Here is a 115,343-nt window from a genome sequence, read left to right on the forward strand (position 1 = left end):
GGTGGGAGAGTAGGTCGGTGCCTACCCTTATTAAACAAAGAAAAGCCTTATCCATATCGATAAGGCTTTTCTTGTTTTACAACGCTTCCTAGATATATCCTATTATTTCCCTGCTTAACATATTAGGATTGTGCTTTTCTTTTACTGATAAAGTAAGTTCTTTCTCCGATTTTATAAACCACCAGGAGTTAAATTTTTTCTTTTTATTTCCATTTTTATGGATTTATAATAAATCCGGCTTCTATATACTAGCTTAGACTCAGATTCTTTTTCGGTCTGTATAAATCCTTATGTTACAAAGTGATACTGATACTGAGGGTATCGAGATTACGAAATTGATTGCGTAAAGTTGTGCAAACGATTTCGTGAAATGAGGCCTTCTTTTATGCTGTAGTAATCTTTATTTTCAGAAAATAATTGAAAATAATACGTCAGCTAATTTAACCAATTTCTAATCCTAAAAAGTACAGTATGATAAGGAAATTTCTCGTACTAGTATCTATACTTTTGTACAATGACATTGCATTGTCATATCCTAATGTTTCTAGGGAATGGAAATCCGGGGAACGATTGGTTTTGCTGCCCGATACAAGCCGTGAGAAGGATCTTACAGCCGAGGAGCTAGCCAATTTCAGAAATCTTAGGAAGTCCATAAGTTCAGTAGATACTATTGATCTCAAGAAGGTGAATGTCAAGCCTTTCACCAATCTATCGGAATTTTTCAAAGGCCAGGTCAGCGGTGTATATGTACAGCAGCCTTCTGGCGAAACCGGTTCCTATCAGAATATCATTGTTCGTGGTGCCGGCTCAACATTATTCAGCAATGCTGATATAAATCAAGTAAGACCTACTGTATTTGTAAATGGTGTTCCTATGGTTACCAATCATAGTTTTGCCTATGAGGCTCAGCTTTACAAATACAACCGTATCGGTCCTGAGACAGACTTTTTAAATTTTGTTGATATCAGTGCTATTGAGAGCATTGAGGTGGTTAAAGATCCGGCTAGACTTGCTGCACTGGGACCATTGGCAGCTAATGGAGCTATCTTGATAACCACTTTTGGAGGAAAGTCAGGGGACAGGGAGATCTCGGTAAATAGTTATTACGGGATTAATACAAAACCTTCGGTGACACCTGTTAACGCTCATTATGAGAATCTATTCAGACAGCCTTTTTATGCTTTGTATAATAATACGGTGGCTGCCCGTCAATTGTACCCAGGTTATCTGGCGGATTCCACCAATATGAATTATTACGGTGCGGCGAAATGGATAGATGAATATTATCGAAATTCTTCATTATACTCTGTAGATTTTAGTATAAGAGGAGGAAGTGAGCGTGCTAATTTCGGTTTTGTGGGGTCCCACACAAGAGGAAGTTCGACGGCTGATAATAATCAGTTTAATCGCTATAATGCTTTGCTGAACATTAACATGTTACCATTCCAATGGTTCACGGTCTCTGCCTTTGTGAATGCTACCCGTACAGACCGTAACAGAAATACCAGCTTAAGAGATAGATATGCTGAGATCGGTTACCTTCCGGATTTATCTACCCCGCTGTCTCCTAACTTGGAACAATACCGTAATTATCTTGCAATGTATGACCGTGCAGTGAATGATAACATCACTAACAGCATACAGGGCAATATATCCTTGTCTTTTGACATTTTGAAAAATCTGACTTATACTTCTTCTTTCTTAATAGACTATTCTGAAGGAATCCGTGATGTGTTCTATCCTTCAGAGCTGATGGAAACGACCAATTATATTTCGAATTATTATGGTTATTCGCAGCGTTATGCTTTTGTCAATAATTTGAAGTATAGCCATCAGTTTAATGCGAAGCAGGCTCTTTCTTTCCATGGGGGGATTCAATATTTGGATGATTTATATAGGTTCCACTATGCTAAAGCATTCGATGGTCCTAATGATTTTATTAAACTGAATGTAGTATCTGGCAACTCAGGTAGTGCTCAGTATTTGGAACCGCAGGCAGGATTGAAGGTTCACCGATGAATTAATACGGAGATAAACCGTCTGTTTTCGGTGTATGGAAAATTAGGGTATGATTATGCAGGCATTTGGAATGTAGATGCTGTATTGCGTTGGGATGGCTCTTCGTCGATACAACCTGACGCTCGATGGCTATTTACACCTTCTGCCAGTGTTAAATGGAATCTTGGAAAACAGCTTTCGTGGGATGATGAATTTTCTATCAAGTTGTCTGCAGGACGTGTAGGCCAAATCAATTATGACAGCCGATTTGCTGTAGGACCTCAATACTATTCTAACCTGATTTGGGCGGGAGAGTCCAATGTTCTTTCATTTTATGGCAATGCGGCTTCATCAAGACCGTATAACCGCGGATGGGTCGGCTACGGGCTTGAATGGGCGTATGTTGATCAGTATGAGGTTAATTTCTATAAGTCGTTTATAAAGAACAGAGTCACCACTAATCTTTCTTTTTATCAACGTGACAATAAAAACCAGATTGTGTTGGTTCCGGTACCGGAAGAGTATGGATATGTGGGTGAGTTTAAGAATGGTCTAGCGATTCGCAATAGAGGGATTGACTTAGATTTTATGGCAAGGGTCGTAGATAAGCCGGAGAATTTCAGCTGGACGACAAACGTCAATCTGAATATAAATAGAAACGAGGTTACGGCACTTCCTAACAAGCTGAACCAGCTTGTGATAGGAGACCGCTTGTTGGAGGTAGGGAAGGCTGCTGATGCTTTTTGGCTTTATCAGAATGAAGGCATCTTCAAGAGTGATGCCGAAGTACCTGTGTCGGGCGGCGTGAAGTTAAATTTTGATGGCATCCCTTTTCAATATGGAGATCCAAGATGGAGGGACCAGAACAATGACTCCCAAATTACAGAACTGGATAAGATTGTAATTGGAAATGCCTTGCCTAAGGTGTTCGGTGGATTCAACAACCGTTTCAGCTATAAGAATATTGATCTTAGTATAGATTTATATTTTGCCCTAGGACAGAAGGCTATCAATGAACGTGCTGCAAACAAATATAACTTCATCAACAACGAATCCAATAACAGCATATCTTCCATTCGAGAGATTTTCCACTGGCAGCAGGATGTTGACATCAGCAAATATCCGTTGTACAATGTGTGGAGTAGTATAAATCCATATCGCGTAGATCAGGATCTTTTCTTGGAAGATGCGTCTTTCCTGAAGATACGAGGTGTGACTTTGGGCTATAGTCTTACCAAAGCCACATTTTTGGAAAGGGTGAAAACGTTGCGTAGAGCATATATTTATGCTACGGTAAACAATCTGTACACTTTCTCGAAATTTTCTGGAAGAGACCCTGAGCTGGTGAACTTCAATGGATACTATAATGGATATGGTATGCCACTGACACCGACTTATACCTTAGGATTTAAGTTAGACCTATAATTATTACTAGCCAATTATGAAGAAGATATTCAATATAATTACCATACTAGTAGGGGCTATGGTATTGCATAGTATAACGGTATCCTGCGATGATAAGTTGGCTGAGCCGAGTGGCGAAGTAGCTTCGGAAACATTACAGTGGACGAGTATTTCGGATACCAAGTCTGCCCTTATGGGCCTCTACAGTTTGTTGCGTACAGCGTTGGTGGAAAACAATTCTCATTGGATTTATGGGGAGTTGCGTCACGGCGATTTTATTTTCTACAATCGCTCGGACCTCAGTGCTGTGAACGCTAATAATCTGAAGGCCTCTTTTCCTTTGATTAAGAATCTTTCGAATTGGAGAAGATTCTATGCAGTAATTAATGCTGCATCTATCTTTATCGAGAGAGCTCCGGAGGTGCGAGAGAGAGATTCGCGCTATACCGAGCAAAATCTAAAGATGGATATTGCCCAAGCGCGTGCTATACGGGCTTTCGCCTATTTCTACATGACCCGTATTTGGGGAGACGTACCTTTGATAACTAAATCTTTTGACGATGGTTCATTCGAACATCGTCCGAAAACCGATAGTCAGACTGTACTTAATTTTGCAGAGAGTGAGCTGCTTACTGCAGTAGTAGACTTGCCTTATACCTACGGAACTTCGACGGTGTTGTATTACGGCCAGACCAACAGCTATTGGAGAAAAGCCCTGTTTAATAAGCTTACAGCGTATGTTGTGCTAGCCCATATTGCTGCATGGCAGGGCAAATATATTAATGTAGATACCTATACACAGTTTATTCTGAACAACTATACCAATATTTCTATAGACTATATTACCAATATTGGTAACCTCACCGGTTTATCGGGTATATTTTCGAATAATTACAGCGGTGGACAGTTGTTATCTATTCCTGCACCGTATATGTATGGGGAGGCCACAGCAACGGGACATATTGAAGAGCTTACGTTGGCTGAGCCGCTTATCACTAAACAGCGTCCGGATATATATGTACCGAAAGATAGTATTGTCAAAATTTTTGACGATATCAACGATACCCGCTTTGGTATAGATACTATTTCCGGATTGACAAGAACTAATTACTTCACCAACTACAGTGGGGAGATTCCGATTTTCAGTAAGATTAAAATTATTAGGGATGGTGTGTCGGATGGTGCTTATGGTGTCTTTGGTTCTAATCTTATTTTCACGCGTCTTGAAGAGATAGCTTTGTTACGAGCTGAAGCTCTAGCTGTACTTGGATCTCGTGATGATGCTATTACTATGCTCAACAGGGTGAAGATAAATCGTGGTGTACGTACCTATTCTATAGCCTCTACTACTCCGTTGATAGATGAGATTTTCAATGAGCGAAGAAGAGAGCTTATGGGAGAAGGATGGAGATGGTACGATCAGGTGCGCCTCAACAAACTGAAAAATGTTAATCCTGAGATTGTTAGGCTCATCGAACAAGGAGGAATTTACTGGCCAATCTCTACGGAGGTGTTGAACAAAAATACGGCCATAGAACAGAATGATTATTGGAAATAAAGTCTTCATCGGTATGAAAACACTATCAAAAATCATATTGCCAATCTTGATTTGGCTGAACATAAGCTGTGATAAAGGAGACATGTATTATTACGATTATAATACGGAAACTCCGCAATATGACGGCACGATTTACGATTATATCAAATCTCAACCGGGAGTGTATGATTCCTTGCTCCTAGTTCTGGACCGTCTGCCGGATCTTAGAGCCAAGTTGCAGCATCCGGATTCTACATATACCTTGTTTGCGGTGACCAATAGAAGCTTTGACATCGCTTTGGAAGCCTTAAATACCACCCGTGCTATCACGGGAAGACCGAGTCTATATCTCGAAGATGTAGGTTTGATAGATCTGGACTCTATGATGAACCGCTATGTCATCAACGATGCTTACGATACGGAACAGTTAAAGCCTTTTATCGACGGACAGGTGGTATTCAGCACGAAACACAATTACAGAATGCATATACAATATAGAGTGCTGAATGCTTCGGGTATGGTAGGAGGAGGACAGCAGCAGTTGATTTTCAGTGATACAAACAATTCCATTTTCCAGAGATATTGGCAACGCGTGAACACTACCGTGGTAAACGTGAAAACGAAGAATGGTATTATCCACATTCTTTCGACAGGACATGACTTTGGATTCGGAAAGTTTACAAGTAAATATTCTTCACAGTAATTAAACCATGAAAGTCGTGAAAAAGGGAACATTCTATCTATCTATCCTCTTTGGATTGGCGAGCTGCTTTTCGTGTAAATCCTTTATTCCGGAAAGTTTGGACGCTTTAGGGGATGATATTAATTATATGGTTAAGGAGTTTACCCCAACATTGGGACGCAAGACTCTTTATGAAAAAGCGGTGAACGTTGGAAATTCTTCGACCTTGCCGCTAGAATTTAAAATCATCAACGTACGTACTGTCGAAGGAGATCCTGCTACAGAACTTACGGACAAGTTTCCCGTGAAAGTATGGAAAGCCAGCTACACGGGAGAGGAAAAATCCTTGGAAGAGATTGAAGCTAAACGTGAAATAGAGTACCATTCCATTTTGGAGATAGGTAAGAATTCTGGAGACATTATGTTTTGGGATTTCGGCAACTCCAACTGGATACGTACACAGCCGGATTCCTGCTATGTTTTTGATGTGGAAATAGCTAATTCGGGAGGTCGTCGTTATGCACGTAACCTTCGTCTTAAGCCTTATAAGGAAAGACCTTACGAGCCCTCTCAGTACAATTATGAGACAGGCTTGGCTACAAGGGCTGCCTTGACACCTTCTCAGGTGTCCAACCTTTATGGCGAAAGAACGGGAGATTTAATTTTCCCATCGGACATAGATGTGTTTGTGTTCAGACATTATGACAATACGGCGGCAACGAAGACACTGACCATAAGTGTGTTGGATTCCATGAACAATTATATTGATATCCAAAAGTTTAAGATTACGGATTGGAAAAATATGCTTCATGGTTTTAACCAACGCTTTGAAAATAAGAAAGCTGTATACGACGTTGCGTATCCTATACCTTTGATCACTTATCCTACCAGATACACGACGGCTGATGGCTCAAGAGCACGTATTGCTCTGAAGTTTAACCGTCTAGGCTTTGCAGGTCTTTTGCAGGAGTGTATGTTGGGATTTGATTTTGCTATCTATGAGGAAGGACATTGGGAAATACAGTTTCGCTTTAGGAAAGAGACCCCAAAATTTGATAACGACTAGCCAAATATGAACCGTATGAAAAAAGTTAAGTTTATATTATTCCTGTTAAACTTCCTTGTGGTTTATGCTTTTGTGCAAGAAGTACAGATCACCGGTGAAGTGAGAAGTTTCTCAGGCAGTCTATTGCATGGGGTGACAATCATTAACAATTCGAATAAAAAGGTCCTTGGAGCAACCAACCAGCAAGGACAGTTTAATATAAGAGTAAATGTAAATACCAAGCTGCTCTTCCGTGCTGTGGGGTACAACAATCTTTACGTGGATGTCGTTGCCGGCAAGACACGTTATAATGTCGTGTTGGAGGAAGCAGCAATGGAGATTGAAGAGACCGTGGTGGTGGGATACCAAGCCCGCAAGCGGGAGACACTGACCGGTTCTGCCGTAACCATCAGTGGCAAAGAAATCCAGGATGTACCTGTAGCCAACTTTACGGACTTATTACAAGGTAAAGTGGCGGGAATGAACGTACAGCTGAACAATGGTACGCCAGGTATGCGTGGTTCGGTGGCTATACGCGGTATTTCGACGTTGAATGTTCAAGGATCTGGAGATGATGCTTTCTTGACGCCAACCTCGCCGTTGTATGTAATCGATGGTGTGCCAATCGATGAAGGAACCAACTATGAGTATGGATTCCAAACGGCAGGACCCGGTATCAGTCCTATAGCCATGATTCCTGTGGAAGATATCGAAGATATCACCGTATTGAAAGACGCGCAGGCTACAGCTTTATATGGATCTAAAGGTGCTTATGGTGTTATTTTGGTGACCACCAAAAGAGGAAAATCTAAAGTACCTATTGTTCAGTATGTAGGACAGACTTTCCTTAACACGCCACCCAATCTGAGAAAAGTGTTGGGAGGAGTTTTGGAACGTCGCTCACGCGTAAATCAGATTTTGCAGAACGACACGTCCTATAATGCGGCATTACAGCTTATTAATAATACACCAATGCTAGCAGACTCTTTGAATCCATATTATAATAACTCTACGGACTGGCAATCTTATTTCTATCGTACTACGCTTAATACTTCCCATTCGGTGAATATATCGGGAGGGGATAATACATTTAACTATAAGATTGCCCCGAGTTACTATAATGAGCGAGGTATTTTGGAAAATACGGGCTTCACACGTTATTCTGTGCCGATGAATATGCAATACCGACCTAGTGATCGCTATCGTATGTTTGTAAACTTAAGTCCTTCTTTAGCGAAGAACAGCACAGGAAGTGGTAATGCCTTCAGACAGAGCGGTGTCGCCAATTCGGCCAACTCCAGTTCACTGTTGCCGCCGCCATCCCTCTTTTCTGGAAGTATGGATGCCTTGGCTGCCTTGAGTATGAAGAATGACAACAAAACAGGAAATTTAAATTCTCAACTGGAGATGGAATATTCTCCATTCAAGGGCTTTAAAGTATTTACGACCTTGAGTTATAACTTCAAAATAGCTAACCAAAACCGCTTCCTTCCTGAAGCCCTCAACTCAAATATGACAGAAGTGTATTCGTACAACGATAGGTTGAACACCTTATACAACAGAAATATGCTTTCTTATACTACAGATTTTGGGGGCAAACATATTTTGAGTGGTTATGTGTTCAATGAAGCTGAAGTGAGTAAGTTTCAGGCTGATGTTATGCAGCTTACAGGTACACCTAACGATCAGTTCACTTCGGGGTTAGGATATGCTACCTCTTTGGCGTTGGGAGGTACTCTCCAAGGGTTATATGAGAAAAGAACCTTAGGTTATGCAGGAAATATCACGTATAACTATGACTCTAAATATATTGTTGAGTTTTCATACCGTCTGGACGGTACTTCTACTACGGGCTCTGCCAACCCATGGTCACAGCTTCCCTCGGTAGGAGCTCGTTGGAACTTCAAAAATGAAGGTTTTTTCGATAGCTGGGAATTTTTGGATTTCGGTATGATCCGTGGTAGTTGGGGAAAGAACATTGTGCCGTCAGGAAGTATTTATGATGTATATGGTAAATATACTTCTGACCCGCAGACGTATAACAACCAGCCGTCGGTGACGTTGGATATGACCAGTATCCCTAATATAGAATTACTTCCACAGACCACTACCATGCTGAATTTAGCTTTAGAGTTCGGTTTCAAAAATGGTCTTTCCTTTACATATGAAAACTACTATAAGCAGTCTGACCAGATTTTAAGAACGAAAAGTATAGCTAATATCAATGCCTTTGGTAATGTAAATACCAATGAGACTTCTTTGGTTAATATGGGACATGAGTTTATCATCACGTACCGACCAAGAAAAAAAGGAGACTTCAGCTATTCATTCAATCTTAATGGAGCCTTCAATAGGGATTATGCTGCGGCACTGCCAGATAATGTACGCCAGCTGTTGGTGGCAGACAATTCGGTTTATAGACAGTCCATCCTTTATCGTTTGGGAATCAACTCCCTTTCTAATGTGCTTTTACACTATCGAGGCGTGTATGAGTCGGACGATCAGGTGCCGGTGAATCCATTGACAGGTTTACGCTACCGTGTGGGAGGATCTTTTGCGGAGGAGCGCTTCTTCAAAGCGGGAGACCCTATCTGGACGGATTTGAACGGAGACTATATCTTGGATGAAAACGACTTAGTGATAGTAGGTAATTCACAGCCTGTATTCACAGGAGGTTTTAATGCCTTCTTCCAATATAAGAACTGGTCGTTGAACTCGCAGTTCTTCATGACTTTCAAAAGAGACGTGTTGAACAATGCTTTGGCCGATCGCTTAAGAAACTATAGCAGTCCTACGGGTACGGGAGCATTGGTTCCTATTACCGACCTAGATGTATGGACGACGGAAAATACAAAGTCATATTATCCTAATGTTTACGACTTCCGCAGATATGGCTATATCGATCCTTTCCGTTACGATCAGACGTTATTCCAGGAAGACGGATCTTATTTCAAGTTTACTACAGCAACATTGGCGTACAATTTTGACCGAGACTTCATCCGTAAGGCGTTGGGAATCACATCAGCCAGACTCTACATTTCGGCCAATAATATTTTTACGATCAGCAACTATTCTGGTCCGGATCCCGAATTGGTGTCTGCTTTAGGGCGTGACTCTTCGGCAGGATATCCTAACAGAAGAAGTTATACATTGGGTATTAATGTTCAATTCTAACACCTAGAGACATGAAGAAATCAATTATAGGCCTATTCATATTTATCAGTTTGTTGTTCTTTTCTTGTGGAAAAGACTTCTTAAACGTATCGCCTAAAGATAACTTGACCGGTAACAATTACTGGAAATCGGCAGAAGATGTGGACAAATTCCTTGTGGGGATATATAAGACTTTCCGTCTGGCGACAATGGGGACACCGATAGGAGGTTCTGCCAACCATCGTATTTTCTTTCCCGCTACGGGAGATTTTCGCTGTGCGCCTATCATGCGTACGTCGCAGTCTTCGGGAGCTTCTCGTGACTACCTGACACATCTGCGCAATAACAATATCAATGCATTATTTTCTTCGGACTACAGCTTCTTTGGATTTACCGCTATTCCTAAATGGAATGACTTCTTCAAGATGGTACAGTCGGCGAATATAGTTTTCTTTGAAGTAGATAATATGGAAGAAGGACTGATTTCTCCGGCTGCGAAAGCACGCTATAAGGCAGAAGCTGTGTTTCTGAGAAATCTGGCCTATTTCTTTATGGTTAGATTATATGGAGATGTGCCTTACTATACGGAAGCATATCACAGCAAAGCTATAGGTCGCACCAATATGATTACGGTGCTGAAAAATTGCCTTGCAGATATGCAGGAACATTATCAGAATCTTCCTTGGACCTATGATGACCCTTCACTTATCGGAAACAGAGCAATGCGTGGGGCTGCTATCGTGCTGATGATGCATATGAACATGTGGATTGCAGGTTTCACTGTGGAAGATAAAGCCCCTTATTATAATGCGGTAGTGGAATTGGGAAATGAGATCCGCTTCCAAAATGATAATGCTTATGAGTTGCTTCCTCTTGAGCGTACCAAAGAAATCTTCAAAGGACGTACCAAGGAAGGTCTATTTGAAATTGTCCAAAGCTTAAACTATGGAGAGACGTTCTCCATCTCGGCTCCTTATTCAGACTATTTCTTGAGATATCCGAATAAGAACGTGGCTATCCAGCGATCATACCTTTATTATGAGCGCAACTTCATGGAAGAACTATATCCACTTGGGGTTCAGGATAAGAGAAAAGAGTTTTGGTACGATGAGCATATTTACGATACCTCAGGACTTATGCAGTGTCTTAAATTCTTAAACGTTTTCAATGAAGAAGGAGAGGACTACAATCCTGACGACAATCAAATTGTTTTTCGTTATGTGGATGCTATCCTTCTTCAGGCGGAAGCCTTGGCCGAATTGGATAGAGATGCGGAGGCTCGTGAAGTAATCAATATAGTACGGGCCCGGGCGGAGGCGCCGCTGGCTGTCTCACAGACAGGGGATGAGCTGAAAGACTTTATCTGGTGGGAACGCGTACGTGAGCTTATCGGAGAAGGTCATTTCTATTATGACCTGGTGAGAACAAGAAAGGTTATCAACAGCAAATATACTTCTGCCGCTATGTCCGTAGAGGCATTCAACAAGGGGGGGTGGACATGGCCAATAGATCCGTCAGCCTTGAACAACAATCCGTATATGACATTAAACACGTATTGGAACTAAAACTTTGAAGCCGATGAAAAGACTATTCAACATAAAATTATTGTTCCTAGCTTTTATGAGTATAGGGATTGCTATGTCCTCATGCAAGCAGGACTACTATATGGATGGAGGGGTGCACAATCCTAATTATGATGGGACGATATTGCAGTTTTTGAAAAGCCGTCCTGAGCTGTTCGATACGCTGGTGAAGATTATCGACATGTCGGAGTATGCTTCTCTTCTTAATGATCCTAATGCTAAGGTAACTTTCTTCGCACCGACGAACCAAAGTATTATCAAAAGCATGGGCGTACTTAATCGCCAACTGTATTCTAATGGACATGATACTTTGCTGGACGTTCGTCAGGTGTCGCCAGCAGTATGGAATAAGTATTTAGCACGATATATTTTCAATGACAAATATCTATTGAAGGATTTCCCACAGATAGACACCAACAATATGTTGGCTTACCCGGGTCAGGGCTATCTATCCATAAAAGGAGATCCTATCAATATAGGAACCTTTTATAACGATGTGATAACCCGTAATAATGCCGGTGTAGAACAGATCGTTAAATATGCCGGATATCGTCAGATTGTCGTAGCATATTCTAATCCTGTGGCTACTTCCGACATTCAACCTGTCAATGGGGCAGTTCATGTGTTACAATTCCAAAAACACAGCTTCGGATTTAGCTCTTTCGATTTTGCGACAGACGCTATTAATTATGGTTTTACATACTAACCTGAGAAGAAATTATGCGTGAGATATTCGGTAAAATAATAGCAGCCTTATTAATCTTCCTTTCAGTAGTAGGCTGTCAGAAAAAAGAAGAAGTGGGCGTAAACCCGTATGAGGGAGGCAAGGAGCCTTTCGGCATACTGTTTACTGCCAATCGTACAGACCCTGAGATTGCAGCCCCGGGAGAGGTAGTTCGGGTAAATGTGAAAGGACTGAAAAAATACGAAAATAAATTTGATATACGTCTCAACGATGTCTCCACCGAAGTAGTGGCACTTACGGACTCTACTATTGATATCCGTATGCCGGCCCAGGTAAGTTCAGGCATAGTCACCGTAATCCTAGATGGTCAGATATTTTATGGACCTCGTATAGGCGTGGAAGGTAAGGTGGCTGTGGATACGGACTATAAAATTGTGAACGGTTTTGATATGGGACTTCGTCAGATTATGCCACATTCCGGCGGACATATCGTGGTAGGTAGCTTCACCAATTTTGAAAACGAGAAGTCGGGAAATACTTATAGAACAGGTATCCATCATATTACCAGCCTTGGGCAATCATCAACGTCGATGGATTTCAGACGAAGAGCAAACGGCCCTATTAGTTCCATAGCCCGACTTCCGAACGGTAAATTTATTGTAGGAGGTTCGCTTACCACATTTTCGGCACGTGCCGTGGGAGGTATAGCAAGGCTGAATGCTAATGGTAGTTTGGATACTACTGTGGTAGCAGTGATCAACCCTAATGCGGATACCAAGCCGTTGGACGGTCTGGATACTGTATCTTCTTTCAATGCAGGATTTTCAGGAGGGATGGTCAGCTATGTCTTTGAAACTCCTGACAACGGTGTGATTGTAGTGGGTAGCTTTACTTCCTATTGGAAAATAGACTATGCGTATTCTTCCCGAGTAAATCGCTATTATATCAATACGAAAGTTAAAAATGTAGCTAGACTTAAGGAGGACGGCACTTTGGATTCTACTTTTAACGTGAACAATACCGGCTTTAACGGATTTGTGAATGGTGCAGTGAAGCTCAACGACGGACGTATAGTGATTGCGGGGACCTTCACCAACTATAACGGCAAAGCCGTAAATAATATAGTATGCTTGAAGCCTAATGGAGAAGTCGATGAAGACTTCCTTTCGCACGGAGGCACAAACCTGCCTATACAATCTGTGACATACAACTCTACACTAAATAAGTTAGCCATTGCTGGAACATTCAAAACCTTTGGCAGTGTACCGACGAATGGTGTGGTGTTGTTGAATGCAGATGGAAGTGTAGATCAAAATTTTGTGCTAGGCGATATGGATGGTGAGTTCCCTAACTACGCCTATATCCTCAACAGTGGAAAAGTCTTTGTAACGGGATCTTTCTCTAAATATAATGGAATAAATCGAGGTGGCGTATTGATTTTAGAAGCCGATGGTACTGCAAAACAGGAATACAACAACCTAGGTAGTTTCAGAGGAACACCTACTACGCTAGTGGAAACCACTTCTTCCTTAGGAAATCCTGCCATACTGCTTGGAGGTACGATATACGAAGTGGGAGGCAAAAATGTGGGACATATTGTTAAAATAGAAATCAAGAACTAACCGATAAACCTAAGTGGTATGAAAATAAAGACATTCATAAGCATAGTTTACCGAACTTTTCTGCCTATGGCGGTACTGAGTATGGCGTTAAGTTCGTGTAATAAAGAGTTTCCAAATATTCTGAAAAGCTTTTCGGAACAACCTAACTATTCTACAGGTTCGTCAAAGGTGCTTTATGTCATTGCTGACGGCATCAGAGGAAAAGCACTTCAACAACTGGAATTGCCTAATCTGAAAATCATTAGCCGAAACGCTTTACACTCTTACGGCTCGTTGGGAGATTATGAAGATATACAATTTACAAAAGAAATCGGCTTGGCTAACCTGATGACGGGGGTAACATCCACTAAACACAAAGTGGTAGATAATAGCCTGTCGCAGATCGACCAAACAAGCTATCCTTCACTTCTCAAGCGTATAAAAAGCGAAAAAAATCTGCATACGGCAGCATTTTCTACTAATGAAGAATTCTACAATGTGGTGTTGAAAGATGCTGACACGGGAAGTTTAGCTATATCTGATGCAGATATCTTAACCAAAACGAAAGAAGAAATCAGCAAAGGAACCTCCGATCTTATTGTTTCCCATTTTTCAGAACCTTACATCGTAGGGTTGCAACATTCTTTTGAAGCGGACGATCAAGAATATCTTGAAGCATTACGTGCTTTCGATACAGCATTGGGGGAGCTTATAGAAACCATTAAGCAGAGACCTACCTACGGACAGGAAAATTGGCTGGTGGTCATCACTTCCAGTATAGGAGGGCCAGCAGAAAATTCGCAGGTAGACAATACTTCTTATGGTGATAATGAGAGAAATACGATAACCTTTTTCTATAATCCTAAATTCTCCCGTAGCTTGCTGACACGTCCTAATTCTACCGAGATTCCGTATGATGGAAGTGCGATACGTTACACCTATGGTTCGCCGGCGGTGAATGCAACTTTGCAGGATGCCTCTTCCTTCAATTTCGACACTTCGGACGATTTTACTATAGTATTTTTCTTCAAGTCAAATATTACGAGCAGCCACAACTATCCTATCATCTTATCCAAACGTGATGTAGGCTTTTCCGGAAACGGCTGGAACTTATTCCTCGAAGTGCGAGATGGAGATAATAAAGTGGGCTGGAACAGCAATATAAGCAGCCAAGTTTTCGGTACCAAACGCGTAAACGATGGAGAATGGCATAGCATAGCCGTAGTCGTTAGCCGTTCCGGCAATGCGGATTCGGTGAAGATGTTTACCGATGGGGAGCTGAATGCTTTCAATACGGCAAATCAAAGCTCACTCGCCAATAATGCGCCACTGGTGATAGGAAAGAAAGCAGGGGATGGTAATACCTCTCCGGACTTTTTGTTGAGCAATTTGCAGATCTACAATACGGCTTTCAGCAACAAAGAAGTTGCAGAATTGGCCGGCATCACCCATGTCGATGCAACCCACCCTAAGTACACCAATCTTTTAGGCTATTGGCCGGGATATGAGGATGCAGGGACCGGAAAGCTTAGTGACATGTCGGGCAACAACCACCATATGGTGCTTAGTGGTCCTTACAACTGGGTGACATTTAGTGACGTGGTGTCGTATTTCCAGCCGCCAATAAGAGACTCTTTCTACAGAATGGTGCCTAACGCGGTGGATGTACCTTTCTTCATCTATCAATGGTTTGGTATTATCCCCAAAGAAAGCTGGGGATTAGAAGGTAAAAGCTGGACACCAACCTTATTAGTATCTACATATTAAAGAGAAGGTTATGAAAAGAACTTATAGAAATATATTTATTCTGGCTGCTACGTTGATGGCGTTGGCATCATGTGGCAAATACGGGTACGACTTCCAAGACGGACACAATATCGGGGATAAGGATCCTTCACCTATAGAGACGGACACAACCATGTATGTGGCCGACAAAAGCCTGTACCATAGAGCGCGCATTTATCCGGGATTAGTTGGAGACAATGTGCCAAGGATTGCGGATACGGTAATAAATTTTGATATGGATTACGTGTATGTCTCCTCTGCTGATCTGAAAGTGAGTGTGGTACCTCAACCTATTTTCAGTACAGGACTTTATGCTCCGGCAGGAGAGAATATAAAAATTACCGTGCCTGAAGGGGTATTGGGACTTACGGTACAGATCGGTGTACATACGGACAACCTATCGGGAAAAGATCCTTTGCGTCGTGATCCTGTAATCTTCACGAAGAAAGAACTTTTTCCAGGGGTCAATTATGTGAAAAATCTCTATGGAGGAACAATATGGATAATAACCAATATTTCACGTCAGAATCCGGTAACCTTGCGTTTTGCAGGTGCTGTACGCTCTCCAGACTTTATTTTGGGACAGACAAACGTGAACGAATGGATTAAAGAGGTTGAAAATACGCAGGTTCCTTGGGTAGAGGCCCGTTCTAGACGAGTGATTTTTTCCATTCCGAGAAATCTTATTTTGAGTTATAAGAATGATGCACTGAACATCGAAGGGGCATTACAAGAATGGAATGAAATATACGAAAAGGATTTCTATGATTGGATGGGACTGGTAGCTAATACTACGGATTTGAAAAACCGCTATCCGGATCTTCCGGAACGCGCTGTATTGGATATACAACCCTCTGTAGGATATGCTCACAATGGTAATCCATGGGTAGCGCAAGCCGATAGACACTGGTTTCGTATGATGGTAGACCACAACTATATTCTTAATCCGGATAATCTGCCGGAAGTGAGCTGGGGTGCTTTCCATGAGCTGGGCCACAACTATCAGCAGGGGAATACCTGGAGTTGGTCAGGGTTAGGAGAGACAACAAACAACCTATTTGTCTGGAAGGCTGCCAATCGTCTGAATCGATTAGCTATCGCGAACCATCCGGCCATTCCTGATGCTTTTGAACAGGGATTGCAATATGCTGCTAAGACAACAGGAAAAAATATTGTAACAGATTCGGAGATGACAACAGGTAATCATCCGTTTATCAAAATATTGCTTTTCCTGCAAATCTTTAATAAGGCTGTGGGTAAAAATGGAGAGTCGGGATGGGAATTTATGCCATTCATCTATTCGAAAGCTAGGAATACGAACTATTCTTTTACGTTAGATGAAGCTAAGCGAGACTTCTTCTACCGCGCTTTGTGTGAGTTTACAGGCAAAGATTATAGAAGGTTTTGTAAAGCTTGGGGTATACAGATAAGTACTTTGGCACGTCAGGAAATGTCAGCTCTATACCCGCCATTGGATAAAGCCATATGGACCTATAATCCATTGACAAATAGCGGAGGGGAGGATGTTATCATCCCTAAAGAAGATATTGATGTATCAGAATGGACAATTGTAGCAAAGTCTACAGAAGAGCCTACAGGAGAGGGTGCTAACAATGGACAGGCAATCCGTTTGATTGATGGCGACGTTAACACGTTCTGGCATTCGCAATGGGCTGCAGCGACAGCATCCTTGCCGCATTCCATTACTTTCGGGTTAAAATCCAACGAAATCGTTAAGGGCTTCTACCTAGTGCCAAGGCAAAACAGCAGTGGACAACGTCCGCGTTCGGTCGAAATTCAAATCAGTAAAGACAATGTAAATTACACCACATTGACACAAGATGATCTGGAAGAAGGTTATTCTTTCACCATGGCTAATACGGCCGATAGAAAAGAGTTTCGCTTGAAGCAAAGCCAAGAAATACGTTATGTACGTATCTTCTTCAGAGAAAATAATCATAGTGGCAACTCGCATCATGCCTTAGCAGAGTTTGGAGCTTTTTATGACGTAGACTAATTATTACCAAGCATTATGAAAAGAAAATTTTTAAATATCATACCTCTTCTGTTGCTTACCCTAGCAATTGTAGGTTGTACGAAATATTTCAATCCTGAACCTGTTTTTGAGGAATATGAACAGGAAGAGGAGAAAAGTATAGAGAGGAAGGTACTGTTTATTTCTGTGGACGGATTGGTAGGGAGAGAGCTGCAGAAGAAAATTCCAACGAATATCGGTGAGCTCATGAAGACAGGAAAATATTCTTTTGAGGCACTTACCGATAATAATACATCGGATCCGGCAAGCTGGACAACGATGATGACAGGATATAATTCGGACCGTCACAGTATCTTGGATGAGAGCTTTCTGCCACAGCCCAATTCTACCAATCCGCATGGTGACGCCACTTTTGTACCTAGTGTAATATATAGGTTGAAGCAGGTAGAACGTTCGACGAAGGCTTCTGTCGTTGTACAGGACGAAGGGTTGGCTAATATCCTGTTGATGGATGCCGATGACAATGTAATTGCAGATTCGGATGTAAAGACAAAAGAAGAGAGCATAAAGCTCTTGAGTAAGGAAAATGTCGCCGATTTAGTAATCGTTCAATTTAAAGATGTCCTTCGTGCAGGAAAGGAGGAAGGTTTTGACATGTCGATGGCTGCCTATGCTGATGCTGTAGAGCGTGTTGATGGATACATTGGAGAGCTTGTTGAGACCATTAAAAAGAGAGAAGATGCAGATTACGAGGAATGGCTTATCATTGTCACTTCCAGCCATGGAGGTGTGGAAAACAGCTATGGTGGCGGTTCCTTCGCCGAGCGCAATGTATTTTCATTGTACTCCTATAAATATTTCCAGCCGCAAGAGCTTAAAGCAGAAACAATGGAGTACGTGTTCTTGAATGGTTATTTCCCAGGGACATATACCCATTACGATGGGGTAGCTACGCGTACTTTTACGGAGATGGGAGTACGTGCCCAGTCGCCTGCCGGCTCAGCAAGCGACATGTTCAACGCCAACTCGACTCCTACAGGCTCCATCTCTTATGATTTTAAATATAGGCTACATCAGGATAACGTATGGGCCGGGTTAAGCTTTACGGGAGGCTATACATTCTGGTACAACTACTTTATGGGTAAGGACGCCGCCTCTAACAGTGCCAATGCCGGCTGGCACCTCTATGGATACAATGCCAACTTACGTTTAAGATTTCAAGATGGTTCTACTACCCAAGAGTTAGAGTTTACGCGTGGTACGGATGGCAGCTGGCATCATTATACTTTCGTTTTTGAGAAAGTTACCAATACCAGTACCAATGTCTCTGTATATCTTGATGGGGGACGTGTGGCATCACAGGTAATCCCTATGGGGGTAGATGCTTTTGCTAACGCTGAACCGCTTACTTTGGGATTCAATACTCAGGTGACAAATCTAGGATATACTCATATGGACTTGGCGGATTTCAGAGTATGGAACAGAGCGCTTACAGATACTGAAGCTCGCAACATTCCGTGTATGCGAAATATTGACCCATCAAATCCGCTGTACAGCAGTCTTATAGCACACTATCGCGACATGAATTCGACAACATGGTTCAATGCATTGGACAATGGTACGCCGGATTTGACATTTTCTAATACACCTCTCATCAATGTTAGTGGAAACTATACTCCTTGTGAGCGTCCAAGTGATGAAGTGTTTGTACAGAACCTGGATATCGTCCCACAGATATTTTATTGGTTAGGCGTAAAAACTCAAGACACTTGGGGATTGCAGGGAGAGGTGTTTCTATCACGTTTTGAATTGGAATTTTTGAAATAGTACAACGATGAAAAAGAATAACAATATATATAAGATTCTGGCTCTATCTTTCTTTGTGTTGTCCCTCATGATGGGATGTAAGGAAAATGAGCTTGTTTTCCCTGAGCAGATTCCTGCAGATGAAATAGAGGTAACCGAAAGAGGTCCGGTAAAGCAGAATGGCTTCACCGTCATTACCATAGATGATGAGAAAGTAAAGTTTGATCTTAGTACTGTGGATGTGGAAACCGTAGAATCCATATTCTTCTCACACAACCGCGCAGGCGTCCAAGAGGTGACAGAGGTGAAGAACTTTCAGGAGCTTTACATCATAGAAAACCTGCCAGTAGGAATGCCGACGGCTATAGAGGTATGGGCAAAAGGTAAAAATGGTCTTGAGTCCAAGAAATATACTTATAGTGTCAGTCCTCTGCCTTATCCGGCGAGAGGGTTAGCTAACAATATCTCTATAGAGGGGGGAATAAAGAGTGTGGTATTCTTTATGCTAAACCTTTCTCGGGCTAATGCTACTTTGTATTATAAAATCGATGATGCGGCAACCTTTACTGAAGTGGATATGCCAACCCCAACGCCGGGAGTGAATTTTGAGGTGAAGGGCCTTGCGCCAGGACTGCATACGGTAAGCTATTACGTAGCAGATGAAAATGGTGGCCAGTCTGAGATCAAAACAGCACAGATTGATGTTTTAGAGCCTCCATTGATAAATTATAATACGGCGGAGCTGCGTGCAGGATGGACTCCTTACGCTTCGAACTCCAACTCTCTACAAGAAGGACCTCCAACCTTTATGCTCGACGCCAATCCAAATACTATATGGCATACGCAATGGTTGACCACGATAACTTCGAATCACAGACCGGACCAGAAATATCCGTTTACGTTGATTTTCACATTCACCGAAACTCGCGCAGCTTCCCCAAGTGGACTTTATGATGAGGAATTTCTAAAAAATCCGGCAGGACCGTATAAACCAATCCTTATCAAAGAAGTTACACTGCTGCACCGCGCCGTAAATAATTATCGTGTGAAAGACATTGAGCTATATGGTATCAAAGAAGATGGAACAGAAGTAAAGCTCGGAGATTACACACTGTCCAATACACAACAGAAAAATGTGATATCCCTAGCTGATAATGAGACATTCTTCAAAGCGGTTAAGATTATCTGTCTAACCACTTTCCATCCTACGGATCAGTTCGCCAATTTCAATGAAATCTTTATAAAGGGATATGAGGTTTATTAAATTCTGAACTTGCACTCTACATAATATAGTTTTACATTTTAATTTTCTGTAATTGCAAAAGGCCTTTGAATGAAGGTCTTTTCTTTTTTGGAAGGCCGATAGGTAAAATATGTCAGCCATTAATCATAATGATGTTTTATTCGTATTATAAATGACGTCTAAACTGTTTTATATCCAGATTTTTACAAGAGGTTTGTTTTATTAATACTATCTTCGGATATACCAAGATTCATTCTACAAAATACTTATGAGTAAAAAGTCTATTTTCATTTTAGTAATTGGTTTAGCTATTGTTTTAGGATTAGTTGCTTATCGTCTAATGGTTAACTCTGTGAAGGAAAAGCAGGGGGGCGGCAATGCTCGAGGTGGAGGAGTAAGCAGGGTGCAGGGAAAGGTTCTTGTAGGACAACCTTTTTCGGATTATTTGACTTTGACAGGTTCGATAGAGGCCAATGAGGTGGTAGAGCTTCATGCCGAAGTGTCGGGCATCGTAGAGGTGTTGAGTTTTTCTGAGGGCAGTGAGGTCAGCCAAGGTCAGATGTTGATTAAGATCAACGACTCGGAATTGCAGGCACAGCTAGCGCAGGCGCGTACTAAGGCACAGCTTGCAGGAGAAAATGCCAGACGTGCCAAATTATTGTTAGAGAAGGAAGCTATAAGCCAAGAGGAATACGATATTGCCAGTGCTGACTATCGTTCGGCCGAGTCACAGATTCAACTGATAAAGGCGCAAATCGACAAGACGGTCGTTCGGGCTCCTTTTTCGGGTAGAATAGGCCTTCGTAACATTTCTAAAGGAAGTTATATCACGCCATCTACTGTTATTGCTAAGCTTGCCAACACGTCACAGTTGAAGTTGTCTTTTTCCGTTCCGGAGAAATATGCTCATATGGTTAAAATCGGAGGTAGGGTGAACTTTACTACGCAAGGCGATGAACAGCAATATGAAGCTTCTATATATGCTGTGGAGCCTGTGATCGAAGCCAACACAAGAACATTGCTTGTCCGAGCACTTTGTTCTACAAATACTTCACTGATACCGGGGGCTTTTGCTAATGTAACTTTCCCATTGGAGACCGTTGAGAAAGGTCTTCTAGTACCTGCCGAAGCCTTAATACCTATACAGAATGGTAAGAAGGTATTTGTGCTGAAAGATGGCAAAGCCAAAGAAGTGGTGGTAGAGACAGGTGGAAGATCGGAGTCAGACGTTTTGGTTACCAAAGGCCTTGCTGAAGGAGATACAGTACTTACTTCGGGTGTAATGGCGCTTCGAGATGGTTCTGCGGTAAATGTGGTATTAAAGTAATTGCGTTGGTATTATGAGTCTATCTACACTTAGTATAAAACGACCGGTTCTGACGATTGTCATGAACCTCATGTTGATATTGTTTGGGATTATAGGTTATACCTTTCTTGGGGTTCGGGAGTTTCCTTCCATAGACCCTGCACAGATTTCGGTGCGTACCAGCTATGCGGGAGCCAATCCTGATATTATTGAGTCTCAGATTACAGAGCCACTGGAGAAGGCTATCAATTCCATCGATGGTATCCGTAACATTTCATCTACCAGTTCACAGGGATCTAGTAATATCAATATAGAATTTAATCTTGACAAAAATCTTGAAGAGGCAGCAAATGATGTAAGGGATAAGGTTTCGCAGGCCATGCGTAGCCTACCACAGGATATAGATGCTGCGCCGGTAGTGTCCAAAGCGGATGCCGATTCCGAACCTATTATTGTGATGACCTTACAAAGCTCCACGCATAATGTGTTGGAGCTGTCGGATTATGCCGAAAACGTGGTGTCACAACGCCTTCAAACCATTCCGGGGGTAAGTTCAGTGCAGATCTGGGGGCAGCGTAAGTATGCTATGCGTCTGTGGATAGACCCTAACAAACTTTCTTCCTATGGTCTGACGGTACGTGATGTGATGACAGCGCTAAACACGCAAAACGTGGAACTTCCGTCCGGAAAACTGACGGGAACAAACACAGAACTTACCGTAAAAACTATAGGTAATCTCTCCTCTGAAGAGGAATTCAATAATATTATTATTCGTGCTGACCAGACGAAGATCGTGCGCTTACGTGACGTGGGAAGTGCCGCATTGGAAGCGGAAAATTTCGAGACCAAAATGTCAGACTCCGGATATCCTATGGTTAGTTTGGCTGTCATCCCACAACCTGGGACCAACTATCTTGAAATTGCAGGGAAGTTTTACGAAGAGTTTGACCGGCTGAAGGTAGACTTGCCAGAAGGATATATCATGGATGTAGCTATCGACAATACGCAGTTCGTAAAAAAGGCGGTGATGGAGGTGGTAGAAACTTTGGTCATATCTGTAGTGCTGGTGGTGTTGATTATCTATATTTTCTTCCGTAACTGGTCTATCGCTTTCCGCCCTTTGATTGATATTCCCGTATCGCTGATTGCAACTTTCTTTATTATGTATCTGTGTGGCTTCTCCATCAATGTATTGACATTGTTGGCAATAGTGTTGGCAACGGGGTTGGTGGTAGATGATGGTATTGTGGTCACGGAAAATATATTCAAAAAGGTGGAGGAAGGTATGTCACCTATCCAAGCGGCAATCAAAGGGTCGAATGAAATTTTCTTTGCTGTAATATCCATCTCCATTACGCTTGCGGCGGTATTCTTACCCGTAATCTTCTTGGAAGGGTTTGTAGGTCGTCTTTTTCGCGAGTTTGGGGTAGTAATAGGGGCGGCGGTGCTGATTTCAGCGTTTGTATCACTGACATTGACGCCTATGCTGAATGCATATCTGATGAAAGGCGGCGAGCAGAAGAAAAGTAAATTTTATGAAAAGACAGAAAAGTTTTTTGTGGCAATGAACACCGAATATGCAGGGTCGTTGAAAGCTTTCCTTAAAAATAAATGGGTAAGCTTTGTGATTCTGGTAGTATGTTTCGGGTTGATATACTTGTTTTATCAAATATTGCCTAAAGAGACTGCACCGTATGACGACAGAAGCTATTTGAGTGTGCGTGTTACGGCACCGGAGGGTGTTTCATACGACTATATGGATCGATTTATGACAGATCTGACTATGCTTATCAACGACTCTGTTCCGGAGAAGAAAGTAAGTTTGGTCATCACCTCGCCGGGCTTTGGTTCCGCCTCCTTGAATAGTGGTTTCGTACGTCTTGGCTTGGTAAGCCCTAATGAGCGTGAACGAACACAACAGGAAATTGCGGATGACCTTTCACGGTTGACACGAAGATTTACGGATGCCAGAGTTTCTGTGTCTCAACAACCTACTATTGCCGTAAACCGAAGAGGCGGCTTACCGATACAATACATCATCCAGGCCCCTAACTTCCAAGCTTTGGAAGAAAAAATCCCTGAGTTTATGGAAGAGCTTGGTAAAGATCCTACCTTCTCCATTACGGATGTGAACTTGAAGTTCAACAAGCCGGAAATCTATGTGACCATAGACAGGGAGAAGGCACAGGCTTTAGGTGTTTCGGTACTGGATGTGGCGCAGACCTTACAAATGTCTTTGTCAGGCCAACGATTCGGTTATTTCATGATGAATGGAAAGCAGTATCAGGTGATGGGACAATTTGATCGCAAAGACCGTTCTAAACCTGCAGACTTAGCTTCTATCTATGTGAAAAACAATAGAGGGGAACTTATTCAGTTAAGTAATATCGTGGAAATGGAAGAGCGAAGCAGTCCTCCACAACTGTTCCACAACAACAGATATATGTCGGCAACGGTTTCAGCGGGATTAGCTCCTGGAAAAACTATCGGGGACGGTATCGATGCTATGGAAAGGATACGCCAAAAGGTACTTGACGAACGGTTCACCACAGACCTTGGTGGCGAGTCCCGCGATTTCAAGGAGAGTGGTTCTAATACGATGTTTGCCTTTGGTCTTGCCGTATTATTAATCTTTCTGATTTTGGCTGCGCAGTTTGAAAGTTTTATAGATCCTATAGTCATCATCATAACGGTGCCGTTGGCCGTGGCAGGAGCAATGTTCTCGCTTTGGCTGTTTGGCCAGACATGGAATATTTTCAGTCAGATCGGTACGATCATGCTGATAGGTCTGGTGACAAAAAACGGTATTCTTATCGTAGAGTTCGCTAATCAGCTGCGTGAACAGGGACTGGATAAGTATAATGCGGTGGTACAAGCAGCAGAATCACGTCTAAGACCTATTCTGATGACTTCTTTGGCTATTGCTTTCGGTGCATTGCCTATTGCCCTGTCGTTGGGGGCTGCCTCCACTAGTAGAATAGGTATGGGGGTAGTGATTGTGGGAGGAACGATTTTCTCTTTAGTGTTGACTTTATTTGTTATTCCTGCGTTTTATTTGATGATGTCTCGTCCGCGTAAGCATCGTCCGGAATTTGATAATATAGAAGAGTAATATGAGAGTATTTGCATGGATTGTAGGTATTATAGGATTGTCGGTTAATGTTGTAGCACAAGAGCTGCTGACCGTAAGGGATGCTGTGGCGATTGCTTTAGAAAATAATTACGACATTAAATTATATGAAAATAGTCTCCAGGTAGCAAAGGAAAATGTTACCAGAGGCAATGCAGGGATGCTACCTACGATAACGGGTAACTTCTCGCAGAGTAATAGTGTACAGAATTCTAATCAAACCCAGATTACAGGGGAGGTTAGATCCTTAGATAATGCGAAGAACAACAGCATGACATATGGCATCAATGTGGGATGGACTATTTTCGATGGGTTGGGTATGTTTTCACGTTATGAAACGTTGAAAGAGGTGCAGAAACAAGGTGAGCTAGAACTTAAGAGAGCTGTTATCCAACGTGTGTCGGATGTAATAACAACCTATTACACGATTGTAGAGCAGCAAAACTTGCTTGACGCTTTGGATTCCAGCATTGTCATTTCACGTGAAAGGCTACGTACCGCGGAGAACAGATTCTCTATAGGGAAGGCTTCAAGGCTGGAAGTTTTAAATGTTCAGGTAAATCTAAATACCGACGAATCTGCCCGTATCAAGCAGGCTACCTTGGTAAGAAACCTTAAGATAGAGCTCAATAACTTGTTGGCGCGTGATCTGCAGACAGATTTTTCAGTGGTAAAAGATGTGAGCATTAATAACGATCTTAAATTGGGGGATATCTTGGAGCAGGCTAAGGTTACTAATCCTGACCTGTTGTTACTTAGTGTCAACCGTCGCATTGCCGAGCTGGAGGAGAAGACCGTGAAAGCCAATCGTTATCCTGTAGTTCGTCTAAATGGTGGGTACAACTTTTCGGAGTCTGAATCTAGCCTAGGCTTCGTGGCCCAATCCAGATCGCGCGGCTTGACCTATGGCATCACAGCTTCTATAAACATCTTCGACGGCTATAACCAAAGACGTAATGAACGTATTGCCCGTCTGAACATTGAGAATGTAGAGCTACAGAATGCACAGCGTCAGATACAGATTGAATCGCAGATTTCGCAAGCTTTCAATACCTATCGCACCAATCTGGAGCTAGCCCAGATTGAGGAGAAAAACGAGCAGATAGCCCGTCAGAATTTGAATATCACCTTGGAGAAGTATAAGATAGGAACATTGAGTGCCGTAGAGTTTAGAGATGCACAGGAAAACTTTATTAATGCCGTGGCACGTTATAATGCTGCCAAACTACAGGCTAAGCTAGCCGAAACAGTATTGATGGAGCTTATCGGAAAAATTGACCTTCTTGAAAATTAAAAAGGTGTTTTTTACCTAAAATATAAGGCAAATTGAGCAAACGTTTGCGTTTATGGATTATTTTTTTATTTGAGGAATATCAACTATACTTGTTCAAGACAAGCGCGATAGTGCCAAAAGCATTCATTGGACTGTTTAGTTTATTTATATATTAAGTGATTTCTGTGGGGACGTAATGTCCCCTTTAAAATTGAAACCTAAATTTTATGAGCACATCAAGAAGAGATTTCCTGAAGAAAGCATCTATACTTTCTGCTACCGCTGTCAGCCTGCCTGCACTGCATGTTAAGGCTTCGGAAGAACCTCGATTCAATATGTCGGGATATGCAGCTCCTAAGATCGACAAGGTGCGAGTAGCTTTTGTCGGATTGGGAAATAGAGGAACAGGTGCTGTAGATAGATTCACCTATATCGAAGGTGCTGAAATTGTCGCTGTTTGTGATAAACATCGCGACAGAGCTGAAAAACACCAGAAGATGGTGGTAGACAGAGGCCTTAAAAAACCGGCAGCGTTCTCGGGGGCAGAAGGATGGAAAGAGATGTTGAAGTCAGTAAAAATTGAATTATTATACATCTGTACGCCGTGGGATTACCATACCGAGATGTGTGTCGAAGGTATGCTTGCAGGAGCGCATGTGGCCTGTGAGGTGCCTATAGGCTTGACTATAGAAGATTGTTGGAAGGTCGTTAAAGTGTCTGAAGAGACAAGAAAGCACTGTATGATGCTTGAAAACTGCTGCTACGACTTCTTCGAACTACAAACCTTGAATATGGCCAGAGCGGGCGTATTCGGTGAGCTCGTACATGCTGAAGGGGCGTACATTCACGACCTGTTAGACTTGAATTTCAGTAAAACATATTACGACGACTTCTGGCGTCTGAAAGAGAATATCCGTTTCAACGGTAACTTGTATCCTACACATGGTATAGGTCCTGTAGCCCAATGTCTAAACGTTAACAGAGGTGACGTGATGACTTCTTTGGTTGCTATGCAGTCTAACGACTTCCAGATGGGAGAGGAGGCCAAACGTCTAGCGAAGGAGGACCCTGAAACTTACGGTCAATTTGTGGGAGCACAGTTCCGTGGAAATATCAATACTACGCTTATCCGTACACAACGTGGTAAGACCATCATGATTCAACACGACGTTACTTCTCCACGTCCTTATTCACGTATCCATAAGTTGAGCGGTACCAAAGGCTTCTGTGAGAAATATCCTAAAATTGGTATAAGCTTAAAATCCTACCAAAACGGACACAATTTCCTTCCAGAGGCTGAATTGAATAAATTACGTGAGCAATATACTCCGGAAATTGTTAAATTTATCGGCGAGCAAGCGAAGAAGGTAGGAGGACACGGTGGTATGGACTTCATGATGGACTGGCGTCTGATAGACTGCTTGAGAAATGGTCTTCCTTTGGATCAGGATGTGTATGATGCTGCCGCATGGAGCGCTATCGTTCCTTTGAGTATGGAATCCGTGAAGAAAGGAAAAGTAGTAGAGTTTCCTGATTTCACTAGAGGGGCGTGGATTACCAATAAGCCGCTAGAGCTTACGTTGAAAGGTGGAGGTAATACCAAAATTAGATCTATTAGCGGTAAGAGTGATAAGCAGTTGAATGTGTAAATATTGGTAGATGTTTTAATATTATTTTCAACGAGGCTCCAAGAAAAACTTCTTGGAGCCTTTTAACTGTAAATAACCATGAAAAAACTATACTTCCTTTTCGTGGCACTATGGGCTGTAAGCTGTCAACAAACAGCAGAAAAGAAATCTAGAAGTGAAGAGCAAGGCCTGAGTTGTGCAGAAGCCGGCATGTATACCTCACGCTCTCAGATATATTATAAACCTCAGAAGGGAGATAAGGACACGGCGCGTATGGTGCTCGTGAAAGGAGGAACGGTTATCATGGGATCGGTAAATTTTCCAGATGCCCAGCCATTAAGGGAAGTGGAGGTTAGTTCCTTTTATATGGATGAGCATGAGGTTACTAACGCTCAGTTTCAAAAGTTTGTGGAAGAAACCAATTATGTGACTGTTGCCGAACGACCTTTGAATCCAAAAGATTTTCCCGGCGCAGATCCCGATTTACTGCATGCTGGTTCTGCAGTCTTTGTAGGAAGCCAAGAGACGAAGGACCTTTCAAACCCTTATTCTTGGTGGAAATATGTGCCAGGAGCCAACTGGAGACATCCGGAAGGACCCGGTAGTGATATCAGGGGTAGGGAGAATCATCCTGTAGTGCATATCGCTTATGAGGATGCGGAGGCTTACGCGAAATGGGCAGGCAAACGTCTTCCCACAGAAGCAGAGTGGGAGTATGCTGCAAAAGCCAACTGTAATCAACATGAAATCTATTATTGGGGAGATGAAATAACCCCACAAGGCAAATGGATGGCCAACATATACCAAGGAGAGTTTCCCAAGCACAATACCGGAGAAGATGGATATAAAGGTACAGCTCCGGTGAAATCCTATGTTCCTAACCCTTTTGGACTCTACGATATGGTGGGAAATGTATGGGAATGGTGTTCAGATTTTTATCTTCCTTACTACAGTAAAGAGGATCGTAAAGATCCTAAAGGCCCGGACCATTCGCACGATCCTTTGGAGCCAGGATTAATAAAGCGGGTGCAGCGCGGAGGGTCTTTCTTATGTTACGATAAGTATTGTGAACGCTATAAAGCAGGCGCACGAGGTAAGGCTGAAGTGAATAGCCCAACCAATCATGTGGGATTCCGCTGTGTAAAAGATCTTCCGTAACTTCAAACAAAATGTGAAACCTACAAAATAATAAAGCCCTCACCAGTGATGAGGGCTTATATTTTATTGTAAGCTTATGTATTGACCTTATTGTGCGTTCAAAAACATGGATTTTTGTGCTACCAATTCTCTGAAGTATGGATCCTGAAGATCTTTGATAAAGCGGATTGCTTCACCTGTAGACTTCATTTCCGGTCCTAACTTTTTATCTACTTCAGGGAATTTAGAGAATGAGAACACCGGCTCTTTGATAGCCCATCCAGTGAGCTTACGTTCGATTTTGAAATCTTTAAGCTTGTTGGCTCCCAACATCACTTTTGTTGCGATATTGATATAAGGAACATCGTAAGCCTTAGCGATGAAAGGAACGGTACGTGAAGCACGAGGGTTAGCCTCGATTACATAAACGTTTTCACCTTTTACGGCAAACTGAATATTCAAAAGACCTCTTACGTTAAGAGCTTTGGCCAACTTAACTGTATATTCTTCCATTTTCTTAATTACAGTCTCTGACAGGCTGTATGGAGGAAGTACTGCCGATGAATCTCCTGAGTGGATACCTGCAGGTTCGATGTGTTCCATCATACCGATGATATGTACGTCTTCTCCGTCACAGATAGAATCCGACTCAGCTTCTTCTGCACGGTCTAAGAAATGGTCAATCAGGATATGGTTGCCCGGAAGAGCGTTCAACAGCTTCACCACGGCATTTTCCAAATCTTCATCGTTGATAACTATGCTCATGCCCTGACCACCCAACACGTATGAAGGACGTACCAGTACAGGATAACCCACTTCGTTGGCTACTTTGATTGCTTCTTCTGCAGTGGTAGCTACACCGTATTTAGGATAAGGAATATCCAATTCTTTCAATAGGTCTGAGAAGCGGCCACGGTCTTCTGCTAAGTCCATATCTTTGAAAGAAGTACCGATAATCTTCACTCCTAATTTTTCTAGGCGCTCAGCCATCTTGAGTGCTGTCTGTCCACCAAGCTGTACGATAACACCTTCCGGTTTTTCTAGCTCGATGATTTCACGTACGTGCTCCCAGAATACAGGCTCGAAGTATAGTTTGTCCGCCATGTTGAAGTCTGTAGACACCGTCTCAGGGTTACAGTTGATCATGATAGCCTCATAACCACACTCTTTAGCTGCCAACAGACCGTGAACACATGAATAGTCAAATTCTATACCTTGTCCGATACGGTTAGGACCAGAACCCAATACGATGATTTTCTTTTTATCTGAAACGATAGACTCGTTTTCGTCTTCGAAAGTAGAGTAGTAGTATGGTGTATGTGCAGGGAACTCGGCAGCACATGTGTCTACCATTTTGTAAACACGGTTGATTCCTAATTCTTTACGACGTGCATATACATCGTCTTCTGTCACATTGCCTAATATCCAAGCGATTTGTTGATCTGAATAACCTTTTTGTTTCAAAGTCATGAAGAAGTCGCGAGGGATATTTGACAACTGGTAGCGACGAAGTTCCTGCTCCAAGTGTACCAACTCTTGAATCTGTACTAAGAACCACTTGTCTATGCGTGTAGCTTTACGCACCGACTCCAAAGGCACACCCAGTTCAAAAGCATCTTTGATATGGAATACACGCTCAGCACTTGGATGTTCTAAGCTATGCATGATTTCTTCCAAGTTGCGAGACTGACGGCCGTCGGCACCTAAGCCCGCGCGCCCGATTTCCAATGATTGAGCTGCTTTTTGAAGAGCTTCGATGAATGTACGACCTATAGCCATCACTTCACCTACAGCTTTCATCTGTAAGCCCAACTCTTTGTTGGCGCCTTTGAACTTATCAAAGTTAAAGCGTGGAACTTTAACGATCACATAGTCTAAGGTAGGTTCGAAGTACGCAGATGTTGTTTTAGTAATTTGGTTTTGAAGTTCATCCAACGTATATCCGATAGCCAATTTAGCAGCAATCTTAGCGATAGGGTAACCTGTAGCTTTGGATGCTAAGGCTGAAGAGCGCGATACACGAGGATTGATTTCTATGGCGATGATTTCTTCTGTTTCAGGGTTTACGGAGAACTGTACGTTACATCCTCCTGCGAAGTTACCTATAGAGCGCATCATCTTGATAGCTTGATTACGCATCTCTTGGTAACATTTGTCGGATAATGTCATGCCTGGCGCCACGGTTATGGAATCTCCTGTGTGGATACCCATAGGATCGAAGTTTTCGATAGTACAGATGATGATGACATTATCGTTTTTGTCACGCAACAACTCCAACTCGAATTCTTTCCATCCCAATACCGCTTGTTCTACCAATACTTCGTGTGTTGGTGAAGCATGCAAACCTCTGTTTAATGCGGCGTCAAACTCTTCTTTGCTGTGTACGAAGCCACCTCCTGTACCTGCTAGCGTGTACGAAGGACGGATAACCAGCGGGAAGCCGATTTCCTGAGCAGCTTCTTTACCTTCTAAGAAAGAGTTGGCAATTTTTGATTTAGCAACACCGACACCGATATCTACCATCAGTTGGCGGAATTCTTCACGGTTTTCCGTTTTTTCGATAGCTGCAACATCAACACCGATTACTTGCACATTGTATTTATCCCAAATACCACGATTTGAAGCTTCGATACATAAGTTCAAAGCGGTCTGTCCTCCCATGGTAGGAAGTACAGCATCGATTTGCTGTTCTTGAAGTACTTGTTCAATACTTTCGCAGGTAAGCGGCAATAAATAAACATTGTCTGCAACGACTTTGTCTGTCATGATTGTTGCAGGGTTCGAGTTGATAATCGAGACCTTGATGCCTTCTTCTTTTAATGATAAGGCTGCTTGAGATCCTGAATAATCAAATTCACATGCTTGTCCGATTACGATTGGACCAGAACCAATAATTAAAACGGAGTTAATGGAGGTGTTTCTAGGCATTATATTATTTAATCAAAATGTTTAAATGTACCATTTGTTGATGTACAAAGCGGAAGAAATGCCTTTTTCTGAAGAGTATTCCGACTGCTTTGTCGGAGTGCAAAGTTATGTATTTTATTTTTAAATTCATCCATAAATGATGAATATTTATTGTAAGAATTCAATAAAGTATGGAACCATAAAAAAGCCTCACCGTAGTGGTAAGGCTTGATATTCATTTTTTCAGATGTAAATCAAAATAGTTGGCGATTTTCTGATACATGTGTACACGGTCTTTGCCGCGGACGTTGTGTTCGTGTGTAGGGTAGAGAAAGTAATCTACCTGCACCCCTTGCTTGATGCACTGTTCGATAAACTGCATACTGTGCTGTTGTACTACTACCGGGTCTTGAGCGCCATGGATAATCAATAGGTTACCTCTTAATCTATCGGCTTTATTAAGTAGGGATGTTTTCTCATAGCCTTCTGGATTTTCTTGTGGAGTATCCATGTAGCGTTCGCCATACATGACTTCGTAGTATTTCCAATCCATTACAGGACCTCCTGCTACACCGGCCTTGAATGTTTCATTGTGTTTGGTCATCATGGAGGTGGCCATGAAGCCTCCGTAGCTCCATCCGAAGATTCCCATTCTGTCTTTGTCTACATAAGGGAGGGACTTTAGGAAGTTTATTCCTACAAGCTGATCTGCCATTTCGTTTTCTCCTAGCTGTCGGTGTGTCACACGTGTAAAGTCACGACCCCGCGCGTCGGAACCTCTATTGTCTAACGTGAAGACGATGTAGCCGTTTTGAGCCATGTAAAGGTCGAAGTACCCTATGCCGCCAAGCCATCGATCTGTAATCATCTGAGCGTGAGAGCCACCATACAGATAAACCATCACTGGATATTTTTTCGACGGGTCAAAATTTGTAGGATAAGTAATCCGTGCGTTGAGTGGTGTCTTGCCATCCGGAGATAATAACTCCTTAAATTCTATCTTCGGTAGGTTTATCTTCCCTTCGAAAGGGTTATGTACTCTAAGCAACTCTTTGCTAGTTCCTTTTTTTGTGTTTATGATCTGAACTATGTTAGGTGTATTTAAGTTGCTGAACTGGTCTACAACGAAGTTGCCGCTAGGGCTTATGGAAGCATTGTGTACACCATGGATTGTCGTCAGCTGCTTTGTCTTACCGGATTTAAGCTCTACCTCGTAGAGGTGTCTTTCAAGTCCTTTGTTGCTGGCGCCAATATAATAGGCTTTGGTGTAGTTGCTGTTAAAACCTTTGAAGTTTGTGACAATAACGTCTTTGTATCCCAGATGGCGGATTAGTTTTCCTTCGGTGTCGTATAGATAAAGTTGGTTGAAACCATCTTTGTCTGTCTGATATAAGAATTGGTTTGGGGTATTGGGTACAAAAATCAAATCGTGTTGCGGCTCCACCCAGGTGTCGGATTTCTCTTCAAACAGTGTTTTTACGAATTCACCCGTCTTAGCGTTGTATTTGTTGAGTTTGAGGTGGTCTTGTCCTCTATTGAGTACGCCTACATAGATGTGTTCACTGTTTGGGTCCCAAGTTACACTAGTAAGATATTGCTCTTTGGGTTCACCTGTCTTTAGGGTGATATGTTTTCTGCTGCTTATGTCAAAAACTACCAGCGACACTTCTTCGGACTTCATTCCCGCCATAGGGTAGCGTATGTATTGGGTGGTGGCTACCCGGCTGTCCCATTGTGGTAGTGGATATTTGGTGACCATGGATTCGTCTTTTCGGTAATATAGTAGCTTTTGGTTGTCAGGGGACCACCACATTCCTTTTTTTATTCCGAACTCTTGTCTGTGTACATAGTCACTACCGTTCACAATTCCGTCAACAGTGTCCTTGGTAACCTCAATCTTTTCGCCGCTTTCGGTGACAATTAGAATGTTGTTGTTTATAGAATAAGCATAGTGCTTTTGCTTTTCTATGTTGGGGATATTGTTCGGATAGGATTTTATGACCGTAGCCTTTTTGTCGGCTATATTGTATTCTACAAGATGTACTCCCTTGTCTGTCGTTAGCTCAAATGCTAAGGTGTTGTCGTCAACCCAATCGTAGCTGAATGGAAACATTCTAAGCTCGAACGTGTCTTGCGGGAGTGCATGACGTAGAGCGTTAGTGAGGTCTGTGATGTTGGCAATTTCTTTTTCTGTCCAATTGTCTTTGGCTTGACGGGCTATAAGTTTTTGGTAGGAAGCGTCTAAGTGGGTAAGTATGTCATTCTTTTTAGTCCACTGTAAACCATAGAGAGTTGTGGGAGCAAATTTGTTCGGTCCGAAAACCGTTTCTTCTATAGTGAAATTACGTTGTGCATAAACCGAGGTACTGCTGCCTATCAGCAGGAAAAAAAGTAATCTTTTCATGTTCAAAAAAAATGTAATGCTACTAAAATAGTGCTTTTAGTAATAAAATTTTGTAACGATTATGATTTTAAAAGGTGAGAAAGAGCATGCTTACTGCCTGCTAAAATGTGTACCTTTATGGTATGATAACACAGAGAGTATCTTTAAAGGATGTGAGGGTTTATGCGCCTATAGGCTTCTACGAAGAGGAACAAGTAGTAGGAAATGAGTTTGTAGTAAATCTTGAAGTAGTCTTCCCTTTCCGTCAGGCCGATATGGAAAAACTTGAGAATACCATTAATTATGAAGAGTTGTATGCTGTAGTCATGGAGGTGATGAAGCCTAAACGCAAGCTGTTGGAGTCTGCTTTGGAAGACATTCTAAATATTACCTTGGAAAAATATCCGTTTGCGGAGGAAATTTATGTTGCTCTTAAGAAAATAAATCCTCCGTTTGGCGGAGATTTAGCAACCTCAGAAGTAAGTCTGACTTATAAAAAGGATTTATAAGTCACTTGATCGTGCTTAATAAATAAAAAAATGACATTTTGTCTTGTAAAAATTATTTTTTATGACAAAATGTCCTAAAAAATAGGATGGTATGGAACTTGAATAATGCTAAACGAAATTGATTCTGAATTAAAATATAAAAGGAGGATATAAATATGGCATTGATTAAATTTCCAACTAAAGCAGTTAACACTGATGTTGTAAACCCATTCATCAACAGCATTTTCGATAATCTTTTTAATGATTCGTTTATTACGGATAGATTAGTGACCCGCATTCCGGCAGTAAACATTACCGAAACCGAAAGGGAGTTTTTGGTAGAGTTGGCCGCTCCGGGTTTACAAAAATCGGATTTCAAGATAAACGTTGACAAAAATATTATTTCTATCTCTGTTGAGAAGAGTGAAGAACGTACTACTGAAGATAAGTTGTACAGCAAGAAAGAATTCAGCTACAATTCTTTTACCCGTTCGTTCACTTTACCAGAAATCGTAGACCATAACAATATTGAGGCTACCTACGAAAATGGTATATTGAAAGTGAAGATCGGCAAGAAAGAAGAGGCTGTAGTAGCTAAACGATTGATTGAAGTAAAGTAAAATAGTGGATATATAGTTTTGGTTAGTAGCAAAATGCCCTCCTGAGGAGGGCATTTTTGTTTTTTAGGTTGTGATGTTCTTATGTTGTATAGTTTGTGGGAGAACTTTTTCTCTTTTCGATAGTTCTATAAGATAAGGTTTTAGATTATCCAACACTCATGCGCTATTATAGAAAAAAGACGGGTAAAGGATTCACCTATGTGGATTCGGAAGCAAAGAAGGTGGAGGACGACAAACTTCTTGCTTTATTTAAGTCGCTGGTCATCCCACCTGCATGGAAGAGGGTAGAGATTAATGCTTCTCCAAGAGCTAAGGTACGTGCTACGGGCTACGACTCTAAAGGTAGGAAACAATACGTATACAATAGTTCTTTTAGGCAACGTCAGGAACAGAAAAAATTCGATCGTATTCTTCATTTTGCGAGGCAGCTTCCACATATGCGTATGGTTACAGGGCAACATCTTCGCAAGAGAAAGCTCGACAGGAATAAGGTGCTGGCATGTATGGTTCGCCTGTTGGATATAGCCTTCTTCAGGCCGGGCAGTGATGTGTATGCGAGAAACAACAAAAGTTATGGTCTTACTACCTTACGATCCAAACATTTGAAAATTGAAGGGGATAAGCTGCTATTCACGTATGTCGGAAAGTCGGCGCAGCCTCAGGAAAAGCAGGTTGTAGACGCACAGTTGGCTCGGGTAGTGCGTCAGATCGATGAGTTGCCGGGATATGAAATCTTTAAGTTTATCGATGAAGATAGGAAAATACAGGACGTAAAAAGTCAGCACCTTAACGAATATATTCGGGAAGTGATGGGCCCCGAATTTTCGGCCAAAGATTTTAGGACTTGGGCGGGGACGGTTATTGCTGCCATGAGCTTGGATGAGCTGGGAGCTATCGAGGAAGCTGATCAGCGAAAGTTAAGCAAAAATATTAAGCAGGCGGTGGTGGCGGTGAGTGAACGGTTGGGGAATACGCCGGCTATTGCCCGCAAGTCGTACATCGACCCCCGAATCATCGATAATTATACGCAAGGCAGGACTTTATGCTACTTTAAGAAGGAGGTAAACAGACTCTTGAAGAAGAATGACAATCTTTCCGTGGAAGAGCTTGGTGTGCTCTGTCTGCTTAAACGTAGGTTAGAAGATTAGAAAGATATTATTATGAGATCAATATGGAATGGAGCTATAGGCTTCGGGTTGGTAAATATCCCTATAAAGGTGTATTCTGCGACAGAATCGCGGAGCTTGGATCTGGATATGCTGGATAAAAAAGATCTGCGCAATATTCGTTATAAAAGAGTGAACGAGAAAACAGGTAAAGAGGTTGCTTTGGAAAATATTGTAAAAGGCTATAAGGTGGAAGATAAATATGTGGTGTTGGAAGATGAAGACTTTGAGGCTGCTAGTCCGGAAAAATCCAAGATTATTACCATATCGCAGTTTGTCAAAGAAGCGGACATTGATACTGTCTTTTTTGATACGCCTTATTTTTTAGAACCTCAAAAAAATGGCGAAGCTGCCTATAATCTACTGCTGAAAGCCTTACTGAAAACCAAAATGGGTGGTATTGGCTCTTTCGTAATGCATGAGCGTGAAATATTAGGGCTTATTAGGCCTTATGATAATAAGGTGTTGATGCTGAATAGGATGCGGTATCCAGAGGAGTTGAGGGATTATGGAGAACTCGACATACCGACAAGAAAGGCTGCTCCCAAGACGGCAGAGATCAAACTTGCTGAGTCTTTGATTAAATCACTGGCAAAGCCTTTTGACCCGAAAGATTTTAAAGATACGTATAATGCTAAGCTGCTTAAAATCATTAAACAGAAGACCAAAGGCAAGAAAATAAAGGTTGTGCCTATAAAAGATGAGGAAGTGAAGACTTCAGATTTGATGGCAATGTTGAAGGCTAGCCTTGAAAAAGGGGATAAAAATGCGGGTTAATAGAAGGAGAAAAGAGGATGGTGCTGAAAAAATATAATGACAAACGTGATTTCAGAAGCACTTCGGAGCCGCCGGGACGTAAGAGACGGGGAGGAAAGAAATTACATTTTGTGGTGCAACGTCATGCCGCCTCCCGTCTGCATTACGATTTTCGGCTGGAGGTAGATGGTGTGCTCAAGAGTTGGGCTATCCCCAAGGGGCCTTCTCTCAACGCTTCCGACAAGCGCCTAGCAATGATGGTGGAAGACCATCCTCTTGAATATAGGACTTTCGAGGGGACGATACCTCAAGGAAACTATGGGGCTGGAGAAGTAGAAATTTGGGATAAAGGTTATTATGTTCCGCTGACGCAAGGTAAAGGAGAGAATCCCAATAAAGTCATGCGAGAGGAGATTAATAATGGAAGTCTAAAATTTGTTCTGCATGGCGAAAAACTACAAGGTGAATTTGCGTTGGTAAAGATTAAAGATGCCAAGCAAGAGAATGCTTGGCTGCTTATCAAGCATAAGGACGAATTTTCAGTAAAGAAAAAATATTCGGCCGAGGATTATATATCATCAGATTCCAAGGTGACAGCTTATCTGGATAAAAAGAAAAAGGCGCGCCCTTCTAAAAAGGTCGTTCCCATATCTCGGGCTAAAAACTATAAAAAGACCGAGAAGGACAAATTTCCCGAGATTATTAAGCCTATGCTATGCAAAATAGAAGACACGCCTTTTGATAGTAAGGAATGGGCTTTTGAAATCAAATGGGATGGTTATAGAGCTATTGCTGACCTACGAGGAACGAAGGTGAAGCTTTATTCCCGTAACGGAAAGGACTTTACTTCTACGTTTTCCAACATCGCCAATGCATTACAGCTGCAGGTTTATGATATGGTGTTGGATGGGGAGATAATAGCTTATGATGCTCAGGGTAAGCCTAGTTTCCAACGGCTGCAGAATATGGAGGAGGAGAATCAGCAGGCCGTAGTATTTCAAGTGTTTGATCTTTTGTGGTTGAATGGCCATTCTACTATGGAGCTTACCTATCTGCAGCGTAAGGAGTTGCTTAGTGAAGCCCTTCAGCAGCACGAGCTGATACAGTATCACGACTTTGTTCTGGAAAAAGGAAAGAAATTTTTTGAGCAAGCCCGACGTTTGGGGTTGGAAGGTATTATAGCCAAAAGGGTGGATTCCTCGTATACACCCCAAATACGATCTTCAGAGTGGCTGAAAATAAAGGTGGATCAAACGGATGAGGTGCTTATTTGTGGTTTCACAGCTCCTAAAGGATCCAGAAAACATTTTGGCTCGCTCGTTTTAGGGAAGTTTTCTGAAGGACAACTTGTGTTTTGCGGTCATGTGGGAACAGGATTCAAGGATAAAGATTTGGAAATGTTGGCCCGGAAGATGAAACGTTTTATCAGGAAAAAATCTCCTTTTCCAGAGCGTCCCAAAACCAATGGAAAGACAACGTGGCTAACTCCTAAGTTGGTGGCTGAAATAAAATTTACCGAGCTTACCAAAGAGTTGATTTACAGGCATCCTGTGTTTATGCATTTGAGAAAAGATAAGAGAGCGGAAGAGGTGGATTTTAATATGGATAAAATGCTATCAGAGGTAAAACCTTCTTTAAAGATGAAATCCCAAAAGAACTTTTCAGGAGATGATAAGCTGATCCGAATTGGTCGTCATAAGGTTAAGATTACCAACCCGGATAAAGTATATTTTCCTCAGTTAGAAATTACCAAAGGTATGGTGATGGATTACTATCAGCAGATGGCACCTTATATTCTTCCTCATTTGAAAGATAGACCTCAATCTATGAACCGTTTTCCGAACGGTATTGAAGGGCAAAATTTCTATCAAAAAGATGCTGCTGACGAGACGCCTGCCTGGATTGCCACGGAAAGCATCTTCTCCGAAAGTACAGATAAGAATATCGAATATCTTGTCTGCAATGATAAGGCGTCCTTGGCATATCTCAATAATCTAGGGTGTATAGAATTGAACCCTTGGACTAGCAAGATTTCCGATATAGAATGTCCTACATATATGGTGTTGGATTTGGATCCTTCGGAAAACAATAATTTTGATGATGTTATCGAAGTGGCTTTGGTCGTAAAAGAAGTGCTCGATGACGCAAAAGTGAAGGGGTATCCCAAAACGTCTGGAAGTAGTGGTATGCATATTTACGTGCCTATGGGCAACAAATATCCTTTTGCACAGATCAAGGATTTTGCCCACTTGCTGATGCAGCTGGTGCAGACCAGAATTCCAGAACTTACCACTTTGGAGCGAAGTCTCAAGAAGCGTGACAAGGGAAAAATATATTTGGACTATCTACAGAACAGAAGAGGACAGACCTTGGCAAGTGTTTACAGTCTTCGCCCACGAAAGGAGGGCACCATATCTATGCCGTTAGAATGGTATGAGGTGAAAAAGGGACTTAAACCTACAGATTTTACGATTTTCAATGCTTTGGACAGGGTAAAAGAGAAAGGAGATCTTTTTAAACCAGTGCTGGGCAGGGGCGCAAACATACTGCAAGCCATAAAAAGGTTAGAAAAATTATAAAATTATGGAGCTGTCATTTGTGGGGGAAATACTTTATCGCACAGGCGTGATGTTTTTGGTAATCCTGATAGTGTTACGTTTGTCGGGACGACGCGGGGTGCGTCAGCTTACTTTATTTGAGGTTGCTATAATTTTAGGTATGGGCTCTGCTGCTGGAGATCCCATGTTTCAGAAAGATGTCCCTTTGTTATATGGTGTGATTGTGCTATTCACCATTATATTGTTGTATAAGGTAATAACTTGGATAAGTGCGCGGTGGAAAGGGCTTCATGTTTTGTTGGAAGGTAGGGCTATGGTCATCGTGCGGGATGGAATGTTTGAGTTGAAGCATGAAAAAGATGGCGATTTCTCACAGATGGAGTTTTTTGCTGAGCTTCGAAATCACTCCGTAGAACATCTGGGACAGGTTAAATTGGCTCTTCTGGAGGCGGACGCCACACTCAGCATTCTGTATTTCAAGGATGAAGAAGTGAAATATGGGATGCCCCTTTTTCCGGACAGATATAAAGTTTTGGAATCTGTGCCGAAGGGACAGCCTTGTGCTTGTATGTATTGTGGAAATGTTTTAGAGCACCTGGATAACATACATCAACAGTGTATGCGGTGTAAACGCGCTGAATGGACGGCTGCTATCTGTACAATTCGGCGAGCTTAAATAATAGGCCATCCTTGTTTAAGGATGACCTGCAGCCTATAATTTCTGAAGGATTTTTTCTGCTTTTGCGATATAGTCTTCCAATGTTTTTTTCTCTTTTTGGATGAATGAATTGTCTTTCAGCTTTCCGACCACCTTGTCCATCTCGGCTGTATCCTCGTACACCATCTGCCGAAAAGGGTTTGCATAATCTTTACGACGAGAGTTATATATCTCTTCGAAAATCCATTTTTGTGTATATATACTTTCAGTGATAAGATTTTTTATAAATGCATTATTCCAGAAGGGAATAGGCGTTTCGGTTATTTCTGCCAAGGAAGCCAAGGCATGCATGCGTTTTTCTTTGAGGTAATTTTTGCTCCATTTATGATACTCCTGATGTATGCTGTTCCAATCTTGAAGTGTTCCATTCTTGATGTTTTGCAAGAGTGAGTGAAGGTCTTCCTTAGGAACGAGCTGTCCTCCGATGTTTTCGAATTGTTTTCTTTCCGCAGACTGATGATGAACAATCTCTTGAAGGTCAATTCTATTTTCGGGCAAATGGAAAAGGAGGTCTACCAGCTGCTGTGTGCCATAGTGACGTATCAGCCGTTTAAAAAGATTATAACCCTCTTTCGGTTTTAAAAGCACCACTTTTCTTTTAGAACATTCCACATTTTGCATATATACATCCTGAAGGATCTGTTGTTTTTCGTCTTTCAGAAGATTTTGGGCATTGTGGAGGTTGTCCAAAGATAGACTTTGCATGACCGCTTCTTCGACGATGTTTAAGGAATCGAACATTTCATTGATGGTATCGGGCGCTAGAATGTCGTATTCTATGTATTGATTTTTAATGGTTCGCTTATCACGAGCGATAAATTTATGGTTGTTACGCATGATGGCGTACATATTGTACAAAAACCAATAGGCTGGCACGATAATGAGACGGTCATTCTTCACGTCGTTGCTGATCAGCGAGAAAGGAATTTTTATGTTAAGTTCGTGAAGGAAGTCTCCTTTGACAATGAGGGTGTAGGAGGCAAAATAGGAGTTGTGTTTCAGGCTTACACATAGTCCTGGCCAGAAGCCGCGTCGGGCTATGATCTCCCCGTCCGCAGCACGGGAGTTGTGGTTGGATCCTATTGTTGCTCCTGCGGCCATGTTGCTTTGTCCCATGACCAAGGCGGCACAGAGGAAGGAATTGTTGTGATGTTGCTCATGGGCAGGAAAAAGTAGGGAGTTGAGTACTTCACAGCAGGAAATGGTGGAGTTATCTCCCAAGAAGGAGTTTATCAGACGGGCACCGTACTTTAGTTGGGAGAAGGAGGAGAGGATAAATCTTACGGCCTTCACACCATAAAATATCCTACAGCCATAGCCGATTATGCCGTTTACGATTTCACAGCCTTCACCTATTTGAGTGTAAGCCTCACGGGTGGAGTGGATGGTTACATTTTTAAGTTTATTTACTCCCTTGATGTAAGTATGGTCGCCAATGATTACATCTTTGATCATGTTGGAGTTTTTAATGACGGCATTGTTTCCGATTTCGCTGAAGAAGCCTCCTTCTTTGGAGAAAGGATTTTCTGTGATTTCCACAAGCTTATTCTGTAAGATGTCGTCATGGCGATAGCGGGTCCAAAGGAAGGCATCGGCAGCCTGCATACCTGTAAATGGGAGGATGGCGCGACCCCCATTTTCGTTACATAGCTCTATCCATATTCGTTTGTCTTCATCTTCCCCTTGTTTGAGTATGCCATTACCAAACTTAGCGTTGTAGCTGGTTTCCATTTCATTGATGTTGGAAAGGATGACATTGTCACCCGTGATGAAGTTGGCCATATATCGCACATGGTGTATAGCATTGTTGTCGCCCACGATGCTGTTGATAAGGCAGCTGTGATAAATACCACAGGGCAGCTGAAGATCTCTGTAGTCCAGATAATGAGGGGGGATATCCCCAATCTTTACAACGCCATAGAAAGAGGAGTTCTTTATCTGTTCGGGGTTAAATATATCGCTAACCCATATGTTGTTCCAATCCGCCGCGTGGTTGTTATTTTTTAAGAGAATTGCAATTTCGCCGTCTGTTAGGGGGCGATATCTTTTTTCCAATTTAGAGTAGTTTGCCGGTAGGTGAAGCTGCTTTCTTGAAGTTAGTTCCACGTTCCAGCTTTTTCCTAATTCTGCCAGAGGTCTTTGTATAACGTTGCTCATACTTATTCTACTGTTACGGATTTAGCCAAATTTCTAGGTTTATCTACATCTATGCCGCGTCCTGTTCCTACATAGTAGGAGAGCAGCTGTAGCGGTATCACAGCAAGGATAGGGGAGATTAGCTCATGTGTTTCCGGGATAGTAATGCTGTCGTCAGCCAGGCCGAGGGCGAGTTGGTCGTTTTGGGAAACTACGGCTATCAGCTTCCCTCTGCGAGCCTTTATTTCCTGCATATTACTGATGATTTTTTCGTGAACTCTATCTTTTGTAGCAATGAATACGACGGGAAGATTTTCGTCTACGAGAGCTATAGGGCCGTGTTTCATCTCCGCGGCAGGATAGCCTTCCGCATGTATATAGCTTATTTCTTTCAACTTTAAGGCTCCTTCAAGGGCTATAGGGAAGTTATACCCTCTTCCGAGATAGAGGAAGCTGCCTGCGTTTTTGTACTTTTCGGCAATCTGTTTAATACTATCTTTTGACTCTGTGAGGATAGATTCTACTTTGCTTGGCAGATCGTTCATTTCTTTGAAGAGCTGTTTTTGCAATTCGGGAGAGATGGTGTTGCGGTATTCAGCCAGTTTCAGCGCAAAGGAAAGAAGTACGGTAAGCTGGGTGATGAAAGCTTTGGTGCTTGCTACGCCAATTTCATGCCCGGCATGGGTGTATATGCCGGCGTCAGTAATACGTGCTATGGAAGAACCTACAACATTGACAATACCGAAGATGGTGGCTCCTTGGGCTTTGGCTTTTTCTAAGGCTACCAAGGTATCTGCCGTTTCGCCACTTTGGGAAATAGCTATGATAACATCTTCGGGTGTTATTATAGGGTTGCGGTATCTGAATTCGGAAGCGTATTCAACCTCTACATTTACGCGTGCCAACTCTTCTATCCAGTATTCGGCCAAAAGTCCGGCGTGCCAGCTGGTTCCGCATGCTACAATGATTATCCTGCGAGCCTGCAGCAGCTTATCTTTAATTTTTTCGAGACCACTAAGACGCAAGGTAAGCTCGATAGGATCAAGTCTTCCTCGTAGGGAGTCGGTAATAGCCTGCGGCTGCTCATATATTTCTTTGATCATGAAGTGGTCGTATCCACCTTTTTCTATGGCTGCCAGCTCGAGGTCTAATTTCTGAATGTAAGGCGTGACGGTCTCATTTCCCAGATTTTTCAGGATAAGCTGTTCCGGGGTGATGATGGCAAGCTCATAGTCATTGATATATACTACTTCTTTGGTGTATTCAAGCATAGGGGAGGCGTCGGAGCCGAGGAAATGTTCGTTCTTGCCTATTCCGATAACCAGAGGGCTGCCCTTACGAGCAGCGAAGAGTGTGTCACTGTGGTCTTTGGATAGGAGAAGTATGACATAGGTTCCTACCACTCTTTTGAGTGCAATACGTATAGCTTCTTCTACAGGACATTGGTTGTTCAGGTAAATATCTTCGATGAAGTTTACAAGCACTTCCGTGTCGGTATCGCTGTTGAACTTATAGCCTTTTTGTAAGAGTTCTTCCTTGATGGAAGCATAGTTTTCTATGATGCCGTTGTGAACAAGCACAAACTTTCCTGTCGCAGAAACGTGAGGATGAGCATTATTGTCGGAGGGTATACCGTGAGTTGCCCAGCGTGTATGGCCTATTCCCAAGGAGGTTGAGGTGTCATATCCATGAAAGGCGGCTTCTAAGCTTGCCACTTTACCTGCTTTTTTAATGGTGAGAAAGTCGTTTCCTTTATGAAGGGCGATACCTGCGCTATCATATCCGCGGTATTCCAATCTTTTTAAACCATTGATTAGATACGTATAAGCGTCCTTATTGCCGATATATCCTACTATACCACACATAAATTTATAATTTTAGTTAATAGGTCAAATAAAATGTTATGTTATTTATTGGTGTTAAAGTTAAATTGATTTGCTCTTATTAAAAAAGAAATCTTAATATTAATTTTTTGTTCTCTTTATGTTGGGAAGGTGGAATGTGATAGTAGTCATTCCTTGAAGGAGAAAATGATTTTGAAATAGTCTTGTATAAATAAAAAGAATACACTATCTTTGCATCTCATTAAAAGATTATACAAATTAATTAACAAACAATGTACGCAATAGTAAGTATAGCAGGACAGCAATTTAAGGTTGCAAAAGACCAACATCTTTTTGTACACCGTTTACAAGGAGATGAAGGCGCTAGTATTGAATTTGACGAAGTATTATTAGCTGAAGATGGCGGCAAATTTAAAATCGGTGCTCCTACAATCGAAGGTGCAAAAGTTACCGCTAAGATTGTGTCGCATCTAAAAGGTGATAAAGTGATCGTTTTCAAGAAAAAACGTCGTAAAGGTTATAAAAAGAAAAACGGACACCGTCAATTGTTCACTAAAATCCAGATTACTGGTATCACTTTATAATTGGAGTTGTTAATCTGACTAAAGTCATAAATTAAGATAAAGAAATGGCACATAAGAAAGGTGCAGGTAGTTCTAAGAACGGCCGTGAGTCACACAGCAAAAGATTAGGTATCAAAATTTTTGGTGGTCAAAAAGCTATTGCTGGAAACATTATTGTACGTCAACGTGGTACAGTACATTATCCAGATGCTAACGTAGGTATGGGTAAAGACCACACATTGTTCGCTTTAGTAGATGGTACTGTAGTTTTCCGTAAAAAAGCTAACAACAGATCTTACGTTTCAGTTATCCCAGCTGAGAACAACTAAGATTTAACCTACAAAAAGATTGAGCCGCTAAGATCTCTTAGCGGCTTTTGTTTTTAGAAGGATATTATTTTAATAATACCTTCCTATTTTTTAATCCGAGGCTCTTTCTTCTTTGTTGAAAGCTCCTCATAAACTATATAATGAAGACTTTCAAAGAATTAAGAGTGAGTGCGCCGATATTGGAAGCACTTAGCAGACAAGGGTATGCTTGTCCTACTCCTATACAGGAACAGGCTATTCCACAAGTATTACAAGGCAAAGATGTGTTGGGCTGTGCGCAGACCGGTACGGGTAAGACGGCAGCCTTTTCGATTCCCGTTTTACAGTTACTAAGTGCTGGCAAGCCGGAAGGATATAAGCAGGGGGCAATACGCTCTTTGATACTGACTCCTACCCGTGAGTTGGCCATTCAGATTGACGAGTCATTGGAAGCATATGGTGAAAATCTGGAACTTAAGCATGCAGTAGTTTTCGGTGGTGTAAGTCAGTCTAGTCAGGTTCAGCAGCTTCGTCAGGGGGTGGACATATTAGTGGCTACACCAGGCCGTCTATTAGATTTGGTGTCACAGAAGCTGATATGGCTGGACAAGGTAGAGATCTTGGTGCTGGACGAAGCAGACAGAATGCTGGACATGGGCTTTATCCATGATGTAAAACGTGTCTTGTCTTTAGTGCCTGCTAAGAGACAAACGTTGTTTTTTTCGGCGACAATGCCGAGACAGATTCAAGCCTTGGCAGATGCCATTTTGCGCGATCCTATGAAGGTGGAAGTGACTCCTGAGTCCAGCACGGCAGAAACTATTCAGCAAACCCTATATTATGTAGAAAAAGCCAATAAGCCCAAAGCTCTATTGCACTTGTTGAATACGCGGGTGGACGATAGTGTATTGGTGTTTGCCCGTACAAAACATGGAGCCGACCGCTTAGTGAGATTGCTGCTGAAGAATGGAATCTCTGCAGCGGCCATCCATGGGAATAAGTCGCAGAATGCCCGCCAAAATGCTTTGGACGCCTTTAAGAAAAAGACTATAAAAGTACTGGTAGCAACAGATATTGCCGCAAGGGGAATAGATATAGACTTGTTGCAATATGTTATTAACTATGAGATACCTAATATTCCAGAATCCTATGTTCACCGTATTGGTCGTTCTGGAAGGGCGGGAGCGTCAGGCTTTGCACTATCTTTATGTGGGGTGGAAGAAATTCCATATATCCGCGATATTCAGTTTACCATAGGATTGGAGTTGCCGGTACAGGAATTAGAAGGGTTGAGTATGTCTCCGGAGCTGATTAGGCAGAGTCAGTTTTTGTTAAATCAGGGAAAATCAAAGCAATCAAAAGATCTACCAAAAACAGGTACAAAACCAGACTTTCGTCATAAGAAGAAATCTTACCCACGAAAATCCCAAAATGGACCAAACAAGGTTTTCTCCTCGGGAGAAAGTTTCCGATCACGTGGAAATAGTACAAATGATAGAATAAGATAGAGTTACTTTTTGAATTTAGAAAAAATCTCTATTTAAAATAGCTGAGTGTGGGTGGATATTTATTGTCTACCCATACTTTTTATGGGGGAGGATGAAAGATATTAAAAAGAGTTTTTTGAAAAAAGAATATGTGGAGCATATCGGATTCGAACCGATCACCTCTACGCTGCCAGCGTAGCGCTCTAGCCAAATGAGCTAATGCCCCAGATGATATGCCTTTATGAGGCGTTTACAGTCCCTAAGTACGGAAATATTTTGATGTTTGTCAATACCTATTCTGTTTTTGATAGGTATGCTATTGATAATTAGGTTTTTTTGTTTTAGCTTGAAATGATGATGCATGATGCCATGCACCATCATTCACTACTTACATTAACCTACCTATATTTGTGGATTAGCACTATATTCTTTCCAGAGTTCGTCAATACTTTTTCCTAGGTAGCGGGTCCAGAACTCTTCACTATAGGTTTTACTACGCATATGCTGGTCTAAGGTTCTGATGAAACCTTTTTTCTTTTTTTTATCTAACCACACGAAGAAACGTGCTGTAATTCTATAGGCATCGGTGTATTTGTGAGAGTCCTTATAGTCTGGTAAGGACCAGTTAGCGCCTTTGTTGTCCACCCCCATCGTATAGCGTATATAGTCTGCAATACCTTCCGTAATCCAACCGGGACCAGCACCATGTGGATAGCTTTGGACTAAATGCATGGTTTCGTGTGTGACGATATCTATATCTCTAGGATTCTTCTTAAACCATTCCGGGTTGAAACGGATTACGCCTCCCCCGGCGGCGGCTATACCGTCGTACTCCGGATCGATGACAAATATTACTTTGCGTGAAGCCTCTTTGTTATATAGCTTAACCTGCTTAGGATAATTTATAAAGAAAACTTGTTTTAGCTTTTCCCCCACCTTAGAGTCAAAGTCCTTGGATTTATTGATAAAAATCAGGGTGAATTTTTTCTTAGTGATGGTATCCACCTGGACAGCATTTTTTATATCTCTGTTGATATCTGACCAATTTCGTTGGGCAAAGGATGTCTTTACCGATATGAAGCTTAATAGTATAAGTGTTAAAAAATCTCGTCTGAATTGCATAAGGATGTAAACTTAAAATTTGTTAGGATCAGTTGTAAATGAATAAGGATATGCCGAAGGTTTTGTTCCTCTGGTCTTATTTGGCAATGCACGCATGTCTACTTTGAAGGTACCTCCTTTGAAGATGTCTCCATGTTTGATGTAGTTTACGTCGTGTGACTTGCCGTTGAATGTAATGTTGTGCACATAAATATTTTTCGCAGAGTTGTTTAGAGCTTCTATAACGAACGTTTTGCCGTTTTCAAGGTGTATGGTAGCTCTCTTGAAAAGAGGAGCTCCCAAGACATACTCGTCCATTGCCGGACATACAGGATAAAATCCCAATGCGGAGAAAACATACCATGCGGATGTCTGTCCATTGTCTTCATCACCACAGTAACCATCAGGGGTAGGTTTGTACATTCTGTTCATTACTTCTCTTGCCCAATACTGTGCTTTCCAAGGCTCTCCTGCGTAATTGTACAGATAAATCATATGTTGGATAGGTTGGTTTCCATGAGCGTATTGCCCCATGTCGGCAATTTGCATTTCGCGAATTTCGTGAATCACTCCGCCATAGTAGCTGTCGTCGAAGGCCGGAGGTTGTGAAAATACCGAATCCAGCATGTTTACAAAAGTTTTACTGCCTCCCATCAGGTCGATAAGTCCTTGTACATCGTGAAATACCGACCAGGTATAATGCCAGCTATTACCTTCGGTAAATGCATCTCCCCATTTTAAAGGGTTGAAAGGCGATTGGAACGAGCCGTCTTTGTTTTTTCCGCGCATTAAGTTGGTGGAAGGGTCGAACAGGTGTTTATAATTTTGGCTTCGTTGGGCGTATAGCTTTATTTCCTCTTGAGGTTTTTTCAATGCTTTGGCCAGCCTATAGATAGCGAAATCATCATAGGCGTATTCCAGCGTGCGGGCAGCACTTTCATTGATGCCGACGTCGTAGGGAACATATCCCAGCTCATTGTAGTAGGCGACACCTTTTCTGCCCACCGCTGTCATAGGCCCTTCGTTGTTAGCGCCATGTTTCAAGGCTTCGTAGAGGGTTTCTATATCATAACCTCTTAGACCTTTGAGGTAAGCTTCAGCCACAACGGAGGCAGAGTTGTTTCCTATCATGATGTCTGCAAATCCTGGGCTGCTCCATTCCGGCAAGAATCCGCCTTCTTTATAGCAGTTTATCAACCCTTCCTGCATTTCCTTATTGATTGAAGGATAAACCAGATTCAACAGAGGATACAACGCACGGAAAGTGTCCCAGAAGCCGGTACCTCCAAACATATAGCCGGGTAGAACCTCTCCGGTATAAGGGCTGTAGTGTACGATGTTGCCTTGAGCATCGTATTCGTACAACTTATTAGGGAAGAAGAGCGTACGGTAGAGGCAGCTATAGAACGTTCGCAGCTGGTCTATGCTTCCTCCCTCGACTTTTATTTTGCCTAATTTGTCGTTCCATTGTTTACGGGCTTTGGATGCCACCATGTCGAAGGAGTCTTTACCCAATTCATTGAGGTTTCGGAGAGCCTGTTCTTTACTGATAAAAGAAGAGGCCACACGAGCGTGGATAGGATCCTGCTTGCCTGATGATTTAAAACCTATGATAGCACCAACGTGGTTAGCCTGTAATTTCAGAATTCCTTCCTTTTTGTTTTTACCTTCCCATACTGCATTGTATGTGAAGGGTCTGTCAAATACGACTACGAAGTAATTTCTGAAATTAGGAAGTTTACCTCGGCTATAACGGGAGGAGTAGCCGATAATCATATTTTTTTCTGGGATAATTTCTACTTCGGAGCCACGGTCGAAAGCGTCGATAACGACGAAGGCACTATCGGTTTTGCCGAAAGAAAAACGGAATATTGCTGCTCTTTCGGTAGGGGTAACCTCTGCTGTCACGTCGTGATCTGCAAGATAAACTTTGTAGTAATAAGGTTTGGACACTTCCGCCTTATGCGAATACCAGCTAGCTCTTTCGTCTTGGTCGAAAACCGATTTACCACTTACCGGCATGAGGGAGAACTGGCCGTAGTCGTTCATCCATGGGGAAGGCTGGTGTGTCTGCTTCAGTCCGCGGATCTTGTCGGCAGCATATGTATACTGCCATCCGTCACCCATTTTGCCTGTCTGTGGGGTCCACATATTCATACCCCAAGGTACGCCCACGGCAGGATAGGTGTTGCCGTTGGACAGAGCAAATTTGGAGTCCGTACCCATTAGAGGATTGACATAATCTACCGGCTCCATCGTGTTGTCTGCCTGCTGTGCGTTCAGGTTGACAGCAAAAGAGCAAGCAACAAAAAGTGTTAAGAGTTTTTTGGTTTTAATAGAAAGGAACTTCATCATAATATACTGTTAATAAGAAATAGCACTAAAATCTTTTTGGGCCTGTTGAAGCTGAGGCATCCACAAGTTTCCGTATCGATCTTTGTCTCCGAATGCCGCTGCGGCCAGCTCAGATAGGTCTTCACCAGCAGCACCGCTCCAGAAGTGAATGAACTCCCCGAAATTCAAATCTCTAATATATTTTCTTCCGTTAGGAATACTAGTAGTAGGAAAATGTTCAGAAAGCAATTTAAAGAAATTGTTGAGCACCGTAACGCCGCCATAACGATCATAGATAGGGAAGAACCAGTCGCGATACCAGTAGGTGTTGGCTCGAGGGAAGTCTTTTTTGATGGTCATCATTCTGTTGTGCCAGCTTGCGGCCTTCTCGGTCCATCCCAAGCCTTTATATACATCATATTGATAGATTTCCATCCATTTGCTGTCGCCCCAGATGGAAAAGGCAGGTGAATTCAAGGTGTTATAGGATACACTTTCGACGATATGACCTATTTCGTGGGCTGTAATGTCAAGGGGCTCACCAATACTATCCTGCCATTTGTTGCGTGCCAAGCCTACGTCGATGACATTGAAGTATTCGTGTTTATTGCTGAGGTAGTATCCGGGATGTCCGCCTCCATAGGTGCCACCATGCAAAACTACGCGCAGGCGTGGGTCGGGACCGAATCCACCATAGTGCTTCCACGAATAATTCCATATTTGTGTCAATATTCTTCGAGGCCATGTCACCGTGGGATCCATATCATCATCATGGTAGATGACAAGGGAGTCGTTGTAATATTGTCTTGTCAGAAGCAGCTCATGTTCATACCACTTTTCTCTCCATAGACGAGGAGGGGCATTAGGATCTTCTTCTACTATGGTTTCTTCTTCATGCTCAATAATAGTTTCCTTTGCCTCTTTGCAGGCAAGGCAAAGAAGCAAAGGAATAATTATTACACATAAGCGATGGATGTTGTTTCTGGACATAACTATTAGATTGAAGTGAATATTAATAGTACTGAATTAAACGCCATTCAGTCTGTTGGAATAGGTTAGAACCATTGTTGGATACAATGATAACTCTATAATGTGTATAGGCTGTATTATTGTCCAACTCGAATCTCTTTGTTTGGTTGCGGTTCTCAAAGAAATATTCGGTCTGACTATCCAGCACGGTCCAGCTATTGCCATCATTGGAAGCTTCAAAGCGCCATGTCTTAGGATCACGCTCAGGAGCGTCATTGCCCGAAGTCATGGTATAGGCTCCGATGACCTGAGGGGTGTTATACTTCACTTGGAACCACATGCCTGACGTGTAGTTTTGGGTCAGGTATTTCGTGCCGTAGTTGTTATCTACCAACTTAAGAGAACCTTCAGCATGGTTAGGACCTCCATTGTTTTCATGACTTACCGAGAATACCCCTAAATTGGTAATGTCGCGTTCTCGGCGTATGAGTGAATCAATACGAAAATAAGCGGTGCTTAACTCAGCGTGTATGGTTGCAGAACCAGCAGATACGAGTTTGATAGGTAGCATATATGCTTTCCCTATTTGAAGGGCTTTGGCGGTGACCATGACCTTTAGCGGTTCGCTATCTACGTTTCCTGCCTTTATTACAGACTCTAAGCCTGATAACGTATAGGCATTCTGCGGAAAAGGGATAAAGTTTGTTCCATTCTCCTGATTGTATGCGGAGATAAGACTTTCGTCAACGGCAAATTTTACGGTAATATCACTGTCGGGATATTTAAGTCCTCCGTAGGATGCCCCAAAGTTAATATCCTGAATAGTATCGATGTCGAATAGTCTGAGATGAGACTTACTTTCTGTGGCTTGTGACATGTAGATAACACCTTCGTTGTCTACTGTATATTCTACATCTTTGATACAAGAGCTGTAGAATAGGGTGCTACATACGATGGCAGCATAACCTAGTCGTGCAGAACAGTATTTTATTTTTGATAAAAGTTTCATTTTCTGAAGTTTATTGTTACCAACCTGGATTTTGAACCATTAAGTCATTTTTTAGAATCTCGTTGTTCGGAATAGGGAATAGGTAGTCTCTAGGTTTGAAGACACGAGTTTCTATTAACGTCTTTTCGTAGAAAGCGTTGCCGTCGGCAAACATATTCATGCCATATATTTCTCCGGCAAATTCTGTTGCTGCAGTTTTCCATCGACGGCAGTCAAAATAGCGTACACTTTCGAAGGCGAGCTCCACCTGTCTTTCACGTCGTATGGCGTTGCGCATAGCCGACTGGTTGGCAGGAGGGGGGATCTGTCCCGCGCCATTGCCATAGGTCGGTATTCCTGCTCGCTCGCGGATAAGGTTTAGATAGGTTAGTATTTCGGGGTTTGTCGGATCATATTCATTCAATGCTTCGGCATAATCCAGAAATATATGGGCTAGTCGTAGCTGTACGGAACCTCTGTTATTGCTGTTAGAGGCTACGTTCTTACGTACGATATAACCTGTTGGCGAAACGTCCGACGTACTCTGACGACGCCCCGAGTTGCCGGATAGCTCCATGACGGTAATAACTTCACTGGAGTTTGAGCCTTGATTCAGCCAGTAGCTTCTATTATAAGTAATGCCGACATAGAAGCGGGCTTCTCTATTTGTCCAAGGCTTGAAGGTACTACGCGCTCTGACATCGTAAGGAGCCTGGAAGTCTGCAAAACCTGAGGATTCATAACCTGATGCAGGATCTGTGATGGGAAGGCCGTTAGCCATATAGTAGGCATCCACCATTTTTTGAGTGGCACCCAAGGCTCCTCCTCCCTGCACATCTGTAGTGTATCCCACATGTTTAGGAGTCATATCGTACTGCACGTAGTTTGTCGCGTTAGTGCGTGCAAAGATCCATTCTTCATTCCACTCTCTCAGCATGACGTTACGAGTAGACAGATAAGCTTTCATAAACGGATCGGCATGATTTTCAGTATAGAGTCTGTAAGTGGTAGGTACGAATTCGTTGATGAATTCTTTTGCAGCATCTGCAGCTAGCTTCCACTTGTTGGCGTCATAAGTTTGACTGATAAGCTGTTTGCCATCTTTATTTTTAAGGTTTGCATAGTCCGTATTACCGTTGAAAAGAGGACTTGCAGCCAGCTGTAAAGTTTGCTGTTTGAAAGCTTTTACTATACCTTTTGTCATACGGCCATATTCATTATTTACGGGATTTGTCGGAAGGTCTACGTATGCTTGATCCAGTTCTGATACGATAAATTCTACACATTCGTCGAAGCTACTGCGAGGCAGTAACACTTCGGACAGAGGAGCATCCACAGGGATAACTTGTGTTACTAAAGGTACCGGACCATAGATGCGGATAAGGTAGTAATAATATATTGCTCTTAAGGCGCGAGCTTCCGCTTTATAGCGAGATTTTAAGGCGTCATTTACTTCTGCTGGATTGGCGCCGTCAATTTTATCTATAAAATCTGTTGCGTTACGTATGGATTTGTAAAAGTTGTCGTAGAATGTTGATACGCTGCCGTCTGTAGTCGCCCAAGTGCTTTTATTCATGTTGTTGGCGTAGTTGAAGTCCCAATTGTATTTGGCTTCATCCGAGGCGGCTGTCCACGGTCCGGCAAATTGGTTTCCTACGAAACGTTGTGACATCTCGTTCGGAAGGTTTGAGTAGATCTGGGTGAGATAGTTGTCCACATAGTTTTTGGACTGAAAGATGTCGTCTACGGTCAAGACGTCATCGGGAATCTGATCTAGGAATCCTGCACATGAGGTGAATAACATACCTCCTGCCGCTAGTATTGCTAATATTTTCGTTTTCATGTTGTATTCTTTAATGTTACTGATGATGAAAAATGATCGTTAGAAGTTAGCCTGAATACCTAAGGAAATGGTTCTTGTATTAGGATAAGAAGAGCCATTGCTGGTATTCAATTCTGGATCCCATAGTTTGAATTTACTCCAGTAGAAGAGGTTTACTCCCTGCACATATAGACGAGCATTTTTCACTCCCCATGATTTCATTTTTTCGGCTGGTAGATAGTAACCAAAATCCAATGTTTTGAGACGGATGAAATCAAGATCTTTAATCCACCATGTTGAGGCCACTGCGTTGTTAGTATTTACGGAATTTCCATAGCCTAAACGCGGATAGAACACGTCGTTGGAAGGATTATCTTCCGTCCAGCGGGATTCGGCGATAGCAAACAGGTTGCTTCGTTCTGGGCCTGTACTGTTGTTGAAAGGAATGATACCATCTCCTGAGAGTCTATCTTCCGCTCCTTGGATGCCTTGGAAGAAAGCACCCAAATAAAACTTCTTGTAATTTACATTGAAACCGAAGCCATACACGAGGTTTGGCACGTCGCCGTTGCTGATTTTTGTTTGGTCATATGTGTTGATAACTCCATCTCCGTTCAGGTCTTTATAGCGAATATCTCCCACACGTTGAGCTCCCAAGGCTGACTGATCAGCGTGTACGTCGATCTCGGCCTGACTTTGGAACAATCCGTCGGCCACATACCCGTAAGACGCCAAGTAGTTGCGGCCACGACGTTCTAAGTAAGGGAACTGCTGACGAGGGTTGTCGTTCTCAATAACCTGATCTTTATTGTAGGAGAATGTTCCATTGAATGACCATACGGTCTGCCCAACCTGAAGGTTTTCCAACGATACGGTACCATCAAATCCTTGATTTCTGATCACCCCCAAGTTGCCATAAGGTTGATTTTGGAGCCCAAGATAATTAGGCAAGCTTCCGCGTTGTAGGAACACTCCTTTGCGGTTTTCTTTGAACCAGTCTACCGTAACGTTTAATTTGCCTTGGAGGGTGGTGAACTCCAATCCTATATCGTGTTTATGCGATTCTGCCCAGGTAACGTCATATCCGTAATCTGATATTGCTACACCTCCGTAATTAACGTTGCTAGTGCCATTCCAGAATGAATATCCGTTGGCGCCGGTAGTTACGATGGTCAGGAATCCAAATCTTCGTCCTCCACCGCCAGAACCGGTGATACCGTTAGAGTAGCGTAGTTTCACCATTTGGAAGACATCTTTAGCAGACTCAAAGAATTTTTCATTTGACAAAATCCATCCCACACCAAAGGAAGGGAAAAAGCCGAATCGTCTGCTAGGAACAAAGTTTTCTGAACCATCGTACGCAAAGTTGAACTCTGCAGCATAACGGTCATCGAATAAGTAGTTTGCCCTACCTACGACACGCTGCGTGCGAAACGGAAGCGACGAGGTGAGGTCGCCGGCAAAGGCTGCCACATAATCTGTCTGTGTATAGAGCAACAGTGCATTGATATTATGTTTGTCAAGTTGTCGGTTATAGTTGGCACCGCCTTCGAAATAGAACTGTCTGTTTCCGTTGTTGCTGCGGCTGTAACCTAGGTTTTCCGAGCCATTAGCCATGATTACTAAGTTCAGAGAGCCGTCATCATTGTACGGATTGGCCCGGTCTATAGAGTATGTTGTCCTGCTTCTAGTACGCGAGATGTTGTGTGCGTTGTAGGTATCGAAGGAGAACATTCCATAGGCCGACAGTCCTGGCGTGATGCCGTTGAGATCCTGTGTGATTTTGGCGCTTGAATTCAGCTGGCTGGAGAAATTATTTTGATATCCGGTTTGTGTTACCAAGGCGTAAGGGTTAGGTTGTGCGTCCGACGATTGGTTTACGGCAGGAACCAAGTTGCCAGGATACATCAACGGATATAATACGGGGTTGGTCTGCATAACTCTGGCAAAGGCATCCTGCGGGTTGATACCTGGATAATTAGTATTGATAACGTAACCTAAGATTCCCAAAGAGAACTTGGTAGTTTTCGTCCAGTTCATATCTATGTTGGACGTGAAATTATAACGTCTGAAACGAGTGTCGGCTTTATAACTTTGTAGATTGTCTGTTCTTAGCAAACTGGTTTCATCATAATAGGATATAGCGGAATAATATTGCGTATTTTCGGTACCTCCACGCGCACTGAAGTTTGCCCTTCTGTTATAAGATCCTTTTTTGAAGAGGGCGTCCATCCAGTTTACATTAGGATAGAGGTACGGGTCTGTTCCGTTGAGAGTATTTTGGATATATTCTTCACTGTATTCTGGAGCCAGTCCCGAAGCAATCATAGCTTCATTGCGCAGACGCATATATTGTTCGGCGTTGGTGAGTTCTGGGCGTTTGGTGAAGTCCACCATACCTTGATTGTAATTGAACATGAGAGTAGGTTTTCCCACTCTACCTTTTTTGGTGGTAATAAGTATTACACCATTTGCTCCTTGAGCGCCGTATACCGCTGTTGCGGAGGCATCTTTGAGGATGGTAAGGCTAGCGATATCTTCAGGGTCGAAGGCGTTGAGATCTCTGCCTTGTACTCCATCCACCACGATAAGGGGAGAGGCGCTATTTTGTGAGTTGAAAGTCGCTATACCGCGAATCCATACATCTGCAGCGTTACTTCCTGGAAGTCCCGTACGCTGAACGCCCACAAGACCGGCGATACGTCCGGCAAGAGTAGCACTTAAATTTGCTACCGGTTGTTTAAGTTCTTCGATCTTCACGGAAGATTGAGCGCCCACCATGTTGATCTTACGCTGTTGGCCGTATCCTACCACGACTACCTCATTGAGACTATTGTTCAGCGCTTTAAGGGTGATGGTAAGGTTGATGCTGTTGGTGATGGCTACGGTCTGTTCTTCATAGCCTACGTGGGAGAAGCGTAGGGAGTCACCGCGTTGTGCCATAATTTTAAAAGTTCCCGACTGTTCTGTAGCTGTGGACTGATTGGTTCTCAGGTTAGTAACACTCACGGCACTTAAATTCTCGTTAAGTTCGTTTTTAACGGTACCCTGAATTTCTATGTTTTGCTGAGCCGATACAGGAATTGTCCATGCTGCTATGAGCAGGATTATTTGAACAGCCCTAGTCATAAATTTTAACATGTGTAAATTTCTCATCACATAAATAATTGGTTGTTAGTTAAAGTAGTTTGTTGTTTAATACATAACATAAGGTTATTCGATAATTGTAGGAGCCACTGCCCGTTACGAAGATGGTTGTGGTTTATGAACTGCGAGATCTGTCGAAGTTCATCCTCTTAGGAATGGTTTTGTTGCTCATATTCTTAGGTATATTTTTTTGGTTCTTAACAGTTCGGTTTAGTGCCGATGTATAAAGTTAAGAACAGAGCAAAAAGGAAGTTGTTAATCCATTCCTAATGGAATGTTAATAAATTGTTAATAGGATGGTAAATGGTTGTAAAAGAGGTTGTTTGTGTTTTATTTAGGGACTTATTCTTCGAGTTTGAATATAAATCCTACACCATATATGTTCTCGATTTTTACGGTAGAAGAATGGTTGAGGATTTTTCGAAGTCTGGAAATAAACACATCGAGGCTGCGTCCCATGAAGTAGTCATTTTCTCCCCATACGGCAGTGAGGATTTCATCTCTTTTGAGGACTTTGTTTTTGTGTGTGAAAAAATATTCCAACAGGTCTACTTCACGTTGTGTCAATACGATAGGCTTTTCGTTAGCTACGATAAGCTGCATGAGGCTGGTGTCGAAAGTGACATCTGAGGTTTGGAAGAGGGTATGGGTAGGCGAGGGCTGTACATCATGGTCGTGAAAGAATCCTGACCGACGTAATATCACCTTGATACGAAGTATAAGCTCGTCTATATCGAATGGCTTAATAATATAATCTTCGGCCCCCATATCGAGTCCATAAATGCGGTCCTTTTTCTCGTTTCGTGAGGTAAGGAATAGGAAAAATAAATCTCTGTTAAGTTTTTTTATCTGTTCGGCCACTTCAAAGCCATTGATGTCAGGAAGCTGAATATCCAAGATGACTAGGTCATAATTTATTTTGGCAGCGATGAGGTCTACAGCCTGCTTGCCATGTCGCACCCATGTTACTTCAAAACCTTTCAGCTCTAGGTATTGTTTTACGACATTACCTAAATCCATCTCGTCCTCAACAAATAATATTCTCGCTGACATATTACCTTTTTCCGTTAATTTTAATAGTAAATTTTGTGCCTTTATCTATTACGCTTTCTACTGCAAGCTCCCATCCGTGCAGGTTTACAACCTGTTGTACATAGAAGAGTCCTAGTCCCAACCCTCCTTCTTCCACTCTTTGCTTGCCTCTGAAGAATTTTTTGAAAATATGCTTTAAGCTTTTCAGATCTATTCCTACACCATTATCTTGAATTTCGAGATGTATGTTTCCCTCTTTTGGATATACACGGATATTGATGATTTTCTTGTCGGAAAGGTTGTATTTTATTCCATTGTCCAAGAGGTTGTATATCATGGTAGTGAATAGCACCTTATTCATCTCTATGTCGTTGATGTCGCCTTCAATTTCCGGAATAATGGAAACATTGGTATCTAACTTTAAGCTGTAATCTTCCAAAATTTCCATAAGTACGGAAGGTAGATAATATTTTCTTTTATCTAGATTTATGCGGGAGAGCTGGGAGATCATCAAAGACTGGTTGATAAGTTTTTTCAGGCGGATGGTTTGTCTTTTGATGACGGCTATCAGGTCGAGAGCTTTGATATTCTCGTTATTGCTTATTGTGTCTTTCAGCGACTGATTAGCCACAAGAATGGTGGCGATAGGGGTGTTGAACTCATGAGATATACTGTTGATGAAATCGGAAGTCATGGCTGTCAGCTTTTTCTGCCTCATCCAATTTCTATAAGTAATAAAGTAAATGCCTACTACCATCAGTATAGAAAAGATGGCCAGCAAGAAGGTAGGCAGCATAGCTTTGAAAATCTGTAGTGTGCGGTTGTCCTGATCTACATATAGGGCAAATGTTATCTGGTATGAATTAGGTGTATAGGCGCTTACGGTATATACACTTACACTGTTTTGTTTGTCCGTACGTTCTAGTGTGCCTGCAATAATATCTCCATTGGGATGGGAGGGCTGTATGCCCGGTACATTGGGTCTGAAGACAGGAACATAGTGCCTACCGTCAAACGAAAGACTGAGATGTTCGATATAAAGCCCGTATTTGAGCTCTTTATTTAAGTTGAACTGTCTTACAATAGCGGGAAAGATACTATCCATATTCTGGTGGAGCCTTAGCTCATGGATCATCTTTCTCCAGTCCTCAGCTAATCTTCTCTCATAGGCGGTCCTATCACTGAAATACAATTTTTTATATAAGTCCATATTAGGAATAATATGGCTGTCTATGATTTTTTGCGCTCCGGGATACAACTTGTCGTTGCGTATCAAGGCGCTATAATTTTCATGGATAATATCTTTCTCTTTGAGATAGTATTGGTTGTTTTCCAGCTCAAAGGTATTGTAAATAAGTTGAAATTGCACAATCACAAGACACAGCAGGCTGAGTATAGCCACGATGCGATAGATGCTATGTGATTGGACATTCATGGGTAATGTGTTGTCTTGGTTAGAAAATTCGGTTAAATATAGCCCTAAATTGTCAAACGTCAATATCTTTTACCGCCTCAAGAATAAATTTTATTATATTTTTTTCTTGTTAGATAAAACCGTTATTCTATCAGGAAGTATCCGATTAAGTACTTTCGACTATTTTTTTTAGCGTTTGCCCATTGTATTAATTAGGCTTGGAAGGGAGAGAAGGGGATAAAATTTAAAGTATTGTTTCTAACTTGGAGAATGCAATCTTAGTCTGCTCTTTCGCTTGAGGGAAAACGAAAAAAGCTCAACCTTACGATTGAGCTTTTTTTTGTGATCCCGCTGGGACTCGAACCCAGGACCCATACATTAAAAGTGTATTGCTCTACCAGCTGAGCTACGGAATCTCCTTCGTTGTTTGAAGTGTTGCAAAGGTAGGCTTTTTATATGAAAGTGCAAATTTATTTTTGGATTTTTTTACAAGAAAAAGCTAACCTCTTTGCTGTGAACGCATTATTTTTAATCTGAGGATTCTTGATAGTAGCTTAAGCAACTTATGGATAGATAAGTGGAAAATATTTTGTTGAATGGAGAAGAGCATCTGAGATTTTCTTTTGTTAAAATTTGTTAAAACGCTAAACAAACACTTGACAAAGTGTAAAAAGTACACTATCTTTGTGTCATCATAATTTAGGTTTATAATTGGTTATCGAAAGGTTTTCATTCTCCCCGTTTGAAAACCTTTTTTTTATTATATTGATAATCAGGGAATTAAAATTTTTAGTTCTAAATAAATAATTATTTTGGTTGTAAAGGTTTGGAATTTAGTAAGTTAAATTACTATATTTGTATAGGTTTAGGTTGATTTACCTCGGATGAGGTTTACGAGTCCTAAGAATTCGCTCGGGTTCGTTGGACTTGAAAAAAACAAGGGGATCTTGCGATCCCCTTTTTCTTCATATTCAATCCTGATTTTAATATTATTAATTTTCAATAAGTTCTAGCTCAAAGCCATAGAATATTTCCGTGAAAAATTTTCCTTCAGAAAAATATCTGCATTTGAATTGACTGTTTCTTTCATCAGGGAATTCTTTCACAATTTCCATAATGTAAAGTGTGGTATGAGGAGCTAGAGCTCTGTGTCTAGCCGTTTTGTTGGGTCTAATTATTTTTTTTTGCATGCATCATTGGCTCGCAGTTAGATGTATTAAGTAAGTTCACAAGTGTATTTTCTGTGATTATGTGTGTATCACATTAAGATTCTCTATTTGTGTTTCTTTTGTTAGTGTGATATATTACTTCAGCTGTTGAGCTGTTAATAATTGATTTCACTTTATACAGCAACGGTTTACAATATCTGAAAACTCATGTCCGTAGGCTGATATATGTTTTTCATAGTAATTCTACTGGCCGCAAAGATACGAAAAGAATAAATTTGCAAAATAAAACTAGCTGTATTAGAGGGAGGTAAGGAAAATTATAGTGAGTTAAATTGAATTTCTTTAATGGATAATGCGTGAGTTTTAGAGTGTGATATATGAAGTTATATATTAATTCAAAATGATTGGTAAATTGTTGCTTAATTAATAAGATAGTTATATAATCATCTTTTCTCTTTTTTTTGTTGTGGGAAAAATAAATACTTTTAGATGAATAATAAAAAAGTGCGTTTAAACGCAATAAACGCACTTTTTGGCGAAAAACGTACCCGCGGCGGGAGTCGAACCCACATCGGCAGAACCGGAATCTGATATTCTATCCATTGAACTACGCGGGCGTTCCGCAAAAATAAAATTTTTTGTTAAAAATCCAGCTTTTTAAATGATTAATGATGATGATCTTCTTTCACCAGATGTACTTCAAAAACTAATTTTAGGTCTACGCTTCCAACCGAGATATCAGGATTATTCCAGTCTGAAGCTTTAAGCGTTTGTTTGGCCGCAGCAGTAAGATGACGCATGATATATTGGAGTTGAACTTTTTTGTCCCCTTCGTGAATGGTGATATAGTTACTGATTCCGACATTATGTTCATCACCATATTCGAAGGACAAGATTTTTTCGTCCGCGCCTAACAGGAAGGCTTGATGGTTTTCCGGTTTGTTGAGGAAAGTCTGTTGTACCTCACGCTTCAAAAAGTCGTAAGCAATAAGGTCCATCTTATAGGTATGTCCTTCTTCTAGGTCTACATGAGCTCCTGCTTCCGGCAGGAAAGTTTTATCGTCAAATTTTATTTCCTGAACTTCTTCACCTTCTACTGGCAGATAGCTAACTTTTCCGTCTATCTCCTGCTTTTCAACGGCTGTAAAAATAAGTTTAGCTCCTCCCAATTCTTCCTGATCGATTTCAGGTGTAGGTTCATCTTTTGTGCAGCTAGTAAGACTTAATAAAGCAAAAAGAATAAATGCGTACTTTTTCATAAGATTATTGTTTTATAATGAGTAATTAAATTTGATGGCAATATTTCTCCCTTTACTGTGGGCATAATATCTTAACCTGTCCAAATAGTTTTTGTATTCGGTGTTGAAAAGGTTCTCTGCAGCTATGCTGAATAACAGATTACGCTTTTCTTTAAGAGCAAAGCTTTTACTGTATATCAGGTCAAACAGATGGTAGGATGGCGGCGGTACATCGAAGTCGGAACCTTCCTCAAAACGTGTTTGTGTTCGCTGAAACTGATGTTTGAGTTTCAGATAATGCGCGTTTTCATTGTGCTTGTTGATACGGAAAACCAGAGATTGTTGTAACCTATCTCCCGGAATATTGGGAAAGAAGCTATTGTCCTGCAAATTTTTGGCATGAACGAAGCTGTATTGAAGTTGATAATCCCACCGTTGAGCAAGCCGTAGAGAAGCATCTATATCTACGCCATAGAAGAGGGCGTCGGCCTGGCTATAGCGGAAGATGGGGAAGGTGCCTCGTATAGTCTGTCTGAACTCCTTCGGGCTAGGTTTGTTATAAATATAATCTTTGATAAGTTGGCCATACATCTCGGCATTAAGGTTGAATCTGTTGCTATTGTAGTGTATGCCATTAATCCATTTCGTCGCCTTTTCGGATCGGAGATTTAGGTCTCCGATTTCGTAAGTTGCCGTGCCGTGGTGTAACCCTTCACTATACAGCTCGTTAGCAGAAGGCGCGCGCCAGGCGAATGAGAGCGTGCTGTTCCATGAGAGAAAAGGCGTTATGGAGTAGCGACTATTCACCACGCCGGACAGATTATTGAAGGTCTTACGGTCCTTTAGTAACACCTGAGGGATGGTGCCGTCATCGTTTCTTCGGTCATAGTCGTACCTATAACCTGCGGCATCAAAATATTTGAAATCATAGCGTAGTCCCAGCTGCACCTCTTCTTTACCGAAGGAAAAGAGATGGTTGGCAAAGGCGGCAAAACTATGGTTGTCAAAATTTGGAATGAAAGGTGTAGTACCTGTTCCTGGCGTGTTGTTGTTTACCTGCAGCATACCGTGTATACCTAGCAAGGAGGTTCCTCTTTTTAGGACGATTTCCAGTTGTTGGGATGTAAGGACCATGTCGGCCATAGGAGTCTCTTCACTTTGTACTCTCCGTAGGTCAAATTCTTTGCGATGGTTCTTCTGTATGCTGTAATTAGATTCCAATACAGTGTGGCTGTTCCATTTATAGCGATAGGATATTTTTCCTAGCAGATGTTGGATTTCCTGTTTTGGAGCTCCAATAGTATAGGAAAAATGATATTGCTCGATAGGTCTTCCTAGCTTTATCCTTTGCTGTATATCGTCGATATTGCCTATATGTGCTCCTTGGAAAATGCCTGTTTGAGTCTTAAATTGCGTTAGCAACACCGCAATCTGATGCTTTTCTTTGTGGTATTGAGAGAGCATGTTGGCATGAAGATCAGCTTTTCCCGTATTTCCGAGATAGTATTTAGCGCTGCGAATGTTGCCACTTCTCGCGGCAGTCAGACCTCCTTGCACGGAGAAAGCACCAGACTTTCTTCTTATCAGCGTATGCAAATAGCCTTCTCTTCCGTTGGTGTTGAGGCCGCTGTTCACAGATAGGGAGGACCCTTGATTTTCATCGGAAAGAGGGTTTTCTAACAAGATTAAGCCTCCCAAAGCATCGGCTCCATAGCGGAGAGCGTCAGCATGTTTGATTACCTGTATTCGTTCATAAGCAAAAGGATCGATTTCAGGAGCATGGTCTAGTCCCCATTGCTGGCTTTCATGTCTAATCCCTTGGGTAAGAATGAGAATACGATTGCCGTAATGACCATTGATAATGGGTTTAACAATGTTGTTGCCGGTTTTGAGTGTGTTTATACCGGCAATGTCGGAAAGCATTTCTCCCAGATTCTTGCCTTCCGCTTCTTGTCTGCTCTCTTTGCGTACAGTATTGATTCTATGGGAAAGATTACGCGCAATTCTAACCTCCTCAATCTGATGGGGTTGCGAAGAAAGTGAAATGATTATACTGGTGTCTTGTTGTAAGTCTATCTCTTTGCTGTAAGGAATAAAGGTTTGATGCTGAATGGTAAGCTGGATTTTTCCTTTTGGAAGATTCGGGAAGATGAATTCTCCATTACGGGAGCTTATCGTTTTCTTTTCTCCGACACGCACAAGTACATCGCTCAAAGGGATTGCCGTTTCAGACTCTAAAATTTGGCCACGAAGTACGGCTTGCTGTGCTTTAAGATGCCAAGACAAAAACATTAAAACTACCGTCGTTAGGATTCTAAACATATTGCTGTGTTTGTACAGCTGCAAAAATATCGTAAATGCATCAATGTTGCAAATAAAATGCATCAAAGTTGCGTTTGTGTTTAGAAAAAATTTTTTTCTCCTATTTGTTGTCAGAAAAAGATAAGTATAGTGGTGTTTTATTTAAATATTAATCTTGAAGTTTATATTTCTTAAGGAGCATGATAATAATTACAAGGGTGGATACTAGAAAAAGCACCCACGAGATTATGGAGACGCCTGCAAAAGAGATTTGAGATGTATCCGCCAATAGACAGCCGCCGATGAATGTAGTAGCTGCGGTAAATAACATTCGGTTTAAGGAGTCGCTACGTTGTTTTTGTTTGCGATATCTATCTAGTTCACGACATACTACATCTATTTTTAACGATTCTCCGTTAAGTTTATCGAAAAGTGAACCGACATGTTGGGGTGCTGTGGCAAGGAGACGTTTCACTTCCCAAAAGGTGCTGACATTATCTTGGAGAAGCTTGGTGGGGTCTATACGCTGAGACGCTATCTTCTGTATGTATGGTTTTATCTTTTCAATGATGTTTATATCGGGAGCAAGTTCTCGTCCGATACCTTCCATGAGGACTATACCTTTCACGAGAAGGTAGATATGTTCCGGCATGATGACATTATTTTCGTTGAGAAGGTGAGAGAATTTGCTGAAAAGACTCTTTATGTTGAGCTCTTCCAAGGAGTGACTGTCGATGATGTCTAACAATTCTTCTATAGCACGTTGCAGGCTTTTCTCACTTTTAATGTCGGCATGGATAGCCATTTTTTTGAGGGTGCTGACTAATCGTGCGGCATCTTTATAGATGAAATATACGACAAAGTCTTCCAATAGCTCTTTGTCTTTGGGAGACATCTTGGCTACAGCTCCCAAATCCAGAAAAGCAATCTGACCTTGTGGAGTTACTAAAATGTTGCCCGGATGAGGGTCGGCATGAAAGAATCCGTGATCCAGCAGTTGCGTCAGATATAGTTCAAAGCAGTGGTCGAGAACAACTTCTGGATTGAGAGACCAGTCGGTGATGATTTTTTTGTCGTTTATTTTTGTTCCCTCCACAAAGGAAATACATAGTACGTTGTCATTGCTTAGTTCAGGATATCCTTTCATTGTAAGGATATTTGGGGTTCCGCGGAAGTTGCGTTCGAAGGTTTGTATGTTCTTCAGCTCATTGTTGAAAGAAAGTTCTTCCAGCAGGCTTTTAGCGAAAGCTTCAAAAACATGCTTAAGGTTAATTTCGCGAACGATGCTGTAATAGCTACTCAGCACATCGATGATGTCGCGCATGAGGAGTAGGTCGGCATTGACTACATCCTTGATTCCTTGTCTTTTAATCTTTAGAATAACTTGTTCGCCGTTCTGCAGTTTAGCTTTGTAGGTCTGTGCTATGGAGGCCGAAGCTAGAGGGGTGTCGTCGATTTCACTGAAAAAGTCACTTACCGAAATTTGCAGCTCCTTTTCCAATAGTGCGATAAGGTCTATATCGTCCGGCTTTACGTCGTCTTGCAGCTTTTTGAATTCCACAATCAAAGGGGAGGGGAAGAGGTCTTCTCTTGTGGAAAGTGTCTGTCCAAATTTTATGTAGGTAGGTCCCAGCTCTTCGATAGCCTTGCGTATTCTTTGGTAGAAGGCGGTGTCCTGCGTCGACTGGAGGTCCGTCTCTTTGTTGTCAGTACCCTTACTGCTATCGATTTTTGCTTTTAAATCCTCAAAACCATACTTCGATAGGACTTGCATCAGCTTGGCTGCACGTTTGAGTTTGGCTTTCTGTCTTTCTAAAATCCCTTCCATACCTGTTGTTGTTTACCCTAAAATACGATAATCCATGTTAGGAATATGTCATTAATTAGATAAAGATGAGAGTTCGGGGTTTAGAAGGAAATAGAAACAGATTCAAGAGCGGACTGAGCTTTTTATTTGGTTCTAATTATTCGGTCAAAGCTATATCGGATGGTAAAGGCCTGCTGATTATCTATTCCACCCTGTCGTAGGTGAAACGAAGCCGTAAATTTGGCATCAATATTTTTATTGCGGAAAGGAATCCAGCCTATATCAATGCGGTTGTACTTGTCCCTTCGGTAGAAAGAATCTCCGTTGGGCAGGAAAATGGCGTTGCCCATATATAAGGTATTGTGAAGAAAGAAATTTTTGTATTGCGCATGGATATTGCTGATGAAGGCATTGCTCTTTTTTTCGTATTCTGTTCTGACACGGTCAAATCCCAACACTGTGCCGGCATCAATGGTCAGGGAATCCAGAGATGTGCTTTCCGACAGATCCAGTCCCAGTCGTAATACGAGGACGGCATTGTCCTGGATATGGCTGTCAGGGTCGGAGAGAAGGGTTAGAGCGTTGTGGTATAAGGTGCCGTCGTTGGCGAAATAAGCTTTTCCAAAGCGGTAAAGACCACTGATGCCGGCTATGAAGCGCTCCCTGTTTTCTGTTCCCTGCTTACTGAGCCAATCGATAAATATGGATTGGGTGATATGTTGGTTGTTGAACTTGAAAAACATACCCTCTAGGTTAGGTCTTTCAATCATAAGTGTGTCCGACAGCACCAGAAGAGGAATGTTTACTAGCTTTTCGTGCCGCGGCATAAAGCCTATGCCGAAGTCTATATACGATGAAGTGTATTTATAATAAGCTATAGGGGCAACCTTACTTTTGTTTTCGGTGGTAATGCCAAAGTCCTGTCTATAATGTAAGCCTCCTATAAGCGCATGGTTGTCGTTCAGCTTAAAGTACAACTGTGGAGAGATTATAGTGCCGAAATACGTTTTGTCGATAGTGTAAGGAGCTGTATATTCTCTGTTGTCAGCATAGCCGAAGAAGTCTACCTTAGCACCTACCTCCTGAGCATAAGACTGCTGTACCACAATAGTGCAGATTAAACTTAGGATAAGAATACGTAATTTGGATAAGTTCATTGGTATGTTTTTGTTATAACAAAAATAGAAAATCGTCCCGTAAACCAAAGCTATCGTTAGTTTAATTCCTTAAATGCACAAAAAATTATGGATAAAGTCCTCTGAAGATGTATCTTTGTGTCAAAAGAAAAGGAAATGGTGTTCTTCCTTACCCAACCGCTTGAAAAAAGCTGATGACACCTGGCAAGTTATAGGATAAAATGAATTTGTAATTTGTACAGGTATTTTTATGTCAGCAAATCAACATAAACAGCACGATTTTTCAGGAAAAGTATTTTTGTCATCGACTAAGCAGACGACATTTTATGCGTTGCGATGGCTTCTTCTAAGCTTCCTTATTTCTATATGTATAGGTTCGGCTTCTGCCGGATTTTTGATTTCCTTGGAGTGGGTTACTTCTTTCCGGGAGGAGCACCTGTGGATTATATTTTTTCTTCCTGTCGTCGGTTTTTTAATAAGCTGGATATACGGAAAATATGGCGGGAATGCCGACCGGGGAAACAATCTGATTATAGACACTATACACGAAGGGGGAGATAAGATTCCTTTTCGTATGGCACCTTTGGTGTATGGAGGTACCATTCTTACGCATCTTTTCGGCGGTTCGGCAGGAAGAGAGGGAACAGCTCTGCAGATGGCCGGAGCTTTAGCAGATCAATTTTCGAGGCCTATGAGGCTGTCTCAGGAAGAACGTAGTATATTGCTGATTGCTGCCGTTGCCGGTGGTTTTGGTTCTGTATTTGGAACGCCTTTGGCTGGAGCGGTGTTTGCTTTGGAGTTTTATTTTATAGGTCGCATGCGTTACCATGCACTGTTTCCGGCACTGCTGACGGCTGTGTTTTCGGATCAGGTAGCAAGGATGTGGAATGCTCACCATACGCATTATCATATAGATGTAGTGCCCCTGCAGACTTGGCAAGGGATAGGGTGGGCTTTGGTGGCAGGACTTCTCTTTGCCTTATGTGCTGCAACATTCAGCAAGGCGATGAAAGGAATGTCTGTGTTTTGGAAGAATAAAATAGCTTATGCACCCATGCGTACATTCATGGGAGGTATGCTGGTCATTCTAGGCGTATATCTATTGGGGACTTCAAAATATATAGGCTTAGGGGTACCTACCATTGTGTCCGCATTTGAACAGCAGCAGCTGCCCTATGACTTCGCACTAAAATTACTGTTTACGGTCGTTACCCTGTCCGCTGGATTTAAGGGTGGGGAAGTGACGCCTTTATTTTTTGTCGGTGCTACTTTGGGTAATGCATTGAGCTTTTTTATTCCTTTGCCTACAGCTATGCTTGCCGGTATGGGCTTTGTTGCCGTATTTGCTGGGGCTACAAATACACCTATAGCGTGTACATTGATGGGAATAGAGCTTTTTGGAGCTGAAGGGGCTGTCTATATTGCTATAGCTTGCTTTACAGCGTACCTCTTTTCCGGTAATACAAGCATTTACCGCAAGCAGCGAATTGGAGAACCAAAAAATGGAAGTACCTCTTTTCAGGATAAAACCATTAGCGATGTGGATTAGCTTTTTAGGATAATAATAAATAAACATACATAAAAGGTCATCCTCAAGGATGACCTTTTATGTATGTTTAGATTATTCCATGCAAAGATCCGCCTTTGGCGAAAATCTTGTCAATTTTACGTTCTACCGTTTCATCTTTTATTAAGTCCGGTGCATGATGCGGTTTTCGTCGCGCATCGATGATGACAGGTCCATGGCAGCCCCAATGTTTGAATTTAGTAAAGGATCGGACGCCATAGATATCGTAGGCGGGATTGGATTTGGTGAAAGTTTCCCAGACGAAGTTGTTGACGTTTGCTGCAGCAAAATCGACATTATTCACCAATACGATAAGCTGTATGCCGTCGAAGTTGACATCTTTGGCGGCAGCTGTCCATGCTTCCATAACTTTTTCTTCATTTTCGTATGAGGTGAAATCGGCACCTTCGGCTACAACAATACCTGGCAGGGCCAGTTTAACTTTGTTGAAAGGTCGTGGCAGCGCGAGAGCCGGAGGTAGCTCTTTGGCTAATTCTCTTTTTTTGCGGCCCGCAGCGGCAAACACTACTTTGGAACCTGCATTCAATCCATCTCCTGTATAGTCTAACGTATCTATCGTCGTATTCGTTTGGAAATGCAGGTCTCTGCTCAGATCTATCCTTTCGAATATATGCGTAAAGAATGCTTCGATATTATGAATATCGAGTTGAGGATTGTCCTGTTCTGCCGAAATAAAAAGGTATTTGGCCAGACTTAGTTGGTTTTTTCCTAATATTTGATTTGCAATGGTCAGAATTTCTTGTGGACGTTCTACTTCTTGGTAAGGGGTATATGATTCACGGCCTATAGCGAACAGCAGAGGGTGTACCCCGGCAGGATCCACGGCATGCACCGCCTTTAGTCCATTTATTTCTTTTGGAATGGCATTGCCTGTAATTTCATGTATTAGAGCTCCAAAGCTGGTATCTTCTTGCGGAGGGCGTCCCACTACGGTGAATGACCATATAGGGTCTTTTTTATGATAAACGTTGTGTACCTTCATCACCGGAAAGAGGTGGGTAAGACTGTAATAGCCAATATGATCTCCGAAAGGTCCTTCCGGCTTGGTTTCTCCCGGATATACCGTTCCTGTGATTACGAAGTCTGCATCTGCGGAGATGCAGAATCCTTCCTCGTCATAGAAATACCTGAACCTGCGGTTGCCCAGCGCACCGGCAAATATCATTTCCGACAGCCCCTCAGGCAGAGGCATCACGGCAGAAAGAGGATGGGACGGAGGGCCACCTACGAAGATGCTTACCTTAAGTGGCTTTCCCAAAGCGTTGGCTTTCTGTTGGTGTACACCTATGCCGCGATGTAGTTGGTAATGTAAACCTACCTCTTTATCTATGATGTAGTCGTTGCCTGATAGCTGGATGCGGTACATCCCTAAGTTGGCTTTCATGATGCCGGGCTGTGTAATATCTTCGGTATACACTTGTGGCATCGTAATGAAAGCTCCTCCATCCATAGGCCAATTCACGATTTGGGGGAGCTTACTGATTTGGGTTTTGCCGTAAAGGATAGGGGCTTTGGATTTCTTCTTCCAGGGAAGGGCCCCAAGGGCTATTGCCGACGAGCCGATATAGTCGAAAGGTTTTTTCAACACTGAGGCGGGATCCATCTTCACATCGACAAGTTTTTTGATATGATCCAGCGTGTCCCTGAACATAAATTTCGATCGTTCGAGTGTACCGAAAAGATTAGAGACGGCAGGAAAAGTGCATCCTTTGATATTCTCGAATAGCAGTGCCGGTCCTTCGGCATCAAAGACGCGCATATGGATGGCTGCCATTTCCAGATATGGATCTACTTCTTCTTTTATACGTACCAGATGACCGTGTCTTTCTAAATCGGCTACACAGGCTGCCAAGCTTGGATATCCCATAGTCGTTGAAATCTTAGTGAATTGCAAAAATAAGAGAATATTTCACTTATGGAGAACCGACATACCTATACGGCTGTCTCAATCTTTGAATATTGAAAGGGAATAAGGTTGGTCCACTTAGAATTATCTGTTAAGGTTCTTTTACTCATGGTGTTGATATAGTCTGCGTAATGGTCGTAAGAAACCTTGGATACAATGCGGTTCAGCAGCTTTGCCAGACACTCATAGGGAATGGTTATAATTTTATGTTTTTGCGGAGAGCTGTATTTGCTTAAGTATAGTTGCATGAGTTCTTCTATTTCTACGGCTTGTTGTGCTCCGAACTCCAAGTATTCGTTGATAAAGTCATGTTGCCAGTCTACCTGCTTCACCCATTGTATAAAATCTGAAAGACACACGGGACGTAAGATGACCTTTTCTATAGGTTTGTATAGAAAGATCAGCTTATTGGTCATCATCTGCTGCATGAATCTGTCGAATGCGCTGCCATTTCCAATAGCTACATCTTTCAGAACAATAGTGTAACGTATGCCTTCCTTCTCAAAAAGCTGCTGTATATAAATAATATTGTTTTTATCGTATACCCGTCCGAAGTAGACTATGCGCGTGCAGTTATTGTTCTTGCTTAGTTGTATAAAGTTTTTCAGCGATAGTAGTTCGTACTGTATGCCTATCTCGTCTGCGAGGTCTGGAATCTGTGTAAAGTAGAAAGAGACATCAATCTGCGGAAGAGGGATAGGAAAGGTTAATGACGACAGTCGGATAATATCTACATTGAATAGCTTTGCATTGATGGGATTTGCGCCTCTGGCCTCCAAGAGAGAAGCATCCCGCATAATGCCATAAACGTGAAGGTTCTCACTTTGCAAGGAAGTGAGTATGGCCTTTCCAAGGTAGGTGTTAAGTCCACAGACGAGCGCATTCATAGTTCGTTTAAATCTAAATAAAATCAATTATTATAGAAATATTTATAATTGTCATTTTGTTTGTTAGAATAGTGTAAATATTATTTGGTTTATGGCGGAAATATAGACAAAAACAATATCTTTACAGACAAAATATCACCATCTTGAGGCTCGCACACTATCATGAATAAAAAGGTTATACTGGTTTGGTTTCGAAATGATCTGCGTACAAGTGACAATGAAGTTCTGTATTCGGCTATTGAGAAATCAGATTTTGTTATACCAGTTTATATTTTTGATCCGAGGTATTATACGACCAATAGGTACGGCTTTGAGAATACGGGAGCGCTGCGCCGGCAGTTCATCCTTAATTCTGTAGCAGCATTGAAATCCAAGTTGCAGAAGCTGGGGGGAGATTTGCTAACCTTCGAAGGATATCCCGAAGAGATTATCCCTCGTTTGGTGCAGAAATACGATGTTGATGAGGTGTATCACCATCGTGAGATTGCACGCAGGGAAACCAGAATTTCGGAGTTGGTCGAAGAGTCGTTGTGGTTAGTAAAGCGTAACCTTAAACATTTCATAGGACATACCTTGTACCATAAGGAAGATCTGCCTTTTCCTATAAAAGACATTCCGGATGATTATAACACCTTTAAGAAAAAGGTATCTAAAGAAAGTTTTGTCAGAGAAAGTATTCCAGACGTGACCCATGTGGCTATTCCTCCTCATGTAGAGCGTACCCCTTTTGATGTGGAAGTGGATGAAGAAAATCTTTATCTTTATGGTGAAGGTTGGGCAAAGCAACGTATGGAAGAACTTATCACTCAGGCGGAGCTTACTCAGGACTTGTTTAGCGAACTGAGTCCTTACCTTTCTTTGGGAATCTTATCTCCTGCACAGGTGTATCATTTCTTCCAAAAACATCTGACTTCAACAAAAAAGAAGGTGGTTACCTCAGTTTTGGAAGGATTGTTGTGGAGAGATTACTATCGTTTTATGCTGAAAAAATATCCGAATTGCTTCTTCAAGACCGTAGAAGAAGGTAAGCCGGATAAGGAGTCCTTTGATGCTTTTGTACAGGGTAAAACAGCGGATTCGGACATCAACGAGTTGGTACAAAGACTCAACGATACAGGCATGCTCAATAGATTAGAAAAAGAATTGGTGGCCATGTACTTTGTCTATGAGCGTAAGCTGCCCTGGCGCTATGGCGCTTCATTCTTCGAGCAGCAGCTTATAGATTATGCACCGGCAACGAATTATGGGTTCTGGTCGCATATCGTAGGCAGAGGGACAAGCCTCAAGCATAACCGTAATGAAGACGATTGGTTGAAAATGAAGAAAGCGCTGGAACAAGTAAATCCACAGCCTCATTTATCCAATAAAGTCAAAAAAGTTTCAAAAGAAAAAATATGACTTTGGATAATCCAAAATGTTAAAATTCAATACCAATAACTTCATTATTATTTCTAAATTTGGCGAATTATTTAGACTATAACATAATAATGGATAAACTGACATATTTGAGTAATGCCGATTCAAGTTATATTGACGGATTATATCAAGCTTACAAGCAAGATCCAAACTCTGTAGATTTTGGATGGCAGAAATTTTTCGAAGGTTTCGAATTTGGTCAGAGTTCTGAAGGAGTAGTCATCGATGATGAGAACATCTCAGAACATGCCCGTAAAGAGATTAATGTACTAAATATGATTCATGGGTACAGAGACCGCGGTCACCTCTTTACGCAAACTAACCCTGTACGTGAGCGCCGCAAGTACTATCCGGGTAAAGAACTGGAAACATTTGGGCTGTCGGAAGCCGATATGGATACTGTGTTCAACGCTGGAATTGAAGTGGGCTTAGGCCCTGCCAAGCTGCGCGACATCCGTCAGCTGCTGGAAGACACTTACTGCCGCTCGATAGGAGTTGAATTCAAATATATCCGTAATCCGGAAAAAATAAAGTGGTTGCAAGACCGTATGGAAGCGGAACGCAACCAGCCCAAATATACCCCAGAACAGAAGAAACGCATCCTTCAAAAAATCAACAGAGCTGTAGTTTTTGAAAACTTCCTAGGAACAAAATTCTTAGGCCAGAAACGTTTCTCGTTGGAAGGTGCGGAAAGCTTAATTCCTGCCCTTGATTCGGTAATCGAGAAAGGTGCAGACCTAGGTATCCAGGAATTTATGATTGGTATGGCGCACCGTGGTCGTTTGAACGTGTTGGCAAACATCATGGGAAAACCATACAAAACCATCTTGTCGGAATTTGAAGGTAAAATGTACAAGCAGGAAGATCCTGAATTGCAGTTCGGTGGTGATGTAAAATACCACTTGGGCTACTCTTCAGACATCAAGACCGACAATGGTAAAAGCATCCACCTATCTTTGGCACCTAACCCTTCACACCTAGAGACTGTAGATCCTGTGGTGGAAGGTATGGTACGTTCGAAGATCGACATGAAATACGACGGAGACTCTTCGAAGATAGCACCTATCCTTATTCACGGGGACGCAGCTATTGCAGGTCAAGGGGTGGTATACGAAGTGACACAGATGTCTAAGTTGGATGGCTACAAAACAGGTGGTACTATCCATATTGTAATCAACAACCAAGTAGGTTTCACGACAAACTATAAAGATGCACGTTCGGGAACATATTGTACTGACGTAGCGAAAATCACGTCGTCTCCAGTATTCCACGTGAATGGTGACGATGCTGAAGCGGTAGTGTACGCCATCAATATGGCAGTAGAATATCGTCAGAAATACAAAACAGACGTATTCATTGACTTGTTGTGTTACCGTCGTTTCGGACACAACGAGGCAGATGAACCTAAGTTTACACAACCGTTGTTGTACAAGCTTATCGAAAAACACCCTAACCCTAAAGAAGTTTATGCTAAGAAATTAGAGCAGGAAGGGGTTATTGACGCTAAATATGCTAAAGAATTAGAGAAAGAGTTCAAAGATTATCTGCAAACGCAGCTGGATGCTGCGAAAGCCGTAGAGGTAATCGTGGATGAGGTGCCTATGTTTGGTGGTGCGTGGAAAGGCCTTCGCCCAGCGAAGAAAGCAGATATCTTCAAACCAGTAGATACTAAAGTAGATAAGGACACCTTTATCTCTTTAGCAAAACAAATAACTTCTCTTCCTAAAGACAAGAAATTCTTCCGTAAGATTTCCAAACTGTACGAAGACCGTGCAGCAATGATAGACAAGGATTCGTACGACTGGGCAATGGGAGAGCTGATGGCTTATGCTACCTTATTGAATGAAGGTAAACGTGTACGTATCTCAGGACAGGATGTGCAGCGAGGTACTTTCTCTCACCGTCATGCTGTCTTGACTTTAGAAGATTCGGAAGAGAAATACGTACCACTAGCACAGATTAAAGGTGGAGATAAGTTCAGCATTTACAACTCTCTGTTGTCAGAGTATGGTGTGCTGGGCTTTGAGTATGGATATGCGTTGGCAAATCCTCATTCTTTGACCATTTGGGAGGCACAATTCGGTGACTTCTACAATGGTGGACAGATCGTTGTAGATCAATATCTATCTTCTGCTGAAACAAAATGGAAACGCTCTAACGGCCTTGTGATGATGCTTCCGCACGGTATGGAAGGTCAAGGTCCGGAGCACTCTTCGGCACGTATAGAAAGATTCTTGGAGTTGTGTGCTAATGACAACCTTATCATTGCTAACTGTACAACTCCTGCTAATTATTTCCACTTATTACGTCGTCAGTTGGTTCGTGATTTCCGCAAACCATTGGTAGTGTTTACGCCGAAGAGCTTGTTGCGTCATCCTAAGGTGGTTTCTTCTTTGAAAGATTTCACCGAAGTAAACTTCCAAGAAGTGTTGGACGACGCCAAAGTAAAAGCAGCAGATGTAAAACGCGTGTTGTTCTGTTCCGGAAAAATCTATTATGACCTATTAGAACGTCAGGAAAAAGAAAACCGCAAAGACGTGGCGATAGTGCGTATAGAACAGCTTTATCCTACTCCTGTAGAACAGCTGAAAGCTATACGTGCGAAATACAAAAAAGCTACTGAGTTTATCTGGGTACAGGAAGAAAACGAAAACATGGGAGCTTGGCCTCACTTCTGCCGTATCTTCAGAAAAACAGAGCTTGAATTTACAGATTTCATTGCCCGTAGCGCAAGCGGAAGTCCTGCCACAGGTTATATGAAGCAACACGTTGCACAACAAGAGAAAATTATTAATCAAGCATTTGCATAAACAATAATAAAAGCTACGCGTTGTAAATAGTTTACTATTTACAACGTTGGTTTTAAAGATTAAAGACATGAGCTTAGAAATAAAAGTCCCAGCAGTCGGTGAGTCTATAACCGAAGTAACACTAGCCCAATGGCTAAAACAAGATGGCGAATATGTCGAGATGGACGAGAATATCGCCGAATTGGAATCTGATAAAGCTACTTTTGAATTACCAGCAGAAAAAGCAGGTATCCTTCGCATCATAGCACAAGAAGGCGATACCTTGGAAATTGGTGCTGTAGTATGTACGATCGAAGATGGTGACGCACCTGCGACCGAGAAGAAAGCAGATGCTCCAGCAGCGGCAGCAGCTCCTGCAGAGAAAAAAGAAGAGCCATCAGAAAACCCTGACTCTTATGCTGCTGGTACAGCTTCTCCTGCTGCGGCAAAAATCTTAAGAGAAAAAGGTATTGACCCTTCTACAATCAAGGGAACAGGAAAAGACGGACGTATCACGAAAGAAGACGCTGAGAAGGCTCAAGCTAAGCCAGCAGCTCCTAAGGCAGCAGAAAAAGCAGCACCGGCGGCGCCAGCTTCAGCTCCTGTGGTAAATACTGCTTTCTCACGCAACGAGCGTCGTGAAAAGTTAAGCTCTCTTCGTAAGACTATTGCCAAACGTCTTGTGGCAGTGAAAAATGAAACAGCTATGTTGACAACATTCAATGAGGTCAACATGCAGCCTATCATGGACTTGAGAGCTAAATACAAAGATATCTTCAAAGAGAAACACGGCGTAGGATTAGGTTTCATGTCGTTCTTCACCAAAGCTGTAACAACAGCATTGAAAGAATGGCCTGCCGTAAACGCTCGTATCGAAGATAACGAAATTGTGTATTCGGATTTTGCAGACATTTCCATTGCAGTATCTGCTCCAAAAGGATTGGTAGTTCCTGTAATCCGTAATGCCGAGTCCTTGTCTTTGTTCCAAATCGAAAAAGAGATAGTGAATTTGGCAACAAAGGCTAGAGAAAATAAATTGACTATAGAAGAGATGACAGGTGGTACATTTACTATCACTAATGGTGGTATCTTCGGTTCGATGATGTCCACACCTATCATCAACGCTCCACAGTCAGCTATATTAGGTATGCACAACATTATCCAACGTCCTGTTGCTGAAAACGGTCAAGTGGTAATCCGTCCGATGATGTATCTTGCCTTGTCTTACGACCACCGTATTATTGATGGCCGTGAGTCTGTAAGCTTCTTGGTACGTGTAAAACAATTGTTAGAAGATCCAGCACGCTTATTGTTGGAAGTGTAAAGAGTAATATCCTATATTTACAATAAAAGCCGTTACACGTCATTGCGTGGACGGCTTTTTTCTTTATTATATTATTGGAAAAAAAATCCCTGTATTTTCTAATACAGGGATTTTGCTTATGAAAGAGTAGTTTAGAATAATCCTATTTGGCCGTCGTCGTCGATTTGAACATCTTCCGGATTAGTAATTTCCAACGGGATGTCTTGAGCTTTATTTTCCGGTTGTGCCGTGGTTTCAGGCTCTTTTTGCTGCTCTTGGGCATTATCCTGCTGAGCAAGGTCTATCTCTTGGGTTAATGCTTCTACTTCCTGTACATTGTGGAAGGAGAGTCTGTTGCCTTGCGCTTTGATTTTTTTGACATCAATAATCTCGTTGAGCGGCTGTTCGAGGATTTCTTCCACCTGCGATTTTCCTTTCAGCTGGCGGATTTTTACTACCGGTTCTGGATTATTAGTCAGCAAGATTAATTTTGAGCCAGCCTCCTCGTTGATGAATTTTACGCGTTTGCCCAATGGGATGTCCTCAAAGACAAAACGTTTGACGTAATAAGCTCCAGTCTTACCGTCCCGATGTATTGCTGCATAGACATGCTCAGGATGGAATTTTTCTATACGAATCATCTTGTCATCGAAATGGTTGCTGAGGTCGAAGTTTGATAGCTCATAAGATCCGTCTTCGAAGACCATCAAAATCTTGTCATCGCTTTCGAACTCGCCAAGGTAGACACCTCTTTCGTCCACGTTAAGACGTTTCAGCACATCGTCGTACCAGATTTTACGGCCCGACAGGGTAGATTTTCCGGCACTTTTGAATGTGATTTTCTTGACAGGGTATTTGGTCACCAGATTACCCATGGAGGCTTTACCCTTGATGGCTATGGAAGCGAAGTCCATATCGAAGGTAAGCTTACGTAGCTTGCTGTGTGGTTTCAACTGTACATGCACTACTTCTGCTTCTCCGTTAGGGTTGGCACTAAAATAAAGCACCTTAGAGCCTTTAGTACCTTTGGTGAGGTCATATTCTTTTTCACGTGTCACGGCCGTCACAGCAAAACGTTTGATATAGCTGTTGCCGTTGCTACCATCGCGGTAGATGGCATTATATATGGTACGGTCGTCACCTTTTTTGAATACCGCTACGTGGATGATGTCTTTACCCACGAATACTTTATCTTGCACTTTGACCACCGTATATTTACCGTCTTCCCGGAATACTATGATGTCGTCGATGTCCGAACATTCGGTGACGAACTCATCTTTCTTCATTGAGGTGCCGATAAATCCTTCGGCACGGTTGACATAAAGTTTGGTGTTTGCTAGCGCTACTTGGGCTGCTTCAACTTTGTCAAATACGCGAAGCTCTGTCTTCCTTTCGCGACCTTTGCCATATTTGTCGCGAAGGTATTCGAACCAACGTATAGCATACTCTGTCAGGTGCTTTAGGTTTTTCTTTACTTCAGCGATTTCTTCATTCAAAGCCTTCATCTGCTCGTCCGACTTTTTCACGTCGAAACGTGTGATGCTACTCATAGGCTTTTCGATAAGTTTTTTGTAATCCTCAGGTAGGATTTCCCTATAGAACTGGTCGAAGAAAGGGGTAAACAATCTGTTCAACACTTCTACGACGGTTTCGAAATCGCCCGAATTTTCGTAATCCGGATGTTTATACATCCCTTCTTGGATGAAGATTTTGAGTAGGGAGTTGAAGAAAATTTTCTCCTGTAGTTCTGCCAGCCTGATCTCTAGTTCACGTTTCAACAGGTTTTTAGTCTGCAAGGTGTTTTCGATCAGGATGTCGTTCACACTCATGAAGTGTGGTTTGTTGTCTTTGATGACACAAGTATTCGGAGAAATAGAAGTTTCGCAGGCTGTGAATGCATAAAGTGCGTCTATGGTCACATCTGGCGATATTCCCGGTGCCAAGTGTATGATAATCTCAACATTCTGGGCGGTATTATCTTCTATTTTTTTGATTTTGATTTTTCCTTTGTCGTTGGCCGCCACGATGCTGTCGATGAGGCTTCCCGTCGTGGTACCATACGGGATTTCGGTGATAGCCAAAGTCTTCTTGTCACGCTCTTCGATTTTGGCACGGATACGTACTCTACCTCCGCGTTGACCTTCGTTGTAGTTGGTCACGTCGGCAAGTCCTCCGGTAGGGAAGTCCGGATAGAGGTTGGGTCTTTCGCCTTTGAGCACTTGAATAGAGCCTTCGATAAGTTCCAAGAAGTTATGGGGCATGATTTTGGTTGCCAGACCTACGGCAATACCTTCCGCCCCTTGGGCAAGCAACAAAGGGAACTTCACCGGTAAGGTGATAGGCTCTTTGTTTCGGCCATCGTAACTGAGCTGCCATTCCGTAGTGTCTGGATTGAAGACTACCTCATTAGCAAATTTGGACAGACGTCCCTCGATATAACGGGGTGCTGCCGCCGAATCGCCTGTCACCGGATCACCCCAGTTACCTTGGGTATCTATGAGCAGATCTTTTTGTCCCAGCTGTACGATAGCTTCGCCAATTGAGGCATCACCGTGCGGGTGATACTGCATGGTGTGACCTACGATATTGGCAATCTTGTTGAACCTGCCGTCATCTTTCTCTTTGAAAGAGTGTAAAATTCTTCGTTGTACGGGTTTGAATCCGTCATTGATATGAGGAACGGCACGGTCTAATATTACGTAAGAAGCATAATCCAAAAACCAATTTTCATATAATCCCGAAATCGGAATAATGTTACTTGCCTGATCTTCCGATGAAGGATTTTGATTTTGGTCTTCTATATTATTCGTTTCGTCAACCATCTATTTTTTTGTGTTTGATTGTTATACAGATTCAAGTTTCTGAGTTTGGTAAAATTACAATTTCTCTTCAATTTTCGTCCATTAAAAATGAGAAATCCCCCTCAGATTGCTATCTTTATCTAAGTATAATTTATAAACCTTATATTTCCTTATGAGATACTTTGTTGCCTTTTTTTTATTTGTTTTCAGCCTGTTAGACGTTCAAGCTCAGGAATTGCGTTACAAGGAAATTCAAGGGATAGCCTATTCTTCTTCTAAGGACAGTTATGTGCAGAAGCAATGTCTATTGGATTTCTATTATCCCGAGGACAAGAAAGACTTTACTACGTTGATATGGTTTCATGGGGGAGGACTCACCTCAGGGAATAGGGCTATTCCTGAGAGGCTTAAGGGCGGGGATTTTGCGGTGGTATCCGTAGGATATAGGTTTGCGCCACAGGTCAGGGTGGAAGACATCATAAAGGATGGTGCAGAAGCCATAAGTTGGGTGATGAAAAATATTGCTAACTATGGGGGAAATACACAGAAAGTGGTAATTGGTGGTTATTCCGCGGGAGCGTATCTGGCGCTGATGCTGGCCTTGCGAAAGGAATATCTTGCAGTACACAGTGTCGATGCCGATCAGCTGTTGGGAGTCATCTCCTGTTCGGGACAAGCCATCACACATTTTACCGAACGTCAAAGTCGTCATATCCGCGATACGCAGCCCATAGTGGATGAGATGGCTCCTCTCTATTGGGTGAGAAATACACCTTTCCCCATCATGTTAATGACAGGAGATAGGGAGCTGGAAATGCTCGGCCGCTATGAAGAAAATGCTTATCTGGCGCGTATGTTGAAGTTATGTGGTCATAAAGATGTGAAACTTCTTGAATTTCAGGGGTATGACCACGGTATGCTGACACCAGCACTGCCTTTGGTTGTAAGACAATTAAAGGAATGGGAAGCGTTACGGCTGACTAATTCTAATCAAAAGTCAGAAAGTACAAAAAAATGACGAATGTTATTTTTAAACATCTTACCAAGATATTAATTTTGTTAAAGAAAGCGAAAACCTTTAACTATTATTGTGATTGAAAGATTGAAGTATGGCAAAGCGTAATTATGTTTCCAATTCTACGGATAGCCCTAGAATGTTCAAGAATGATTTTCTTGAGGCCTTAACGAAGGTGCATTTTTCAGTACCTATAATTTTCTGGGTTCCGGTGATGATTTATTTTGTTCGTAAAGCTTATGTGGTGGGTCAGCTACCCGTATCACATATTGTAGGCTATTTCTTGTTTGGGTTGGCATTTTGGACCTTGGCAGAATATATTTTGCACCGTTGGGTCTTCCATTATCACCCAAAAAGTGAATGGGGACAACGTATACATTTTATATTTCACGGAGTGCATCACGATTATCCGAAAGATAGATTACGTTTGGTGATGCCTTTGTCGGCAAGTATTCCTATGGCCACTATCATATACTTTATATTTTATATTTTCTTCTCGGAATATAATTTGGCGGCATTTTTTGCGGGCTTCATTTTAGGTTATTTGATTTATGATGAATGTCATTACGCGATGCACCATGCCAACTTCAAATCAGGCTTTTTCAAGAAACTAAAGGATCATCATATGTTGCACCACTATTCGGATCCGGAGAAAGGATTTGGGGTGAGTTCAGCATTTTGGGATAAAGTCTTTAATTCAGGCTTTCCGTCAAAAGTACAAAAAGAGAAGCAATCATAAGGTTGCTTCTTTTTTTATTGGAAATGGGTTAAAAGACTTTGCGCTGTATTCTTATAGCGTTAAGGATAGCCAGTAACGATACCCCTACATCAGCGAAGACTGCTTCCCACATTGTGGCTATGCCTCCGGCACCTAGGAGGAGTACGGCACCTTTGACTATAAAAGCTAAGGTAATATTTTGCCAAACAATTTTTTTTGTTTCTCTCCCAATTTTTATTGCCATAGGGATTTTAGCGATGTTGTCGTCTTGAATCACCACGTCTGCTGTTTGTATGGAGGCGTCGGAGCCCAGCCCGCCCATGGCGATCCCCACGTCACTCAGGGCAAGTACAGGGGCGTCATTAAAACCATCTCCCACGAAGGCGACAGAAGTTGTCGATTGTTTGATGGCTTTGAATTTTGTTACTTTATCTTCGGGCAGCAAATCACCGAAGTAGTTTGTTATGCCTAGGCTTTCGGCAACATGCCGTACAATAGCATTTTTGTCTCCACTAAGTACCGTACAGTCGATATGATGGCTTTTAAGAGCCTGTATAGCCTCTTTTGCCTCTGGTTTGATTTGATCGGCAATGGTAATATATCCTGCATATTCGTTATCCACGGCTATAGCCATGGTAGTATATACGATATCTTTAATTTCTGTGTCGTAGGAGATGCCGAATTTGTCTAGGAGTTTGGTGTTGCCTACTAACAGCTGTCTTCCGTCTATGAGGGCGCGCAGACCGTGTCCTGCTATTTCTTCAATGTGGGTGACAGAATAGGAGGGGGCTTCCTGTCCTACATATTCGCGGATAGCCGTAGCAATGGGATGGGTACTGTTGCTTTCAGCCATATTCACTAAATGAAGAATGTATTCTTTGTCCAATTCTTTCTTTATTTGAATATCCTGTATAGAAAATACGCCTTGTGTCAGGGTGCCGGTCTTGTCTAGGACGACATGGCGAATATTTGCAAGGCTATCAAGGTAGTTGGATCCTTTGAATAGTATTCCATTTTTGCTGGCAGCTCCTATACCACCGAAATATCCCAAAGGAATAGATATTACCAAGGCACAAGGGCAGGAGATGACAAGGAAGATGAGGGCGCGGTACAGCCATTCGCTGAAGACATAGTGACTGACAAAGAGAGCGGGAGCAAGACAGATGAGAACGGCTAGCCCCACTACAATAGGTGTGTATATTTTGGCAAACTTGCGTATGAACAGTTCCGTGGGGGCCTTTTGCGCGGAAGCATGCTGTATGAGGTCCAATATCTTACTCAGTTTGCTGTCCTTGTAGGCAGTGGTGACACGCATGGTGGAGGCTGTTTCAAGGTTTATCATACCGGCCAATACAGAATCGCCTTTTCTTTTCGTGGAGGGTTTGCTTTCTCCTGTCAGCGCTGCTGTATTGAAAGAAGCCTTTTCATCCATAAGCTCCCCATCTAGGGCTACCTTTTCTCCTGGCTTCAGAAGTAGGATGTCGTCTATGCACGCCTCGGCCGCGTTGATGGACGTCTGTACGTTATTCTCTATACGGGTGACGGTCTCGGGGCGTTGGTCCAGCAAGGTTTTGATGTTAAGTTTAGCTCTCGATACAGCAAGAGACTGTAACACTTCTCCTACGGAGTAGAAGAGCATGACAGCCACTCCTTCGGGGTATTCACCAATAGCAAAAGCTCCTAGTGTAGCGATGCTCATCAGCAGAAATTCGGAGAAAAAATCTCCCTTTTTGATGCTTTTCCAAGCATCTTTCATCACCGGAAAGCCTACAATAAGGTAGGCGAGCCCGTACCATAGAAGAGCGATACGTCCTTCAAACCAATTTGCTTTGAATAGGTGTTCCGTTGCTAGAGCGGAACACAATATAACAAACGCTAATATTGGGCGGAAAAAGAGTTTCCATTTGGGTAAGACTTTGGAAGCATTCGTATGGTTGTGTTCGGTCGTACTTGGTGAAGTGGTAGACTCCGAACAGCAGCAAGCACTTTCTTCGGCGGCATATGTGTGCGTATGTTTCATGAGGTTGCTCTTGAGTATTATAAATATATCAAAAGTGACGCCAATAGTCATACTCTTGAGAGTAAATATTTTATGTGGGGAAATTTTATAATTTTTTTGCTAAAAAATTTAGTATTTTTGTGAAAAGAGATAGCAATATGGACTGGCAGGATAGTAAACGGTTTGTTTCGCATTTGGATTTGGATACGTTTTTCGTCAGCGTAGAGCGTTTAAAGAACAGCCAATTTATGGGGAAGCCTTTGATTGTGGGAGGATTAAGTGATAGGGGAGTGGTGGCTGCCTGCAGCTATGAGACACGTAAGTTTGGAGTACATAGTGCCATGCCGATGAAGCTGGCTTTGCGTCTGTGTCCTCATGCTATTGTGGTGCGTGGCGACTCGGAGAGCTACAGTTACTATTCACGTCTGGTGACGGATATTATTGCGGAGTCCGTTCCTGTGATGGAGAAGGCCAGTATCGACGAGTTTTATGTAGATCTGACGGGGGTAGATCGTTTTTTCGGATGTGGTAAGTTTATGTCGGAGCTGAAGAGCCGTATCCGTAAGGAAACGGGGCTACCGATAAGTTATGCGTTGGCTTCCAATAAGCTGGTCAGCAAGGTTGCTACGGATGATGCCAAGCCGGATGGACAGAAGGAGGTGGCGCACGGCCAAGAAAAGTCCTATCTAGCTCCGCTGCCTATAGATCGTATGCCGGGCATAGGACGTAAAACTTCTACCTTGCTGCAGCAGATGGGGGTGCGGACGATTAAGACGCTGAGTGAGATTCCGGTGCCTATGATGCAAAACCTGCTGGGCAAGCATGGCGTAGAGTTGTCGCGTAAGGCTAATGGGATAGATCCTACGCCTATCGTGCCCTACTCGGAACAGAAGAGCATCAGCACAGAAGAGACATTTCAGCAGGATACTATAGATATGAAGTTTCTGAATAGCGAGTTGATTCGCATGACCGAGAAGCTTGCCTTCCAGCTTCGGCAGAGCAAGAAGCTGACGGGTTGTGTGACGGTGAAGCTGCGCTATTCCAACTTTGATACGGTGAGCAAACAGATGGTAATTCCCTATACAGCCTCGGACACCGTGTTGATTGCCAAAGCTAAAGAGCTGTTTGCCAAGCTGTATGAAAAGCGTATGCTGGTGCGTTTGATTGGGGTTCGTTTCAGCCATTTGGTGCACGGTTCCCATCAGATTAGTCTTTTCGAAGATACGGAAGAGGCGGTGCGGCTGTATCAGGCTATGGACATCCTGCGAAATAAGTATGGTGAAGAGACCGTAAAGCGTGCGATATCCATTCCTCCCAAACCTAAGAAAGTGTGAAGAGGTATGTTCCGCTTTCCACGTGAAAGCGGATTTCTTTCTTTGTTTGCCGAAACATCCTATAACCTTGCTGAAGGTTTTTCCAAAATGCTAGGGTCTTCTCTTCGAATTGCGGACGGTACTTTTGCATATTTTCTTCCGTCATCTCAAAAGGAAAGATATAGACTGGAATGGAGCTTTGTCCCGACTCTTTAGCCCAGAGGGCATATAAATAGATTTCCTTGATGTTGTCGTCGCCGATGGCAAGGCATCCTTTGGAGTCACATTTACCATGGATGAAAATATCGGAGCCCGTATGCTGGAGAGCTCTGTCAAGTTCGTTGGGGTAGTTAATTCCGAGCGATAAGTAAAATTTACTTTTCGGATTGAAGCGGGCAATATGGTAGAAGCCTTCGGGTACCTGCTTGTCTCCTTCCGCCTTTTTGGGGCCTAAGGTTCCGGAGCGGCCGCATATTTTATACTGAGCGAGGTGCAGATAAGTATGCTTATTGCAGGATTTGGCATACAGGTCTAACCTGTTCACATCTTTATAAGCGATGATAAGGATGTTCAGGGCATCATGTTGAAGGTTATGGTTTGCAAGCGTACGCAGCAAGAGTGTTTCTTTTTCGGCCAGAGCTATGCGTACACGATTTTCTTCTTGTGGCATAATAGGATTGTTCGTGGTATCCATCAGGCAACAATATGAATTTTGTATTTCGTCAATAATGCGGGAAGGCTGTCCAAAGCGAACTTAGCGCCTTTGAGCTGATTTTCTTCGGGGTCGATGAGAAAGTTATAGGCACTGCTGAAGTCGGCCCTTTCGAGGTTAGTATGTGAAAATTGAGAGCGCAACAAATCACATGTATTGAAGATAGCTTCTTTAAAGGAAGATTCTTGGAAGTCTACCTCATGCATATGGCAATGGTCAAATCTTATCTTCTTGAATTTCAGTGCTGCAAAAGAACAGTGGTCTAAGATACAAGATTCGAAGGAAAAAGACAGGTTGAAAGGGTTGGCTGTGGTAAATAGCAGTCCTAACATCTTGCAATGGGAGAAGGAGCATTGCTGAAACATGGTGTTTTCTATTTTTGCAAGGCTGAGGTTGCAGTTTACAAAGGAGCAGTCAATAAATTTACTGCCGCTAAGCGTTGCGGCTTCCATGTTACACTGTTCAAACCGACAATATTCGTAAGCCGCTAAGGGAAATCCTCTCTCCTGAAAGTTCTCCTTCGCGAAAGCTTTATCTTCTATCAGTGGAAGGGTCATATATTTTTGTTAAATATAAGTAAGTTAGGTTTTCGACCTGGATTTTTAAAATGGATCTGCCACTTCGAAAGAGATGACTTCTTTTGTAGAAGGATGTATGAAGGCTATATATCCGGCATGGAGGTGTAGGCGGTCTGCTCTTTTACCGTAGAGGTCGTCTCCAACGATAGGGGTGTTCAGCCCTTTGGCATGTGCTGCATGTACACGGAGCTGATGGGTTCTTCCTGTCAGCGGATAGAAATGTATTCGTGTTTTGTCACCTTCTATGGTTACAACCTTAAATTTTGTTTGTGCCGGCTTGCCATATTGATAGCATACCACCTGCCGAGGTCGGTCATCCAAATCTACCCGCAGAGGCAAGTCTATCAATCCTTCTTGTTGATGGATGACACCGTCGAGTAGGGCTGTATAGCGTTTGGTTACGGTGTGACGAATAAACTGATCTTGGATAAATTGATGTGCTTCCTTGTTTTTCGCCAGTACGAGAATACCGGAAGTAGACATGTCTAGTCTATGAATGATGAGTGGGCCTGTGAGGTGTGGATATTGGTCCTGTATACGCGTCTGTACGCTGTCCTGCACATGGATTCCCGGCACCGATAGAAATTCTGCGGGCTTGTTTACGACGAGGATATGCTCATCTTCGAAGATTATGTCTAGGTCTGAAGGTCTGCCTTGATGGTGCAACATAGGGTTGGGATCTACGTCAAGTCCTTGCAGCATATGTCCTAGGATAGGTTCACACTTACCCCGACATGAAGGATAGAAATATTTGTGTTTACGTACTTCGGATGCCGGTGACGCACCCCACCAAAATTCTGCCATACATATAGGTTTTAGTTGGTGTAGGTAGGCGTACTGCAATAGTTTAGGGGCAGCACACTCTCCTGCACCTGCCGGTGGGAGCATATGTATGGCCTCCTGGAAGATATCAATGACAGAACGTCTTTCCCCTTTGGCGTTAAGAAAGTGGTACTGGTCGAAAAGCCTGTTTTGTAGGGCTGCAGATTTGGATTTACGCAGTTCCTTTTTCTGCTCGATCTCTTTTATTAGGGAGTTTAATTCTTCTTCGATAAGAGCTAGTTTTTCCTTACAGCGCATTTTCAGCACATCGTACTCGTGCTGGTCGCGATAGCTTTGCTTGATAAGGTCTTTCTCCAATTCCTCATATTCTTCGGGACTGAGAAGTTCTTTCTGAGTTGCTCGTATAGCTTTACGTTCAGCCTTATTTTTTTTATGCAGAGTTCTCAAGGCTGCCAGCAGTTTTTCATTTTCCTGTTTGCAGGAGTTCCACGCAGCTTTTAGCTCGGCGATACGCGGATTGTGTTCCATCAACTCAATGTCGCGGTTCAGCTGATTTATCGTAGCCTCTTCTTTGAGAAAAAAGCCTTCCGGGTCTAGCATGTCAAAAATCGGAGGCACAAAATAGCGGTGCTTATTTGTCCCTGCCAACTTGCCCGAACAGGCTGCTAAAAAGCCTAATTCGCCTTCCGTGTCTTCCACTACAAGGACACCAAACATCTTGCCTATAATCAATCCTTCTAGCCCTTCCTCCAAACCGAAATTGTGTCTAAAGTCCTGCTGCGTAGTTAGATATTCCTGCACCTGTTCGGCGGCGATGACACTTAATGGGTGAGGCTCATAACAAAAAGGATAGGTAAATTTTTCGGGCTTTTCTATCGATGAAATATCTTTTTGGAAGGTATGTAAATAAGGATCTTTTGATGGCATTGCAATGTTGTCTAGTGCTGCAAAAATACTAAGAAAAAAGCATTATGCCGCACTTCAGATTTCAGTGTTTATGACAATATTATGTTTATCTTTTTTTCGTTTTGCAATACAATTTGAGTACATTAGAATATAAAAACACTACGTATGGCATTTGAGAAGATAAAGTTCGGAAAGTCAGATTTAAATATTGTTCCTTTGATTTTTGGAGGTAATGTTTTTGGTTGGACATTGGATGAGCAAAGTTCTTTCAATATTTTGGACGAGTTTGTGGATAAAGGTTTCAATGCCATTGACACGTCGAACAATTATTCACACTGGGCCGAAGGAAACAAGGGAGGTGAGTCGGAAACCATCATTGGCCGTTGGCTGGAAAGTCGCGGAAATCGTGACAAAGTGATGATTATGACCAAAGTTGGGGGACGTTTCGGTTACGACTCCAAACCGAATACGCAGGGTGCTTATATCAAAGAACAGATAGAACATTCACTACGTCGCCTGAAGACGGACTATATAGACCTTTATCAGACGCATTACGATGATGAGGTGACTATGGTTGAGGAGACTTTACGGGCGTATGAAGATCTTATTAAAGAAGGCAAGGTTCGTTATATCGGTGCTTCAAACATCAGCCCTGAGCGCCTCGTAGAAAGTCTTGACGTGGCAGCGGAAAAGGGACTTCCTTCGTACATCAGCCTTCAGCCGGAATACAACTTGTATGATCGCGCCAAATTCGAAAATCTTTATCAAAAAATAGCTGTGGAGCGGAAGCTGGCCGTAATACCGTATTACTCGTTGGCTAGTGGCTTTTTGAGCGGTAAATACAAGTCGGAATCCGACTTTTCGCAATCCGTAAGAGGAGAAGGTATATACAAGAAATATTGGAACGAGCGCGGCAAGGATATTGTAAGGGTATTGGTTAACATTGCTTCTGCACGTCAGGTGTCTCCGTCGGCTGTAGCCTTAGCTTGGCTTCTGGCTCAGCAAGCTGTGACGGCGCCTATAGCAAGCGCTACAAAATCGTCTCATATACAAGATTTTGTGGAAGCGTTGACTCTGAAATTGTCGGAAGAAGAGCTATCAAAATTGAATAATGCAAGTAAATATTAACTAAAAATAAGAGTCATGAAAACAAATATTGGCATTAAGGAAAAAGACACGGCAAAGGTAGCCGAGATATTAAATAAACTATTGGCTGATCATAATGTTCTTTACATAAAGGCAAGAAACGCACATTGGAATGTAGAAGGTCCTGATTTCCATGCGCAACACTTGTTTTTTGAAACAATTTATGACGCTTTAGCCGAAAATATCGACGACATCGCAGAACGTGTTCGTTCTATTGGTCATTATGCGGTGGGATCTATGAAAGAGTTCTTGGAACTGACAGAACTGTCGGAAGCAAAGCCTGCGAAAAATGACAGTCAAAGCTATATCAAAGCGTTGTTGAGTGACTTTGAAGCTGTGATCATTTCTATACGAGCGAGTCTGGAAGCGGTAGATAAGCATGGTGACGCCGGTACCGAAGACTTCCTTGTAGGATTGATGGAACAGCATGAGAAGACAGCGTGGATGCTTCGTGCACACCTAAAATAAACCCAAAGCGAGGAAATTTCCTCGCTTTGGTGTTTTTAGAAGAACAGACTGAATCCTATACGGGCAGATACAGTTCGTATATCGCTGGCCGTATTGTTCAGGCCATGGTCATAGCGGAGGCTAGGCTCAATGGCTATATTGTCTTTGACAAACCAAGCGTATCCGGCCTGTATTCCGGCAAACAAGGAGTTGTCTTCTGAGGTTGTAATACCTCCAAAATCGATTTGCAGTGGGATGACATGCTTGAAGTAGTATTTGGCGCCAACTTTATAGCTGAGGTAGGTATCAGTGATGCTACCATCTCCAATAGTGTTGTTGATGCTTAATACACCTAATCCAGCTTTCAAGGCTAAGTTGTTTTGGATGAAATATCCTCCTTCTCCACCGATTGACCATTCGTAATCTTTGTCATTGTATTTAAAACTTAATCCACTGGTATTTGTTAACGAAAAAGGAGAAAGGCTTGTTTCTATGAGCCAATTTCCTTTGTTTAAGGGAGATACAGCTTCCTGCGCATGTACACCATAGGAGGAAGCCATCAAAGCTATTGCTAATAAAAATTTTTTCATTGGATGATTGTGAAAGTTCTTTTCCAAATATAGTAAAATAGTGTAAGCTTTATTTCTCTAAGAATTATCATGGTTTTTATCGATAATAATGCTATATTCTTAGAAAATTCTGTTAATTTGCACAGGTTTTAGAAAAGTAAATAACCTTACAATACTATAATATGATTATTCAACCACGTGTAAGAGGTTTTATATGTTTGACCGCCCATCCGGAAGGAACGGCGCAACATGTTAAAAACCAGATCGAGTATGTAAAATCAAAAGGTAAAATTGCTAACGGACCTAAGAAAGTTCTTGTTGTGGGAGCTTCAACAGGTTTTGGTTTGGCATCGCGCATCACGGCGGCTTTCGGTTCTGATGCTGCGACGATAGGTGTGTTTTTTGAGAAGCCTGCCGCTCCGGGCAAGCCGGCTACAGCAGGGTGGTACAACTCAGCAGCTTTCGAGCAAGAAGCGCATGCTGCAGGTTTATATGCGAAAAGTATCAATGGAGATGCTTTCTCCGATGAGGTGAAAGCCAAAACCATTGAATTGATAAAACAGGATTTAGGACAGATAGACCTAGTGGTGTATTCTTTGGCGTCGCCACGTCGTACTCATCCTAAGACAGGCGTGTTGCACTCATCGGTATTGAAGCCTATCGGCCAGCCTTTCACCGATAAGACTGTAGACTTCCACAGTGGTGTGGTGTCGGACATCACCATCAATCCGGTAGAGTCGGAAGAAGATATCGCTAATACCGTAGCGGTGATGGGTGGTGAAGACTGGAAGTTCTGGATGGAAGCGTTGAAAGAGGCCGGTGTGTTGGCAGAGGGTGTAAAAACCGTAGCTTATTCGTACATAGGTCCTGAGTTGACGTATCCAATCTACCGTAATGGAACTATAGGTCGTGCTAAAGACGACTTAGAGGCTACCGTACCAGTAATAAACGATATTCTTAAAGATATCAACGGTGTTTCATATGTGTCGGTAAACAAAGCGTTGGTAACCCAATCTTCATCGGCAATTCCTGTGGTGCCTCTTTACATTTCTTTATTGTACAAAGTGATGAAAGAAAAAGGCATCCACGAAGGAACTATCGAGCAGATGCAGCGTCTTTTTGCTGAGCGTCTTTATACTGCTGATGGCCAGATTCCGGTAGATGATAAAGGACGTATCCGTGTTGACGATTTGGAAATGCGTCAGGATGTGCAAGAAGAGGTGGCAAAATTGTGGAAAGAGGCTACAACGGAAAACTTGGAAGAGATTTCCGACATTGTAGGCTATCGTAATGACTTCTTCAACCTTTTCGGTTTCAACTTCCCAGAAATCAACTACGAGGCGGAAACCAATGAGGTGGTAAACGTGCCAAGCATCACTGAATAATATTCTAGTGCATTATATATATAAAAAGCTCATCGATATTTCGATGAGCTTTTTCATTTTATGTATACTTTCTATTGAATGCTACGTTACAGTACGCCGAAATGTTTCAAAGCGTTCCATATGCCATCGGAATCCACATCATCGGTAATATAGTCTGCTATGGCTTTTACTTCAGGGTTGGCGTTGCCCATGGCGATGCCTATTCCCACATGTTCGAGCATGGTGATGTCGTTCCCTCCGTCGCCGAAGGCCATAGTTTGCGAACGTTCAATACCAAAATGTTGGCAGAAAATATCTATTCCCACCTTTTTGCTTTGTCCTTTGGGATTTACGTCGGCAAAGAGGGGCGACCAACGGGATGATAGGGAGTTAGGCATAACCTTGGCCATGAATTCTTTTTCTTCTTCGGGACCTAGGAAGATGTTGGTCTGCAATACCGAATGGATATCTACTTTGGTAAGATCTACAGGAGGTGGCACAGGAAGATTGAGATGGGCATACATGCCAGCAATCTCGGGAGTGACATCATGGATAGTGATTTCTTTTTCTGACATGAAAGAGAAACTCAACGGTGTCTCCTGTACATAGTCCAGTAGACTTTGGATATCGCGAGGGTCGATGGTCTGCTTGAAAAGAATCAAGCCTTCTTTTGTTACGCAGTAGCCGCCATTGAAGGTAATGTATCCGTCAAAATTGAGGTAGCGGACGTGGTCAATACTGTTGATCGAGCGGCCCGTAGATAGGATGGTTTTTATGCCTTTTTCTTGTAGTTGGGCTATGGCCTCTTCTGTGGAGGCCGCTACTTCGTGTGTCTTGAAACTGAGTAAGGTACCATCAATATCGAAGAAAACGGCTTGAATCGTTGGATTTTGCATAATATTATTTTATGTCCCAAAAGTAAAAAGATATTCTTCAAAATTCAACTTAGGAGGAGCTTTTCGTATCTTTGCCCATCATTAATAAGGACCTCATGACCGTTTTACCCGCATATTTGCAACAGATAAAGCAAAGTATTCAAGATGAGTGCTTTATCAAACTTTCTTTAGGTAACTATAAGGGAAACATTCCTCAGCTGAAAAATATCTATATTAAGGCTGCAATAATCAAACGAGAGCTTAAGCTGTCTTTCACGTATCGCTATCAGACAAAAGATATCACGAAAAACTATACTATAGAGGATGGGTTGAAAGAGGTGGAAGCCCTCATGGATATGTCGGGATTCCGCATTGCTACACTTTTCACTACATTCGAAAATGTAACCTGCGAGCTGAACAAAAAACAGCAATGGTCTGTCAAAAGTCAAAAGGCCACAGCCGTGAAACCTGTCTCCCGCAGTCATGATAACATCAAGCAACGTAAGGTTGGGGATTCCAACAAACAATACCTTAAAGAGCTGCGTCTGACAGACGAAAATGGCAAAGTGTACAAAAACGCTCAGGACAAGTGGAAGCAGATAAACCATTATATAGAGCTGTTGAGTGCGGAGTTGGATGTGTTGCCGCACAAAGAAACCTTGCAAGTGGTGGATATGGGCGCCGGCAAGGGGTATCTCACCTTTGCGCTCTACGACTACCTAAACAATGTGTTGCACCGCAAGAGCCACGTGGATGGGGTGGAGTTCCGTCAAGATCTTGTGGCGTTGTGTAATGACATTGCCCAAAAAAGTGATTTTACGGAATTAAAGTTTGAAGAGGGGACTATAGAAAATTATGTTCCGAAGTCGGATTTGGATATTTTAATTGCTCTTCATGCCTGCGACACGGCTACCGATGACGCCATCTTCAAGGGGATTACATACAATGCTAACCTTATTGTGGTAGCACCTTGCTGCCATAAGCAGGTGCGCCGTCAGCTGGAAAAGGTTAAAGCTAAGAATGATCTTTCGTTCATGACCAAACACGGTATCTTTCTGGAACGGCACGCAGAAATGCTTACAGACGGCATCCGTGCTTTGATATTGGAGTATTACGGCTATCAGACCAAAGTCTTGCAATTTATTTCGGATACACATACACCGAAGAATGTGATGATAATAGCGGTGAAGAAAAGCATCACACCGGACCGTCAGGCCGAAATTCTTCAAAAACTAAAAGTAACAAAAGCGTATTTTGGAATAGAATACCAACACTTGGAAAAACTGTGTGGCTTATGTGCCTAGACGAAGGTCTCCACTATGTGGGGACCTTTTATATTATTTTAGGAATTTTTTGATTTCTTCAATGCTTTGACCGATGTGCTGCGGTGGTATGCCATGTTCACCATCATAATAGTAGGTTTTCACTTCTACCCCTTCTTCTTTGAGTGCAGCTTCCAGCTTTTGGGCTTGTGAAAGAGGAACTAGCTTGTCCTGTCTGCCGTGTAGTAGCAGGAATTTTGTAGGCACAGGATGTACAAAATTATAAGGTGAAGCGTTGAAATACTGAAATCCTTGTTTCTGTGGAGTACCCCCCATAAACGTCCTTAGGATATTTCGGGATTCATCGTTTCCGTCTAGGTAAAGCATGGGGAGATCATAAGGTCCGGAGATGCCTATAACACCTTTGATGCGGTCAGTAGGACTTTTCAATGCATAGAGTGCAGCAAGATGAGCTCCTGCACTTCCTCCTAATAGATAGACGGCGTTTCCATTGACCTGATAGGCTTCAGCTTGCCTGTATATGAAGTCCATTGCTGCTTTAATGTCGTTTTCCGCTGCTGGATATTGGGAGTCTGTAGAGAGTGCAAGCCTGTAGTTGAGCAGAAACAACGCCATATCAGGAAACTCTTTCTTCAGATATTCTATATTTTCTGTATCCAATATGCTGTTGAAGTCGCTTTTGTCTCCGGCTATCCATCCACCCCCATGTATGAGAACCAAAACTTTTGTAGTGGTGGCATCTCTTCCTGCCGGTAACAGAATATCCATTTTATTCTGCTCATGAGGACCATATGCTATATCGGCCAATATGAGATCCGTGTGGGTAGGATAGACAATTTCTTCCTCGCTTTTGCTGCATCCCCACAGGTGTAAGGATAGCATTACGGTCATGATGAATGTTAGCTGCTTCATAATCTATGCTCAGTGGTATATAAAAAGCGCTCAATTTTGATGCCGAGATAACAGATTTTCAATTTGTTATATGTATGGAGGATAAAATTTATGTCTTCAATATTTGTTGCTCTTTCCATACTTCGTTATAATATACTTTGTTGCCGCTTTCAGGGGCTTGTTTTTATACACAGGATGATATCCAGGGCCTGTAAAAAACTCTACCTTGCTGCTGTCGTGTTTATAATACCAAACTTTATGTTCATCTTTGGCTGACAGAGTATCGGGTCTGGTAATCTTTTTTAGAGTAAGGTCCGTCTCGCGGGTGACAAAGAAAACATCATATTCTGATTTATAATCCTCGCATGCTGTGAGGACGTATTCTGTGCCGTTCCAATAAGCACAGCCCTTGTCCTTGGATTGTAGCAAGAGCACTACGCCGACGCTGAGACCTACTGCACCGGCAGCAGCCCACAACAAATTTTTGGTGAATGTAGGCCGGGAGAGGGGTAATGCATCTCTGTTTTTTTCACGTTTATGGGAGTCCTGTTTTTCGAAAACGTGTGCAGCCTCGGTGTCCCCGTCCGGCGCTTTCCCGGCACGCTCTTCCCTCCAGCGTTGGTAGGGGCGCGGCTGAAAGTCGGCAAGTATAGCCAATACCTTTACGATAAGTTCGCTAGGATTTTTTGTATGCCCTGTAATGAAATTCTGTAAGGACTTTAATTTCCCCAGATCACATTTTTGAATAGCCTTTCCCAAATGCTCAAACTTACGGCCCTCGTCAAAAAAATCATTCAATACCCGTTCATCATCTTTGGATAGACCTTCTCTTACATGCTTGAGCGTATAATCTCTCAGATTTGCAGGAGATGGATTTTCTAGATAGATATGGAGCTTACCCTGCTCTTTCTGAATATGATAGTGTTCTAAAACTTCTTTTTTAAATAACTCAAAATCGAACATACCGGAAATATTGGAATTCACCTTATATCCTAACATCTTTCTCGCCTCCTCACAACGGAAAAATCAGAAATATCGGAAATAGCGGAAAGGTTTGGTTATCAGTTGTTTTGGCGAAATAATTTTGCTTCACGAATCATGCCTATCCGTAGTGCATTAACAGCATAAAGATAGGAAAAGGATTCCATATGGTAAACCTGTAGAGTGGCTGTCTATAAAGCCGGGAAGATATAAATAGCTGCTCTCAGGAATATCTCTTCCCACCATTCAGAAGGCCTTCTGGAAATAAAATGCTGGTCGCAGTAAGGACAACTGCGACAGAAGAGGAGTTCTTTATTCAATTAAACTAAAAATGAAGACAATTTTATTTCTAGCAATGTTATTTCATCAGGTAGGGGAAATATCGGTTGCTGTAGTACAACATACTGTTGTGGCACAAGCTGCGGACAATGAAGAGGACAATAATGAGAATAACGACCAAAATACGGGAGATAAAGGTACGCCACGACCTAAAGTAAAAATCTTACGCACTCGTTAATAAGTGAGTAAGTTCCTAAACAGACAGGTATTGTTTTACCTGTCTGTTTATTTTATTATTATTGTATAATAAGCCAATTATTATATCCTTTGAGAAATTTAGTATTTATACCACTGCTTATTTGGTTTCTTTCTTCGTGTATGAAAGGGAAGGAGGGCCAAGTGACGAATGTATCCCCAAGAGATGAGGTTAGGAAGAGCCGAATGTATTATGATAAAGCTCTTAAATTTCTGGATACTGATGTGAGCGACAGCTCTTTCTTTTATTTTGAGCTTGCCAAAGGGGAGTTTCTCGCCGAGAAGGACAGCACGATGGCCGCAACCTGCCTTGTACAGATGGCCATTACTCTATTTTACGAAGGCGATTATTATGGTTCACAAGAGACTTCTATTGAAGCCGACAAGTTGTTGGACAAAACGGATACGGCCCACCATAACCTTATGGCGATGAATTATAACTGTCTAGGAAATGCTATATCAGGTTATGGCAATCACAATAAAGCGATACAGTACTACGATTTGGCGATTCAATATAGCCGTGATGCGAACAATTCAGCTACTTATCTTAATAATAAGGCTGTAACATACTATTATGATAAACAGTATCAACAGGCTTATACTATATATGAAGAAGTGCTAAAAAATACGGCTGATGGGACCCTAGATTACGCCAGAGCCTTATCCAATTATGCCAACACCCGATGGCACATAGACAAGAAATATAATCCATTACCTGACCTGCATAAGGCTTTGTCCATTCGAAGGGCCAACAACAACCTTTGGGGGGTCAGTGCCAGTGTTTCGCATCTTTACAATTTTCACAAAAACCGTCATCCGGACTCTGCACGTTTTTATGCAAAAATGAGTTATGAGTTGGCGGATAAACTGGGAAATCCTAACGATAAGATCAATGCTTTGGATAGGTTAATACGGGTGGGAAAGACGGACTCCCTAAAGTATTATTTCAGCATGTATACGGCACTGACAGACAGCATACGTGTGGCACGCCTGAAAGCCAGCAATCAGTTTGCCGTGATACGTTATGAAGTTGAAAAAAGCAAAAAAGAAAATGCCATACTTCAGAATGCCGTGTTGGATAGAGATCTTAAGATGGCAAAACAAAGGGCTCTCGTCGTTGGCATGACTGTACTGGGGATCTGCACCATGGCGTTTTTTCTCTATTGGAACGACAAAAATAAAAAACAACTTCGACTGGAAGCAGAAAATCTAATCAAGGAAAACAAACTTAAAACGTCCAAAAAGGTGCACGACGTGGTCGCAAACGGCATCTATCGCGTCATGTCGGAAATAGAGTACGGTGAAGAGCTGGACAGAGAAGATCTGCTCGACAAGCTGGAAGTGCTGTATGAAAAATCCAGAGATATATCTTACGAACAGGAGGAAGAAGAACAGGGAGAGGAAGAGGTAAGCTTTGCACAGGAAATTGCAGCATTGATAAAATCTTTCGGTCGTGATAATCTGAAGGTATTGATTGTGGGCAATGATGATGTGTGGAGCTTTGTAAAGCCGGTCATCAAGAAAGAGCTTTTTCCTATTATCCAAGAGCTTATGGTGAATATGAATAAGCATAGCGGCGCTACCGAAGTCATCCTTAAGTTCCAAATCGAAGAGGGACAGCTTTCGCTGTCGTATTCGGATAATGGAGTAGGGCTCCCTCACGATATGAAAAAAGGAAATGGTTGGATAAATACGGGAAACCGTATTAATAACTTGAATGGACAGGTTATTTTTGGGGAAGAACCTAAAAGAGGAACACACATTCAGGTTATCATTCCTCTAAACTAAAATTGTAAGGTATGTTTAATAAAGTACTAATTGCCGAAGATCATGAGATAGCCAATCTTTCTGTACAACGCACGCTGAAAGATTTGGGGGTGGAAGAAGCAAAGTATGTATATTACTGCGATGACGCATTGGCATGGATAAGTCGTGCATTGCAGGAAGGAAGTCCCTACGACTTGTTGATAACAGATTTGTCATTTGAAGAAGATCATCATAAGCAGCGCATAACAAGTGGTATTGATTTGATACAAGCCGTTAAAGTCATACAGCCGGATATAAAGATCTTGGTGTTCTCAGGAGAAAGTAGACCTGCTGTTATCGACCGCTTATTTAATAAATATGGCATCGATGCGTATGTGCGTAAGGCACGTCATGATGCTCAACATCTCAAAGAAGCTTTCCTACAGCTGCATAAGGGAGGTAGCTATATCTCTCCAGATATCAAACCTCAGATTAAGGAACATCAGGTCTACGAATTCAGCGCCGTAGACATATTTATTATCCAGCTACTTGCTGATGGTGTAAAGCAAAAAGATATTCCGGAGCGTCTGAAGCAGAAAAACCTCAAGCCTTCCGGCCTCAGCAGTGTAGAGAAAAGACTTAACACCATGCGTGAAGTATTTTCCTTCACCAAGAATGAGCAGCTCATTGCCTACTGTAAGGACAAGGGCATCATCTGAAGTTAACTACTACCAATTATAACCAACTCATGAAGTAGACCGACAGGTCTACTTTTTTTACATTTTTTTCACTTTTACGGGAAACCGTAAGGAATGGCTGAAGTATAGCCTTAGCTTTGATGTAGTTAGCAATCGAAATGGTTTATGTTTAAAGTTTATTACGGGGAGAAACTATTTGATAGACGTTGGATAGAAAAACGTAAAGCAATCTTGGAAAGAGATGGAAATAAATGTGTCATTTGTGAGAGAAGTGATGTGAAGCTTATTGTCCATCATCGTCAGTATCATTTCAATAAGCGTTTACAGAAACATGTGGACCCCTGGGATTATACTGATGACCTTTTGATAACCTTATGTGAAAGCTGTCATTCTAGAGGTCATAGGTTATATGAGGTACCAGTAAAGTATATTTAGTTTAATTGTAATATAGGATGAATATTATGAAATTATTTAATTGGTTTAAAGGAAATAAAGATTCAGACTCTATTGATGCAAATTCCAAGCAGGATAATGATTTGCCAGAAATTAAAAAAGAAGTTTTTATTGAGGACAGGGACCCGTCTACAACAACGTTCCAGATTGAGTTCGGTACTAAATTACCGATAGACTTAATATATGCGTTTCTAAAAGAAGATTATGAGCAGAAAGGATATAATGATGCAATTATAAGTCCGGATAAATCTTATAAGGAAAAGAATCTCTCTATTATAAAAAGCAATATTGAAATAAAATTTAAGCAGGTGACTTTGAAATATGAAGATATGTTAAGAAATGTAGATTTCCATATTAAAAGTCGTTCTGAGGCTGGATTGACGGATCTGGTTGAATTATTAAAGAGTAAAAAGCAGACATATGAGAATCATCTTGAAGAAATCAATAAGATGAAAAGTGATTTGGAAAGAAAAGAACCATACATTATGGGGATTTTTGATTCATATGAAGTCGGTTTTAGTAGAGGATTAGCATCTCTGTCGTTGGATAATTTAAAAATTGATTAATCATGCGAGATTGGTGGATAAAATTAGGTTGTTTTTTAACTGGATGGAATTATGATATTCTGAAAAATTGTACGGAAGCCAGTAGAAAGAAGTTGAAAAAGTATACTTCTGCAATCCTTATTTTGATTATTATATGGTCTTTTGTTGGGTTTTCTTTTGCTCAAACTTATCTTCAAGCAGGAACTATAAAGTCAGTTTGCATAGCAGTTATATTTGTTATTATAGTTATCCAAATAGAAAGACAGATTATTCTTAATGTGGGTAAGAATGGTTGGTCAAATACTGCACGGATAATTATTGCTATTATAATGGCGCTGTTAGGTTCGGTCATCCTAGATCAGATTATTTTCAAGGACGATATCGAAAAAGAAAAGATAGCTATAATTGATGAACAAGTAAATAGTCAAATTGGTGATAGAACTAGAATCATTAGTGAAAAAATTAAAGAATTAAGAAATAGTATCGATTCAATTGAATTGAGAAATCAGGAATTAAATAAGGAGATAGCTTCAAGGCCAGTTATTTATATGAAGTCAAGAAGTGTAACTCATGTTGTTTTACGAAACGATGACGGCACCATCACAAATGAACCTCAATATACATTTAATGAAACGCCTATAGAGAATCCTCGAAAAAAAGAGGTAGAGATGAATGAAAAATTATTAGAAAGTCAGCGCAAATCTTTACAAGAGTATAATGATAAAATGCTTAGTGTAGAAAGTGATTTAAGAAATGAGCTAAAGGCTAAAAAAGGTTTCTTGGAAGAGTTAAATGCTATGATTAAGATTCTTTCTAAGAGTTTTGTAGCACTAATTTTTTATCTGATTCTTCTATTATTTTTTATTTTTTTGGAACTTTTTGTGGTATTTAGTAAAACAGACAAGACACAATCTGATTATGATTTAATAATGGAGCATCAACTCAATCAAAAGAAATTAATGTTGGAAAAGTTGGTGAGTGATTCTTAATTTATTTTTTAATAAGCAATAATGGGCTTAAATTAAACTTCTACACACTTTTATAAGTCTTTGGAAAGAAAAATGGAACGCGATAACTGATTGGATTCTAGATTTCTTTATTTATTAAAAGACAAAGAATTTTTCAGGAGTTTAGGGATAGTCATATTTAAACATTTAGATATAGCTATCCACTTGCTACGAACCATTGTGACAATAAATAGAAGAGTAAGTATTCGTACTGTTAGACTTAGTGAATTGAGTAATTAGCCGACATTTTATCAATCACTTTTAAAATAATATTGTGATTATAATATTCCAGCCAAGAGCCTAGCTACTCTTTGCTATTTTTATTATCTTACCGTATTTACTAGCGCATCTTTGTTTTATTAAGATTTCGGATGAAAAGATTTCTAATACCTTTACTAAGTTTATATTTTTTGGCTTGCCAATCCCAAAGCTTTACATCTTCGGGGACGAGTTTTGATTACAGCTTTGAGGCGGCTATGTATCACGATCCTTCTATCTTTCTTGTAGATAAATTTGTGGATGGGGATACCTTTTGGGTGCTGAACAAAGATCAGCGTAGGATTAAGATACGTCTTATAGGTATTGATGCGCCGGAAGACAGAAATGCTTTTAACAAGAGGAAGCATCCTTTTGGAGCCCACTCCAAAGTCTATTTGGATAGCGTGCTGACCAGAAATCCTTATCTGAAGCTTACCTTTGATGTAGATTCCTTGGATCGATATGGTAGAACATTGGCTTATGCCTTTCTGAATGATGGCACTTTTCTCAATGAGTTGCTGGTTAAGGAAGGGTATGCCACGCTGATGACCATTCCGCCCAATGTAAAATACGAAAATCGTCTGTTGCGGGCACAGCAATATGCCCGCAAGCATAAGCTAGGTATATGGGATGATAGATGGCAGCAGAACGACTAACGTTCGTATAATTCTATAGGCATGCCGTCCGGATCAGTAAAAAAGACAAATTTTTTGCCGGTAAGGCTGTCTATCCGTATGGCTTCTACCGAAATATGCTGCTTTAATTCTTCTACGGTTTGTTCTATATTTTCCACTTCGAAGGCCAGATGGCGCAAGCCCAACGCTTCGGGATACGAAGGTCGTGGAACATAATCTGGGAAGGAGAAAAGCTCAATAATGTATTCGCCGTTTAATGCTAGGTCGAGCTTATACGAATGTCGGTTTCGACGGTATGTTTCACGAAGAATTTCCAAGCCCAAGATGCGGGTGTAGAATTCCTTGGAACGCTCATAGTCGCTGACAATAATAGCAATATGGTGTACTTTGCTGAGCTTCATATTTCTTAAAATAAGGTGCTACCCTTGTTAGGCTGTTGCGGTTTTTGTGGGATATGCAGGTTAGTCCCTATAGCCTTGTTCAACCTTTCGATAAAGTGGGCGGCCAACAGAGGAGATTCCACTTCTACATTCTGATGGATGAAGAAGTAGAGTTGCTGCAGACCGGCTTCTTTCCACTGCACGATAGTATTGACCCAGTCGTCCAGACGGGTATAATCGCTAAGGTGGTTAGCACCTACATAACGTATGAAGGCTGTGGGGGTGGTGAGACGCATATGCATCATATCTCTACGTCCCGCGGTATCCACCAGCACGTTGGTCATTTGGGTATCTCTAAGAAGCTCATAGAACTTTTCGGCTACTTCGGGCTTAAACCACTCTTCATTGCGTACCTCTACGGCCAACGGATATCCTTTCGGAAAATTGCGGAGAAATTTTTCCAACCTGTCAAAATCCTTAGGTTTAAAGTTGTCGATAAGTTGAAGGAAAGCCATCCCTAGCTTATCTTCGAAGAGTACGGTAGCATCTACAAAGTCTTTTACCTTCTCTTCGGTATTCAATAGCCGTGAAAAGTGACTTATAGACTGTGGAATTTTGGGGAAGAATTTAAAATTTGCCGGAGTCTTATCTCTCCAGGTTTCCACCTGCTGCTTGCTTGGTGAATTGTAGAAGGTAGCATTCAGCTCTATGGAGTTGAATTGTGTAGAATAGTAAGCCAGCTCATCTTTGGTGCCTCGCGGATAGAACCCCTTAAGGTCGGTCTTGTTCCATTTGGCACAGCCTACATATACCTCTAGGCTTTGGTCAGGTTTCCTGTGTTTTTCGAGCAGCTCCAACGTTTCCTTTGGCGTAGGAGGAATCGAAAAATCTATTATCGAAGGGTCTGGCACTTGTCCGAATTTCATAAGCTAAATATTTTTCTAAAGATAGTTAAAGCTTCTTCAAATTCAAACGCAGCGCATTGGCGATGACGGATACCGAGCTTAAACTCATAGCTGCTGCAGCAAGCATCGGTGAAAGTAAAATGCCGAACGATGGATAAAGAACTCCTGCTGCCAACGGGATGCCGATAACGTTGTATAAGAAGGCGAAGGTCAGATTTTGCTTGATGTTGCGCATCATGAGGTGGCTGAGGTGGAACGCTTTGGATACCCCTTTGAGCTCTCCTTTCAACAAGGTGATGTCGGCACTTTCTATGGCCACATCAGTACCATTGCCCATGGCAATCCCTATATTAGCCTGTGTCAATGCTGGAGCGTCGTTGATGCCATCCCCTGCCATGGCAACGATGGAACCTTGGTGCTGCAACTTTTTGACTTCATCCAGTTTATCCTGAGGCAGGAGTGAGGCCTTGAAAATCTGTATTCCAGCTTCTGTGGCGACAGCCTTTGCGGTAAGTTCGTTGTCTCCCGTAAGCATATGAACCTGGATATTTTCTTCATGCAGGTGTTTGACAATGTCTTTAGCCGCTTCTTTCAACTTGTCCTTTACGGCTATATACCCTGCGAACTGTCTGTCTATGGCAAGAAAGGAGATGCTGCATCCCTCACGCTGGAGCGTGTTAATCTCTTTCATGCGTTCCAATGGAAGTTGTATGCCTTCATCTTCCATCAAAGCTTGGTTCCCTAGAGTAGCTTGTAGATGGAAGATATTGGCCGAGACTCCTTTCCCTGTAATATTTTTGAAGTTGGTGATGTCTATGAAGGTGAGTTTTTCTTCTTCTGCCTTGCGTACTATCGCCTGTGCCAGTGGGTGGGTGCTATGCCTGTTGACCGATGCGGCAAATTGCAGGACGTCTCTGTCTTTGAAAGTTTCTGTGCCTTTGAAAACAACCACCTGCGGTTTTCCTTCCGTGATGGTGCCTGTCTTGTCTACTACCAGTACATGAGCTTTATGGAGCTGTTCCAATGCTTCTGCCTTTTTAACGAGTATGCCGTTTTTTGCCCCTTTGCCTATGCTCACCATGACCGACATTGGCGTTGCCAGTCCTAATGCACAGGGACAGGCAATGATTAGTACGGATAAAGCCGTGGTGATAGCATATGCAAGGTTGTTGTCTCCCGCCTTGAAGTACCAGATGACAAAGGTAACGATGGCCACAGCTATCACCGTCGGAACGAATATTTGGGAAATTCTATCTGTCAGCTTTTGTATAGGAGCTTGACTTCTGCTAGCCTCATTGACAAGATGGATGATTTGTGAAAGTACCGTTTCATGACCTACCTTTTCTGCTTTCATCTCGAAGCTTTGGTCTCCATTGATTGTGCCGCCGATAACTTTATCTCCTTTAGATTTCTCTGCGGGCAGCGATTCACCCGTTATCATAGACTCATCTACGGAAGAACGGCCAGAGGTGATGACCCCATCTACGGGAATTTTATCTCCCGGTCTTACGCGGAGGATATAGTCTTTACGGATTTCCGATACGGCTATTTTTTCTTCCACACCGTCATGTAGCCATACCGCTTCGGCGGGAGCCAGCTTTATCAATTCCTTGATGGCGGAATGGGTTTTGCTGTGGGCCTTGGCTTCCAGCAGCTGACCCAAGATGACTAACGTGATGATGACAACCACCGATTCGAAATAGAGATGCTGCTGACCGTGATGTCCCTGCATCTCGATAGGCATGACGCTAGGAAACAAAAGAGCCACCACACTAAAAATAAAGGCGGCGCTGGTGCCTAATGCTATGAGGCTAAACATATTTAAGTGCCATGTCTTGAAGGAGTTCCACCCTCTGACAAAGAAGGTCCATCCCGTATAACCTATTACGGGCAAGGTCAACAGCAGTTGAACCCACCCGCTGAGCTGTGGAGAGATAATCTTGCTGATGGGCTGCCCCGGCAGCATATCGCCCATGGATAAGATGAATACAGGAAGTGCAAAGGCTATGCTGACAATAAGTTTTTTCTGCCAATCCTTGTAGACCACATCCTCTTCCTCTTCGGGCATGTTGGCGACGAGATCCATACCGCATACAGGACATGTACCCGGCTTGTCGGATACCACCTCGGGATGCATAGGACAAGAGAAGGTGATTTTCATACTCGTGTCAGGAATCTTTTCGAGGTTCATACCACATACAGGACAGCTGCCAAACTCGTCATACACCTTGTCCCCCTCACACATCATAGGGCAATAGTATTTCCCGGCTTTAGAAAGGTCTGGACCTTGGTGTTTTATTTTGGCATTGAAGTCAACCTGTTCTACAGGCATCAAAAACATATGGCATACCGGACAACGTCCTTTTTCGTGATAGATGCTGTCTTTTTCTTCACAGAACATAGGGCATATGTACTGTTGAGAGGGAGAGTCCGGAAGGTCGTCCGGCGTCTTCAGAGGGGCATGGGAACCTTCTCCATGAGCATGAATCTGATATTGACCTCCTAGCTCTTGCAGCTTTTCCTGCAAGAGCTGAAGGGGAATATGTGAAGGACTGGAGATTTCGGCTGTGGCTTTTATGAGGTCCACTTTCGCCGTCACTTCGGGAATTTCGTTAAGTTTTTTTTCAACGATGTTTTTGCAGCCGTTGCAGGTCATCCCCGTGATATCGTATATATGTCTGTGCATGGTCTTCTTCTTTTATCTTTCCAAAATTCGCCATTCTTAACGATAGCGGCGTACAAAGTTTTTCATGCTTTTGTTATAATTATTGGATTTTTGAATATTGTGATTACAAGCATGGTTTATTTCCGTATTAATAGTTATATTAAGAAAAAGTTTGGGAGTTATGTATAAAAGTAGCTTTATTAATTATCTAAAATACGAAAAGCGATATTCTCCCCATACTATCAAGGCGTATGAGATGGAAGTGCAGGCATACTTGGATTTTCTGGAAGCAGAAGGTATGCCATTCGAGGAAGTGGACTACAAATTCTGTCGATATTATTTTGCGACGATGAAGGAGCAGGGCAAGAGTGCTACTTCTGTAAACCGAGCTATTTCCGTTATTAAGTCCTATTACAAATTTTTGCAGCGTGAGGGCATGGTGTCTTCCAGTCCCGTGCATCTGATCAAGGCACTCAAGGTGGGCAAGAAGCTTCCCGTAGTAGTAGAAAAGGAAAAGATGGTGACGCTACTGGAGGAGATGGAAACTATGGAAGACTCTTTCGAAAATAGCCGCGACTTCATCATCATGGAGCTGCTCTTCGGCACAGGCATTCGTCTTGCCGAATTGTTGGAAATAAAAGAAAGAGATATTGATTTTTTAAACAAAAAAATTCTTATATTAGGTAAGAGGAACAAGTTAAGATTTGTTCCTATACATTCGACCTTAATTGAAGAACTCAAGCGTTATTTGAAGAAAAAAAACGAAAAGCACTTTGACAATATTTCGGAACATTTAATCGTTACTAAAGAGGGTAAGAAAGCTTATCCTAAGCTAGTATATCGTGTGGTAAACAAGTATCTCAGTATAATAACTTCTCAACAGAAAAAGAGTCCTCATATACTAAGACACAGTTTTGCGACAACTTTACTAGACAATGGAGCCGATCTCAATGCGATTAAAGAGCTGTTAGGGCATGCCGGCTTGTCGGCAACCCAGATTTACACACATAATTCCGTGGAGCGATTAAAAAACATTTATAAACAAGCACATCCAAAAGCTTAAAAAAAAGGAGGATAACATGAATGTAACTGTGCAATCAATCAAATTCGATGCCGACAGAAAATTGATCGAATTTATCAAGAAAAAAACAAGTAAGCTCGAGCAATTTTTGGACAACATCATCGAAGGGGTTTGCTATTTGCGCCTTGAAAATGTAGAAGATGAAGCAAACAAAATTGTAGAGCTGAAATTTAATATTCCTGGTTCGCAGTTATTTGCTAAAGCTCAGGCTAAGAGTTTTGAGGAGGCTACCGACTTAGCTGTAGAATCGTTGAGAAGGCAGATTAACAAGCATAAAACAAAGACAAGAACCTTAGTTAGTAACCATAAAGAATTATTGGCAAAAGGAGAGGACGATTTTTAAAACAACCATATACTTTCAGAACACTTTTTCTTCTGAAAACAAAAAGCGGGGAAATCATTTCCTCGCTTTTTTGTTAGGTGCCAAACTTTCCAGACTGCCGATTGTTCTTCCTTCAAGAACATATCATAAACATCATGAACAAACTTTTTAGAACGCTTATAGCAGGGTGGGGCGCAAAGAAAATGGGACTTGGCTGCTTCGGAACAATAATAGTCTTTATCATCCTTTACTATCTTCTAGGATTTTTAGGATAATGTTTAAGTCAATTGTCTGATAATCATTTCTAACGTCTCGTCGAAGCTATAATAATTGTTGTGGGCAAGCTCATATAATTCTTTTAAGTCTTTGAACTTTTCTTCCTCAAGAGTAGAAATAACTTCCTGTCGTGAATTGTAAATCAATAATCTAATCCTTCTCTTTTCTTTATAGGAGACAGGTTGACAAAAAATATTAACTCTACAATCGTTGAAATCGATATAATAAGAGGATTCGGTAAGCTTTTTCCAACTTAAATGTTTGGATTTTGTTTTTTTAATCAATAGGGAAATAATCATTTTCAATTGTTTTTCCATTTTTCATAGATAACTTGCGAGCACAAAAGTATAGTTGGTTAAACAACCAAAATATGAGGAATGTTATATTTTTACGTGATATATTGTGGGGGGTGAAATAAAATAAAAAAGCCTCTCTGGAATGGAGAGGCTTTGCGGTGGTGCCAGCTGGAATCGAACCAGCGACACAAGGATTTTCAGTCCTTTGCTCTACCAACTGAGCTATGGCACCGTCAGTACTTTTTTGAAAACTGTTACTGTCAGTTTATGTTTTGGTGGTGGTGCCAGCTGGAATCGAACCAGCGACACAAGGATTTTCAGTCCTTTGCTCTACCAACTGAGCTATGGCACCGTCAGTACTTTTTGAAAACTGTTACTGTCAGTTTATGTTTTGGTGGTGGTGCCAGCTGGAATCGAACCAGCGACACAAGGATTTTCAGTCCTTTGCTCTACCAACTGAGCTATGGCACCTTTTTTTGCTGTAGGATTATCTCCTGTTGCGATGCAAATGTAGCGTCTTTTTTTTAATTCTAAAACAATAATACGAATTATTTTTGCCTAAATTTCCAATTCCTTGATTTTGATTGAGATAAAATTACATCAAATAAACACGTTTATCTGTAAAATAAGGGTATCTTTGCACATTAATATTTTGATATGAGTAAAAAGGGTAGAATTTTGGTCGCAATGAGTGGTGGGGTGGACAGTTCCGTGGCGGCCGTCATGTTGCATGAAGAAGGGTATGAGGTCATTGGCATCACCATGAAAACATGGGACTATGCCAGTTCCGGTGGCACCTCGAAGGAGACAGGCTGCTGTAGCTTGGACAGTATCAACGATGCCCGCGCATTGGCAGTGAACTACGGCTTCCCTCATTATATCTTGGATATACGTAATGAGTTCGGTGATTATGTCATCGACAATTTTGTGGACGAATATATTGCCGGTCGTACGCCGAATCCTTGTGTGCTGTGTAATACGCATATCAAGTGGGAGGCTTTGATCAAGCGTGCCGACAAACTGGACTGCGAGTTTATCGCTACAGGTCACTACGCCAATATTCGTTTGCATGACAACGGTCGGTATGTAATCTCCAAAGGGTTAGACGAACACAAGGATCAGTCCTATGTGTTGTGGGGCGTATCTCAAGAAAATTTGGCACGTACGAAGTTTCCGTTGGGATCTTTCCGTAAGTCGGAAATTAAACAGATGGCCATGGATATGGGACAGCAAGAGCTGGCCAACAAGTCCGAAAGCTATGAAATTTGCTTCGTGCCGAACAACGACTATCGCGAATTCTTAAGACACCGCAGACCTACACTGGACGATGAAATCGGCCCAGGTAATTTTATTTTGTCGGATGGTACTGTGGTAGGTAAGCATCAAGGGTATCCTTATTATACTATAGGACAACGTAAGGGCTTAGGCATAGCGCTTGGAAAACCTATGTATGTGATAGAAATTTTACCGGAAAGTAACTCTGTGGTGTTGGGCGAAGAGCATGAACTGGAGAAAACGCAGGCATTTGTTCGTAACATCAATCTGGTGAAATATGCTTCGCTGGAAGAGCCTATGGAAGCGGTAACCAAAATACGCTATAAAGACCCAGGAGCACAGTCTATCATCACGCAGCAGGGAGATATCATGCAGGTGGATTTCCCACATGCGGTGAAAGGTATTGCTCCCGGACAGTCTGCCGTTTTTTATGAAGGTAATGATTTGATAGGTGGTGGATTTTTGATGAAATAGAAAATTTAATTTTTTACTCCCGTTGTAATAGAAAAGAGCAAGCGTTGGGCTTGCTCTTTTTTTATGGATTTAACGCTAATGACATCAGAATGATGTTTTATCTGCTATACTACTACTCGTAGTGAAATGTGCCATAAGGAGATGTTATGGTCACTTGTTTTCTGTCGCTGGCTTCCACACGGCCAATAATCTGTGCCGGAATGTTGAAGGATTCCGATATGGCGATGATGTCTGCAGCAATCTCTTCCGGAACGTAAAGTTCCATGCGGTGTCCCATGTTGAACACCTTATACATTTCCTGCCAGTCTGTATTCGATTCTTTTTGAATCAACTCAAATAGTGGCGGGATAGGGAAGAGGTTGTCTTTGATAATATGAACGTTGTCCACGAAATGAAGTACTTTGGTCTGAGCACCTCCCGAACAGTGTACCATGCCGTCGATCTGTGCACGATATTTGTCGAGAATCTTTTTGATGACAGGAGCATAGGTTCTTGTCGGCGACAACACCAGCTTTCCGGCAGTGATTTCCTCTCCTGTTTCTGTTTTTATGATGTCGGTCAAAGCTTTTCCTCCCGCAAATACCAAGTCATAAGGCACTGCAGGGTCATAGCTTTCCGGATATTTCTCTGCGATATATTTGCTGAATACATCATGGCGTGCCGAGGTGAGTCCGTTGGAACCCATGCCACCATTATATTCTTTTTCGTAAGTAGCCTTGCCGTAGGATGCCAATCCCACGATGACGTTTCCTGGTTTGATGTTGTGGTTGGAGATGACGTCGGCGCGGCGCATGCGGCATGTTACGGTGCTGTCCACGATGATGGTGCGCACTAGGTCTCCCACGTCGGCGGTTTCACCTCCTGTGGAATAGATGCCTATGCCAAGCTCTCGCAATTCGGCAAGAATTTCTTCCGTACCGTTGATGATTTCGGCGATGACCTCTCCCGGAATATTGTTTTTGTTACGACCTATAGTCGACGACAGAAGGATATTGTCGGTAGCACCTACACAGAGCAGGTCGTCCACATTCATGATGATGGCGTCCTGTGCAATACCTTTCCATACGGATTTGTCACCGGTTTCTTTCCAATACACATAGGCCAATGAAGATTTGGTACCGGCCCCATCGGCATGCATGATGTTGCACCACTCTTCATCACCTCCTAATATGTCGGGAATGATTTTGCAGAAAGCTTTAGGATATAAACCTTTGTCAATATTCTTTATGGCGTTGTGTACATCCTCCTTACCAGCGGATACACCTCTTTGGTTGTATTTTAAGTCTGACATCTTGCCACAAAAATAATCAAAGGATACGATTATAGCTAAAAGTTTTTTACAAAGGGTAAGGAATGTTATCCTTTGATGATTTGCCAGTGCTGGATAAGCCTGTCGTGGGAGAACTGAGCGTTGGCCGGGCTGGTGCTGGGCAGGGTGATGTAGTGGAGATGCTCTTCTTTATGGAAGTGTTTATCGAAAAGCTTTTGTGCCTTCTGTCCATTGAAGAATACCGACTGGATGGAAGGATTTTCCGTCAGCAGGCGGTCTATGGCGTTAGGGATGACGTCCGTGATTGCCGTGTCCATGCTGCCGGGACGTATGGCCGACGCACATACATCCCATAAGGCTATGCCGTGTGTATGGAGAAGACGCATCCTTGCGCCATAGTCGGGAGAAAAATCTTTTTCGAAAAGACGAAAGAGCACCTTCCAAAATCTATTTTGAGGATGCGCATAATACTGCTGTTGCGCCAAAGACAGGTCGCCCGGCAAAGAACCCAATATCAATATCCGAGGTAAGGTAGGGAGTACGGGAGGAAAAGATTGCTTTACCATCGTAAATATTATAACAAACCTTGACTTTCTTCCGCTTCAAAGACCGTATCTACCTGCCATTTGGAGGCATCTTTGGAGGCGGCTACCGCGAGCCTGTCGCAACGCTCATTCAATGGATGTCCGGCGTGCCCCTTAACCCATACTAGGGAAACATCATGCTGCTCATAGGCTTTCATCAGGCGCAGCCACAGGTCTTTGTTCTTCTTCCCTGCGAAGCCCTTCTTCATCCAATTGTATATCCACCCCTTTTCTATGGCTTCGATAAAGTATTTTGAGTCCGAATAAATGGTTACTTTCTGCTTGGGATTTTTGAGGGCTTCCAATCCTACGATTACGGCCATCAGCTCCATGCGGTTGTTGGTCGTCTTGCGGTATCCTCCCGAAAACTCTTTTTCTATAAGTTTCCCATGAAACTCAGGGTTGCTTCCCGTATAGATGGTACGTAATATCGTGCCGTATCCTCCGGGTCCGGGATTTCCACTGGAAGCGCCGTCTGTGTATAGTTCTATCATCGTCTACAAAAATACAATTTTGGAAGCCAATATTTCGGTAGCAAAGGATTAAATGATTATTTTAGAGAATAAACCTTTTAGTTTTATGAAAAGAATACTTCTTGCGGGAATAAGCTTGTGCTATACTTTTCTTGGTATGGCCCAGGTCAATCCTCTCCCTTCCGAACAGAAGATGCAGTGGTTTGAAGATGCCAAGCTAGGTGTTTTCATCCATTGGGGAATCTATGCCGTGGACGGCATCTCCGAGTCTTGGGCTTTTTTCAACAATTATATCAGCCAAGAGAACTATCTCCAACAGCTGAAAGGCTTCACAGCCCAAAAGTACGACCCGCAGGAATGGGTGAAGCTCATCGAAGAGTCAGGAGCTCGTTATACGGTTATCACGTCCAAGCATCATGACGGCGTGGCACTCTGGGACACACAGGCTGAGAAAGGGCTGTCCACGGCAAAGGACGCACAGGTACGCAAAGATGTGCTGACCCCTTTCATTAGGGTGGTGAAGACTTCCTCGCTGAAGACAGGATTGTACTTCTCTCTGCCCGACTGGAGTCATCCTTATTATGATGTCCGTACAAGGACGCAAAAACGTTATGACATCCGCGAAGAACCTCAGCGTTGGAGCCGCTTTGTGCAGTTCTACCAGACACAGCTGGACGAACTCTCTAGGCTATATACGCCGGACCTGTTATGGTTTGACGGAGACTGGGAGCATAGTGCGAAAGAATGGAAGGCCGAAGAAACTTTGACACTCCTCCGGCGCTATAATCCTAACATCATCATCAATTCACGGTTGAACAGCCATGGCGATTATGAGACGCCAGAGCAGGGCATTCCCGTCGTGCGTCCGCAGAGCCGCTACTGGGAGCTATGCTACACGATGAATGACTCGTGGGGCTTCCAACATCTGGATAAGAACTATAAGACACCCAACATGATAGTCCGCACGCTGGTAGACTGTATAGCGATGGGAGGAAACCTCCTGCTTGACATAGGACCCCGAGAAGACGGAACAATCCCAGAGGAGCAGGTGGCTATCCTCAAGGAGTTAGGACGATGGACCAAAAAACATGCTGAAGCCGTATACGGAACAAGGGCAGGGGTGAGTGCAGACTATGTCTTGGAGAAAAATGCGTTTTCCAAGGATGGCAAAACCTTGTATCTCTATCTCGAAAATGTTAAAAAGAAGCTTGTACTATCCGGGGTATCTTTAAACAAACCTAAATCTGTCCGCGTAGTGGGAAGCGATAAAAAATTAAGCTTTGATTATGCTGAATCTTATGTAGATATTTCTTTGAATAGCATTGACTTCGATCCGGCGGTAACCGTCATTGCTTTAGAATTTGATGAGAAGCCTAATTTTGTTCCCTTCCCTCCATTGAGTAGCACCGGTGCATTGGAAAAAATAGCTAAATCAAAAAATGTAGAGGAATCCATACGAACTATTGCTGAATATACGTCAAATGGTTTTAACTTGTTTAAAGGCAAGATGAACGATGACGCCAGTGTGATGGATAGCGATCTTATCTTTGCCTCAGAAGAGGTAAAAAACTGGGTAAAGAAGCATGCCGAAGTGTTGCACGATGCTCATCGAGGTATTGACGGAAACCATTATGCCGGCTACTCTGCCTTATCGGCCGACAGGCAAACCTTATATCTTTTTGTGGAAGGAAAACCTACAGGACCGCTGGCACTGAAAGGTATTAAAAATGGTGTAGCGCGAGTGCGTATTGTGGGGGAAGGCTCCATGATAGGTCATAAGGTACATAACAAGCTGTATTGGAGCGACCGCCCCGGCATAGTTTATATAGACCTTCCCGCAGAGAGACTGGATAAAAACATGACTGTGGTAGCCGTGCTGTTAGACAAGCCTATAGAACTGTATAGGGAAGAGGTGAAAGCTATTGAAAATAACCTTTAGGAATATTTAGGGATACGGAATACTAATACGGTATTCCGTATTTTTTTTTCAGGGGTCTGAAGATCATGGAGGTGAGGACCACGATGAGCAAGCCTATGATACAGCCTAAGGCTACGGTGCCGAAGCGGAAGAAGGGGGCCTCTACCCAAGAGGTGTCATGGGGCTCCACCATGATGATGAGCAGGGCAACCAAAGCTACGCGTGCCATGTTCAGCACTTTAAAGAGGCGACATACGACGATGGTAAGCAGGATACCAAACATAATGGTGTAGATGGTGGGCTCAACGAAGAGCAACAATCCTAGTGCTACAGCAGAGCCGATAAAGTTGGACTTGAAACGCTCTAATGACAACCTTCTCGTGTCTTTTTCCTCCGGAGATATCACCAGAATAATGGAAAGTAAGGTCCAGAAGAGTTCTAATTCAGGAAAATAGACGTACAACTGATAGCCTATCAAGAAACCTATAAAGCATCTTATGGCGTAGATAAGAACAGGAGAAGAAACGATGCGTTTGAGTATAGTATCCAGCATGAAGAAGGTCGATTTGACATCAAAAATACAAAATCTTCTCTACGCCCGAAAAGAATACTGTTTCCTCTTAGACTTGGGGCTGTAAGCGTTTTCGTCGTAGCCATAGCCCTATAGCCAAATAAAGTAAAGACGTGATGATACCGCAAATCGGAGAGATGAGGATTTCTTTGCCTTCCGAAATATGGATATGTCCGTCAAGGATGAGATGGTTGACCACGGAATCTTCGACGGCATGAAGTATGATGACCGGCCATAGGGATGCTGTAATCCTGAAAAGTTCGACAAACAGCACGGACCAGCAAGTCATGGAAGCTACAGCAACAAAAGCAAAGGTTATCTTATTTACGGGAAGAATTTGTTCAAGCATACTTTCGGGAAGGAAATACATATAATAAGGCCAGTGCCAGAATCCCCAAATGCCTCCCACGATAAGGTATATCCATCTGTCTTTTATTTCTAGCTGTATAAGTTTATCCGCAAGATAGCCGCGCCAGACCGATTCTTCGAAAATGTTTTTGATGAAGTTGGGAAGGAGGGAGGAGCCCAGCACCCCTAGATAGAGAGAGGTAGAGAAGCCGCTTGTGTCTGTCCATCCGCATACTTTGCCGAGAAGGACCATGAGCAGTGTGACTGTGGGAAAAGCGAAAAGACTAAGTAAATACCAAGCTATATTTTGTCGGAAAAGCGGTCTTATTTTAAGGTTGTGCCACCCCTCACCAAGGAAAAGCCGCAGAAAAAGAACCGTAAGTAAAGGCAGCACCAGCCATATCCCACATTCCTATTTTACCCCAAAGCTTGTGGGTTTTGCTGAACTTTCCCGGACGAGGATTCTTGCCGAATTTTTTCAACGAAACCGGTATAAGGTTTAGACGAATATACTTTATTTACTTAGCACCACTAAATTTATTGTCTATCACTAAATTTTGTGGTGAGCAGCTACCCTTAATCAGAGCTTATCAAACGTCCCAAAGTTGCAGTTCACAAAATTTATCAAGTAAAAAATCTGCCGATGACCTATGGTTTCATAGATAGAATGTCCTTTTTTGTTTTCGTCTTATGCAGGGAGAGTGTAAGATTCTGTCCTTTGTAGTGGTAGGTACCGGATAGAACTTCTAGATTGCGACTTGCTTTGGAAAAGGCAGTACTCGGCATTTAGAAATGATATTGTAAATGCTACGAATTCAGATAAAATCGTTTTATGAGTAGTAGCTTTTATTATCGAAACTGACTGCTGTATTTTTTGGGTTTGAGACCTATATGTTGTTCGAATACGCGGGTGAAATGACTGAGATTTTCAAAGCCTAGGGCATAACCTGTTTCTGATACGGAAAGTTTTTCTTC

Annotated in this window: 86 protein-coding genes, 6 tRNA genes and 1 riboswitch (1 of these 93 running past the window's edge); of the genes, 48 read left to right on the forward strand and 44 right to left on the reverse strand. The window is 42.2% G+C overall.

Translation table 11 applies throughout. The annotated features are described in order from the left end of the window. The first annotated feature begins 471 nt into the window (after positions 1-471). The 18 genes from ABD873_RS02115 (at position 472) to ABD873_RS02200 (ending at position 29,013) form a co-directional block, all read left to right on the forward strand. The gene (locus ABD873_RS02115) at positions 472-2,019 is read left to right on the forward strand and encodes a TonB-dependent receptor plug domain-containing protein (RefSeq protein ID WP_345064002.1); all 1,548 of its coding nucleotides are present in this window, start codon (positions 472-474) and stop codon (positions 2,017-2,019) included. 30 nt (positions 2,020-2,049) lie between these two features. After that, complete coding sequence (locus ABD873_RS02120) at positions 2,050-3,423, forward strand: SusC/RagA family TonB-linked outer membrane protein (protein WP_345064005.1); 1,374 nt, start codon at positions 2,050-2,052, stop codon at positions 3,421-3,423. Positions 3,424-3,439: 16 nt separating this feature from the next. Next, positions 3,440-4,960, forward strand: coding sequence for a RagB/SusD family nutrient uptake outer membrane protein (locus ABD873_RS02125; RefSeq protein WP_345064008.1), 1,521 nt, complete (start codon positions 3,440-3,442; stop codon positions 4,958-4,960). A 13-nt stretch (positions 4,961-4,973) separates the two neighbouring features. Continuing rightward, positions 4,974-5,642 carry a hypothetical protein gene (locus ABD873_RS02130; RefSeq protein WP_345064011.1) on the forward strand — a complete coding sequence of 223 codons (669 nt, stop codon included), beginning with the start codon at positions 4,974-4,976 and terminating at the stop codon, positions 5,640-5,642. A gap of 7 nt (positions 5,643-5,649) precedes the next feature. After that, positions 5,650-6,687: a DUF5007 domain-containing protein gene (locus ABD873_RS02135; protein WP_345064014.1), complete on the forward strand. Its 1,038-nt coding sequence runs from the start codon at positions 5,650-5,652 to the stop codon at positions 6,685-6,687. 15 nt (positions 6,688-6,702) lie between these two features. After that, on the forward strand, positions 6,703-9,840 hold the full coding sequence (locus tag ABD873_RS02140) for a SusC/RagA family TonB-linked outer membrane protein (protein WP_345064017.1): 3,138 nt from the start codon (positions 6,703-6,705) through the stop codon (positions 9,838-9,840). 11 nt (positions 9,841-9,851) lie between these two features. Further along, the gene (locus ABD873_RS02145; RefSeq protein WP_039054361.1) at positions 9,852-11,384 is read left to right on the forward strand and encodes a RagB/SusD family nutrient uptake outer membrane protein; all 1,533 of its coding nucleotides are present in this window, start codon (positions 9,852-9,854) and stop codon (positions 11,382-11,384) included. Between the two features lie 13 nt (positions 11,385-11,397). Next, complete coding sequence (locus ABD873_RS02150) at positions 11,398-12,108, forward strand: fasciclin domain-containing protein (protein ID WP_345064022.1); 711 nt, start codon at positions 11,398-11,400, stop codon at positions 12,106-12,108. A 14-nt stretch (positions 12,109-12,122) separates the two neighbouring features. Beyond that, positions 12,123-13,709 (forward strand): DUF5008 domain-containing protein, encoded by a 1,587-nt coding sequence (locus ABD873_RS02155; RefSeq protein WP_345064025.1) that lies wholly within the window; start codon positions 12,123-12,125, stop codon positions 13,707-13,709. Between the two features lie 18 nt (positions 13,710-13,727). Beyond that, positions 13,728-15,455 (forward strand): LamG-like jellyroll fold domain-containing protein, encoded by a 1,728-nt coding sequence (locus ABD873_RS02160; protein WP_345064028.1) that lies wholly within the window; start codon positions 13,728-13,730, stop codon positions 15,453-15,455. A gap of 10 nt (positions 15,456-15,465) precedes the next feature. Next, positions 15,466-17,490 carry a M60 family metallopeptidase gene (locus ABD873_RS02165; protein WP_345064031.1) on the forward strand — a complete coding sequence of 675 codons (2,025 nt, stop codon included), beginning with the start codon at positions 15,466-15,468 and terminating at the stop codon, positions 17,488-17,490. Positions 17,491-17,505: 15 nt separating this feature from the next. After that, positions 17,506-19,296, forward strand: coding sequence for an alkaline phosphatase family protein (locus ABD873_RS02170; protein ID WP_345064034.1), 1,791 nt, complete (start codon positions 17,506-17,508; stop codon positions 19,294-19,296). A gap of 7 nt (positions 19,297-19,303) precedes the next feature. Then, positions 19,304-20,539, forward strand: a complete 1,236-nt coding sequence (locus ABD873_RS02175) for a hypothetical protein (protein WP_345064037.1) — start codon at positions 19,304-19,306, stop codon at positions 20,537-20,539. Positions 20,540-20,786: 247 nt separating this feature from the next. After that, complete coding sequence (locus ABD873_RS02180) at positions 20,787-21,845, forward strand: efflux RND transporter periplasmic adaptor subunit (RefSeq protein WP_345064041.1); 1,059 nt, start codon at positions 20,787-20,789, stop codon at positions 21,843-21,845. Between the two features lie 13 nt (positions 21,846-21,858). Then, complete coding sequence (locus ABD873_RS02185; protein ID WP_345064044.1) at positions 21,859-24,936, forward strand: efflux RND transporter permease subunit; 3,078 nt, start codon at positions 21,859-21,861, stop codon at positions 24,934-24,936. Position 24,937: 1 nt separating this feature from the next. Further along, on the forward strand, positions 24,938-26,248 hold the full coding sequence (locus ABD873_RS02190; protein ID WP_345064047.1) for a TolC family protein: 1,311 nt from the start codon (positions 24,938-24,940) through the stop codon (positions 26,246-26,248). 206 nt (positions 26,249-26,454) lie between these two features. Continuing rightward, positions 26,455-27,876, forward strand: coding sequence for a Gfo/Idh/MocA family protein (locus tag ABD873_RS02195; protein WP_345064050.1), 1,422 nt, complete (start codon positions 26,455-26,457; stop codon positions 27,874-27,876). Between the two features lie 78 nt (positions 27,877-27,954). Continuing rightward, a complete protein-coding gene (locus ABD873_RS02200; protein ID WP_345064053.1) occupies positions 27,955-29,013 on the forward strand; it encodes a formylglycine-generating enzyme family protein in 1,059 nt (352 codons plus the stop codon). An 87-nt stretch (positions 29,014-29,100) separates the two neighbouring features. On the opposite strand, the gene carB is transcribed toward ABD873_RS02200, so the two are convergent. After that, a complete protein-coding gene (carB, locus tag ABD873_RS02205) occupies positions 29,101-31,920 on the reverse strand; it encodes a carbamoyl-phosphate synthase large subunit (protein ID WP_345064055.1) in 2,820 nt (939 codons plus the stop codon). 214 nt (positions 31,921-32,134) lie between these two features. Then, positions 32,135-34,303 (reverse strand): S9 family peptidase, encoded by a 2,169-nt coding sequence (locus tag ABD873_RS02210; protein WP_345064058.1) that lies wholly within the window; start codon positions 34,301-34,303, stop codon positions 32,135-32,137. Between the two features lie 122 nt (positions 34,304-34,425). Between ABD873_RS02210 and folB the strand changes: the two genes are divergently transcribed. The 6 genes from folB to ABD873_RS02240 all read left to right on the forward strand — a co-directional run bounded on the left by folB (position 34,426) and on the right by ABD873_RS02240 (position 40,546). Beyond that, positions 34,426-34,791, forward strand: a complete 366-nt coding sequence (gene folB / locus ABD873_RS02215) for a dihydroneopterin aldolase (RefSeq protein WP_039053408.1) — start codon at positions 34,426-34,428, stop codon at positions 34,789-34,791. A gap of 155 nt (positions 34,792-34,946) precedes the next feature. Beyond that, positions 34,947-35,390: an Hsp20/alpha crystallin family protein gene (locus ABD873_RS02220; RefSeq protein ID WP_039053409.1), complete on the forward strand. Its 444-nt coding sequence runs from the start codon at positions 34,947-34,949 to the stop codon at positions 35,388-35,390. Between the two features lie 158 nt (positions 35,391-35,548). Beyond that, positions 35,549-36,538, forward strand: coding sequence for a DNA topoisomerase IB (locus ABD873_RS02225; protein ID WP_345064063.1), 990 nt, complete (start codon positions 35,549-35,551; stop codon positions 36,536-36,538). Between the two features lie 12 nt (positions 36,539-36,550). Beyond that, entirely contained in the window at positions 36,551-37,333 is a 783-nt protein-coding gene (ku, locus tag ABD873_RS02230) for a non-homologous end joining protein Ku (RefSeq protein ID WP_345064066.1), read from the forward strand. 17 nt (positions 37,334-37,350) lie between these two features. Continuing rightward, the gene (gene ligD / locus ABD873_RS02235; RefSeq protein ID WP_345064069.1) at positions 37,351-39,891 is read left to right on the forward strand and encodes a DNA ligase D; all 2,541 of its coding nucleotides are present in this window, start codon (positions 37,351-37,353) and stop codon (positions 39,889-39,891) included. A 4-nt stretch (positions 39,892-39,895) separates the two neighbouring features. After that, positions 39,896-40,546, forward strand: coding sequence for a DUF421 domain-containing protein (locus ABD873_RS02240; RefSeq protein WP_039053411.1), 651 nt, complete (start codon positions 39,896-39,898; stop codon positions 40,544-40,546). A gap of 36 nt (positions 40,547-40,582) precedes the next feature. On the opposite strand, the gene ABD873_RS02245 is transcribed toward ABD873_RS02240, so the two are convergent. After that, positions 40,583-42,745: a DUF4954 family protein gene (locus ABD873_RS02245; RefSeq protein WP_345064074.1), complete on the reverse strand. Its 2,163-nt coding sequence runs from the start codon at positions 42,743-42,745 to the stop codon at positions 40,583-40,585. 2 nt (positions 42,746-42,747) lie between these two features. Then, positions 42,748-44,589, reverse strand: a complete 1,842-nt coding sequence (gene glmS / locus ABD873_RS02250; RefSeq protein ID WP_345064077.1) for a glutamine--fructose-6-phosphate transaminase (isomerizing) — start codon at positions 44,587-44,589, stop codon at positions 42,748-42,750. Between the two features lie 251 nt (positions 44,590-44,840). Here glmS and rplU point away from each other — a divergent pair, with 251 nt between their 5' ends. From rplU to ABD873_RS02265, 3 genes are all read left to right on the forward strand, one after another. After that, complete coding sequence (rplU, locus tag ABD873_RS02255) at positions 44,841-45,152, forward strand: 50S ribosomal protein L21 (RefSeq protein ID WP_039053412.1); 312 nt, start codon at positions 44,841-44,843, stop codon at positions 45,150-45,152. Between the two features lie 44 nt (positions 45,153-45,196). Beyond that, the gene (rpmA, locus tag ABD873_RS02260) at positions 45,197-45,460 is read left to right on the forward strand and encodes a 50S ribosomal protein L27 (protein WP_345064082.1); all 264 of its coding nucleotides are present in this window, start codon (positions 45,197-45,199) and stop codon (positions 45,458-45,460) included. A 140-nt stretch (positions 45,461-45,600) separates the two neighbouring features. After that, on the forward strand, positions 45,601-46,947 hold the full coding sequence (locus ABD873_RS02265) for a DEAD/DEAH box helicase (RefSeq protein ID WP_345064085.1): 1,347 nt from the start codon (positions 45,601-45,603) through the stop codon (positions 46,945-46,947). Between the two features lie 131 nt (positions 46,948-47,078). Here ABD873_RS02265 and ABD873_RS02270 read toward each other — a convergent pair. The 15 genes from ABD873_RS02270 to ABD873_RS02340 all read right to left on the reverse strand — a co-directional run bounded on the left by ABD873_RS02270 (position 47,079) and on the right by ABD873_RS02340 (position 67,405). Continuing rightward, positions 47,079-47,152 (reverse strand) — tRNA-Ala (locus ABD873_RS02270). Positions 47,153-47,328: 176 nt separating this feature from the next. Next, positions 47,329-48,048, reverse strand: a complete 720-nt coding sequence (locus ABD873_RS02275) for a basic secretory protein-like protein (protein WP_039053413.1) — start codon at positions 48,046-48,048, stop codon at positions 47,329-47,331. A gap of 12 nt (positions 48,049-48,060) precedes the next feature. After that, positions 48,061-50,382: a GH92 family glycosyl hydrolase gene (locus ABD873_RS02280; RefSeq protein WP_425568666.1), complete on the reverse strand. Its 2,322-nt coding sequence runs from the start codon at positions 50,380-50,382 to the stop codon at positions 48,061-48,063. Between the two features lie 9 nt (positions 50,383-50,391). Then, entirely contained in the window at positions 50,392-51,351 is a 960-nt protein-coding gene (locus ABD873_RS02285) for a hypothetical protein (RefSeq protein ID WP_345064089.1), read from the reverse strand. A gap of 22 nt (positions 51,352-51,373) precedes the next feature. Further along, positions 51,374-52,339, reverse strand: coding sequence for a BT_3987 domain-containing protein (locus ABD873_RS02290; protein ID WP_345064092.1), 966 nt, complete (start codon positions 52,337-52,339; stop codon positions 51,374-51,376). Positions 52,340-52,355: 16 nt separating this feature from the next. Then, positions 52,356-54,161, reverse strand: a complete 1,806-nt coding sequence (locus tag ABD873_RS02295) for a RagB/SusD family nutrient uptake outer membrane protein (RefSeq protein ID WP_039053415.1) — start codon at positions 54,159-54,161, stop codon at positions 52,356-52,358. A 39-nt stretch (positions 54,162-54,200) separates the two neighbouring features. Further along, positions 54,201-57,269: a SusC/RagA family TonB-linked outer membrane protein gene (locus ABD873_RS02300; protein ID WP_345064097.1), complete on the reverse strand. Its 3,069-nt coding sequence runs from the start codon at positions 57,267-57,269 to the stop codon at positions 54,201-54,203. Between the two features lie 360 nt (positions 57,270-57,629). Next, positions 57,630-58,340, reverse strand: coding sequence for a response regulator transcription factor (locus ABD873_RS02305; protein WP_039053442.1), 711 nt, complete (start codon positions 58,338-58,340; stop codon positions 57,630-57,632). Between the two features lies 1 nt (position 58,341). Continuing rightward, on the reverse strand, positions 58,342-59,754 hold the full coding sequence (locus ABD873_RS02310; RefSeq protein ID WP_345064101.1) for a sensor histidine kinase: 1,413 nt from the start codon (positions 59,752-59,754) through the stop codon (positions 58,342-58,344). A 322-nt stretch (positions 59,755-60,076) separates the two neighbouring features. Next, positions 60,077-60,149, reverse strand: a tRNA-Lys gene (locus ABD873_RS02315). Positions 60,150-61,447: 1,298 nt separating this feature from the next. Further along, positions 61,448-61,519, reverse strand: a tRNA-Arg gene (locus tag ABD873_RS02320). Between the two features lie 48 nt (positions 61,520-61,567). Next, positions 61,568-62,161, reverse strand: a complete 594-nt coding sequence (locus ABD873_RS02325; RefSeq protein ID WP_345064103.1) for a hypothetical protein — start codon at positions 62,159-62,161, stop codon at positions 61,568-61,570. Positions 62,162-62,173: 12 nt separating this feature from the next. Continuing rightward, positions 62,174-64,462, reverse strand: a complete 2,289-nt coding sequence (locus tag ABD873_RS02330; protein ID WP_345064106.1) for a TonB-dependent receptor — start codon at positions 64,460-64,462, stop codon at positions 62,174-62,176. A gap of 148 nt (positions 64,463-64,610) precedes the next feature. Next, positions 64,611-66,269: an ABC1 kinase family protein gene (locus ABD873_RS02335; protein WP_345064109.1), complete on the reverse strand. Its 1,659-nt coding sequence runs from the start codon at positions 66,267-66,269 to the stop codon at positions 64,611-64,613. Between the two features lie 122 nt (positions 66,270-66,391). Then, a complete protein-coding gene (locus ABD873_RS02340; RefSeq protein WP_345064112.1) occupies positions 66,392-67,405 on the reverse strand; it encodes a hypothetical protein in 1,014 nt (337 codons plus the stop codon). Between the two features lie 122 nt (positions 67,406-67,527). Then, positions 67,528-67,595, forward strand: a riboswitch (Fluoride riboswitch). Positions 67,596-67,634: 39 nt separating this feature from the next. Between ABD873_RS02340 and ABD873_RS02345 the strand changes: the two genes are divergently transcribed. Further along, positions 67,635-68,933: a voltage-gated chloride channel family protein gene (locus tag ABD873_RS02345; protein WP_345064115.1), complete on the forward strand. Its 1,299-nt coding sequence runs from the start codon at positions 67,635-67,637 to the stop codon at positions 68,931-68,933. Positions 68,934-69,000: 67 nt separating this feature from the next. Here ABD873_RS02345 and ABD873_RS02350 read toward each other — a convergent pair whose 3' ends face one another. Further along, positions 69,001-70,839, reverse strand: a complete 1,839-nt coding sequence (locus tag ABD873_RS02350) for a UbiD family decarboxylase (RefSeq protein ID WP_345064118.1) — start codon at positions 70,837-70,839, stop codon at positions 69,001-69,003. A 65-nt stretch (positions 70,840-70,904) separates the two neighbouring features. After that, the gene (locus ABD873_RS02355) at positions 70,905-71,765 is read right to left on the reverse strand and encodes a hypothetical protein (RefSeq protein ID WP_345064120.1); all 861 of its coding nucleotides are present in this window, start codon (positions 71,763-71,765) and stop codon (positions 70,905-70,907) included. Positions 71,766-71,927: 162 nt separating this feature from the next. On the opposite strand from ABD873_RS02355, the gene ABD873_RS02360 reads away from it, so the two are divergent. From ABD873_RS02360 to odhB, 3 genes are all read left to right on the forward strand, one after another. Further along, positions 71,928-73,163, forward strand: a complete 1,236-nt coding sequence (locus ABD873_RS02360; RefSeq protein ID WP_345064123.1) for a deoxyribodipyrimidine photo-lyase — start codon at positions 71,928-71,930, stop codon at positions 73,161-73,163. An 89-nt stretch (positions 73,164-73,252) separates the two neighbouring features. After that, positions 73,253-75,991, forward strand: a complete 2,739-nt coding sequence (locus tag ABD873_RS02365; protein WP_345064126.1) for a 2-oxoglutarate dehydrogenase E1 component — start codon at positions 73,253-73,255, stop codon at positions 75,989-75,991. Positions 75,992-76,058: 67 nt separating this feature from the next. Continuing rightward, positions 76,059-77,294: a 2-oxoglutarate dehydrogenase complex dihydrolipoyllysine-residue succinyltransferase gene (gene odhB, locus ABD873_RS02370; protein WP_345064129.1), complete on the forward strand. Its 1,236-nt coding sequence runs from the start codon at positions 76,059-76,061 to the stop codon at positions 77,292-77,294. A 131-nt stretch (positions 77,295-77,425) separates the two neighbouring features. Here odhB and ABD873_RS02375 read toward each other — a convergent pair whose 3' ends face one another. Continuing rightward, positions 77,426-80,095 (reverse strand): DNA gyrase/topoisomerase IV subunit A, encoded by a 2,670-nt coding sequence (locus ABD873_RS02375; protein WP_345064132.1) that lies wholly within the window; start codon positions 80,093-80,095, stop codon positions 77,426-77,428. A gap of 151 nt (positions 80,096-80,246) precedes the next feature. Here ABD873_RS02375 and ABD873_RS02380 point away from each other — a divergent pair, with 151 nt between their 5' ends. Both ABD873_RS02380 and ABD873_RS02385 read left to right on the forward strand, forming a co-directional pair. Further along, positions 80,247-81,092: an alpha/beta hydrolase gene (locus ABD873_RS02380; RefSeq protein ID WP_345064135.1), complete on the forward strand. Its 846-nt coding sequence runs from the start codon at positions 80,247-80,249 to the stop codon at positions 81,090-81,092. Between the two features lie 91 nt (positions 81,093-81,183). Beyond that, entirely contained in the window at positions 81,184-81,828 is a 645-nt protein-coding gene (locus ABD873_RS02385; protein ID WP_231561139.1) for a sterol desaturase family protein, read from the forward strand. Positions 81,829-81,856: 28 nt separating this feature from the next. On the opposite strand, the gene ABD873_RS02390 is transcribed toward ABD873_RS02385, so the two are convergent. Further along, positions 81,857-83,827, reverse strand: coding sequence for a heavy metal translocating P-type ATPase (locus ABD873_RS02390; protein WP_345064142.1), 1,971 nt, complete (start codon positions 83,825-83,827; stop codon positions 81,857-81,859). A 137-nt stretch (positions 83,828-83,964) separates the two neighbouring features. Here ABD873_RS02390 and dinB point away from each other — a divergent pair, with 137 nt between their 5' ends. Next, a complete protein-coding gene (dinB, locus tag ABD873_RS02395) occupies positions 83,965-85,140 on the forward strand; it encodes a DNA polymerase IV (RefSeq protein WP_345065270.1) in 1,176 nt (391 codons plus the stop codon). On the opposite strand, the gene ABD873_RS02400 is transcribed toward dinB, so the two are convergent. Genes ABD873_RS02400 through ABD873_RS02410 form a run of 3 tightly spaced genes read right to left on the reverse strand, consistent with a single transcriptional unit; the run spans position 85,127 to position 88,119 of the window. After that, a complete protein-coding gene (locus tag ABD873_RS02400; RefSeq protein ID WP_345064145.1) occupies positions 85,127-85,813 on the reverse strand; it encodes a L,D-transpeptidase family protein in 687 nt (228 codons plus the stop codon). The genes dinB and ABD873_RS02400 overlap by 14 nt on opposite strands. Beyond that, positions 85,813-86,388: a pentapeptide repeat-containing protein gene (locus tag ABD873_RS02405; RefSeq protein ID WP_345064147.1), complete on the reverse strand. Its 576-nt coding sequence runs from the start codon at positions 86,386-86,388 to the stop codon at positions 85,813-85,815. Before ABD873_RS02405 ends, ABD873_RS02400 begins: the two co-directional genes overlap by 1 nt. 45 nt (positions 86,389-86,433) lie before the next feature. Continuing rightward, positions 86,434-88,119, reverse strand: coding sequence for an RluA family pseudouridine synthase (locus ABD873_RS02410; RefSeq protein WP_345064149.1), 1,686 nt, complete (start codon positions 88,117-88,119; stop codon positions 86,434-86,436). 144 nt (positions 88,120-88,263) lie between these two features. On the opposite strand from ABD873_RS02410, the gene ABD873_RS02415 reads away from it, so the two are divergent. Further along, the gene (locus ABD873_RS02415) at positions 88,264-89,226 is read left to right on the forward strand and encodes an aldo/keto reductase (protein ID WP_345064152.1); all 963 of its coding nucleotides are present in this window, start codon (positions 88,264-88,266) and stop codon (positions 89,224-89,226) included. Between the two features lie 15 nt (positions 89,227-89,241). Then, a complete protein-coding gene (locus ABD873_RS02420) occupies positions 89,242-89,712 on the forward strand; it encodes a Dps family protein (protein WP_039053161.1) in 471 nt (156 codons plus the stop codon). A 35-nt stretch (positions 89,713-89,747) separates the two neighbouring features. Here ABD873_RS02420 and ABD873_RS02425 read toward each other — a convergent pair whose 3' ends face one another. Further along, the gene (locus tag ABD873_RS02425) at positions 89,748-90,281 is read right to left on the reverse strand and encodes a porin family protein (protein ID WP_345064157.1); all 534 of its coding nucleotides are present in this window, start codon (positions 90,279-90,281) and stop codon (positions 89,748-89,750) included. A 161-nt stretch (positions 90,282-90,442) separates the two neighbouring features. Here ABD873_RS02425 and fabV point away from each other — a divergent pair, with 161 nt between their 5' ends. Further along, positions 90,443-91,645 carry an enoyl-ACP reductase FabV gene (gene fabV / locus ABD873_RS02430; RefSeq protein WP_345064160.1) on the forward strand — a complete coding sequence of 401 codons (1,203 nt, stop codon included), beginning with the start codon at positions 90,443-90,445 and terminating at the stop codon, positions 91,643-91,645. Between the two features lie 86 nt (positions 91,646-91,731). Here fabV and ABD873_RS02435 read toward each other — a convergent pair whose 3' ends face one another. After that, positions 91,732-92,520 carry a Cof-type HAD-IIB family hydrolase gene (locus ABD873_RS02435; protein ID WP_345064163.1) on the reverse strand — a complete coding sequence of 263 codons (789 nt, stop codon included), beginning with the start codon at positions 92,518-92,520 and terminating at the stop codon, positions 91,732-91,734. A gap of 95 nt (positions 92,521-92,615) precedes the next feature. Here ABD873_RS02435 and ABD873_RS02440 point away from each other — a divergent pair, with 95 nt between their 5' ends. Then, the gene (locus tag ABD873_RS02440; RefSeq protein ID WP_345064165.1) at positions 92,616-93,803 is read left to right on the forward strand and encodes a class I SAM-dependent methyltransferase; all 1,188 of its coding nucleotides are present in this window, start codon (positions 92,616-92,618) and stop codon (positions 93,801-93,803) included. A 33-nt stretch (positions 93,804-93,836) separates the two neighbouring features. Here the strand turns inward: ABD873_RS02440 and ABD873_RS02445 are convergent, their stop codons facing one another. Continuing rightward, on the reverse strand, positions 93,837-94,694 hold the full coding sequence (locus tag ABD873_RS02445; RefSeq protein WP_345064168.1) for a prolyl oligopeptidase family serine peptidase: 858 nt from the start codon (positions 94,692-94,694) through the stop codon (positions 93,837-93,839). A gap of 96 nt (positions 94,695-94,790) precedes the next feature. Next, a complete protein-coding gene (locus ABD873_RS02450) occupies positions 94,791-95,672 on the reverse strand; it encodes a hypothetical protein (RefSeq protein ID WP_345064171.1) in 882 nt (293 codons plus the stop codon). A gap of 313 nt (positions 95,673-95,985) precedes the next feature. On the opposite strand from ABD873_RS02450, the gene ABD873_RS02455 reads away from it, so the two are divergent. The 6 genes from ABD873_RS02455 (at position 95,986) to ABD873_RS02480 (ending at position 101,551) form a co-directional block, all read left to right on the forward strand. Continuing rightward, positions 95,986-96,171: a hypothetical protein gene (locus tag ABD873_RS02455; RefSeq protein WP_039053268.1), complete on the forward strand. Its 186-nt coding sequence runs from the start codon at positions 95,986-95,988 to the stop codon at positions 96,169-96,171. Between the two features lie 140 nt (positions 96,172-96,311). Next, positions 96,312-97,976, forward strand: a complete 1,665-nt coding sequence (locus ABD873_RS02460; protein WP_345064175.1) for a tetratricopeptide repeat-containing sensor histidine kinase — start codon at positions 96,312-96,314, stop codon at positions 97,974-97,976. 11 nt (positions 97,977-97,987) lie between these two features. Beyond that, the gene (locus tag ABD873_RS02465) at positions 97,988-98,653 is read left to right on the forward strand and encodes a response regulator (protein WP_345064178.1); all 666 of its coding nucleotides are present in this window, start codon (positions 97,988-97,990) and stop codon (positions 98,651-98,653) included. Between the two features lie 440 nt (positions 98,654-99,093). Then, on the forward strand, positions 99,094-99,651 hold the full coding sequence (locus tag ABD873_RS02470) for a hypothetical protein (RefSeq protein ID WP_345064180.1): 558 nt from the start codon (positions 99,094-99,096) through the stop codon (positions 99,649-99,651). 2 nt (positions 99,652-99,653) lie between these two features. Then, positions 99,654-100,619, forward strand: coding sequence for a DUF4407 domain-containing protein (locus ABD873_RS02475; protein ID WP_345064183.1), 966 nt, complete (start codon positions 99,654-99,656; stop codon positions 100,617-100,619). Between the two features lie 389 nt (positions 100,620-101,008). After that, a complete protein-coding gene (locus ABD873_RS02480; protein WP_345064186.1) occupies positions 101,009-101,551 on the forward strand; it encodes a thermonuclease family protein in 543 nt (180 codons plus the stop codon). On the opposite strand, the gene gloA2 is transcribed toward ABD873_RS02480, so the two are convergent. From gloA2 to ABD873_RS02495, 3 genes are read right to left on the reverse strand one after another with little or no spacing between them, the layout of a single operon-like run. Continuing rightward, positions 101,548-101,931 (reverse strand): SMU1112c/YaeR family gloxylase I-like metalloprotein, encoded by a 384-nt coding sequence (gene gloA2 / locus ABD873_RS02485; RefSeq protein WP_345064189.1) that lies wholly within the window; start codon positions 101,929-101,931, stop codon positions 101,548-101,550. The genes ABD873_RS02480 and gloA2 overlap by 4 nt on opposite strands. A gap of 5 nt (positions 101,932-101,936) precedes the next feature. Next, positions 101,937-102,836 (reverse strand): DUF72 domain-containing protein, encoded by a 900-nt coding sequence (locus ABD873_RS02490; RefSeq protein WP_345064192.1) that lies wholly within the window; start codon positions 102,834-102,836, stop codon positions 101,937-101,939. Positions 102,837-102,861: 25 nt separating this feature from the next. Beyond that, the gene (locus tag ABD873_RS02495) at positions 102,862-105,501 is read right to left on the reverse strand and encodes a heavy metal translocating P-type ATPase (RefSeq protein ID WP_345064196.1); all 2,640 of its coding nucleotides are present in this window, start codon (positions 105,499-105,501) and stop codon (positions 102,862-102,864) included. 160 nt (positions 105,502-105,661) lie between these two features. Between ABD873_RS02495 and ABD873_RS02500 the strand changes: the two genes are divergently transcribed. Continuing rightward, positions 105,662-106,543, forward strand: a complete 882-nt coding sequence (locus tag ABD873_RS02500; protein WP_345064198.1) for a tyrosine-type recombinase/integrase — start codon at positions 105,662-105,664, stop codon at positions 106,541-106,543. Between the two features lie 16 nt (positions 106,544-106,559). Continuing rightward, positions 106,560-106,904 carry a ribosome hibernation-promoting factor, HPF/YfiA family gene (gene hpf / locus ABD873_RS02505; protein WP_345064201.1) on the forward strand — a complete coding sequence of 115 codons (345 nt, stop codon included), beginning with the start codon at positions 106,560-106,562 and terminating at the stop codon, positions 106,902-106,904. 257 nt (positions 106,905-107,161) lie between these two features. On the opposite strand, the gene ABD873_RS02510 is transcribed toward hpf, so the two are convergent. From ABD873_RS02510 to ABD873_RS02525, 4 genes are all read right to left on the reverse strand, one after another. Continuing rightward, the gene (locus ABD873_RS02510; protein ID WP_345064204.1) at positions 107,162-107,476 is read right to left on the reverse strand and encodes a hypothetical protein; all 315 of its coding nucleotides are present in this window, start codon (positions 107,474-107,476) and stop codon (positions 107,162-107,164) included. A 138-nt stretch (positions 107,477-107,614) separates the two neighbouring features. Beyond that, positions 107,615-107,687 (reverse strand) — tRNA-Phe (locus ABD873_RS02515). Positions 107,688-107,731: 44 nt separating this feature from the next. Then, positions 107,732-107,807: transfer RNA gene (locus tag ABD873_RS02520), tRNA-Phe, on the reverse strand. A gap of 43 nt (positions 107,808-107,850) precedes the next feature. Then, positions 107,851-107,926, reverse strand: a tRNA-Phe gene (locus ABD873_RS02525). 186 nt (positions 107,927-108,112) lie between these two features. Between ABD873_RS02525 and mnmA the strand changes: the two genes are divergently transcribed. Continuing rightward, on the forward strand, positions 108,113-109,204 hold the full coding sequence (gene mnmA / locus ABD873_RS02530; RefSeq protein ID WP_039053919.1) for a tRNA 2-thiouridine(34) synthase MnmA: 1,092 nt from the start codon (positions 108,113-108,115) through the stop codon (positions 109,202-109,204). Between the two features lie 112 nt (positions 109,205-109,316). Here mnmA and ABD873_RS02535 read toward each other — a convergent pair whose 3' ends face one another. From ABD873_RS02535 to rnhA, 3 genes are all read right to left on the reverse strand, one after another. Continuing rightward, positions 109,317-110,495 carry an AIR synthase related protein gene (locus ABD873_RS02535; protein ID WP_039053920.1) on the reverse strand — a complete coding sequence of 393 codons (1,179 nt, stop codon included), beginning with the start codon at positions 110,493-110,495 and terminating at the stop codon, positions 109,317-109,319. A gap of 65 nt (positions 110,496-110,560) precedes the next feature. After that, on the reverse strand, positions 110,561-111,040 hold the full coding sequence (locus ABD873_RS02540) for a DNA-deoxyinosine glycosylase (protein WP_345064208.1): 480 nt from the start codon (positions 111,038-111,040) through the stop codon (positions 110,561-110,563). An 8-nt stretch (positions 111,041-111,048) separates the two neighbouring features. Then, on the reverse strand, positions 111,049-111,552 hold the full coding sequence (gene rnhA, locus ABD873_RS02545; RefSeq protein WP_345064211.1) for a ribonuclease HI: 504 nt from the start codon (positions 111,550-111,552) through the stop codon (positions 111,049-111,051). An 85-nt stretch (positions 111,553-111,637) separates the two neighbouring features. Here rnhA and ABD873_RS02550 point away from each other — a divergent pair, with 85 nt between their 5' ends. After that, positions 111,638-113,470 carry an alpha-L-fucosidase gene (locus tag ABD873_RS02550; RefSeq protein WP_345064214.1) on the forward strand — a complete coding sequence of 611 codons (1,833 nt, stop codon included), beginning with the start codon at positions 111,638-111,640 and terminating at the stop codon, positions 113,468-113,470. Between the two features lie 22 nt (positions 113,471-113,492). Here ABD873_RS02550 and ABD873_RS02555 read toward each other — a convergent pair whose 3' ends face one another. The 4 genes from ABD873_RS02555 to ABD873_RS02570 all read right to left on the reverse strand — a co-directional run. Continuing rightward, entirely contained in the window at positions 113,493-114,002 is a 510-nt protein-coding gene (locus ABD873_RS02555; RefSeq protein ID WP_039053922.1) for an FUSC family protein, read from the reverse strand. Positions 114,003-114,069: 67 nt separating this feature from the next. Next, the gene (locus tag ABD873_RS02560) at positions 114,070-114,621 is read right to left on the reverse strand and encodes a CPBP family intramembrane glutamic endopeptidase (protein ID WP_345064217.1); all 552 of its coding nucleotides are present in this window, start codon (positions 114,619-114,621) and stop codon (positions 114,070-114,072) included. Between the two features lie 94 nt (positions 114,622-114,715). After that, entirely contained in the window at positions 114,716-114,850 is a 135-nt protein-coding gene (locus ABD873_RS02565) for a hypothetical protein (protein ID WP_345064220.1), read from the reverse strand. A 367-nt stretch (positions 114,851-115,217) separates the two neighbouring features. After that, positions 115,218-115,343, reverse strand: the 3' portion of a protein-coding gene (locus ABD873_RS02570) for a helix-turn-helix transcriptional regulator (RefSeq protein WP_345064223.1). It continues 825 nt past the right edge of the window; the window shows 126 of its 951 coding nt (coding positions 826-951); the start codon falls outside the window, past its right edge — the gene reads right to left on this strand; the stop codon is at positions 115,218-115,220.

This window comes from Sphingobacterium thermophilum (assembly GCF_039541675.1).
In the GTDB taxonomy this organism is placed as follows: Bacteria; Bacteroidota; Bacteroidia; order Sphingobacteriales; family Sphingobacteriaceae; genus Sphingobacterium; species Sphingobacterium thermophilum.

What these genes read in the sequence shown, in the direction of transcription:
- ABD873_RS02115 (WP_345064002.1), top strand. Translation starts at nt 472, where the DNA reads ATGATAAGGAAATTTCTCGTACTAGTATCTATACTTTTGTACAATGAC.
- ABD873_RS02125 (WP_345064008.1), top strand. Translation starts at nt 3,440, where the DNA reads ATGAAGAAGATATTCAATATAATTACCATACTAGTAGGGGCTATGGTA.
- ABD873_RS02130 (WP_345064011.1), top strand. Translation starts at nt 4,974, where the DNA reads ATGAAAACACTATCAAAAATCATATTGCCAATCTTGATTTGGCTGAAC.
- ABD873_RS02135 (WP_345064014.1), top strand. Translation starts at nt 5,650, where the DNA reads ATGAAAGTCGTGAAAAAGGGAACATTCTATCTATCTATCCTCTTTGGA.
- ABD873_RS02140 (WP_345064017.1), top strand. Translation starts at nt 6,703, where the DNA reads ATGAAAAAAGTTAAGTTTATATTATTCCTGTTAAACTTCCTTGTGGTT.
- ABD873_RS02145 (WP_039054361.1), top strand. Translation starts at nt 9,852, where the DNA reads ATGAAGAAATCAATTATAGGCCTATTCATATTTATCAGTTTGTTGTTC.
- ABD873_RS02150 (WP_345064022.1), top strand. Translation starts at nt 11,398, where the DNA reads ATGAAAAGACTATTCAACATAAAATTATTGTTCCTAGCTTTTATGAGT.
- ABD873_RS02155 (WP_345064025.1), top strand. Translation starts at nt 12,123, where the DNA reads ATGCGTGAGATATTCGGTAAAATAATAGCAGCCTTATTAATCTTCCTT.
- ABD873_RS02160 (WP_345064028.1), top strand. Translation starts at nt 13,728, where the DNA reads ATGAAAATAAAGACATTCATAAGCATAGTTTACCGAACTTTTCTGCCT.
- ABD873_RS02165 (WP_345064031.1), top strand. Translation starts at nt 15,466, where the DNA reads ATGAAAAGAACTTATAGAAATATATTTATTCTGGCTGCTACGTTGATG.
- ABD873_RS02170 (WP_345064034.1), top strand. Translation starts at nt 17,506, where the DNA reads ATGAAAAGAAAATTTTTAAATATCATACCTCTTCTGTTGCTTACCCTA.
- ABD873_RS02175 (WP_345064037.1), top strand. Translation starts at nt 19,304, where the DNA reads ATGAAAAAGAATAACAATATATATAAGATTCTGGCTCTATCTTTCTTT.
- ABD873_RS02180 (WP_345064041.1), top strand. Translation starts at nt 20,787, where the DNA reads ATGAGTAAAAAGTCTATTTTCATTTTAGTAATTGGTTTAGCTATTGTT.
- ABD873_RS02185 (WP_345064044.1), top strand. Translation starts at nt 21,859, where the DNA reads ATGAGTCTATCTACACTTAGTATAAAACGACCGGTTCTGACGATTGTC.
- ABD873_RS02190 (WP_345064047.1), top strand. Translation starts at nt 24,938, where the DNA reads ATGAGAGTATTTGCATGGATTGTAGGTATTATAGGATTGTCGGTTAAT.
- ABD873_RS02195 (WP_345064050.1), top strand. Translation starts at nt 26,455, where the DNA reads ATGAGCACATCAAGAAGAGATTTCCTGAAGAAAGCATCTATACTTTCT.
- ABD873_RS02200 (WP_345064053.1), top strand. Translation starts at nt 27,955, where the DNA reads ATGAAAAAACTATACTTCCTTTTCGTGGCACTATGGGCTGTAAGCTGT.
- carB (WP_345064055.1), bottom strand. Translation starts at nt 31,920, where the DNA reads ATGCCTAGAAACACCTCCATTAACTCCGTTTTAATTATTGGTTCTGGT.
- ABD873_RS02210 (WP_345064058.1), bottom strand. Translation starts at nt 34,303, where the DNA reads ATGAAAAGATTACTTTTTTTCCTGCTGATAGGCAGCAGTACCTCGGTT.
- folB (WP_039053408.1), top strand. Translation starts at nt 34,426, where the DNA reads ATGATAACACAGAGAGTATCTTTAAAGGATGTGAGGGTTTATGCGCCT.
- ABD873_RS02220 (WP_039053409.1), top strand. Translation starts at nt 34,947, where the DNA reads ATGGCATTGATTAAATTTCCAACTAAAGCAGTTAACACTGATGTTGTA.
- ABD873_RS02225 (WP_345064063.1), top strand. Translation starts at nt 35,549, where the DNA reads ATGCGCTATTATAGAAAAAAGACGGGTAAAGGATTCACCTATGTGGAT.
- ku (WP_345064066.1), top strand. Translation starts at nt 36,551, where the DNA reads ATGAGATCAATATGGAATGGAGCTATAGGCTTCGGGTTGGTAAATATC.
- ligD (WP_345064069.1), top strand. Translation starts at nt 37,351, where the DNA reads ATGGTGCTGAAAAAATATAATGACAAACGTGATTTCAGAAGCACTTCG.
- ABD873_RS02240 (WP_039053411.1), top strand. Translation starts at nt 39,896, where the DNA reads ATGGAGCTGTCATTTGTGGGGGAAATACTTTATCGCACAGGCGTGATG.
- ABD873_RS02245 (WP_345064074.1), bottom strand. Translation starts at nt 42,745, where the DNA reads ATGAGCAACGTTATACAAAGACCTCTGGCAGAATTAGGAAAAAGCTGG.
- glmS (WP_345064077.1), bottom strand. Translation starts at nt 44,589, where the DNA reads ATGTGTGGTATAGTAGGATATATCGGCAATAAGGACGCTTATACGTAT.
- rplU (WP_039053412.1), top strand. Translation starts at nt 44,841, where the DNA reads ATGTACGCAATAGTAAGTATAGCAGGACAGCAATTTAAGGTTGCAAAA.
- rpmA (WP_345064082.1), top strand. Translation starts at nt 45,197, where the DNA reads ATGGCACATAAGAAAGGTGCAGGTAGTTCTAAGAACGGCCGTGAGTCA.
- ABD873_RS02265 (WP_345064085.1), top strand. Translation starts at nt 45,601, where the DNA reads ATGAAGACTTTCAAAGAATTAAGAGTGAGTGCGCCGATATTGGAAGCA.
- ABD873_RS02275 (WP_039053413.1), bottom strand. Translation starts at nt 48,048, where the DNA reads ATGCAATTCAGACGAGATTTTTTAACACTTATACTATTAAGCTTCATA.
- ABD873_RS02280 (WP_425568666.1), bottom strand. Translation starts at nt 50,382, where the DNA reads ATGATGAAGTTCCTTTCTATTAAAACCAAAAAACTCTTAACACTTTTT.
- ABD873_RS02285 (WP_345064089.1), bottom strand. Translation starts at nt 51,351, where the DNA reads ATGTCCAGAAACAACATCCATCGCTTATGTGTAATAATTATTCCTTTG.
- ABD873_RS02290 (WP_345064092.1), bottom strand. Translation starts at nt 52,339, where the DNA reads ATGAAACTTTTATCAAAAATAAAATACTGTTCTGCACGACTAGGTTAT.
- ABD873_RS02295 (WP_039053415.1), bottom strand. Translation starts at nt 54,161, where the DNA reads ATGAAAACGAAAATATTAGCAATACTAGCGGCAGGAGGTATGTTATTC.
- ABD873_RS02300 (WP_345064097.1), bottom strand. Translation starts at nt 57,269, where the DNA reads ATGACTAGGGCTGTTCAAATAATCCTGCTCATAGCAGCATGGACAATT.
- ABD873_RS02305 (WP_039053442.1), bottom strand. Translation starts at nt 58,340, where the DNA reads ATGTCAGCGAGAATATTATTTGTTGAGGACGAGATGGATTTAGGTAAT.
- ABD873_RS02310 (WP_345064101.1), bottom strand. Translation starts at nt 59,754, where the DNA reads ATGAATGTCCAATCACATAGCATCTATCGCATCGTGGCTATACTCAGC.
- ABD873_RS02325 (WP_345064103.1), bottom strand. Translation starts at nt 62,161, where the DNA reads ATGAAAAAGTACGCATTTATTCTTTTTGCTTTATTAAGTCTTACTAGC.
- ABD873_RS02330 (WP_345064106.1), bottom strand. Translation starts at nt 64,462, where the DNA reads ATGTTTAGAATCCTAACGACGGTAGTTTTAATGTTTTTGTCTTGGCAT.
- ABD873_RS02335 (WP_345064109.1), bottom strand. Translation starts at nt 66,269, where the DNA reads ATGGAAGGGATTTTAGAAAGACAGAAAGCCAAACTCAAACGTGCAGCC.
- ABD873_RS02340 (WP_345064112.1), bottom strand. Translation starts at nt 67,405, where the DNA reads ATGAACTTATCCAAATTACGTATTCTTATCCTAAGTTTAATCTGCACT.
- ABD873_RS02345 (WP_345064115.1), top strand. Translation starts at nt 67,635, where the DNA reads ATGTCAGCAAATCAACATAAACAGCACGATTTTTCAGGAAAAGTATTT.
- ABD873_RS02350 (WP_345064118.1), bottom strand. Translation starts at nt 70,839, where the DNA reads ATGGGATATCCAAGCTTGGCAGCCTGTGTAGCCGATTTAGAAAGACAC.
- ABD873_RS02355 (WP_345064120.1), bottom strand. Translation starts at nt 71,765, where the DNA reads ATGAATGCGCTCGTCTGTGGACTTAACACCTACCTTGGAAAGGCCATA.
- ABD873_RS02360 (WP_345064123.1), top strand. Translation starts at nt 71,928, where the DNA reads ATGAATAAAAAGGTTATACTGGTTTGGTTTCGAAATGATCTGCGTACA.
- ABD873_RS02365 (WP_345064126.1), top strand. Translation starts at nt 73,253, where the DNA reads ATGGATAAACTGACATATTTGAGTAATGCCGATTCAAGTTATATTGAC.
- odhB (WP_345064129.1), top strand. Translation starts at nt 76,059, where the DNA reads ATGAGCTTAGAAATAAAAGTCCCAGCAGTCGGTGAGTCTATAACCGAA.
- ABD873_RS02375 (WP_345064132.1), bottom strand. Translation starts at nt 80,095, where the DNA reads ATGGTTGACGAAACGAATAATATAGAAGACCAAAATCAAAATCCTTCA.
- ABD873_RS02380 (WP_345064135.1), top strand. Translation starts at nt 80,247, where the DNA reads ATGAGATACTTTGTTGCCTTTTTTTTATTTGTTTTCAGCCTGTTAGAC.
- ABD873_RS02385 (WP_231561139.1), top strand. Translation starts at nt 81,184, where the DNA reads ATGGCAAAGCGTAATTATGTTTCCAATTCTACGGATAGCCCTAGAATG.
- ABD873_RS02390 (WP_345064142.1), bottom strand. Translation starts at nt 83,827, where the DNA reads ATGAAACATACGCACACATATGCCGCCGAAGAAAGTGCTTGCTGCTGT.
- dinB (WP_345065270.1), top strand. Translation starts at nt 83,965, where the DNA reads ATGGACTGGCAGGATAGTAAACGGTTTGTTTCGCATTTGGATTTGGAT.
- ABD873_RS02400 (WP_345064145.1), bottom strand. Translation starts at nt 85,813, where the DNA reads ATGGATACCACGAACAATCCTATTATGCCACAAGAAGAAAATCGTGTA.
- ABD873_RS02405 (WP_345064147.1), bottom strand. Translation starts at nt 86,388, where the DNA reads ATGACCCTTCCACTGATAGAAGATAAAGCTTTCGCGAAGGAGAACTTT.
- ABD873_RS02410 (WP_345064149.1), bottom strand. Translation starts at nt 88,119, where the DNA reads ATGCCATCAAAAGATCCTTATTTACATACCTTCCAAAAAGATATTTCA.
- ABD873_RS02415 (WP_345064152.1), top strand. Translation starts at nt 88,264, where the DNA reads ATGGCATTTGAGAAGATAAAGTTCGGAAAGTCAGATTTAAATATTGTT.
- ABD873_RS02420 (WP_039053161.1), top strand. Translation starts at nt 89,242, where the DNA reads ATGAAAACAAATATTGGCATTAAGGAAAAAGACACGGCAAAGGTAGCC.
- ABD873_RS02425 (WP_345064157.1), bottom strand. Translation starts at nt 90,281, where the DNA reads ATGAAAAAATTTTTATTAGCAATAGCTTTGATGGCTTCCTCCTATGGT.
- fabV (WP_345064160.1), top strand. Translation starts at nt 90,443, where the DNA reads ATGATTATTCAACCACGTGTAAGAGGTTTTATATGTTTGACCGCCCAT.
- ABD873_RS02435 (WP_345064163.1), bottom strand. Translation starts at nt 92,520, where the DNA reads ATGCAAAATCCAACGATTCAAGCCGTTTTCTTCGATATTGATGGTACC.
- ABD873_RS02440 (WP_345064165.1), top strand. Translation starts at nt 92,616, where the DNA reads ATGACCGTTTTACCCGCATATTTGCAACAGATAAAGCAAAGTATTCAA.
- ABD873_RS02445 (WP_345064168.1), bottom strand. Translation starts at nt 94,694, where the DNA reads ATGAAGCAGCTAACATTCATCATGACCGTAATGCTATCCTTACACCTG.
- ABD873_RS02450 (WP_345064171.1), bottom strand. Translation starts at nt 95,672, where the DNA reads ATGTTAGGATATAAGGTGAATTCCAATATTTCCGGTATGTTCGATTTT.
- ABD873_RS02455 (WP_039053268.1), top strand. Translation starts at nt 95,986, where the DNA reads ATGAAGACAATTTTATTTCTAGCAATGTTATTTCATCAGGTAGGGGAA.
- ABD873_RS02460 (WP_345064175.1), top strand. Translation starts at nt 96,312, where the DNA reads ATGAAAGGGAAGGAGGGCCAAGTGACGAATGTATCCCCAAGAGATGAG.
- ABD873_RS02465 (WP_345064178.1), top strand. Translation starts at nt 97,988, where the DNA reads ATGTTTAATAAAGTACTAATTGCCGAAGATCATGAGATAGCCAATCTT.
- ABD873_RS02470 (WP_345064180.1), top strand. Translation starts at nt 99,094, where the DNA reads ATGAAATTATTTAATTGGTTTAAAGGAAATAAAGATTCAGACTCTATT.
- ABD873_RS02475 (WP_345064183.1), top strand. Translation starts at nt 99,654, where the DNA reads ATGCGAGATTGGTGGATAAAATTAGGTTGTTTTTTAACTGGATGGAAT.
- ABD873_RS02480 (WP_345064186.1), top strand. Translation starts at nt 101,009, where the DNA reads ATGAAAAGATTTCTAATACCTTTACTAAGTTTATATTTTTTGGCTTGC.
- gloA2 (WP_345064189.1), bottom strand. Translation starts at nt 101,931, where the DNA reads ATGAAGCTCAGCAAAGTACACCATATTGCTATTATTGTCAGCGACTAT.
- ABD873_RS02490 (WP_345064192.1), bottom strand. Translation starts at nt 102,836, where the DNA reads ATGAAATTCGGACAAGTGCCAGACCCTTCGATAATAGATTTTTCGATT.
- ABD873_RS02495 (WP_345064196.1), bottom strand. Translation starts at nt 105,501, where the DNA reads ATGCACAGACATATATACGATATCACGGGGATGACCTGCAACGGCTGC.
- ABD873_RS02500 (WP_345064198.1), top strand. Translation starts at nt 105,662, where the DNA reads ATGTATAAAAGTAGCTTTATTAATTATCTAAAATACGAAAAGCGATAT.
- hpf (WP_345064201.1), top strand. Translation starts at nt 106,560, where the DNA reads ATGAATGTAACTGTGCAATCAATCAAATTCGATGCCGACAGAAAATTG.
- ABD873_RS02510 (WP_345064204.1), bottom strand. Translation starts at nt 107,476, where the DNA reads ATGGAAAAACAATTGAAAATGATTATTTCCCTATTGATTAAAAAAACA.
- mnmA (WP_039053919.1), top strand. Translation starts at nt 108,113, where the DNA reads ATGAGTAAAAAGGGTAGAATTTTGGTCGCAATGAGTGGTGGGGTGGAC.
- ABD873_RS02535 (WP_039053920.1), bottom strand. Translation starts at nt 110,495, where the DNA reads ATGTCAGACTTAAAATACAACCAAAGAGGTGTATCCGCTGGTAAGGAG.
- ABD873_RS02540 (WP_345064208.1), bottom strand. Translation starts at nt 111,040, where the DNA reads ATGGTAAAGCAATCTTTTCCTCCCGTACTCCCTACCTTACCTCGGATA.
- rnhA (WP_345064211.1), bottom strand. Translation starts at nt 111,552, where the DNA reads ATGATAGAACTATACACAGACGGCGCTTCCAGTGGAAATCCCGGACCC.
- ABD873_RS02550 (WP_345064214.1), top strand. Translation starts at nt 111,638, where the DNA reads ATGAAAAGAATACTTCTTGCGGGAATAAGCTTGTGCTATACTTTTCTT.
- ABD873_RS02555 (WP_039053922.1), bottom strand. Translation starts at nt 114,002, where the DNA reads ATGCTGGATACTATACTCAAACGCATCGTTTCTTCTCCTGTTCTTATC.
- ABD873_RS02560 (WP_345064217.1), bottom strand. Translation starts at nt 114,621, where the DNA reads ATGGTCCTTCTCGGCAAAGTATGCGGATGGACAGACACAAGCGGCTTC.